This window comes from Pseudomonas soli, assembly GCF_021283165.2.
In the GTDB taxonomy this organism is placed as follows: domain Bacteria; phylum Pseudomonadota; class Gammaproteobacteria; order Pseudomonadales; family Pseudomonadaceae; genus Aquipseudomonas; species Aquipseudomonas soli.
Genome location: NZ_CP128543.1, coordinates 1805044 through 1914707, shown reverse-complemented (window position 1 = coordinate 1914707; position 109664 = coordinate 1805044). Strand labels below are relative to the sequence as shown.

114 protein-coding genes, 6 tRNA genes and 2 pseudogenes (1 of these 122 running past the window's edge) are annotated in these 109664 nt (G+C 64.8%); 44 read left to right on the top strand and 78 right to left on the bottom strand.

Annotated elements, in window-relative coordinates; translation table 11 throughout:
* Together LU688_RS09010 and LU688_RS09005 are read left to right on the top strand one after the other, a co-directional pair.
* Positions 1–1443: the 3' portion of an NCS1 family nucleobase:cation symporter-1 gene (locus tag LU688_RS09010; protein WP_094010636.1), read on the top strand. The gene continues 93 nt to the left of window position 1, outside the view; only the last 1443 of its 1536 coding nucleotides appear in the window; its start codon lies off the left edge, out of view; it ends in the stop codon at positions 1441–1443.
* Positions 1444–1460: 17 nt separating this feature from the next.
* On the top strand, positions 1461–2189 hold the full coding sequence (locus LU688_RS09005) for an aspartate/glutamate racemase family protein (RefSeq protein ID WP_023631315.1): 729 nt from the start codon (positions 1461–1463) through the stop codon (positions 2187–2189).
* A gap of 101 nt (positions 2190–2290) precedes the next feature.
* On the opposite strand, the gene LU688_RS09000 is transcribed toward LU688_RS09005, so the two are convergent.
* From LU688_RS09000 to LU688_RS08965, 8 genes are all read right to left on the bottom strand, one after another.
* The gene (locus LU688_RS09000) at positions 2291–3481 is read right to left on the bottom strand and encodes a D-amino acid dehydrogenase (RefSeq protein ID WP_094010637.1); all 1191 of its coding nucleotides are present in this window, start codon (positions 3479–3481) and stop codon (positions 2291–2293) included.
* A gap of 45 nt (positions 3482–3526) precedes the next feature.
* Positions 3527–4189, bottom strand: coding sequence for a histidine phosphatase family protein (locus LU688_RS08995; RefSeq protein ID WP_094010638.1), 663 nt, complete (start codon positions 4187–4189; stop codon positions 3527–3529).
* A gap of 190 nt (positions 4190–4379) precedes the next feature.
* Complete coding sequence (locus LU688_RS08990) at positions 4380–4718, bottom strand: FKBP-type peptidyl-prolyl cis-trans isomerase (protein ID WP_023629100.1); 339 nt, start codon at positions 4716–4718, stop codon at positions 4380–4382.
* 74 nt (positions 4719–4792) lie between these two features.
* Positions 4793–5206, bottom strand: coding sequence for a GFA family protein (locus tag LU688_RS08985; RefSeq protein ID WP_094010639.1), 414 nt, complete (start codon positions 5204–5206; stop codon positions 4793–4795).
* A 106-nt stretch (positions 5207–5312) separates the two neighbouring features.
* A complete protein-coding gene (locus LU688_RS08980; RefSeq protein ID WP_094010640.1) occupies positions 5313–5873 on the bottom strand; it encodes a DUF1285 domain-containing protein in 561 nt (186 codons plus the stop codon).
* An 11-nt stretch (positions 5874–5884) separates the two neighbouring features.
* A complete protein-coding gene (locus LU688_RS08975; RefSeq protein ID WP_104444235.1) occupies positions 5885–6490 on the bottom strand; it encodes a DUF4823 domain-containing protein in 606 nt (201 codons plus the stop codon).
* A gap of 66 nt (positions 6491–6556) precedes the next feature.
* Positions 6557–7525 (bottom strand): GTP 3',8-cyclase MoaA, encoded by a 969-nt coding sequence (locus LU688_RS08970; RefSeq protein ID WP_094010641.1) that lies wholly within the window; start codon positions 7523–7525, stop codon positions 6557–6559.
* A 129-nt stretch (positions 7526–7654) separates the two neighbouring features.
* Positions 7655–8290, bottom strand: a complete 636-nt coding sequence (locus tag LU688_RS08965; RefSeq protein ID WP_023630645.1) for a TetR/AcrR family transcriptional regulator — start codon at positions 8288–8290, stop codon at positions 7655–7657.
* A gap of 160 nt (positions 8291–8450) precedes the next feature.
* Here LU688_RS08965 and LU688_RS08960 point away from each other — a divergent pair.
* Positions 8451–8779, top strand: a pseudogene (locus tag LU688_RS08960) (aminotransferase class V-fold PLP-dependent enzyme); the annotation flags it as partial.
* Between the two features lie 339 nt (positions 8780–9118).
* Here LU688_RS08960 and LU688_RS08955 read toward each other — a convergent pair.
* From LU688_RS08955 to LU688_RS08900, 12 genes are all read right to left on the bottom strand, one after another.
* Entirely contained in the window at positions 9119–9901 is a 783-nt protein-coding gene (locus tag LU688_RS08955) for a TatD family hydrolase (protein ID WP_094010642.1), read from the bottom strand.
* Between the two features lie 33 nt (positions 9902–9934).
* Complete coding sequence (locus tag LU688_RS08950; protein ID WP_160291070.1) at positions 9935–10921, bottom strand: DNA polymerase III subunit delta'; 987 nt, start codon at positions 10919–10921, stop codon at positions 9935–9937.
* On the bottom strand, positions 10914–11546 hold the full coding sequence (gene tmk, locus LU688_RS08945; protein ID WP_094010644.1) for a dTMP kinase: 633 nt from the start codon (positions 11544–11546) through the stop codon (positions 10914–10916). Before tmk ends, LU688_RS08950 begins: the two co-directional genes overlap by 8 nt.
* A complete protein-coding gene (gene mltG, locus LU688_RS08940; RefSeq protein ID WP_104444238.1) occupies positions 11543–12718 on the bottom strand; it encodes an endolytic transglycosylase MltG in 1176 nt (391 codons plus the stop codon). Before mltG ends, tmk begins: the two co-directional genes overlap by 4 nt.
* Positions 12719–12721: 3 nt before the next feature.
* Complete coding sequence (gene pabC, locus LU688_RS08935) at positions 12722–13537, bottom strand: aminodeoxychorismate lyase (protein WP_232887987.1); 816 nt, start codon at positions 13535–13537, stop codon at positions 12722–12724.
* Positions 13537–14781 (bottom strand): beta-ketoacyl-ACP synthase II, encoded by a 1245-nt coding sequence (gene fabF / locus LU688_RS08930; RefSeq protein WP_094010647.1) that lies wholly within the window; start codon positions 14779–14781, stop codon positions 13537–13539. Before fabF ends, pabC begins: the two co-directional genes overlap by 1 nt.
* A gap of 154 nt (positions 14782–14935) precedes the next feature.
* Positions 14936–15172, bottom strand: a complete 237-nt coding sequence (acpP, locus tag LU688_RS08925; protein WP_023630495.1) for an acyl carrier protein — start codon at positions 15170–15172, stop codon at positions 14936–14938.
* 203 nt (positions 15173–15375) lie between these two features.
* On the bottom strand, positions 15376–16116 hold the full coding sequence (fabG, locus tag LU688_RS08920; RefSeq protein ID WP_160291069.1) for a 3-oxoacyl-ACP reductase FabG: 741 nt from the start codon (positions 16114–16116) through the stop codon (positions 15376–15378).
* A gap of 16 nt (positions 16117–16132) precedes the next feature.
* Positions 16133–17071: an ACP S-malonyltransferase gene (gene fabD / locus LU688_RS08915; protein WP_023630497.1), complete on the bottom strand. Its 939-nt coding sequence runs from the start codon at positions 17069–17071 to the stop codon at positions 16133–16135.
* Between the two features lie 226 nt (positions 17072–17297).
* Positions 17298–18308 (bottom strand): phosphate acyltransferase PlsX, encoded by a 1011-nt coding sequence (plsX, locus tag LU688_RS08910; protein WP_094010648.1) that lies wholly within the window; start codon positions 18306–18308, stop codon positions 17298–17300.
* A gap of 3 nt (positions 18309–18311) precedes the next feature.
* The gene (gene rpmF / locus LU688_RS08905; protein ID WP_008096416.1) at positions 18312–18494 is read right to left on the bottom strand and encodes a 50S ribosomal protein L32; all 183 of its coding nucleotides are present in this window, start codon (positions 18492–18494) and stop codon (positions 18312–18314) included.
* A gap of 13 nt (positions 18495–18507) precedes the next feature.
* Complete coding sequence (locus LU688_RS08900; protein ID WP_023630499.1) at positions 18508–19035, bottom strand: YceD family protein; 528 nt, start codon at positions 19033–19035, stop codon at positions 18508–18510.
* A 96-nt stretch (positions 19036–19131) separates the two neighbouring features.
* Between LU688_RS08900 and LU688_RS08895 the strand changes: the two genes are divergently transcribed.
* Positions 19132–19710 (top strand): Maf family protein, encoded by a 579-nt coding sequence (locus LU688_RS08895; RefSeq protein ID WP_104444239.1) that lies wholly within the window; start codon positions 19132–19134, stop codon positions 19708–19710.
* A gap of 94 nt (positions 19711–19804) precedes the next feature.
* Here LU688_RS08895 and LU688_RS08890 read toward each other — a convergent pair whose 3' ends face one another.
* Genes LU688_RS08890 through rluC form a run of 3 tightly spaced genes read right to left on the bottom strand, consistent with a single transcriptional unit; the run spans position 19805 to position 22431 of the window.
* On the bottom strand, positions 19805–20791 hold the full coding sequence (locus tag LU688_RS08890) for a S49 family peptidase (protein WP_104444240.1): 987 nt from the start codon (positions 20789–20791) through the stop codon (positions 19805–19807).
* A 2-nt stretch (positions 20792–20793) separates the two neighbouring features.
* Positions 20794–21474, bottom strand: a complete 681-nt coding sequence (locus LU688_RS08885) for an HAD family hydrolase (protein WP_094010651.1) — start codon at positions 21472–21474, stop codon at positions 20794–20796.
* 3 nt (positions 21475–21477) lie between these two features.
* Positions 21478–22431 (bottom strand): 23S rRNA pseudouridine(955/2504/2580) synthase RluC, encoded by a 954-nt coding sequence (gene rluC, locus LU688_RS08880; RefSeq protein WP_094010652.1) that lies wholly within the window; start codon positions 22429–22431, stop codon positions 21478–21480.
* Between the two features lie 793 nt (positions 22432–23224).
* Here rluC and rne point away from each other — a divergent pair.
* On the top strand, positions 23225–26440 hold the full coding sequence (gene rne / locus LU688_RS08875; protein ID WP_094010653.1) for a ribonuclease E: 3216 nt from the start codon (positions 23225–23227) through the stop codon (positions 26438–26440).
* A gap of 151 nt (positions 26441–26591) precedes the next feature.
* Complete coding sequence (locus LU688_RS08870) at positions 26592–27458, top strand: EndoS/ChiA family endoglycosidase (protein ID WP_160291068.1); 867 nt, start codon at positions 26592–26594, stop codon at positions 27456–27458.
* Between the two features lie 50 nt (positions 27459–27508).
* Here the strand turns inward: LU688_RS08870 and murB are convergent, their stop codons facing one another.
* From murB to LU688_RS08830, 8 genes are all read right to left on the bottom strand, one after another.
* Complete coding sequence (gene murB / locus LU688_RS08865; RefSeq protein ID WP_160291067.1) at positions 27509–28528, bottom strand: UDP-N-acetylmuramate dehydrogenase; 1020 nt, start codon at positions 28526–28528, stop codon at positions 27509–27511.
* Positions 28525–28989, bottom strand: coding sequence for a low molecular weight protein-tyrosine-phosphatase (locus LU688_RS08860; RefSeq protein WP_038705674.1), 465 nt, complete (start codon positions 28987–28989; stop codon positions 28525–28527). Before LU688_RS08860 ends, murB begins: the two co-directional genes overlap by 4 nt.
* The gene (kdsB, locus tag LU688_RS08855) at positions 28989–29753 is read right to left on the bottom strand and encodes a 3-deoxy-manno-octulosonate cytidylyltransferase (RefSeq protein ID WP_094010656.1); all 765 of its coding nucleotides are present in this window, start codon (positions 29751–29753) and stop codon (positions 28989–28991) included. The genes LU688_RS08860 and kdsB overlap by 1 nt, the downstream gene beginning before the upstream one ends.
* Positions 29750–29935 carry a Trm112 family protein gene (locus LU688_RS08850; protein ID WP_003247142.1) on the bottom strand — a complete coding sequence of 62 codons (186 nt, stop codon included), beginning with the start codon at positions 29933–29935 and terminating at the stop codon, positions 29750–29752. The genes kdsB and LU688_RS08850 overlap by 4 nt, the downstream gene beginning before the upstream one ends.
* Positions 29936–29968: 33 nt before the next feature.
* A complete protein-coding gene (gene lpxK / locus LU688_RS08845) occupies positions 29969–30979 on the bottom strand; it encodes a tetraacyldisaccharide 4'-kinase (protein ID WP_038705672.1) in 1011 nt (336 codons plus the stop codon).
* Complete coding sequence (locus tag LU688_RS08840) at positions 30979–31413, bottom strand: ExbD/TolR family protein (RefSeq protein WP_023632003.1); 435 nt, start codon at positions 31411–31413, stop codon at positions 30979–30981. The genes lpxK and LU688_RS08840 overlap by 1 nt, the downstream gene beginning before the upstream one ends.
* The gene (locus tag LU688_RS08835; RefSeq protein WP_031315993.1) at positions 31410–32045 is read right to left on the bottom strand and encodes a MotA/TolQ/ExbB proton channel family protein; all 636 of its coding nucleotides are present in this window, start codon (positions 32043–32045) and stop codon (positions 31410–31412) included. The genes LU688_RS08840 and LU688_RS08835 overlap by 4 nt, the downstream gene beginning before the upstream one ends.
* 123 nt (positions 32046–32168) lie before the next feature.
* On the bottom strand, positions 32169–34379 hold the full coding sequence (locus LU688_RS08830) for a DNA internalization-related competence protein ComEC/Rec2 (RefSeq protein ID WP_104444244.1): 2211 nt from the start codon (positions 34377–34379) through the stop codon (positions 32169–32171).
* 144 nt (positions 34380–34523) lie between these two features.
* Between LU688_RS08830 and LU688_RS08825 the strand changes: the two genes are divergently transcribed.
* Entirely contained in the window at positions 34524–35171 is a 648-nt protein-coding gene (locus LU688_RS08825; protein ID WP_158659543.1) for a DUF2062 domain-containing protein, read from the top strand.
* On the opposite strand, the gene LU688_RS08820 is transcribed toward LU688_RS08825, so the two are convergent.
* From LU688_RS08820 to LU688_RS08810, 3 genes are all read right to left on the bottom strand, one after another.
* The gene (locus LU688_RS08820; protein WP_023631459.1) at positions 35055–35834 is read right to left on the bottom strand and encodes an ABC transporter permease; all 780 of its coding nucleotides are present in this window, start codon (positions 35832–35834) and stop codon (positions 35055–35057) included. The two genes, LU688_RS08825 and LU688_RS08820, sit on opposite strands and share 117 nt — an antisense overlap.
* A complete protein-coding gene (locus tag LU688_RS08815) occupies positions 35831–36763 on the bottom strand; it encodes an ABC transporter ATP-binding protein (RefSeq protein ID WP_104444245.1) in 933 nt (310 codons plus the stop codon). Before LU688_RS08815 ends, LU688_RS08820 begins: the two co-directional genes overlap by 4 nt.
* 133 nt (positions 36764–36896) lie before the next feature.
* Positions 36897–37520 carry a glutathione S-transferase gene (locus LU688_RS08810; protein ID WP_104444246.1) on the bottom strand — a complete coding sequence of 208 codons (624 nt, stop codon included), beginning with the start codon at positions 37518–37520 and terminating at the stop codon, positions 36897–36899.
* 400 nt (positions 37521–37920) lie between these two features.
* On the opposite strand from LU688_RS08810, the gene LU688_RS08805 reads away from it, so the two are divergent.
* The 4 genes from LU688_RS08805 (at position 37921) to LU688_RS08790 (ending at position 41615) form a co-directional block, all read left to right on the top strand.
* On the top strand, positions 37921–38160 hold the full coding sequence (locus tag LU688_RS08805) for a hypothetical protein (RefSeq protein ID WP_023631456.1): 240 nt from the start codon (positions 37921–37923) through the stop codon (positions 38158–38160).
* Positions 38157–38396, top strand: coding sequence for a DUF3077 domain-containing protein (locus LU688_RS08800; RefSeq protein WP_023631455.1), 240 nt, complete (start codon positions 38157–38159; stop codon positions 38394–38396). Before LU688_RS08805 ends, LU688_RS08800 begins: the two co-directional genes overlap by 4 nt.
* 205 nt (positions 38397–38601) lie before the next feature.
* Positions 38602–41049 (top strand): acyl-CoA dehydrogenase, encoded by a 2448-nt coding sequence (locus LU688_RS08795; RefSeq protein ID WP_160291066.1) that lies wholly within the window; start codon positions 38602–38604, stop codon positions 41047–41049.
* 155 nt (positions 41050–41204) lie between these two features.
* On the top strand, positions 41205–41615 hold the full coding sequence (locus LU688_RS08790; protein ID WP_023630023.1) for a PA2817 family protein: 411 nt from the start codon (positions 41205–41207) through the stop codon (positions 41613–41615).
* 68 nt (positions 41616–41683) lie between these two features.
* Here LU688_RS08790 and LU688_RS08785 read toward each other — a convergent pair whose 3' ends face one another.
* The 6 genes from LU688_RS08785 to LU688_RS08760 form a co-directional block, all read right to left on the bottom strand.
* Positions 41684–41908, bottom strand: coding sequence for a hypothetical protein (locus LU688_RS08785; RefSeq protein ID WP_023630022.1), 225 nt, complete (start codon positions 41906–41908; stop codon positions 41684–41686).
* A 245-nt stretch (positions 41909–42153) separates the two neighbouring features.
* A tRNA-Gly gene (locus LU688_RS08780) sits at positions 42154–42229 on the bottom strand.
* 80 nt (positions 42230–42309) lie between these two features.
* Positions 42310–42385, bottom strand: a tRNA-Gly gene (locus tag LU688_RS08775).
* A 5-nt stretch (positions 42386–42390) separates the two neighbouring features.
* Positions 42391–42466, bottom strand: a tRNA-Glu gene (locus LU688_RS08770).
* A gap of 92 nt (positions 42467–42558) precedes the next feature.
* Positions 42559–42634 (bottom strand) — tRNA-Gly (locus LU688_RS08765).
* Between the two features lie 4 nt (positions 42635–42638).
* A tRNA-Glu gene (locus LU688_RS08760) sits at positions 42639–42714 on the bottom strand.
* Between the two features lie 433 nt (positions 42715–43147).
* Here LU688_RS08760 and LU688_RS08755 point away from each other — a divergent pair.
* Entirely contained in the window at positions 43148–43915 is a 768-nt protein-coding gene (locus LU688_RS08755; RefSeq protein ID WP_023628839.1) for a hypothetical protein, read from the top strand.
* Positions 43916–43994: 79 nt separating this feature from the next.
* On the opposite strand, the gene LU688_RS08750 is transcribed toward LU688_RS08755, so the two are convergent.
* Together LU688_RS08750 and LU688_RS08745 are read right to left on the bottom strand one after the other, a co-directional pair.
* Positions 43995–44477: a GAF domain-containing protein gene (locus LU688_RS08750; RefSeq protein WP_023628840.1), complete on the bottom strand. Its 483-nt coding sequence runs from the start codon at positions 44475–44477 to the stop codon at positions 43995–43997.
* Complete coding sequence (locus LU688_RS08745; RefSeq protein WP_094010661.1) at positions 44478–45365, bottom strand: ATP-binding protein; 888 nt, start codon at positions 45363–45365, stop codon at positions 44478–44480.
* Between the two features lie 103 nt (positions 45366–45468).
* Between LU688_RS08745 and LU688_RS08740 the strand changes: the two genes are divergently transcribed.
* Positions 45469–47823: a response regulator gene (locus LU688_RS08740; RefSeq protein ID WP_104444260.1), complete on the top strand. Its 2355-nt coding sequence runs from the start codon at positions 45469–45471 to the stop codon at positions 47821–47823.
* Here LU688_RS08740 and LU688_RS08735 read toward each other — a convergent pair.
* Together LU688_RS08735 and msrB are read right to left on the bottom strand one after the other, a co-directional pair.
* The gene (locus tag LU688_RS08735; protein WP_094010662.1) at positions 47813–48301 is read right to left on the bottom strand and encodes a glutathione peroxidase; all 489 of its coding nucleotides are present in this window, start codon (positions 48299–48301) and stop codon (positions 47813–47815) included. The two genes, LU688_RS08740 and LU688_RS08735, sit on opposite strands and share 11 nt — an antisense overlap.
* Positions 48302–48313: 12 nt before the next feature.
* Entirely contained in the window at positions 48314–48709 is a 396-nt protein-coding gene (msrB, locus tag LU688_RS08730) for a peptide-methionine (R)-S-oxide reductase MsrB (RefSeq protein WP_023631702.1), read from the bottom strand.
* A 167-nt stretch (positions 48710–48876) separates the two neighbouring features.
* Between msrB and LU688_RS08725 the strand changes: the two genes are divergently transcribed.
* Complete coding sequence (locus LU688_RS08725) at positions 48877–50088, top strand: pyridoxal phosphate-dependent aminotransferase (RefSeq protein WP_038705667.1); 1212 nt, start codon at positions 48877–48879, stop codon at positions 50086–50088.
* A gap of 228 nt (positions 50089–50316) precedes the next feature.
* A complete protein-coding gene (htpX, locus tag LU688_RS08720) occupies positions 50317–51204 on the top strand; it encodes a protease HtpX (protein ID WP_038705666.1) in 888 nt (295 codons plus the stop codon).
* A 59-nt stretch (positions 51205–51263) separates the two neighbouring features.
* Here htpX and LU688_RS08715 read toward each other — a convergent pair whose 3' ends face one another.
* A complete protein-coding gene (locus LU688_RS08715) occupies positions 51264–51914 on the bottom strand; it encodes a thiopurine S-methyltransferase (protein ID WP_038705665.1) in 651 nt (216 codons plus the stop codon).
* Positions 51915–52015: 101 nt separating this feature from the next.
* On the opposite strand from LU688_RS08715, the gene LU688_RS08710 reads away from it, so the two are divergent.
* The gene (locus tag LU688_RS08710) at positions 52016–52768 is read left to right on the top strand and encodes a DODA-type extradiol aromatic ring-opening family dioxygenase (protein WP_160291408.1); all 753 of its coding nucleotides are present in this window, start codon (positions 52016–52018) and stop codon (positions 52766–52768) included.
* Positions 52769–52854: 86 nt separating this feature from the next.
* On the opposite strand, the gene LU688_RS08705 is transcribed toward LU688_RS08710, so the two are convergent.
* On the bottom strand, positions 52855–54537 hold the full coding sequence (locus LU688_RS08705; protein WP_038705663.1) for a DEAD/DEAH box helicase: 1683 nt from the start codon (positions 54535–54537) through the stop codon (positions 52855–52857).
* A gap of 325 nt (positions 54538–54862) precedes the next feature.
* The gene (locus LU688_RS08700; RefSeq protein ID WP_023630401.1) at positions 54863–55618 is read right to left on the bottom strand and encodes a spermidine synthase; all 756 of its coding nucleotides are present in this window, start codon (positions 55616–55618) and stop codon (positions 54863–54865) included.
* 116 nt (positions 55619–55734) lie between these two features.
* On the opposite strand from LU688_RS08700, the gene LU688_RS08695 reads away from it, so the two are divergent.
* Positions 55735–57081: a class II 3-deoxy-7-phosphoheptulonate synthase gene (locus LU688_RS08695; RefSeq protein WP_038705662.1), complete on the top strand. Its 1347-nt coding sequence runs from the start codon at positions 55735–55737 to the stop codon at positions 57079–57081.
* Here the strand turns inward: LU688_RS08695 and LU688_RS08690 are convergent.
* Both LU688_RS08690 and LU688_RS08685 read right to left on the bottom strand, forming a co-directional pair.
* Complete coding sequence (locus LU688_RS08690) at positions 57062–58282, bottom strand: winged helix-turn-helix domain-containing protein (protein ID WP_094010665.1); 1221 nt, start codon at positions 58280–58282, stop codon at positions 57062–57064. The two genes, LU688_RS08695 and LU688_RS08690, sit on opposite strands and share 20 nt — an antisense overlap.
* 71 nt (positions 58283–58353) lie before the next feature.
* On the bottom strand, positions 58354–58572 hold the full coding sequence (locus LU688_RS08685; RefSeq protein WP_031316004.1) for a DUF1127 domain-containing protein: 219 nt from the start codon (positions 58570–58572) through the stop codon (positions 58354–58356).
* Positions 58573–58668: 96 nt separating this feature from the next.
* Between LU688_RS08685 and LU688_RS08680 the strand changes: the two genes are divergently transcribed.
* Positions 58669–59520 (top strand): LysR substrate-binding domain-containing protein, encoded by an 852-nt coding sequence (locus LU688_RS08680; protein ID WP_031316005.1) that lies wholly within the window; start codon positions 58669–58671, stop codon positions 59518–59520.
* 76 nt (positions 59521–59596) lie between these two features.
* On the opposite strand, the gene LU688_RS08675 is transcribed toward LU688_RS08680, so the two are convergent.
* Positions 59597–60346, bottom strand: coding sequence for a sulfite exporter TauE/SafE family protein (locus tag LU688_RS08675; RefSeq protein WP_094010666.1), 750 nt, complete (start codon positions 60344–60346; stop codon positions 59597–59599).
* Between the two features lie 115 nt (positions 60347–60461).
* Here LU688_RS08675 and LU688_RS08670 point away from each other — a divergent pair, with 115 nt between their 5' ends.
* The 3 genes from LU688_RS08670 (at position 60462) to LU688_RS08660 (ending at position 62488) form a co-directional block, all read left to right on the top strand.
* Positions 60462–61418, top strand: coding sequence for a LysR family transcriptional regulator (locus LU688_RS08670; protein ID WP_094010667.1), 957 nt, complete (start codon positions 60462–60464; stop codon positions 61416–61418).
* A gap of 55 nt (positions 61419–61473) precedes the next feature.
* Positions 61474–61929 (top strand): MarR family winged helix-turn-helix transcriptional regulator, encoded by a 456-nt coding sequence (locus tag LU688_RS08665; protein WP_023632624.1) that lies wholly within the window; start codon positions 61474–61476, stop codon positions 61927–61929.
* Positions 61930–62059: 130 nt separating this feature from the next.
* Positions 62060–62488, top strand: coding sequence for an organic hydroperoxide resistance protein (locus LU688_RS08660; protein ID WP_023632623.1), 429 nt, complete (start codon positions 62060–62062; stop codon positions 62486–62488).
* 108 nt (positions 62489–62596) lie between these two features.
* Here the strand turns inward: LU688_RS08660 and efp are convergent, their stop codons facing one another.
* Both efp and earP read right to left on the bottom strand, forming a co-directional pair.
* A complete protein-coding gene (gene efp / locus LU688_RS08655) occupies positions 62597–63166 on the bottom strand; it encodes an elongation factor P (RefSeq protein WP_011532839.1) in 570 nt (189 codons plus the stop codon).
* Between the two features lie 48 nt (positions 63167–63214).
* Positions 63215–64348, bottom strand: a complete 1134-nt coding sequence (gene earP / locus LU688_RS08650) for an elongation factor P maturation arginine rhamnosyltransferase EarP (RefSeq protein WP_104444265.1) — start codon at positions 64346–64348, stop codon at positions 63215–63217.
* 135 nt (positions 64349–64483) lie between these two features.
* Here earP and LU688_RS08645 point away from each other — a divergent pair, with 135 nt between their 5' ends.
* Together LU688_RS08645 and LU688_RS08640 are read left to right on the top strand one after the other, a co-directional pair.
* Complete coding sequence (locus LU688_RS08645; RefSeq protein WP_094010669.1) at positions 64484–64882, top strand: hypothetical protein; 399 nt, start codon at positions 64484–64486, stop codon at positions 64880–64882.
* A gap of 2 nt (positions 64883–64884) precedes the next feature.
* Entirely contained in the window at positions 64885–65367 is a 483-nt protein-coding gene (locus tag LU688_RS08640) for a GreA/GreB family elongation factor (RefSeq protein ID WP_094010670.1), read from the top strand.
* A gap of 7 nt (positions 65368–65374) precedes the next feature.
* Here LU688_RS08640 and LU688_RS08635 read toward each other — a convergent pair whose 3' ends face one another.
* Positions 65375–66310, bottom strand: a complete 936-nt coding sequence (locus LU688_RS08635) for a LysR family transcriptional regulator (protein WP_232888245.1) — start codon at positions 66308–66310, stop codon at positions 65375–65377.
* A gap of 118 nt (positions 66311–66428) precedes the next feature.
* Between LU688_RS08635 and LU688_RS08630 the strand changes: the two genes are divergently transcribed.
* Positions 66429–67178, top strand: coding sequence for a 3-oxoacyl-ACP reductase family protein (locus tag LU688_RS08630; RefSeq protein ID WP_094010672.1), 750 nt, complete (start codon positions 66429–66431; stop codon positions 67176–67178).
* Positions 67179–67282: 104 nt separating this feature from the next.
* Here LU688_RS08630 and LU688_RS08625 read toward each other — a convergent pair whose 3' ends face one another.
* A complete protein-coding gene (locus tag LU688_RS08625; RefSeq protein WP_038705656.1) occupies positions 67283–68167 on the bottom strand; it encodes a LysR family transcriptional regulator in 885 nt (294 codons plus the stop codon).
* Between the two features lie 108 nt (positions 68168–68275).
* On the opposite strand from LU688_RS08625, the gene LU688_RS08620 reads away from it, so the two are divergent.
* The gene (locus tag LU688_RS08620) at positions 68276–69463 is read left to right on the top strand and encodes an MFS transporter (protein WP_094010673.1); all 1188 of its coding nucleotides are present in this window, start codon (positions 68276–68278) and stop codon (positions 69461–69463) included.
* Between the two features lie 74 nt (positions 69464–69537).
* Here the strand turns inward: LU688_RS08620 and LU688_RS08615 are convergent, their stop codons facing one another.
* From LU688_RS08615 to LU688_RS08595, 5 genes are all read right to left on the bottom strand, one after another.
* Complete coding sequence (locus tag LU688_RS08615) at positions 69538–70890, bottom strand: TolC family outer membrane protein (RefSeq protein WP_038705654.1); 1353 nt, start codon at positions 70888–70890, stop codon at positions 69538–69540.
* A gap of 9 nt (positions 70891–70899) precedes the next feature.
* On the bottom strand, positions 70900–72192 hold the full coding sequence (locus LU688_RS08610) for an HlyD family type I secretion periplasmic adaptor subunit (protein ID WP_094010674.1): 1293 nt from the start codon (positions 72190–72192) through the stop codon (positions 70900–70902).
* Entirely contained in the window at positions 72189–73910 is a 1722-nt protein-coding gene (locus LU688_RS08605) for a type I secretion system permease/ATPase (RefSeq protein WP_038705652.1), read from the bottom strand. Before LU688_RS08605 ends, LU688_RS08610 begins: the two co-directional genes overlap by 4 nt.
* 44 nt (positions 73911–73954) lie before the next feature.
* Positions 73955–74320, bottom strand: a complete 366-nt coding sequence (locus tag LU688_RS08600) for an AprI/Inh family metalloprotease inhibitor (protein ID WP_232888244.1) — start codon at positions 74318–74320, stop codon at positions 73955–73957.
* 64 nt (positions 74321–74384) lie between these two features.
* On the bottom strand, positions 74385–75842 hold the full coding sequence (locus tag LU688_RS08595) for a serralysin family metalloprotease (RefSeq protein ID WP_023630981.1): 1458 nt from the start codon (positions 75840–75842) through the stop codon (positions 74385–74387).
* Positions 75843–76282: 440 nt separating this feature from the next.
* Between LU688_RS08595 and LU688_RS08590 the strand changes: the two genes are divergently transcribed.
* The gene (locus LU688_RS08590; RefSeq protein ID WP_038705650.1) at positions 76283–76660 is read left to right on the top strand and encodes a hypothetical protein; all 378 of its coding nucleotides are present in this window, start codon (positions 76283–76285) and stop codon (positions 76658–76660) included.
* A 229-nt stretch (positions 76661–76889) separates the two neighbouring features.
* Positions 76890–79019, top strand: a complete 2130-nt coding sequence (locus LU688_RS08585; protein ID WP_094010676.1) for a TonB-dependent siderophore receptor — start codon at positions 76890–76892, stop codon at positions 79017–79019.
* A 159-nt stretch (positions 79020–79178) separates the two neighbouring features.
* Here the strand turns inward: LU688_RS08585 and LU688_RS08580 are convergent.
* Positions 79179–79268, bottom strand: a tRNA-Ser gene (locus LU688_RS08580).
* Between the two features lie 290 nt (positions 79269–79558).
* Between LU688_RS08580 and LU688_RS08575 the strand changes: the two genes are divergently transcribed.
* The 3 genes from LU688_RS08575 (at position 79559) to LU688_RS08565 (ending at position 82205) form a co-directional block, all read left to right on the top strand.
* Complete coding sequence (locus LU688_RS08575; protein ID WP_038705649.1) at positions 79559–80248, top strand: crotonase/enoyl-CoA hydratase family protein; 690 nt, start codon at positions 79559–79561, stop codon at positions 80246–80248.
* A gap of 183 nt (positions 80249–80431) precedes the next feature.
* Positions 80432–81151, top strand: a complete 720-nt coding sequence (locus LU688_RS08570; protein ID WP_038705648.1) for a lysophospholipid acyltransferase family protein — start codon at positions 80432–80434, stop codon at positions 81149–81151.
* 82 nt (positions 81152–81233) lie between these two features.
* On the top strand, positions 81234–82205 hold the full coding sequence (locus LU688_RS08565) for a magnesium and cobalt transport protein CorA (RefSeq protein ID WP_023629727.1): 972 nt from the start codon (positions 81234–81236) through the stop codon (positions 82203–82205).
* Positions 82206–82304: 99 nt separating this feature from the next.
* Here the strand turns inward: LU688_RS08565 and LU688_RS08560 are convergent, their stop codons facing one another.
* Positions 82305–83030 (bottom strand): amidotransferase, encoded by a 726-nt coding sequence (locus LU688_RS08560; protein ID WP_094010677.1) that lies wholly within the window; start codon positions 83028–83030, stop codon positions 82305–82307.
* A gap of 527 nt (positions 83031–83557) precedes the next feature.
* On the opposite strand from LU688_RS08560, the gene LU688_RS08555 reads away from it, so the two are divergent.
* Positions 83558–84361: a c-type cytochrome gene (locus LU688_RS08555; RefSeq protein ID WP_110604945.1), complete on the top strand. Its 804-nt coding sequence runs from the start codon at positions 83558–83560 to the stop codon at positions 84359–84361.
* 20 nt (positions 84362–84381) lie between these two features.
* Here LU688_RS08555 and LU688_RS08550 read toward each other — a convergent pair whose 3' ends face one another.
* The 4 genes from LU688_RS08550 to LU688_RS08535 all read right to left on the bottom strand — a co-directional run bounded on the left by LU688_RS08550 (position 84382) and on the right by LU688_RS08535 (position 87736).
* The gene (locus LU688_RS08550; protein WP_038705647.1) at positions 84382–84714 is read right to left on the bottom strand and encodes a ribonuclease E inhibitor RraB; all 333 of its coding nucleotides are present in this window, start codon (positions 84712–84714) and stop codon (positions 84382–84384) included.
* A gap of 185 nt (positions 84715–84899) precedes the next feature.
* On the bottom strand, positions 84900–85136 hold the full coding sequence (locus LU688_RS08545; RefSeq protein WP_023629732.1) for a hypothetical protein: 237 nt from the start codon (positions 85134–85136) through the stop codon (positions 84900–84902).
* A gap of 146 nt (positions 85137–85282) precedes the next feature.
* The gene (locus tag LU688_RS08540; RefSeq protein ID WP_094010679.1) at positions 85283–87358 is read right to left on the bottom strand and encodes an LTA synthase family protein; all 2076 of its coding nucleotides are present in this window, start codon (positions 87356–87358) and stop codon (positions 85283–85285) included.
* A gap of 186 nt (positions 87359–87544) precedes the next feature.
* Positions 87545–87736, bottom strand: a complete 192-nt coding sequence (locus LU688_RS08535; protein WP_023629733.1) for a PLDc N-terminal domain-containing protein — start codon at positions 87734–87736, stop codon at positions 87545–87547.
* A 127-nt stretch (positions 87737–87863) separates the two neighbouring features.
* Between LU688_RS08535 and LU688_RS08530 the strand changes: the two genes are divergently transcribed.
* Entirely contained in the window at positions 87864–88802 is a 939-nt protein-coding gene (locus tag LU688_RS08530; RefSeq protein WP_094010680.1) for a ZIP family metal transporter, read from the top strand.
* Between the two features lie 48 nt (positions 88803–88850).
* On the opposite strand, the gene LU688_RS08525 is transcribed toward LU688_RS08530, so the two are convergent.
* Positions 88851–89381: a hypothetical protein gene (locus tag LU688_RS08525; RefSeq protein WP_094010681.1), complete on the bottom strand. Its 531-nt coding sequence runs from the start codon at positions 89379–89381 to the stop codon at positions 88851–88853.
* A gap of 59 nt (positions 89382–89440) precedes the next feature.
* Positions 89441–89962 carry an ankyrin repeat domain-containing protein gene (locus LU688_RS08520; protein ID WP_023632147.1) on the bottom strand — a complete coding sequence of 174 codons (522 nt, stop codon included), beginning with the start codon at positions 89960–89962 and terminating at the stop codon, positions 89441–89443.
* A gap of 269 nt (positions 89963–90231) precedes the next feature.
* Between LU688_RS08520 and LU688_RS08515 the strand changes: the two genes are divergently transcribed.
* Positions 90232–90504 (top strand): DUF3509 domain-containing protein, encoded by a 273-nt coding sequence (locus LU688_RS08515; protein ID WP_023632146.1) that lies wholly within the window; start codon positions 90232–90234, stop codon positions 90502–90504.
* A 74-nt stretch (positions 90505–90578) separates the two neighbouring features.
* Here LU688_RS08515 and LU688_RS08510 read toward each other — a convergent pair whose 3' ends face one another.
* The 3 genes from LU688_RS08510 to aroC all read right to left on the bottom strand — a co-directional run bounded on the left by LU688_RS08510 (position 90579) and on the right by aroC (position 93494).
* The gene (locus tag LU688_RS08510) at positions 90579–91115 is read right to left on the bottom strand and encodes an oxidase (protein ID WP_160291221.1); all 537 of its coding nucleotides are present in this window, start codon (positions 91113–91115) and stop codon (positions 90579–90581) included.
* Positions 91115–92269: an MFS transporter gene (locus tag LU688_RS08505; protein ID WP_094010683.1), complete on the bottom strand. Its 1155-nt coding sequence runs from the start codon at positions 92267–92269 to the stop codon at positions 91115–91117. Before LU688_RS08505 ends, LU688_RS08510 begins: the two co-directional genes overlap by 1 nt.
* A 133-nt stretch (positions 92270–92402) precedes the next feature.
* Complete coding sequence (gene aroC, locus LU688_RS08500; protein ID WP_094010684.1) at positions 92403–93494, bottom strand: chorismate synthase; 1092 nt, start codon at positions 93492–93494, stop codon at positions 92403–92405.
* Positions 93495–93637: 143 nt separating this feature from the next.
* Here aroC and LU688_RS08495 point away from each other — a divergent pair, with 143 nt between their 5' ends.
* Positions 93638–94597, top strand: a complete 960-nt coding sequence (locus LU688_RS08495; protein ID WP_094010685.1) for an alpha/beta hydrolase — start codon at positions 93638–93640, stop codon at positions 94595–94597.
* Between the two features lie 151 nt (positions 94598–94748).
* Positions 94749–95531, top strand: coding sequence for a hypothetical protein (locus LU688_RS08490; protein ID WP_094010686.1), 783 nt, complete (start codon positions 94749–94751; stop codon positions 95529–95531).
* Positions 95532–95598: 67 nt separating this feature from the next.
* On the opposite strand, the gene prmB is transcribed toward LU688_RS08490, so the two are convergent.
* Positions 95599–96507, bottom strand: a complete 909-nt coding sequence (prmB, locus tag LU688_RS08485; RefSeq protein ID WP_023631550.1) for a 50S ribosomal protein L3 N(5)-glutamine methyltransferase — start codon at positions 96505–96507, stop codon at positions 95599–95601.
* A gap of 179 nt (positions 96508–96686) precedes the next feature.
* Here prmB and LU688_RS08480 point away from each other — a divergent pair, with 179 nt between their 5' ends.
* From LU688_RS08480 to LU688_RS08460, 5 genes are all read left to right on the top strand, one after another.
* A complete protein-coding gene (locus tag LU688_RS08480) occupies positions 96687–97277 on the top strand; it encodes a cysteine hydrolase family protein (protein WP_031315653.1) in 591 nt (196 codons plus the stop codon).
* Between the two features lie 88 nt (positions 97278–97365).
* Positions 97366–97686 carry a hypothetical protein gene (locus tag LU688_RS08475; protein WP_023631548.1) on the top strand — a complete coding sequence of 107 codons (321 nt, stop codon included), beginning with the start codon at positions 97366–97368 and terminating at the stop codon, positions 97684–97686.
* A gap of 72 nt (positions 97687–97758) precedes the next feature.
* A complete protein-coding gene (locus LU688_RS08470; protein ID WP_094010688.1) occupies positions 97759–98319 on the top strand; it encodes a Smr/MutS family protein in 561 nt (186 codons plus the stop codon).
* A 69-nt stretch (positions 98320–98388) separates the two neighbouring features.
* Complete coding sequence (folE, locus tag LU688_RS08465; protein WP_023631546.1) at positions 98389–98934, top strand: GTP cyclohydrolase I FolE; 546 nt, start codon at positions 98389–98391, stop codon at positions 98932–98934.
* Positions 98935–98992: 58 nt separating this feature from the next.
* Positions 98993–99364, top strand: coding sequence for a glutaredoxin family protein (locus LU688_RS08460; protein WP_023631545.1), 372 nt, complete (start codon positions 98993–98995; stop codon positions 99362–99364).
* A gap of 79 nt (positions 99365–99443) precedes the next feature.
* Here the strand turns inward: LU688_RS08460 and LU688_RS08455 are convergent, their stop codons facing one another.
* Positions 99444–100046, bottom strand: a complete 603-nt coding sequence (locus LU688_RS08455; RefSeq protein ID WP_094010689.1) for a glutathione S-transferase family protein — start codon at positions 100044–100046, stop codon at positions 99444–99446.
* A gap of 144 nt (positions 100047–100190) precedes the next feature.
* Between LU688_RS08455 and LU688_RS08450 the strand changes: the two genes are divergently transcribed.
* Entirely contained in the window at positions 100191–101381 is a 1191-nt protein-coding gene (locus LU688_RS08450) for a benzoate/H(+) symporter BenE family transporter (RefSeq protein ID WP_023631543.1), read from the top strand.
* A 15-nt stretch (positions 101382–101396) separates the two neighbouring features.
* On the opposite strand, the gene LU688_RS27925 is transcribed toward LU688_RS08450, so the two are convergent.
* The 3 genes and pseudogenes from LU688_RS27925 to LU688_RS08440 all read right to left on the bottom strand — a co-directional run bounded on the left by LU688_RS27925 (position 101397) and on the right by LU688_RS08440 (position 104849).
* A complete protein-coding gene (locus LU688_RS27925; RefSeq protein ID WP_371041576.1) occupies positions 101397–102260 on the bottom strand; it encodes a methyl-accepting chemotaxis protein in 864 nt (287 codons plus the stop codon).
* A pseudogene (locus tag LU688_RS27920) lies at positions 102255–102482 on the bottom strand (HAMP domain-containing protein); the annotation flags it as partial. The gene LU688_RS27925 and the pseudogene LU688_RS27920, both read right to left, overlap by 6 nt.
* Before the next feature lie 969 nt (positions 102483–103451).
* The gene (locus tag LU688_RS08440) at positions 103452–104849 is read right to left on the bottom strand and encodes an aminotransferase-like domain-containing protein (protein ID WP_160291223.1); all 1398 of its coding nucleotides are present in this window, start codon (positions 104847–104849) and stop codon (positions 103452–103454) included.
* Positions 104850–104964: 115 nt separating this feature from the next.
* Between LU688_RS08440 and LU688_RS08435 the strand changes: the two genes are divergently transcribed.
* Positions 104965–106146 carry an MFS transporter gene (locus tag LU688_RS08435; protein ID WP_094010691.1) on the top strand — a complete coding sequence of 394 codons (1182 nt, stop codon included), beginning with the start codon at positions 104965–104967 and terminating at the stop codon, positions 106144–106146.
* On the opposite strand, the gene LU688_RS08430 is transcribed toward LU688_RS08435, so the two are convergent.
* Positions 106097–106858: an SDR family oxidoreductase gene (locus LU688_RS08430; RefSeq protein ID WP_094010692.1), complete on the bottom strand. Its 762-nt coding sequence runs from the start codon at positions 106856–106858 to the stop codon at positions 106097–106099. The genes LU688_RS08435 and LU688_RS08430 overlap by 50 nt on opposite strands.
* A gap of 175 nt (positions 106859–107033) precedes the next feature.
* On the opposite strand from LU688_RS08430, the gene LU688_RS08425 reads away from it, so the two are divergent.
* A complete protein-coding gene (locus tag LU688_RS08425) occupies positions 107034–108035 on the top strand; it encodes an NADP-dependent oxidoreductase (RefSeq protein WP_104444273.1) in 1002 nt (333 codons plus the stop codon).
* 48 nt (positions 108036–108083) lie between these two features.
* Here LU688_RS08425 and pyrF read toward each other — a convergent pair whose 3' ends face one another.
* Positions 108084–108785, bottom strand: coding sequence for an orotidine-5'-phosphate decarboxylase (gene pyrF / locus LU688_RS08420; protein ID WP_094010694.1), 702 nt, complete (start codon positions 108783–108785; stop codon positions 108084–108086).
* Positions 108786–108964: 179 nt separating this feature from the next.
* Between pyrF and LU688_RS08415 the strand changes: the two genes are divergently transcribed.
* Positions 108965–109132 carry a DUF2897 family protein gene (locus tag LU688_RS08415; RefSeq protein WP_094010695.1) on the top strand — a complete coding sequence of 56 codons (168 nt, stop codon included), beginning with the start codon at positions 108965–108967 and terminating at the stop codon, positions 109130–109132.
* A 50-nt stretch (positions 109133–109182) separates the two neighbouring features.
* On the opposite strand, the gene LU688_RS08410 is transcribed toward LU688_RS08415, so the two are convergent.
* Positions 109183–109521 (bottom strand): ComEA family DNA-binding protein, encoded by a 339-nt coding sequence (locus tag LU688_RS08410; RefSeq protein ID WP_232888243.1) that lies wholly within the window; start codon positions 109519–109521, stop codon positions 109183–109185.
* Positions 109522–109664 lie beyond the last annotated feature (143 nt).

Sequence of the window (109664 nt, the reverse complement as noted above, 5' to 3'; positions counted from 1 at the left end):
CTGAGCCCACGCCTGCACAACCGCGACCTCGCCCCGACCAAACTTGAGGGCCGCCGCTGGGGCGGCTACAGCATCTTCGCGCTGTGGACCAACGATGTGCACAACATCGCCAACTACTCTTTCGCCATGGGGCTGTTCGCCCTGGGCCTGGGCGGCTGGCAGATCCTGCTGTCGCTGGCGATCGGCGCGGCGCTGGTGTACTTCTTCATGAACCTGTCCGGCTACATGGGGCAGAAGACCGGCGTGCCGTTCCCGGTAATCAGCCGTATCGCCTTTGGTATCCACGGCGCGCAGATCCCGGCGCTGATCCGCGCGGTGATCGCCATCGCCTGGTTCGGCATCCAGACCTACCTGGCCTCGGTGGTGCTGCGTGTGCTGCTGACGGCGGTGTGGCCGCAGGTTGCGGCCTTCGATCACGACAGCATCCTCGGCCTGTCGAGCCTGGGCTGGGTGTGCTTCGTGGCGATCTGGCTGGTGCAGCTGGTGATCCTCGCCTACGGCATGGAAATGGTGCGCCGCTACGAGGCGTTCGCCGGACCGGTGATCCTGCTCACCGTGGCCAGCCTTGCCGTGTTCATGTACTTCAAGGCCGATGCGCGCATCGCCTGGTCGGTGGCCGAGCCCCTGAGCGGCTACGAGATGTGGCGCAACATCTTTGCCGGCGGCGCGCTGTGGCTGGCGATCTACGGCACCCTGGTGCTCAACTTCTGCGACTTCGCCCGCAGCTCGCCATGCCGCAAGACCATCCGCGTCGGCAACTTCTGGGGCCTGCCGGTAAACATCCTGGTGTTCGCGGCGATCACCGTGGTGCTGTGCGGCGCACAGTTCCAGATCAACGGCCAGATCATCGACAGCCCGACGCAGATCGTCGCCAGCATCCCCAACACCGCGTTCCTGGTGCTCGGTTGCCTGGCCTTCCTGATCGTCACCGTGGCGGTGAACATCATGGCCAACTTCGTTGCCCCGGCCTTCGTGCTCAGCAACCTGGCGCCGCGACACCTGAACTTCCGCCGCGCCGGGCTGATCAGCGCCACCCTGGCGGTGCTGATCCTGCCCTGGAACCTGTACAACAGCCCGCTGGTGATCGTGTACTTCCTCTCGGGCCTGGGCGCCCTGCTCGGCCCGCTGTACGGCGTGATCATGGCCGACTACTGGCTGCTGCGTAAGGGCCGTATCAACGTGCCCGAGCTGTACAGCGAGAATCCCGCCGGCGCCTACCACTACACCCGCGGCATCAACCTGCGCGCCGTGGCCGCGTTTATCCCGGCCGCGCTGCTGGCCATCGTCCTGGCCCTGGTACCCAACTTCCACGGTATCGCGCCGTTCTCCTGGCTGATCGGTGCCGGTATCGCCGCCGCCGTCTACCTGCTGATTGCGCCACGCCACCGCCAATACCTCGATGTCAGCGGCGAATGCATCGCCGTCGACCACAGCAGCCACTGAATTCAGGGAGATCCGTCATGCGTATTCTGATCGCCAACGTCAACACCACCGCCGCCATCACCGAAGCCATTGCCGAGCAAGCGCGCAGCGTGGCCGCGCCCGGTACCGAGATCGTCGGCCTGACCCCGTGGTTCGGCGCCGAGTCGGTGGAAGGCAATTTCGAAAGCTATCTGGCCGCCATCGCGGTGATGGACCGGGTGCTGGCCTACGACCAGCCCTTCGATGCCGTGATCCAGGCCGGCTATGGCGAGCATGGCCGCGAAGGCCTGCAGGAGCTGCTGGATGTGCCGGTGGTGGACATCACCGATGCCGCCGCCAGCACGGCCATGTACCTGGGCCACGCCTATTCGGTGGTGACCACGCTGGACCGCACCGTGCCGTTGATCGAGGACCGCCTGAAACTGTCCGGGCTGTACGAACGATGCGCCTCGGTGCGCGCCAGCGGCCTCGCGGTGCTGGAGCTGGAAGCCGATCCACGGCGTGCGGTGGAAGCCATCGTCGAGCAGGCCGAACGCGCCGTGCGCGAGGACAAGGCCGAGGTGATCTGCCTGGGATGCGGCGGCATGGCCGGGCTCGACGAGCAGATTCGCCAGCGCACCGGGGTGCCGGTGGTGGACGGCGTGAGCGCGGCGGTGACCATTGCCGAGTCACTGGTGAGGTTGGGGTTGAGCACCTCCAAGGTGCGTACCTATGCCACGCCGAGGGCGAAGAAGGTGGTGGGCTGGCCGATGCGCTTCGGGCGCTGAAAGACTCGGCGCCTGCTTAGGCCCTATCGCCGGCAAGCCGGCTCCCACAAGACACTGCAGCCCTTGTGGGAGCCGGCTTGCCGGCGATAGGGTCAGCTTCGTCAGCGCAACAGCCTCGCCAGCCGCTCGCCACTGCCAGACGCCAAGGTGAACCCCAGCGCGCCATGCCCCAGGTTCAGCCACAGGTTGCGATACCGCGTGGCCTCGATGATCGGCACCCCGGTCGGCGTCGCCGGCCGCATCCCCGCCCACTCCACCGCCTGCCCATAATCAGCGGCCCGCGGCAGGGTCTCGCGCGCCAGCCGGCGCATGCTCGCGAGCCTGCCGGCGTCCACCGCCTCGTCATAACCGACGATGTCCACCATCGCCGCCACCCGCAGTTGATCGTCCAATCGGGCATAGACAATCTTGCGTTCGTAGTCGGTGATGCTCACCTCGGGCGCGCGGTGCGTGGCACCGACCGGCGCGGTCAGGCTGTAGCCCTTCAGTGGGTAGACCGGCAGTTGCAAGCCGGGCAAGGCCAATCCGGCGCTACGGTGCCCGGCGCTGAGCACCAGGCGCTGCACCTCCAGCTGCTCACCGCCCAACTCCAGCGCGGCCACGCGATCATCGCGCGCTATCAGCCGGGTCACCGGCCGCCCCAACAGCAACCGGCACTGCCCTGAGGCCTGCAGGCGCTCGGCCAGGCGCAGGCAGAAGCGGTGACAGTCGGCGACCTCCTCGTCTGCCGTGAACACGCCGCCCACGAAAGGGGCTTCGCCAAGCGCCGGGTCGAGCCCGCGCAGATCGGCGGCATTGAGGACCCGTTGCGTGTCGGGGTCCAGCAGGTGTTGGCGACCGTGCTCGAATGCGCGCTGGGTTCGAAACGCGACCAGCTTGCCATTGCGTCGCCAGGCGAAGCCATCGAGGCCGTCCTCTTCACGCCAGCGGGCGAGTACGGCCTGGCTTTGCAAGGCCAGATCCAGCAACTGGGCGGCATTGCGCCGATTGACCCGGGTACGGCAGGCCATGACGAAGGCCGCCAGCCAGCGCCACTGCGCGGTATCCAAACGTAGCCGAAGACGTAGCGGCGAATCGCCGCGCAACAGCCAGCCCAGCGCTTGCCATGGCACCCCGGCATCAGCCAGCGGCGCCACGTAGCGATATGACAACTGCCCACCATTGGCGAAGCTAGTCGCGCTGGCCAGAGTATCGCGGGCTTCGACCAGGTCGACCTGCCAGCCTTCGCGCACCAGTGCATAGGCCGTGGCCAGCCCGACCACGCCGCCACCGATCACCGTTACCCGCTCCATCGGCACATCCCTGCCCAGCCCAGAAAGCCAGACAGTAACAGCAGGTCAGGTCGGGCAGCCAGGCTCGCCGTTATCCAGGCCCTGACGCACGTTACGGCTGAGCAGGGTCGCCTTGCCATCGCGCCAGGCCAGCGTCAGCACGTACAGGGAGTCGAAATCGTCGCGATGCCAGTCCTCGGTGAGCACCCGGTCTTCGCCCAGGGCCTTGCCGGCCACGGTGTTGATCAGCTCGGGCAGATACCCCCGGGACCAGGCCGTGTAGACCGTCGCATTGCGATACTTGTCACTGAGCAGTTCGTCGGCCAGCGCGGCTGTATCATTGGCGCCGTAGTCGATATTGACCGGTAAACCGAGGCGGATTGCGGCGGGGCTGATGGTCATCAGCGGACGGATGTAGCTGTAGCGCTCGTCCTGGCTGCCCTCCTCGACACCTCGTGAAGGGTTGGCGGCGAAGACGTAGTCGGCATCGCCGAAACGCTCGGGCAACAGGGTGGCCAGGTCCAGGGCGCGGTTCAGACCCTGGCAGTTCAACTGCCCGAGGCCCTCGCCGGGTTTCTCGGCGTGGCGCAGGAATACCAGGGTCTGGGTCCCGTCGACCGGCTGCGCCCGGCTCTCGACCACATCCAGGGCCAGCGGCACGGCGGCGGCAACAAGCGTCAGGCTCAACAACAGGTGGCGGCGACGGCGAAGGAAGGCTGGCAGCTTCATAACAGGGCGGACTCTATGCGGCACTGGATATCGGGTTGCCCCGCCACATGTCCCTGTCGTGATCGCCATCCTTGGCAGCGAGTGAGGCTCAGAGTGCCTACGGCCCGTTTGGTTCCTCCCTGACTGCACATACCTTCCCTGGACAATCAGTACCTTAGCGCATCGGTGTTGCTGAATTATTGCGCGCGGTTCAGTCGTCGCGGGTCAGCACTTCCAGCAATTCGATCTCGAAGGTAAGGTCCGAATTCGGCGGAATCGCACCGACCGAGCGTTCGCCATAACCCAGGTGCGCCGGTACCTGCAGCTTGCGCTTGCCACCCACGCGCATGCCCATCAGGCCCTGGTCCCAGCCCTTGATCACCCGCCCGGTACCGATGACGCACTGGAACGGCTTGCCACGCGCCCATGAGGAATCGAACTCGCTGCCGTCGGCCAGGGTGCCGCGGTACTGGGTGGTGATCAGCGCACCCTTGACCACGGCCTTGCCGTCGCCTTCCTGTAGATCGATGACTTGCAGTTCACTGCTCATGGCAGGTTCCTCGAAACGATTTTTCGTGGCCGCCGTTTTCTCAGGAATGCGCAGGTTTGGCAAGACGAGCCGTGTCAGGTGGGGGCGAACTGATCGAAGACCTGTTGACCGGTGAGGTTGCTGGTTTCGTTCTTGAAGCAATACCAGGCGGGCTGTTCGTCGACGAATATCTGCTCGGTAAAGCGCCAGTCACCCTCGCCATCAAGCAGGCCGACCGGTACGACGTACATGTCGCTCTCTTTCAGGCGGTAGAACAGATGCGTGCCGCAATGGCCGCAGAAGCCGCGCTGGGCCCAGGGAGAAGAGTCATAGGCGATGGGGGTCGGGCCTTCGATGGCTGGGGGCTCGGTGCATTGCACTGCCAGTAGCGGGCCGCCGGTCCATTTGCGGCACATGCTGCAATGGCAAGCGCTGACATGGTTATCCTCGAGTTTGACACTCAGTCGGGTTTTGCCGCAGAGGCAACTGCCTTGCTTTTCCAGTGACATGGCCCAGGCTCCTTGCTGTTGTTCTCGGGGACTTGGAGTATAGGGTCCGGCCGGTCAAGAGCAAGAACGCGTGTCGATGGGGCTGGGCGGCCCCGAAAAGCCATCGTCAGGCAGCACGCCCAATCGGATAGAACGTGCCTCGGCTCCAAACCCCAAGCCACTCCTCCCCGTCGATCTCGCGCGGCACCGCCAGTTCGACCAGCTGGTAGAACACGTTGCGATGGACCAGCGCTTCGAGATTGCCGCGCATCAGCACATAGGGCGAAGGCTCTTGGGTGACCGGATCGAGCTCGACCCGCAGCGGATGCTCCGGCCCGGCCTCGACCTGCTCCTCGACGTTGCTGGTGAAGCGCAATACCTGCTGCTCGCCACTGCCCTGCACGTCGAGCAACACAGCCACAAACGGCGCATCATCCACCGTGATACCGACCTTCTCCACCGGCGTGACCAGGAAGTAGTCGTCGCCATCGCGGCGAATGATGCTGGAGAACAGCCGCACCATCGGCTTGCGGCCGATCGGTGTGCCCAGGTAGTACCAGGTACCGTCACGCGCGATACGCATGTCGATGTCGCCGCAGAAATCCGGGTTCCACAGGTGCACCGGGGGTAGCCCCTTGTGCGCGGGGATCTGCGCCAGCAGATCGCTGGCCTTGCCGGAATCGCTCATGACTCGCTCGCTCAGTTGCTCATGCCCAGGAGGCTACGAGCGTACTCGCGCATTGGCGCGGCAAGCAAATCCTGTGGCGTATTATCGTGGAACGTCAACAAACCGCCGCGACTCTTGATCCTGGCCGTGTCTATCAGATAACGGGTGCTGGTCTCGATCAGCATCATCTGTACCACGCCACGGTCCCAGCCCAGGCGGTCGACGGCCTGCTCGTCATACCATTCGTCACCGTTGCCGATACGGTCGTCGGTGCGGGCGAAACGGGTGTACAGCACGTAATCGGCGCCGACCGAACGGGCTGCGGCGATCGCGTCTTCAAGCCCCAGGGGGCCTTGGGCACGGCGCACCAGCGGGAAGTACTCGACGAAACTCTTGAAGGCCTCCTCGGCCACTGCGTTCTGCCGTGGTACCGGCCCCTTGCCCGGTGGCACGAAGGCGCCCTGGCCGATGAAGATGAACGAATCGGGCTGCAAGCGGATCGACAGGGTACGGGTGGTGTCGCTGTGATCCAGCAGGCCCGCATCACTCATGTGGTAACGGACGCCCTCGCCCATATCGCTGACATTCATGCAGCCGCCCAACGCCATCAGCGCCAGCAGCAAGACCAGGCTACGCATCTTTCCTCCAGAAACCGGTGACGAAAAACCGGCGAATAGCCGCAGGATGCAGCTTTTGCGCCAGAGTCAGCCGCCGATCACTTTCATCACCATCACATCGCCGGAAAATGCCACCTCCTGCTTGTCTGCCAGGGCCTTCACCAGTAGCCGCTGCAATGCAGGAAGCGCTTGATGACGGGGCTTGTCGAGCAGGTCACCGACAAAATGACGGTTACTCGACGACAGGCAACCATGCAGCCAGCCGGTGGACGACAGGCGCAGGCGCGAACAACTGCGGCAGAATGGCACGCTCTCGTTGGCGATCACCCCGAAATGACCTTTGCCGGGAATGCTATAGCGCAAGGCCGTGGCATCCAGCGGGCGTGGCGCCTGTTCATAGGCATGGGACTGCCCGATCAGCGCCAGCAGTTGTTCCAGGCCTACGAACTGCTGCAGGAAGGCGTTGCCATCACGCGCCAGGTGGCCCATGCGCATCAGCTCGATGAAACGCAGCTCGTAGCCGCGCTCGAGGCAGTAGTCGAGCAGCGGCAGCACCTGGTCGAGATTCTGCCCGCGCATGGGCACCATGTTGACCTTGATCGCCATCCCCGCGTCACTGGCCTGGGCCATGCCCGCCAGCACGCTGGCCAGGTCGCCGCCGCGGGCGATGCGGCGAAAGGCCGTGGCATCGAAGGTGTCGAGCGAGACGTTGAGCCGGCGGATACCTGCGTCGCGCAGCAGCGGTAGCTTGCGGGCGAGCAACTGGCCGTTGGTGGTCAGGCTGATGTCTTCGAGCCCCAACCCGGCCACCGCGCCGAGGAAGGCCTCCAGGCGCGGGCTCACCAGCGGCTCGCCACCAGTAATGCGCAGCCGCTCCACCCCGGCCGCCTCGACCAGGTACGCCACGCCGCGGGCCAGGGCATCCGCCGTGAGCTCGTCCTGCGCCGCCACCAGGCGCTTGCCGTCAGGCACGCAGTAGGTGCAGGCATAGTTGCAGGCAGCAGTCAGGCTGACGCGCAGGTTGCGAAAGCGCCTGCCTTGACGATCGACGATCATGGATGACTCCGGCATGGATGAATCGGGCCGGCAAAACCTGACTCAAAAATCAGGTTTTTGCAAGCCTTCCTGTCGAAGCCTTGAAGCGAGGATGCCTGGCGAAGGTCGACAGGCATCGGGGGAACACCTTTAGTTCGCGCCTTCCGGGTCGCGCTTGCGCTTGTTGCCCATGCGCACGCCGATGTCCATGAGGAACTGGAAGAAGCCCTCCTGGTCCTCGAGCACGTTGCTCCAGAACGGCGAGTGATACAGCGCCACGGCGCCATGGACCAGGGCCCAGGCCGCGCAATAATGGAAGTAAGGCGGCACGTCCTCGAGCTTGCCCTCGCTGATGCGCCCCTTGATCAATTGCGTGAGGCGGTCGAAGTTGGAGGCACGGATGCTGTGCAACTGCTCGACCATTTCCGGCACCTGGTTGCCCTTGACCACCTTTTCTTCCAGGCGGTCGAACAGCCGGTAACGCTGTGGGTCACGCATGCGGAACTCGAAGTAGGCGCGCGACAGGGCTTCCTTGTCGCGGTCGACGTCAGCCGAGTGCAGCAGCGCGTTCAGGTCGCGCTCATAGTCGAGCATCAGGCGCAGGTAGATCTCCGCCTTGGACTTGAAGTGCTTGTAGATCGTGCCTTTGCCGATGCCCACGGCGTCGGCGATCATCTCGACGGTGACGCTGTCTTCACCTTGTTCGAGAAACAGCTTGAGCGCCGTGTCGAGGATCTCTTGTTCGCGACGGCGAAACTCACGGACCTTGCGAGGTTCTTTCTGCATAAGAAGGACTGGGATGACAATCGAAGCGGATTATTATGCCTAACTGGCGGCAAAATGCACGGATCTTCCAACCATGTCTGTGTTTCTTGATGAGTTCGAGCAGGCGCCGGGCCTGTGTTACCTGAACTACGCGGCAATCGGCCCCTGGCCACGGCGGGCCGCCTGCCGCCAGCGCGGCGTTCTACTGTGCATACACGCGGTCCAGCAGGCGGGCGCCCTGCCCTTCAATGTAGAGCGTTATCAGTGCGACTTCGCCATGGCCGACGGCCACAAGTGGATGCTCGGCCCAGAGGGGGCTGGGCGTGTTCCTTTGCCGTGGCGAACTGCGCAGGCAGTTGAAACTGCACGCCTACGGCTGGCATATGCTGGACCACCTCGGCAACTTCGAGCGCCGCGAGTGGCTACCGGCACGCAGCGCGCGACGCTTGGCATGCGACATGCCCGAACATGCTCGGCGCCTGCACGCTGGAGGCGAGCCTGTCGCTGCTGGTCCTAGCGTGCGGTTTTCCCCACATTTCTATACCAGCCAGCGCCTGATCGACGAAGTACTGCGCCAGGTTCGCCAATTGTCAATGCATTGATCGCGCAAGGGGCTGCGAACGTATTCCAAATCTGTTTAAAAAACGATCAACAGCCGCTGGCAGCGCGCCAATCCTGGCCAATACTTGAAGTGTTGGCGCGGCACATCCCCCCCAAGTGGCGCGCCGATAAAGGTGCCCAGGGACCGTGTACCTTTGTTTTACTCCTAATGGTCTTAACCCGGATTCCCCCCCCCAGAACCCGGGTTTTTTTTATCCGGGCCTCAAGCTTTTTTGGGGGGTGAAATCTTCAGGCCACCCGCGCCAGTGGGAACAAGCGCTTGAAGTTCTCGGTGGTCTGCTCGGCCAACTGCTCATAGCTCACCCCACGCAACGACGCCACGTACTCGGCCACTTCCCGCACGTACTGCGGCAGGTTCGGCTTGCCGCGATGCGGAATCGGCGCCAGGTACGGCGAGTCGGTCTCCACCAGCAGGCGATCCACCGGCACCTGCCGGGCCACCTCACGCAGGGCATCGGCATTGCGGAACGTGACAATGCCGGACAACGAGATGTAGTAACCCAGGTCCAGCGCGGCCTTGGCCATCGGCCAGTCCTCGGTGAAGCAATGCAGCACGCCGGCCTGGGGCAGGCCGGCCTCGCGCAGCAGCGCCAGGGTGTCCTCGCGGGCCGCACGGGTGTGCACGATGACCGGCTTGCCGGTCTGCCGGGAGGCTTCCAGGTGCAGGCGGAACGAAGCCTGCTGCAACTCGGCGGCTTCCGGCTCATAGTGGTAGTCCAGGCCCGTTTCGCCAATGGCCACCACATGCGGATGGGCCAGTTCACGCAACAGCCACTCCAGGGCCGGGGTCTCACCGGGCGCCAGGTCGAGCGGGTGCACGCCCACCGAGCAGTCGACATCGGCGTAACGCTCGCTCAACGCCTTGACCGCACCGGCATTCTCGGCACTGACGCCGATGCACAGGAAATGCCCTACCCCACGCTCGCGGGCCGCCTGCAGGGCGGTGTCGAGGGAACCCTGGTGGGCACTGAGATCGAGACGGTCGAGGTGGCAATGGGAATCTACGAGCATGGGAACACGACACACATTAGGAAACGGTGGAAATCAACGCATGCCTGGCAGCTGCACCCAGTGGGCGAGCAACGCTTCGAGCAGCAGTACACGATTGAGGTTGGCCTTGCCCAGCACCTTCTGGCGCTGCTCGAGAATCCACGCCTGGACCTCGAGCACCTTGGCCTGCCGGCTCTTCTGCGCCAGGTACTGCAACACCTTGCGCATGTCAGGCAAACCTAAACCCTCTTCGTCCTGGGTCAACTGATAACGCAGGATCAAGTGCGACCAGTCGCAGAACCAGTCGAACAGCAGCAACAGGGGCACCGTGTTCCAGGCTTCGGCCAGCTGGGTAGGCGACTGCTGCTGCTTGAGCAACTTCTTCACCCCTTCGGTAACCAGCGCCCGCTGCTCAAGCACGCCCTGGGCCTGCAAGCTGACCGCCATCAGTGGCGAACCCGCGGCCAGGGTCAGCAACTCTTCGCGCTCCTGCTCATCGCTGCCTTCGAGCGCCCCAGCCAGCCAGGCACGACTCTGCGCCAGGCTTGGCTGCGGGCAGGCGACCTGCTGGCAGCGACTCTTGATGGTCGGCAGCAGGCGGCTGGGCTGATGGCTGACCAGCAACAGCACGGTATCGCCGGAGGGCTCCTCCAGGCTTTTGAGCAAGGCGTTGGAGGCATTGATGTTCATCGCCTCCACCGGCTCGATCAGCACCACCTTGCGCCCACCCTGCTGGGCGGTCTGCACCACGAACGACACCAGTTCGCGGACCTGGTCGATCTTGATCGGCTTGTCGGCCTCCTCCGGCTCCAGCACGAAGTTGTCCGGGTGGCTGCCGGCCTTGAGCAACAGGCACGACTTGCACTGGCCGCAGGCTTCCAGGCCCTGTGGCTGCTGGCACAACAGCCGCGCCATCAGGCGCTCGGCCAGGGCCCGCTTGCCGATGCCCTGGGGGCCGTGCAGCAGGTAGGCGTGGGCGTGCTGGGCACGCCCGGCCAGTTGCTGCCAGAGAGCCTGCTGCCAAGGGTAGGCCTCAGCCACGGCAACGCTCCAGGATGCCCGGCACCAGGGCGTCGATGGCCTGTTGCACCGCGCTCAAGGGCTGCGCGGCGTCCAGCAGGCGATAGCGCTGTGGCTGCTGGCCTGCGCGCTGCAGGTAGGCCTGGCGCACCGCCTCGAAGAAGGCCTGGCCCTCCTGCTCGAAGCGATCCAGCCGGCCACGGGCTGCCGCGCGGGCCAGGCCGACCTCCACGGGCAGGTCGAAGACCAGGGTGAGATCCGGGCGCAGCTCGCCCTGCACAAAACTCTCCAGGATGGCGATACGCTCTACCGAAAGACCGCGGCCGCCGCCCTGGTAGGCGTAGGTGGCGTCGGTGAACCGATCGCACAGCACCACGGCACCACGGGTCAGCGCCGGGCGGATCACTTCGGCCAGGTGCTGGGCGCGAGCGGCGAACATCAGCAGCAGCTCGGTGTCGACCGCCATGCGCTCCTCGCTCGGCGCCAGCAGCAGTTCACGGATGCGCTCGGCCAACGGCGTGCCTCCGGGCTCGCGGGTCATGACCACATCGGCGCCCTGCTCGCGCAGGCGCGCTGCCAGATACTCACGATTGGTGCTCTTGCCCGCGCCTTCGGGGCCTTCCAGGGTGATAAACAAACCGCTCACGAGCGTTCCTTAGGGTCTTCTGGCACCGACGTATCAGCCGGCGCGGATTCATCGGTGGGGGCCGGCGCGTCGCTTTCAGGTGCGGGCGCAGGGGCCGCTTCAGGAGTCGTCTGCGGTTCGGGCGTTGTCGGTTCGGCCTGCGGCGCAGGGCTCGAACGATAATCCGCCCGCCGCTTGATCTGGAACTCACGCACCGCGCTGTTGTGATCGTCCAGGTCATCGGAGAACACATGGCTGCCGTCGCCACGGGCGACGAAGTACAAGCTCGAGCCATCACTTGGGTTCAGCGCGGCATGGATTGCCTCGCGCCCGACCATGGCGATCGGCGTCGGCGGCAGGCCGGTCATGGTGTAGGTGTTGTAGGGCGTCGGCTCACGCAGGTCGGCGCGGGTGATCTTGCCGTTGTAGCGCTCGCCCATGCCGTAGATCACGGTAGGGTCGGTCTGCAGCATCATGCCCAGGCGCATGCGCCGCACGAACACCCCGGCGATCTGCCCGCGTTCCTGGGGAATGCCGGTTTCCTTCTCCACCAGCGAGGCCATGATCAGCGCCTGGTACGGGTCGCGATACGGCAGGTCGGTGCTGCGCTCGGCCCATTCCTTGGCCAGCACTTCGTCCAGGCGCATGTAGGCCTGCTGCAACAGCTCGACATCGCTCATGCCGCGCACGAAGCGATAGGTATCAGGGAAGAAACGGCCCTCGGGGAACACGCCGGTATGACCAAGCTTGTCCATCACCTCGGTATCGGACAGGCCTTCGAGGGTGTGCTTGAGCTTTTCATGTTTCGCCACCGCGGCACGCACCTGGCGGAAGGTCCAGCCCTCGACCAAGGTGAGGTTGTACTGCACCACATCGCCACGCTTCCAGGCGTCGAACAACTGCCCCACGGTCATGCCCGGGGTCAGGCGATATTCACCTGTATGCAATGCCGTGCCGGCCATGTTGAAACGCCAGTACAGGCGCAGCCACAGAGGGTCATCAAGCAGGCCTTCGCCCTGCATCCGATAGAACATGCGGTTTGGCGTCGTGCCATTGGGCACATCGAGCATGCGCTCCTGGGCCACTTGCAGCGGCTGCTCCAGGACCGAGTTGACTTTCCAGGCGGCCCAGCCCAGTGCCAGGCCGGCGAGGATCAAGCTCATTTCCAGCAGCAGCAGGAATTTGCGTCTCACGAATCAGGTATCCAGTAACGTACGGGCAACGGCCTGCAGTTTACGGGTGAGCGGCCCTGCCGGCCAGTTCAGCGCGGCGAATTCACGCACGGGCCAGATGCCGTAGACACTGTTGCAGACGAATACCTCGTCGGCTTGCTCCAGCGCCGCCATCGGCAAGTCCCGCACCTGCGTAGGGATACCCAGCAGCGCAGCCTGTTCCAGCAATGCCGCGCGCATCACCCCGGCCACGCCGCAACGGCTCAGGTCGGCGGTGAACAATGCACCGTCACGCACCAGGAACAGGTTGCTGTACACCCCTTCGATCAACCGCCCATGGCCGTCACGCATCAAACCTTCGGCAAACGCGCTGTCCTTCCATTCGGCACGGGCCAGCACCTGCTCGAGGCGGTTGAGGTGTTTGAGCCCGGCCAGCAGCGGTTGTTCCGCAAGACGCGTCTCACAGGGGAACAGCCGCACGCCGACCTCGGCATGCTGCGCCGGGTAGGCCGGCAAGGGGCCGCCTTGCAGGATACGCCGTGCCTGCGCGCCGGCCAGCGGGGCATAGCCGCGCTGGCTGTCGCCACGGGTCAGGATCAGCTTGGCGACGCCTTCGCCCAGTTGCCGGGCGAATTGCAACAGTTCATTGCGAACCAGCGTCAGGTCGGCTTCGATCGCCAGGCGCTGGCATCCCAGCGCCAGGCGGTCGAGATGCTGCGCGAGCAGGCTGGGCCTGCCGCCGCGCACGGCGATGGTCTCGAACAGGCCATCGCCGTAGGCCAGGCCACGGTTCTGCAGATTGACCGCAGCCGCGTCCTGGCCATCGATCCAGCTGAGCATCAGCCGGCGAACCGGCGGAACACCAGCGAACCGTTGGTCCCGCCAAAGCCGAAGGAGTTGGACAGCACCACGTCGATCGGCATGCTACGCGCCTGGTGCGGCACGAAGTCCAGGTCGCAGCCTTCGTCCGGCTCATCCAGGTTGATGGTCGGCGGCGCCGTCTGGCTGTTGATCGCCAGGACACTGAAGATCGCCTCCACCGCACCGGCGGCGCCGAGCAGGTGGCCAGTCATCGACTTCGTAGAGCTCACCGCCAACTTGTAGGCATGCTCGCCGAACACCCGCTTGATCGCAGCCACTTCAGCCACGTCGCCAGCCGGCGTCGAGGTGCCGTGGGCGTTGATATAGCTGACCTCTTGCGGCTGGATACCGGCATCGCGCAGGGCGTTGGCCATGCAACGGGCGGCGCCTTCGCCGGAATCGGGTGGCGAGGTCATATGGTAGGCGTCACCGCTCATGCCGAAACCGACCAGCTCGGCGTAGATGGTCGCGCCGCGGGCCTTGGCGTGCTCAAGCTCTTCGAGCACCAGGGCGCCGGCGCCATCGGACAGCACAAAGCCGTCACGGCCCTTGTCCCAGGGACGGCTGGCGCGGGTCGGCTCATCGTTGCGGGTGGACAGTGCCCGGGAGGCACCGAAACCGCCCATGCCCAGGCCGCAGGCGGCCATCTCGGCGCCACCGGCGATCATCACGTCGGCTTCACCGTAGGCGATATTACGCGCGGCCATGCCGATGCAGTGGGTACCGGTGGTGCAGGCGGTGGCAATGGCGTAATTCGGCCCCTGCGCACCCAGGTGAATCGACAGGAAACCCGAGATCATGTTGATGATCGAGCCTGGCACGAAGAACGGTGAGATACGACGCGGCCCCTTCTCGTGCAAGATCTTGCTGGTTTCTTCGATGTTGGTCAGACCACCGATACCCGAGCCCATGGCCACGCCGATGCGTTCACGGTTGGCATCGGTGACTTCCAGCCCGGCATTGCGCACCGCCTGGAAACCGGCCGCCAGGCCGTACTGAATAAACAGGTCCAGCTTGCGGGCTTCTTTCTGATCAAGATACTGCCCGACCTCGAAGCCCTTCACCGAGCCGCCAAAACGGGTGGAGTAGGCAGACAGATCCGTATGTTCGATCGGACCAATGCCACTGCGGCCAGCCAGAATGCCCTGCCAGGTGCTCGGTACATCGGTACCCAGTGGCGACAGCATACCCATACCAGTGACCACGACGCGTCTACGCGACACAGTACTCTCCTCATTTCCAAATAACAGAGTCTCTTGCCAGTGCACTTGCCATGGCGAATGGAATGGCAGCAAACCCCGGCTCTCGCAAAGAAAAAACCGCACGCCGGCAAAGGCAGTGCGGTTTTTCCCGACAAGAAGCGTCGACTACAGCGTCTTAGGCCTGGTGGGCGTTGACGTAGTCGATGGCAGCTTGAACGGTAGTGATCTTCTCGGCTTCTTCGTCAGGGATTTCGGTCTCGAATTCCTCTTCCAGAGCCATCACCAGCTCAACAGTGTCAAGCGAATCGGCACCCAGGTCCTCAACGAAGGAAGATTCGTTCTTGACTTCATCTTCCTTGACGCCCAGTTGCTCGGCGACGATTTTCTTGACGCGTTCTTCGATGGTGCTCATACCTAGTTTTCACTCCTAATGGACATATGTCAGGCAGCTGGCCGGTGACCAAGTTTATAGGAAGACGCCTGCTTTTCAAGCGTAACGCGCCTTCCACCAAGTCACCGGGCCCTCTGCCCGGAATCTGGTTGCAGCTTTATAACGGATTTTAGGCTCGGAGTATGACTCTTTTTTGAAGCAATCCGTCACATTGAGTTGCGGTTTTACATGTACATCCCGCCGTTCACCGGCACGGTGGCACCGGTGACATAGGCTGCGCCGTCGGAAGCCAGGAAGGAAACCACTTTCGCGATTTCCTCGGCCTGGCCCAGGCGGCCCAGCGGAATCTCTTTCTGCAGGGCCTCGCGCTGCGCTTCGGGCAGTTCGCGGGTCATGTCGGTGTCGATGAAGCCCGGGGTCACCGAGTTGACGGTGATACCACGTGAGCCCACTTCGCGGGCCAGGGCACGGCTGAAGCCTTCCAGGCCTGCCTTGGCGGCGGCGTAGTTGGCCTGGCCGGCGTTGCCCATGGCACCCACCACCGAACCGATGCTGATGATACGGCCCCAACGGGCCTTGGTCATGCCGCGCAGCACGCCCTTGGACAGACGGTAGAGGCTGTTGAGGTTGGTGTCGATCACATCGAACCACTCATCGTCCTTCATGCGCAGCATCAGGTTGTCGCGGGTGATGCCGGCGTTGTTGACCAGGATGGCCGGCGCGCCGAACTGCTCGCCGATGGCGCCCAGCACCGCATCCACGGACTCGGCACTGGTGACGTTCAGCTCAAGGCCGGTACCGTTGATGCCGTGCTCTTTCAGGGTGACGGCAATGCGCTCGGCACCGGAAGCGGTGGTGGCGGTACCGATCACGGTAGCGCCCTGGCGGCCCAGCTCGAGGGCGATGGCCTGGCCGATACCACGGCTGGCGCCGGTGACCAGTGCAACTTTACCTTGCAGGCTCATGCAAGCTTCTCCGAATTCAGGCCAGCGCCGCACGGGTGGCGGCGACGGCGTCTGGGGTGTTGAGGTTGTAGGTGGTCACGCCGTCGGCGCAACGCTTGTTCAGGCCAGCCAGGACCTTGCCCGGGCCGCATTCGACGAGGTTGACCGCACCGCGCTCGGCCAGCGCCTGCACGCACTCGACCCAGCGTACCGGCTGGTACAGTTGCGCCAGCAGGTCTTGCTTGAGGGCATCGAGGTCGGCGGCGATGGCCGCGGTGACGTTCTGCACCACCGGGATCTGCGGCGCTTTCCATTCGATGGCGTTGACCGACTCGGCGAAGCGCTCGGCGGCCGGCTTCATCAGGGCGCAGTGCGATGGCACGCTGACCGCCAATGGCAGGGCACGCTTGGCGCCCTTGGCCTTGCACAGCTCGATGGCACGATCGACCGCAGCCTTGTTGCCGGCGATGACCACCTGGCCCGGCGAGTTGAAGTTCACCGCGCTGACCACTTCGTCTTCGGCGGCTTCGGCGCAAATCTCGACCACGACGGCGTCGTCCAGGCCAAGGATGGCGGCCATGGCACCATGGCCGGCAGGCACAGCCTCCTGCATCAGCTGGCCACGGCGCTCGACCAGGCGTACGGCATCTTTGAGCGACAGGCTGCCAGCGGCGACCAGGGCGCTGTATTCACCCAGACTGTGCCCGGCGACGAAGGCCGGCTGCGCGCCACCCTCTTCCAGCCACAGGCGCCATAAGGCGATGGAGGCGGTGAGAATGGCCGGCTGGGTCTTGTCGGTCTGGTTGAGTTGCTCTTCCGGGCCTTCCTGGACCAGTTTCCACAGGTCGTAGCCCAGGGCCTCGGACGCTTCCTTGAAGGTCTCGACGATTACCGGTTTTTCGGCGCCCAGCTCTGCGAGCATGCCCAGCGACTGGGAACCTTGACCAGGAAAGACGAATGCGAGGGATGCAGACATTGAACAAGCCCTTATGATCTTGTCGTCGGATAGGGTGCGCCAGGCCGCGGGCCAGACGCGCAATCTGAAAGCTTGGATGGAATGGCGGACCAAGCGGTCACATTTAAGCACTTCATCGCGGATATGCCTAAGACCTGTTTTGGCCGCATCGCGGATGAATCCGCTTCTACAAGCGAACCTACCCCCTGCAGGAGCGGATTCATCCGCGATGAAGCCCACGCCGACATCACGGCAACAAGTCTTCGAGACGCCCATGCAGGCGCTGCGGCAGGTTTTCCTGAATCTCGATCAAGGCACGCTGGATCGCGCTTTGGAAGCCCTGCACGCCCGCAGAGCCGTGACTCTTGATGACAATGCCCTGCAATCCCAGGAAACTCGCGCCATTGTGTCGCGCAGGCGCCAGGTCGGCCTGCAGGCGCTTGAGCAGCGGCATGGCCAGGGCACCTGCGGCTCGCGCCAACAGCCCGCCACGGAACAGCGCCTCGATACGGGCACCGATCATGGTCGCCAGGCCTTCGCTGGACTTGAGCAGGATATTGCCGACGAAACCGTCGCACACCACCACGTCCGCCTCGCCACGGTACAGCCCGTCACCCTCGACGAAACCGATGTAGTTCAGCCCCCGGGCGTTCTGCAACAGGCTGGCGGCCAGCTTGACCTGCTGGTTGCCCTTGATGTCCTCGGTACCGATATTGAGCAGCGCCACACGCGGCCGATGCACGCCCAGGGCCTGGGCGGCCACCGAGCCCATCACGGCGAACTGGTAGAGGTTTTCCGCGCTGCAGTCGACGTTGGCACCAAGGTCAAGCAGCTGGCAGTAGCCGGCCTGGGTCGGAATCGCCGCCACCATCGCCGGGCGATCGATACCGGGCAAGGTCTTGAGCACGAAGCGCGACAAAGCCATGAGCGCGCCGGTATTGCCGGCACTTACGCAGGCCTGGGCCTTGCCATCACGCACCAGTTCGAGGGCGATGCGCATCGACGCGTCCGGCTTGCCCCGCAACGCCTGCGATGGCCGCTCGTCCATGCCGATCACTTCGCTGGCCGCAACAATCTGCAGGCGCGCGCGATCCGCAGCCGCAAGGCCGCCGACAAGATCTTCAAGGAGGGAGGGTTGACCGACGAGGGTCAGGTGCAGCGAGGGGGTAGCCGATAGGCAGGCAATGCTAGCCTGGACAATGCTGCGGGGACCGAAGTCCCCGCCCATTGCGTCGATCGCGATGATCTGAGCGGACAAGGATTACTCGTCAGCGCCCTTGTCGATCACTTTGCGACCACGGTATACGCCTTCTGGCGAAACGTGGTGACGCAGGTGTACTTCACCGGTGCTCTTCTCTACGGACAGGGCGTTTTCCGACAGGGCGTCGTGCGAACGGCGCATGTCACGGGCAGAGCGGGATTTTTTGTTCTGCTGAACAGCCATAATTGATTAACTCCTAAACGTTTGGGTCACGCTTTAACTGCGCCAATACACTGAACGGGTTGGACCGCGATACCTCGTCCTTGCTCGGCTCGGGCTCATCGAGTCCCGCCGGCTGCTGGCATTCTTCCGGATGATGAGCAGGCACGATCGGCAGGGCGAGCAACAGCTCTTCCTCGACCAGCGCCTGCAGATCCAAAGGATCTTCGCCCAGTTCCAGCACGTCATAGCCTTTCGGCAACGACTGGGTATTCGCACCCTCCTTCACCACGGCGTACGTACATTCGCTGTGGATCGGCAGGGTGACCAGCTCAAGACAACGCTGGCAAACCATCTTGACTTCGACATCCAGCGCGCTGTGGATAACCACTACGTGCTGTTCATCTCGTTCAAAATCGAACTTCGCCTGCACCGTACCGACATTGTCGGAAAGCGGGTCGCAGAGTCTTTCCAAATCAGCGAGTTGCAGCGAACCTTCGAGGGTTACGCCACGATCAGCCAATTTGCGCGGGTCAACGTGAGGTGGAATCGGGTCATTCAACATAGGCGCAGCATTCTAGGGATGCACCCCCTCCCTGTCAAAGGAAATTAGGTGCCATCTCGCATGTTAGAATTCGGGGCAATTGCCCAGGAGTCTACCATGCTTCCCTTGTTACTGGCTTCCAGCTCGCCCTACCGCCGCGAACTGCTCACCCGCCTGCGCCTGCCCTTCACCTGGGCAAGCCCCGACCTTGACGAACGGCGCCTCGATGGCGAGCCCGCCGTCGAGCTGGTCCGCCGCCTGGCCCGACAGAAGGCCGAAGCCCTGGCCGCCAGTCACCCCGACCACCTGATCATCGGCTCTGACCAGGTGGCGGTACTGGGCGAGCAGATCCTCGGCAAGCCCCACACCTTCGAACGCGCCTGCGAGCAGTTGTTGGAGGCCAGCGGACAGCAAGTCACCTTCCTCACCGGGCTGGCACTGCTGAACAGCGCCACCGGCCACTGCCAGGTCGATTGCGTGCCGTTTACCGTGACGATGCGCGAGCAGGATCGCGAGCGCGTGGAGCGCTACGTGACGGCCGAGCAGCCACTGGACTGCGCCGGCAGCTTCAAGGCGGAGGGCTTGGGGGTCAGCCTGTTCCAGAGCACCCATGGCTGCGACGCCACGAGCCTGATCGGGCTGCCGCTGATTCGGCTGGTGGACATGCTGCACAAGGAAGGCGTGCTGGTGCCTTGAAAATGCAATCGCGGGGCAAGCCCGCTCCCACGTGGCCAATGTGCGACCTGTGGGAGCGGGCTTGCCCCGCGATGAATGCCACGCCGACTTCAGATCAACGCAGCGAAGGACCCTGGAAGCCCATGTACAGCGCCAGGCGCTCCGCCACACTGGCACCGATGCGCTTGGAGAAACGATCGAACGGCGACTCCTGCACGGTGAAGTCCACCAGCTCCTTCTCGCCCACGATTTCGCGGGCGACATAGCTGGCACTGCCCAGCCCGTCCACCAGACCCAGTTCCTTGGCCTGCTCGCCCGACCAGATCAGCCCGCTGAACAACTCAGGGTGATCCTTGTCTTTCAGGCGCTCGCCACGCCCCTGCTTGACCATGGCGATGAACTGGCGGTGCGTGGTATCCAGCACGCCCTGCCAGAACGCGGTCTCTTCCGGCTTCTGTGGCGAGAACGGATCAAGGAAGGCCTTGTGTTCGCCCGCCGTGTAGGTGCGCCGCTCCACGCCCAGCTTGTCCATGGTGCCGACAAAGCCGTAGCCCGCCGCGGTGACGCCAATGGAGCCGACCAGGCTGGCCTTGTCGGCATAGATCTCGTCGGCCGCGCTGGCAATGTAGTAGGCGCCGGAGGCACCCAGGTCGGCAATCACCGCGTACAGCTTGATGGCCGGATATTCGGCGCGCAGACGACGGATCTCGTCGTACACATAGCCCGCCTGCACCGGGCTGCCGCCCGGGCTGTTGACGCGCATGACCACAGCCTTGGTTTTGGGATCCTTGAAGGCTTCGCGCAGGCTCTTGACGATATTGTCGGCGCTGGCAGGTTCCTGATCGGCGATCACCCCGCGCACCTCGACCAGCGCAGTATGACTGCCGCTGCGCGAGGCGGCCTTGTCCACATCCATCAATGGCGTGAACAGGAACAGGATGCCGAACAGGTAAATAAAGGTCAGCAGCTTGAAGAAAATCCCCCAGCGCCGCGCCCGACGCTGCTCCTGGACACCCGCCAGCAAGGTCTTCTCCAGTAACTTCCAGCTCTTGCGCTCCTCGCCGGCCTCATCAGCCTCGGGCGCCTTCCACTCGTCAGTCATGCTCACCTACCTTGGAAATTGATCTGCGCAGGCCTGTCCAGCCATTCGCGCAACTGGGAAAAATGCTCGATGCACACTTGCGGGCCAAATTCGGCCAAGGCCTGCAGCGACATGGCGCCATAGCCCACGGCGACCGAATGCATGCCAGCGTTGCTGGCCATCTGCAGGTCGAACGCCGAATCTCCGACCATCAGCGCCCGCCCGGGTTCGACCTGGCAATGAGCGAGAATCTCCTCGAGCATCAGCGGATGCGGCTTGCCGCGGGTTTCGTCGGCCGCCCGGGTAATGTCGAAGTAGCGTTCCCAGCCATTGGCCTTGAGCACCCGATCCAGACCGCGCCGCGCCTTGCCGGTGGCCACCGCCAGACGATACCCCTCGGCACGGAACGCCGCCAGCGACTCGACCACACCGTCGAACAGTGGCGACGGCTGTTGATCCAGCGCCATGTAGACATCGGCGTAATGCTGGCGGAATGTCTCCACCTGCGGCGGCTCAAGATGCGGATACAGAGTGGCGATCGCCTCCCCCAGCGCCAGGCCAATGATGCCCTTGATCGCCTCGTCGCTGCTGGCAGCCTCCCCGGCACGCCCGGCGGCCACGTTCATGGCCTCGACAATGCGCCCGATGGAATCGGCCAGCGTGCCATCCCAGTCGAAGATCAGCAGGTCATAACTTTTATTCATGGCTCAGGACGCCAACCGCTCGATGGTCTTGGCCCACATCTCGTCCACCGGCGCCTCGAGCTTGAGCTCGCCGCCGTCGGGCAGCGGCACGGTCAACTGGTAGGCGTGCAGGAACAGGCGCTTGCCACCCAGGTCGCGAATCTCGCGGCTGAAGTCTTCATCGCCGTACTTGCTGTCGCCGGCGATCATGTGCCCGGCATGCAGGGTGTGCACGCGGATCTGGTGGGTGCGCCCGGTAATCGGCCGCGCTTCGACAATCGTGGCGAATTCGCCGAAACGGCGCAGCACGCGGAACAGCGTCAGCGCGTCCTTGCCCTCGTCATTGACCTCGACCATGCGTTCGCCGGAGCGCAGGTTGCTCTTCTGCAGCGGCGCATTGACCTGCTTCTTCGAGGTCGGCCAATGGCCGCGCACCAGCGCCATGTAGCGCTTGTCCACGCCATCGCCGCGCAGCGCGGCATGCAGGTGGCGCAGCATGCTGCGCTTCTTGGCGATCATCAACAGGCCCGAGGTGTCGCGGTCCAGGCGGTGCACCAGCTCCAGCTCCTTGGCGTCGGGGCGCAACTGGCGCAGCGCCTCGATCACCCCGAAGCTCAGGCCGCTGCCGCCATGCACGGCAATACCGGCCGGCTTGTTCATCACGATAAGCGCCTTGTCTTCATAGACAATCGCGGCCTCCAGGCGCTGCAACAGCCCCTGGGCGACCGGCGCGGGCTCATCGCGCTCGGGCAGGCGCACCGGCGGCACCCGCACGATGTCGCCAGCCTGCAGCTTGTACTCAGGCTTGATACGACCCTTGTTGACCCGCACCTCGCCCTTGCGCAGGATGCGGTAGACCAGCGTCTTGGGCACGCCCTTGAGCGCGGTGATGAGGAAATTGTCGATGCGTTGGCCGGCAAGCTCCGGCGCGACTTCGATCAGCTGAACGCCGGAAGTCGGAGGGGTATTGGTCGTCATGGCGGGATCATAACAATTTTTTATGGAATTGAAGCACTTAATCATAACTGCTATAGTCGCGAACGCCGCCAAAAGCGGCAGGCCAGCGGCATCAGGCTCTACGCCGGCCCTGACCATCGCAATTCCGAGGACGCGAGGCCGTCCTACGGAGCGTTTGCCAGTTTAACTAAATGCCTGGAATCGCCACCAGCGCTGTGTAGAGAAGACCGAAAAAAACGACAAGTGCGGTGTTTCACCTGCTTACCCGCTTCTTTTCGCCGTACCTCTGCCCGCCACCGTCGTTTCCGCGCATTCGGGCGAATGCTTCGGAAATACCTGCCTTGGATATGTCATGGCGCCAGCCCGGAACCGGGCTGGCGAAAAATGCAACCCGTTGCGGATTCAGCGCGCGGCAGCACCGAATTTTCAGGGATACGTGCAGGGTGGAGATGCACAGCCTTCGGACCGTGTGGCACCGAACCCGACCCAGCGCCCCACTCAACGGGCGATGAGCGGGCAAGGTCCTGAACAGACGCCCTCGTGGCATCCACGGACGACCGGTTGATTCCTCCTCCTGACTGAGTGCACCAGGCCCGCTCGATTGATTCGGATAACCTTCGAAAAGCTCGACAGGTCTTTTGGCACCGCAAAACAGGACGCGTCGTCGCGACAACGGCAGGCTGGGCAACCGGCTGGTGCCGAACGTCGTCAGACACGGGGGTGGTTCGCCACCCTTTGCGCACCTTGGCACCGATCATGAAAAGTCGTGTGTGCCGAACGCCGTTTCCGGCAGCCCGGAAACCGACGGTACAACATGAAAAGAATGCTGATTAACGCAACTCAACCCGAAGAGTTGCGTGTAGCCCTGGTGGACGGCCAACGCCTCTACGACCTGGACATCGAGTCCGGTGCCCGTGAGCAGAAAAAGGCCAACATCTACAAAGGCAAGATCACCCGGATCGAGCCCAGCCTTGAAGCCGCCTTCGTCGACTTCGGCTCCGAACGTCACGGCTTCCTGCCGCTGAAGGAAATCTCCCGCGAATACTTCAAGAAAGCCCCTGAAGGCCGGGTCAACATCAAGGAAGTCCTGAGCGAAGGCCAGGAAGTCATCGTCCAGGTCGAGAAGGAAGAGCGCGGCAACAAAGGCGCCGCCCTGACCACCTTCATCAGCCTGGCCGGCCGCTACCTGGTGCTGATGCCCAACAACCCGCGCGCCGGCGGCATCTCCCGCCGCATCGAAGGCGAAGAGCGCAACGAGCTGCGTGAAGCACTGAACGGCCTGACCGTTCCGGGCGACATGGGCCTGATCGTGCGTACCGCGGGCCTTGGCCGCAGCAGCGAAGAAATGCAGTGGGACCTCGACTACCTGCTGCAGCTGTGGACCGCCATCAAGGAAGCCTCGCTGGACCGTACCGCGCCCTTCCTGATCTACCAGGAAAGCAACGTCATCATCCGCGCCATCCGCGACTACCTGCGCCAGGACATCGGCGAAGTGCTGATCGACAGCATCGACGCCCAGGAAGAAGCCCTGACCTTCATCCGCCAGGTGATGCCGCAGTACGCCAGCAAGGTCAAGCTGTACGAAGACAGCGTGCCGCTGTTCAACCGCTTCCAGATCGAAAGCCAGATCGAGACCGCCTTCCAGCGCGTCGTCGACCTGCCGTCCGGCGGCTCGATCGTGATCGACCCAACCGAAGCCCTGGTTTCCATCGATATCAACTCGGCGCGCGCCACCAAGGGCAGCGACATCGAGGAAACCGCCCTGCAGACCAACCTGGAAGCGGCCGAAGAGATCGCCCGCCAGCTGCGCCTGCGTGACATCGGCGGCCTGATCGTCATCGACTTCATCGACATGACCCCGGCGAAGAACCAGCGCGCCGTCGAAGAACGCGTGCGCGAATGCCTCGAGGCCGACCGCGCCCGTGTGCAGGTCGGCCGCATCTCGCGCTTCGGCCTGCTGGAAATGTCCCGCCAGCGCCTGCGCCCATCGCTGGGCGAGAGCAGCGGCATCGTCTGCCCGCGCTGCTCGGGTACCGGCATCATCCGTGACGTCGAGTCGCTGTCGCTGGCAATCCTGCGCCTGATCGAGGAAGAAGCCCTGAAGGACCGCACCGCCGAGGTGCGCGCCCAGGTACCGATCCCGGTGGCCGCCTTCCTGCTCAACGAGAAACGCAACTCGATCACCAAGATCGAGCTGCGCACTCGCGCGCGCATCATCATCCTGCCGAACGACCACCTGGAAACCCCGCATTTCGAAGTCCAGCGCCTGCGCGACGACAACCCGGACGTGCTGAACAACCAGTCCAGCTACGAAATCGCCTCGGCCGAGACCGAAGAAGCGCCGCTGCCGACCGCCACCCGCACCCTGGTACGCCAGGAAGCCGCGGTGAAGACCGCACCGGCCCGCGCCAACGCACCGGTACCGGCCGCTGTCGAAGAGCAGCCAGCCGCACCCGTGGCACCGGCACCTAGCGTACCGGAGCCAAGCCTGTTCAAGGGCCTGGTCAAGTCGCTGGTCAGCCTGTTCGCCGGCAAGGAAGAGCCTGCCGCCGCACCGGCCGTCACCACCGAAAAACCGGCCACCGAGCGTTCGCCACGCAACGAGGAGCGCCGCAACGGTCGCCAGCAGAGCCGCAACCGCAATGGCCGCCGCGAGGAAGACCGCAAGCCGCGTGAAGAACGCAGCGAGCGCGCCCCGCGTGAAGAGCGCCAGCCACGCGAAGAGCGTGCACCGCGTGAAGAACGCGCCCCACGCGAAGAGCGTCAGCGCCAGCCGCGCGAAGACCGCCGTGGCAACCGTGAAGAGCGCGTGCGCGAACTGCGTGAGCCCCTGGATGCCGCACCGGCCCCGGCCGCCCGCGAAGAACGCGCCCCGCGTGAAGAGCGTGCGCCACGTGAGGAACGTGTAGCCCGTGAAGAGCGTGCACCACGTGAAGAACGTGCCCCTCGCGAAGAGCGCGCGCCGCGTGAAGAACGCGCACCACGTGAAGAGCGTGCACCGCGTGAAGAACGCGCACCACGTGAAGAGCGTGCACCGCGTGAAGAACGCGCCCCTCGTGAAGAGCGTGCGCCACGTGAAGAACGCGCTCCGCGCGAAGAGCGCCAGCTGCGCCCTGAGGCGCAGGCCGTCGAACAGGCCGCCGAGCTCGCCGAAGAGCAACTGCCGAACGACGAGCTGCTGCAGGACGAGCAGGAAGGCACCGATGGCGAGCGTCCGCGCCGCCGCTCCCGTGGCCAGCGTCGTCGCAGCAACCGTCGTGAACGCCAGCGCAACGCCAATGGCGAGCTGATCGAAGGCGACGAAGACGCCGGCGAAGAGCAGCAGCCACAACAGCACCAGGCCACCGAGCTGGGCGCTGAACTGGCCGCCGGCACTGCCGTCATCGCCGCCGTTGCCACCAGCAACATCAGCGCCGATGCCGAAGCCCAAGCCAACCAGCAGGCTGAGCGCGCCAGCGCCGCTGTCGCCGAAACCCAGGTGGAAATCACCGAGGTCGTGGCCGAGCAGGTCGCCATCGCCCCGGTGGTCGAGCAACCGGTCAGCGAGCCAGTGGTCGCCGTCGAGCCGAGCATCGAACCGGTGGTCGAAGTGGCGCCGCAGCCAGTGGTCGAAGAAGCCCCTGCCGAGCAGCCTGCCGTCGTCGCCGAGGCGCTGCAAGCCCCTGCCGTGGAAGCCGGTGAAATCGAGCAGCCGCAGGTAGTCGAAGCCACCGTGGTCGAAGCCCCGGTAGCCGAGCAGCCTGTAGCGGTCGTCGAGCCAGTGGTCGAGGCCCAGCCGGAAGTGGCTGAAGCACCTGCCGCCGAGCCTGCGCCGATCGTTGCCGAGCAGGTGCCCGAGGAAGCACCGGCCCCGGTCGAAGCGCCTTCGGCGATGCTGGCCAACGGCCGCGCCCCGAACGACCCACGTGAAGTGCGTCGCCGCAAGCGCGAAGCCGAAGCTGCAGCCGCCGCTGCCGCCCAGGCCGCTGCCGAAGCCGCCCCTGCGCAAGCGCTGGAAACCGCCGATGAGCACAAACCTCATCACGGCTGATAGCCTCGGCTGAATGAGAAAGCCCCGCCAGTGCGAACTGGCGGGGCTTTTTCTTTTTGCAGGATATGGCTCCGGGATTACCTAGCATTTTTGCCAGCTGAGCGTCGAAGACCGAGATGCTATCGTCGCGTCACCAGTCAGGAGAGCTGCAATGAGTGATCGACAAGACATCATGGGTTGCTACTTTCGCTCGTGGCGGGACATTGCCACGGGCGACCCGGACAACAAGGTATCCATGCGCGACCTACCCGCAGAAGTGGATATCGCCTTTGTGTTTCCCGACGGCAATGAGCCTCCCCGGTACTGGGAAGCCCTGCACTCACAAATCATTCCGGCTCTGCATGCCCGAAAGACCAAGATTGTCCGCACCATCGCCATTGATGAACTGATCAAGCCCGGTGCCAGCGCGAACGATATCTTCACACGCTTCTTCACTTCCACCCCTGGCCTGGATGGCCTGGATATCGATATCGAGCACACCTTGAACGAAGCCCAGCGCAAGCAGGCAGAAGCCGTTTCCAGAGAGTTACGCACTTTGCTGGGACAGGAAAGGCTGTTTGTCTTCGACACGACCGAGAACGGCGATGTCGCCTTGATACGCGCACTGGCCCCCCAGCTGAACTACATCCTGTTCCAGGCATACGGCCAGACTCCTGCCCGGGTGCAAGGGCATTACGATCGTATGTTCAAGGACTTCTTGCCGCCCTCCCGGTTTATGGTTGGATTTTCCTTCTATGAGGAAAGAGGAACTCGCTGGGGGGACGTACGTGACCCCCTCGAGAGCAGCACGGCCCACGCCTACGCTGCCTGGACACCAACTCAAGGACCCAAGGCCGGGATTTTCTCCTACGCAGTAGACCGTGACGGCGTAAAAGAAGGTGATGACACCTTGCAACCCACGAACTTTGCCTGGACCAAGCACCTCAAGGCAGCGATGGCCCCGCGCCGACGTCGGGCCTGGCAAACGGTTTTGCGCAACTGGCTGGCCAGAGTGCTCCGCATTGCCCCGTCGCGCTAGGCGAGGCTTTCGGAGTGCTCACGGGGCTGCTGCATGATAGGGCCAGCCCATCAGTACAGGTTCGGCTCCATCTCCAGCTCGACCCCAAAGCGCTCAAGGATATCCGCCTGGATCCGCTGCGCCAGCCCATGCAACTGCGCCCCGCTCGCCTGGCCGTAGTTCACCAGCACCAGCGACTGCAAACGGTGCACACCGGCATCGCCATCGCGATACCCCTTCCACCCCGCCTGCTCGATCAACCAGCCGGCCGCCAGCTTCACCTGGCCGTCGGCCTGCGGATACGCCACCACGCCAGGATACTCGGCACGAATGCGCTCGGCCAACGCAGTAGGCACCACAGGATTCTTGAAGAAGCTCCCGGCGTTACCCAGTTCAGCCGGATCTGGCAGCTTTTCCCGACGGATACTGCAGATCGCATCGCTGATCGCCTGCGCGGTCGGCTGCTCGACACCCTGCTCCGCCAGGCGCTGACGCACCGGGCCGTAGTCCAGGTGCGCCTGCAACGACCGGCTCAGCGCAAAGCGCACGCGCAGGATCAGCCAGCGGCCCGGATTGCGCTTGAACAGGCTGTCGCGATAGCCGAAACCGCACGCCTCCAGCGAGAAGTCACGCAGCTCGCCGGTCTCGCGGTCCAGCGCGGTCAAGCCGGCGAACACGTCCTTGATCTCCACGCCATAGGCGCCGACGTTCTGCATCGGCGCAGCGCCGACGGTGCCGGGGATCAGGCTGAGGTTCTCCAGCCCGCACAGCCCCTGGTCGAGGCTCCACTGCACGAACGGATGCCAGGGCTCGCCGGCCTCGGCCTCGACCACCACACGCTCGCCGTCGTCGCTGAGCAGGCGCCGCCCACGGCTGGCCATATGCAGCACCAGGGCGTCGACATCGCGGGACAGCAGCAGGTTGCTGCCACCGCCAATGACCAGCACCGGCACCTGCCGCGCAGCGGCCTGGGCCAGTGCCTGGCGGGCCTCGTCGTCGTCATGGGCCTGGGTGAAATAACGGGCACTGACGTCGATGCCGAAAGTGTTGTAGGGCTTGAGCGATACCCGCTCCTGCCAGTTCGCCGTCATAACCGCCCCTTGATTTCCACGACCAGCTCACGGCAGGCCGCTTCGATCAGGTCCAGGACCTGCTCGAAACCTTCGGCACCGCCGTAGTAAGGGTCAGGCACTTCGTCCAGGGCCGCGCCATAACGGCGCAGGAACAGGTCGAGCTCGCCCGTGGCGTTGTGCGGGCGCAGGGCCTGCAGGTTGCCGAGGTTGCTCTTGTCCATGGCCAGGACCAGGTCGTACTCGGCGAAATGCGCCGCCTTGACCTGCTGGGCGCGCTGGCGCGACAGGTCGTAGCCGCGGGCCAGCGCGGCCTTGCAGGTACGGCTGTCGGGCGCCTTGCCGACATGCCAGTCGCCGGTACCGGCGGAGGCGACGTGCACCACGTCACCGAGGCCGGCGGCCTCGAGCTGATGGCGCAGCACGCCTTCGGCAGTCGGCGAGCGGCAGATATTGCCGAGGCAGACGAACAGAACGCGCATCAGGCCTCCAGCAAGCGCCGTACGCGCTCCAGGTCTTCAGGGGTATCCACGCCCACGGCCGGAGCCTCGATGGCATCGGCAACGTGGATGCGCACGCCGTGCCACAGGGCACGCAGCTGCTCCAGCGACTCGGTCTGCTCCAGCCAGCATGGGCCCCAGGCGACGAAGTCCTGAAGGAAGCCCACGCGGTAGGCGTACATGCCGATATGGCGGCGGTAAGGAACGCCTTCGGGCATGCGCTCACGGTCCTTGGCAAACGCGTCGCGGGCCCATGGCAACGGGGCGCGGCTGAAGGTCAGGGCCAGGCCGTTCTTGTCGCTGACCACCTTCACCGCGTTAGGGTTGAAGATGGTTTGCGGCGCGTGGATCGGCTCGGCCAAAGTGGCGATGCCGGCCTCGGGGTGCGCGGCGAGGTTGGCCGCCACCTGGTCGATGATCACCGGCGGAATCAGCGGCTCGTCACCCTGCACGTTGACCACGATGGCATCGGCGGCCAGGCCCAGCTGGGCAGCCACTTCGGCCAGGCGGTCGGTGCCCGACTCGTGGTCGGCGCGGGTCAGCAGCACTTCGGCGCCGAACGCCTGGCAGGCCTCGACGATGCTGGCATCGTCGGTGGCAATGACCACGCGGCTGGCGCCGCTCTTGCGCGCCTGCTCCCACACATGCTGGACCATCGGCTTGCCGGCGATCGCCAGCAGCGGCTTGCCCGGCAGGCGCGTGGAGCGCAGCCTGGCGGGGATCACCACGGTGAAGTCCAGGCTCATTTGTCCAGGCGCTCGTCGTCGGTCAGGGTGCGCGCCTCGCTTTCCAGCATCACCGGGATGCCATCGCGAATCGGATAGGCCAGGCCCGCGCCCTTGCTGATCAGCTCGGTCTTGTCGGCGCTGAGCTTGAGCGGGCCCTTGGTGATCGGGCAGGCCAGGATATCGAGCAGTTTGGTGTCCATGGGAGCTTCCTTGAAACGGAAATTGAAAAAGGCTCAGGGCCGGGGGCGGCCAGGCAGCAGGCGATCGAGCTCGGCGTCGAACCAGGCGACGAACGCCTGCGAGGGTACGGCATCGACCGCCAGGTACCACCAGTCGTCGGCAGCGAACGGCCGGCATTTCACCGCATCCTTCTCGGTCATCACCAACGGCAGCGGCGGGCTGAACGACAGCACTTCGCGGCTGTACGGCGCATGGTCGGCAAAGGGGTGCGGCACCGGCTGCCAGTTTAGCCCCAGCAGGGTGTTGAAGAAACGTTGCGGGTTGCCAATGCCGGCCACGGCGTGCAGCGCCTGGCCAGCGGGAAACAGGTCGAGCTCGCGGCGCTCGCCGCTGCGCAGGTTGATCAGTGCCGACGGCTGCAGGCGGAAGGCAAAGCCGTCGTCGCGGTCAGCCTCGGCGCCATTGAACAACACCGCGTCGGCCTCGGCCAGGCGCTCGGCGGGCTCGCGCAACGGGCCGGCCGGCAGGCAGCGACGGTTGCCCAGGCCACGGACGGCGTCGATTAGGACCAGCTCCAGGTCGCGGGCCAGGCGGTAATGCTGCATGCCGTCGTCACACAGGATCAGGTCCGGCGCATCGCTGGCCAGCAGTGCCTGCACGGCACGGGAGCGGTCGGGGTCGATCAGTAGCGGCACGCCGGTGCGCTGGACGATCAGCAAAGGCTCGTCGCCGGCCTGATCGGCGAGCTGGTCGGCGGCGACACGCCAGGGATACTGCGGCGGCTTGGCGCCGTAGCCACGGCTGACCACGCCGACCTTCAGCCCCTGCCGGCGGCAGTGCTCGATCAGCCAGAGGATCATCGGTGTCTTGCCGGTACCGCCCACGGTGATATTGCCCACCACGATCACGGGCACCGGGGCGCGGTAGCTGGGGCTGATGCCGCTGAGAAAGCGCGCACGCTTGCGCGTCACCACGCGACGATACAGCGCCTCCAGCGGGCGCAGCAGGGCCAGCGCCGGGTGCCCGGCATACCAGGCGGCGAGCAGACGGTCGGCGAAGGCCATCAGGGATTGCCCTGCGCGGCCTCGACGGTGGTCATGCGCAACTTGCTGAAGCCGAGCTTGCCGGCCGCATCCATTGCGGTGATCACTGCCTGGTGCGGGGTCTTGCCATCGGCGCTGATCGCCAGCGGCAGGGTGATGTCACCGCCGGACTCCTTCTCGATGGCTTCGGTCAGGGTGGCCAGGTCGCTCTTGGGCAGCAGGTGGTTGTTCACCGAATACACGCCGTCGGCACTGATGGTGACTTCGATCAGCTTGCCATCATCGGGCTGCGCGGGCGCGGCACTGCTTGCTTCAGGGAGCTCGACACGCAGCTGGGTCTCGCGGGTGAAGGTGGTGGTGACCACGAAGAACAGCAGCAGCACGAACACCACGTCGATCAACGACGCCAGGTTGATGTCGACGTTCTCGCGCTGGCGATTGCGCCGGAACTTCACGCCTTGCCTCCGGCCACTTCCACTTCGCGGTCGCCCTGCAGCACCTCGACCAGCTTGATCGCCTCCTGCTCCATGCCCACCACCAGTTCATCGATGCGGCGCAGCAGGAAGCGGTGGAAGAACACCGCCGGGATACCGACCATCAGGCCGGCCGCGGTGGTGACCAGGGCCTTGGAAATACCGCCGGCCAGTACCGCGGCGTTGGCGGTCATCTGCGAGCCCATGAAGGCGCTGAAGATGTCGATCATGCCCAGCACGGTGCCCAGCAGGCCCAGCAGCGGGGCCATGGCGGCGATGGTGCCGAGGGTGCCGATGTAGCGCTCCAGCTCGTGGATGACCCGCGAGGCTGCCTCTTCGATGCACTCCTTCATGATCTCGCGACCATGGCGCGAGTTGGCCAGGCCCGCGGCGAGGATCTCGCCCAGCGGCGAATCGGCGCGCAGGGCCTTGAGCTTGTCACTGGTGAGCTGCTTGTCCTTGATCCACATCCACACCTGGCCCAGCAAGTGCGGTGGGCTGACACGGCTGGCGCGCAAGGTCCATAGACGCTCGACGACGATCGCCATGGCAACGATGGAGCTCAGGATGATCGGCAGCATCATCCAGCCACCGGACTTGACCAATTCCCACACAGTAAGCATCCCCTCGGAAAAAGGCCGCCACTCTACCATAGGACCGCCTGGGGCTCATCTGCCGGAGGTCAGGGAATCGCCCACCGCATGGCAACGTGGGAGCGGGCTTGCCCCGCGATAGCGTCATTCGCCTTCGCGCCAGAACCTGCGCTGCGCACGCCCCTCCACCACCGCACCCTGGCGCCCCAGGCGCAACTCCAGCGCGCCCGCCAGCGCCGTGTCATGCACCTGCACCCCATGGCGCCGATAGCGCTCGATCACCTGCGCATGCGGATGCCCGAAACCGTTGTTCCTCCCCCGCGAAATCATCACCCCGCGCGGCGCCAGCGCCTTGATGAACGGTTCGGTGGACGACGTGCGGCTGCCATGGTGCGGCGCCTGCAGCCAGTCGATACGCGGATCCTCGCTGGCCGCCAGCCAAGCCCGCTCCGCCGCGGCCTCCATGTCGCCGGCCAGCAGCAGGCGCTCGCCATTGGCCACCACCCGCAGCACGCAGGAACGGTCGTTGCTGGACGTGCCTTGCGGCCAATGCCACAGCTCGAAATCGACCCCATCCCAGCGCCAGCGCTCACCACTTTCGCACAGCGCGGCAGGCGCAAGCCCGGCAACCTCCCCGGCCAGCACCCGCGTCACCGGCAGCCCCCGGCGCACCGCCGCCGCCCCGCCGGCATGATCGGCGTGACCGTGGCTGACCAGCATCAGGTCGAGGTGCCTGACCCCCAACCTGCGCAAGGTCGGCAGCACCACGCTCTCGCCCAGGTCGCTGTCCCCGTGCGCAGGCCCGGCGTCGTACAACAGCGCGTGATGACGGGTACGCAGCAGCACCGCCAGGCCCTGGCCGACATCCAGCTGCCACACCTGCACCTGCCCAAGGGGCACCTGCTCACGCGGCGCCCACAAGGCCAGCAGCATCACCGCGCCCGGCAAGCGCAACGGCACGCCCCGAGGCAGCAGCAACAACAGCGCGCCCAGCGCGACCAACAGCCAGGCCCACAGCGGCAACGGTTCGGGCAGCCATGCAGGCAACTGCCCCGCAAGCTGCGCCAGCAGGCGAAACAGCCCCTCCAGCGAAAGCCCCGCCAGCCACAGCAGCCCCTCCCCCACCCCAGCCACTGGCAACGTCGCCGTACCAAGCAAGGCCAGGGGCAACACCGCGAAACTGATCCAGGGCACCGCCAGCAGGTTGGCCAGCGGCGCCGTCAGGCTGACCGGCAGCCCCAGCGCCAGCAGCACCGGCAACAGGCCCACGGCGATTACCCACTGGGCGCGGCTCCAGGCCTGCCAGGGCCGCCAGGCGCCGAGCCGGGCAGAGAAGCACAGCACCAGCACGCCAACCGCGGCAAATGACAGCCAGAAACCCGGCAGCAGACTGGCCAATGGATTGATCAGCAACACCCCCGACAACGCCAACAGCAGCGGCAAGGCTGCCCCCAGGTGCCTGAAGCGCAGGCGCCAGAGCAACACCACCGCCAGCATCAGGCAGGCCCGTTGCACCGGCACGCCGAAGCCGGCCAGCCAGCCGTAGCCCAATGCCGCGGCCATGCCCAGGCCACAAGCCCAGGGCAGCCACGGCCAGCGCGATGGCCAGGCGCCCAACCGCGCCAGGCCCGCGACCAGGCCGTACACCAGCCCGGCCAACAGCCCGATATGCTGGCCAGAGATCACCAGCAGGTGCACCGTGCCGGTGGCCTGCAGGGTCTGCCAATCCTCGCGCGCGAGCCCGGCGCCGTCGCCCAGCACCAGGGCCGTCAGCGCCGCCTCGCGCCCATGGGCATCCAAGTTCATCAACCGCTGGCGCACGGCATCGCGCCAATGCACCGCAGCCTGCCCGACCTGCTCGCCGGCCTTGACCGAGCCAGTGGCGCCGATACCCCGGGCCAACAACAATGCTTCGCGGTCCGGGCCATGGGGGTTGAGCAGCCCATGGGGCTGGCGCAGGTTCACCGCCAGGCGCCAACGCTCACCGGCGCGCAATTCAGGCCCGGCAAACCAGCTAAGTTGCAGGCGCCTGGGCAATTGCGCCCGGCGCGACTCAGCATGCTCCAGCTCGAAACGCACGCCGCGCTCCGTGCGAGTCGGCAGCCCCACCACCCGCCCCTCCAACCACAGTGTGCGGCCATCCAGCGCCGGGGCCAGTCGATCATCCAGCGCCTGCTGCGCCGACCAGCAGGCCCAACAGCCACCCAGCACGAACCAGCCCAGCGGCCAGATCCGCGTGCGCAGACAGGCCAAGGCCAGCAACAGCAACGGAATCAGCCACCCGACCGGCGGCAAAACGGGCAAAAAGCGCAGGCTCAACAGCCCGAGCACCAGGGCCAGCATCCCTGCGCGCATGAGATAGAGCTCCAGAAGCGATCACGACCCCTGAGGCTTAGCCGATTGGCGGGGAAAACCTGCTAATCAATTGTCACAAACTCTGAACGAGGCTGCGTTTCAATCAGGGCATACTGACGCCCTTCAACCCTGCCGGGAGCCCACATGCCGCGCCGTCTGTTCAAACGCTACATGCCGGACCCGACCAGCATCCGCGAACATAAATCCTTACGCTTCTTCGGCAAGCTGCTGCACGACCCCAACCTCTGGCACCTGAATCGCCATTCGGTGGCGCGGGCCATGGGCGTCGGCCTGTTCGCCGCGCTCATTCCCATCCCCATGCAAATGCTGCTGGCCGCCGCGCTGGCCATTCCCGTGCGCGGCAACCTGCCGATCGCGGTGAGCCTGGTGTGGCTGACCAACCCGCTGACCATGCCGCCGGTGTTCTTCGTCACCTACATGACCGGTGCCTGGCTGCTGCAGGTGCCGCCACGCACGCTGCCCGAGTCGATCACCGTCGACTGGGTCACCGAGCAGCTGGCGACGATCTGGCAACCGTTCCTGCTCGGCTCGGTGGTGTGCGGGGTGGTGCTGGGCGTGCTCGCCTACTTCACCACCATGGGCTACTGGCGCTGGTGGGTGGGCCGGCAGTGGCGCCGGCGCCAGTGTCGCTGCGCTGCCAACCCCAACCAGGGCTCAGGCGCGCATGCCGCGGCCGCTGACCAACAGGCGCACGCACAGCACGTAGAGCACCGCGGTGGCCACCAGCATGAAGCTGATCGCCGTGCCAATACTGATATCCGACACCCCTAGGATGCCGTAGCGGAACGAGTTGACCATGTGCAGCACCGGGTTTGCCAGCGATACGGTCTGCCAGAACGGCGGCAGCAGGTTGATCGAGTAGAACACCCCGCCCAGGTAGGTCAGCGGTGTCAGCACGAAGGTCGGGATGATCGAGATATCGTCGAAGTTGCGGGCGAACACCGCGTTGACGAAGCCCAGCAGCGAGAAGATGGTCGCGGTCAGCAACACCACGATGACGGTCACCCCCAGGTGATGCACCTGCAAATGGGTAAAGAACAGCGACAGGAAGGTCACGATCACCCCCACCGCCAAGCCGCGCAACACGCCACCCAACACATAGCCGACCAGGATGGTGTGCGGCGACACCGGCGACACCATCAGCTCCTCGATGGAGCGCTGGAACTTGCTGCCGAAGAAGCTCGATACCACGTTGCCGTAAGAGTTGGTGATCACCGACATCATGATCAGCCCAGGCACGATGTACTCCATGTAGGTGAAGCCACCCATGTCGCCGATCTGCCGGCCGATCAGGTTACCGAAGATCACGAAGTACAGGACCATGGTGATCGCCGGCGGCAGCAGGGTCTGCGGCCAGATACGCAGGAAGCGCCGCACTTCGCGGTAGACGATGGTGTTCAGGGCGACCCAGTTGGTGCGCAGTTCCACACTCATACGGCCACCTTCGACAGGTTCTTTTCCACCAGGGACACGAACAGCTCCTCGAGTCGGTTGGTCTTGTTGCGCAGGCTCTGCACCTCGATGTTCTGCAGCGCCAGCTGGCCGAACAGCGCGGTGATGCCAATGTCCTTGTCCACCTGAACCTCCAGCGTGTGCGGGGTGATCAGCCGGCACGGGTAGCCCTGCAGCTCGGGCGCGGCGGGCAGGTCGTGGCGCAGGTCAAGGACGAAGGTCTCGACATGCAGCTTGCCCAGCAGCTGGCGCATGCTGGTGTTCTCGACGATGGTGCCGTGGTCGATGATGCCGATGTTGCGGCACAGCTGCTCGGCCTCTTCGAGGTAGTGGGTGGTGAGGATGATGGTGATGCCTTTCTGGTTGAGCTCGGTGAGGAAGCTCCACATCGAACGGCGCAGCTCGATGTCCACCCCCGCAGTCGGTTCGTCGAGGATCAGCAGGCGTGGCTCGTGGATCAGCGCCCGGGCGATCATCAGCCGGCGCTTCATGCCGCCGGACAGCGAGCGCGAAGGCACGTCGCGCTTGTCCCACAGGCCCAGTTGCGTGAGGTACTGCTCGGCCCGCTCCTTGGCCACCTTGGGCGGGATGCCGTAGTAGCCGGCCTGGGTAACGACGATATCGAAGGTCTTCTCGAACTGGTTGAAATTGAACTCCTGGGGCACCACGCCCAGGCAGCGCTTGAGCGCCGCGGGAGAGCGGTCCAGGTCGTTGCCGAACACGTTGACCGTGCCGCTGGTCTTGTTCACCAGGGTCGAGAGAATGCCGATGGTGGTGGACTTGCCGGCGCCGTTGGGGCCGAGCAAGGCGAAGAAGTCGCCTTCGGCTACATCCAGGTCGATGCCCTTGAGGGCCTGGAAGCCGTTGCCGTAGGTCTTGGTCAGCTGTCGAATGGACAGGGCGGAACTCATGGCGGGTCAGGTACCGATGAAAAAGGTTCGGGACACGCCAGGCAAAGACACTGGCGCAGTGAGTGCGGCCATGGTGCAAGGCCCGGCCGCACAAGTACAGTCACATGTATCGATAGTGATTATCGAAGTGGCGTCACGTCAGGGCGGTCATCACCGCCGCCTGGTAGGCCGGGCGTTGCTTGAGGCGCTCGTACCAGGCTTCGAGGTGATACATGGCCGGGCGTTCAATCGGCATTTCGAACCAGGCGTAGATGAAGCTGCCCAGGGGGATGTCGCCCATGCCGATCTGCTCGCCGGAAAGGTACGGCTGCTTGGCCAGGGTCTCGTCGGCGATGGCCAGCAACTGGGCGCACTGCTTGTGCGCGGCGTTGATCGCCACCCAGTCGCGCTGGTCCTCGGGGGTGCGCAGCAGGCCCCAGAACAGCGGGCGGAACGGGCCGGCGAAGGACGAGGTGGTCCAGTCCATCCACTTGTCCGCCAGGGCGCGCCGGCGCGGGTCGTCCAGGTACCAGCCCTGCTCTGCACCGTACTCGGCGCACAGGTAGCGCACGATGGTGTTGGACTCCCACAGCACCAGATCGCCGTCTTCGAGCATGGGCACCAGGCCGTTGGGGTTCAGGGCCCGGTAGTGCGGTTCGTTGACCACGCCGAAGGCGCCGCCGGCATCGATGGACTCAAAGTCCAGGCCCAGCTCGTGGGCGATCCACAACGCCTTGCGCACATTGCTCGAATTCTTGCGGCCCCAGATCTTCAGCATGGCAACGTCCTTATGAATGCGGGAGGTGGGACAGTCTACTCCAAGCGGTGAGCGGTGCCAGCGGCCCCCGCGTTCTGTCAGATATTTCCGAATCTGAAACAAAATGCTTCAGCCAGCAAAGCTTGGGAACTATCCTACGCGCTTGCCGGAAGCCGCCGCGTTGTCGGGGAAATACCCCAGGGATAACTTCACCGGGTCGCCACATTTGGTGACCGGGCGTGAGAAACCCGACTACATATGACAACCAGCGGCTTCGTCATGGTGGCCGTGTGCGGGCAGACTTCCGTCTGACCGGGTTTGTCCTATGTCCCGGTTTTCTCACCTCGTACACGGCCGCCACCCTGACCTCGTGAGAAAGGACCTGAATGGCGGTTTCATTGACCGCATAGGACTCTCTACCATGAAAAAAATCGTCCCAGACCCACCCCGCCTCGCCCCCTTCATCAGCATCCGCCCCACCCTCACCCGCGAAGAAGCCATGTCCGCCGCCGTCGAAGTGGCCACCGCCATTTCCGACGTCCTCGATATCTACTTCAAGACCAAGCCCGGCGAAACCCAGGACCGCCTGTTCACCGCCAGCGACTACCTCGGCCAGCTCGCCTGCGCCCTGCTCGAGCACAAGCCACAGGTGCAGCCATGAGCCGCGGCCATACCGCAGGCCGCACCACCTGCCTGGACCTGTTCAAGATCGAGCCGGGCGTTACCTTCGAGGATGCCTTCAGCGAGCTGTCGGTGCTGCTCGGCTGCATTCGCCACCTGACCTGCGAAGCGGAAATGGAGGGCGACCTGCTGGCCGGCAGCTCGGCGCGCATCCTCAGCGCCATGGCCAAGGCGCTGATCGACGACATGGAACTGGGGTTGAATCGCGCCAGATAATCTGATGACCGCATCGCGGGGCAGGCCCGCGCCCACGCCCACATTGCATATCTGGCGTGAGAGCGGGCTTGCCCCGCGATGACTGCATGACATTCCCCACCGAACTCCCAGCGCCCCGCCCTGTCATTTCCTAGGCAGGCCATCCACCCCGGCGCGTCTAAGCTCTTTGGGTTGGCCTAACGCTCGCTTCCAAGGAGGAAGAATCATGTTGCTGTTGTGGTTGCTGGTCCTGGTGCTTGGCGCCGCGTATCTCTTGCACCGGCGCCTGGCGCCCCTGCAGATCCTCGCGGCCATCGCCGCCTATACCCTGCTGATGGGCATCTTCAGCACCGCGCCAGGCTGGCTGCTGGCGCTGATCTGGGTGGTGATCGCCGTCAAGGCGGCCTTCTTCGCCCTGCCGGAGCTGCGCCGTAAACTGTTCACCGCACCGATGTTCAGCTGGTTCCAGCGCGTCCTGCCGCCAATGTCCCCCACCGAGCGCGAAGCCATCGATGCCGGCACCGTGTGGTGGGACGGCCACCTGTTCAGCGGCCGCCCCGACTGGGACACCCTGCTCGACTACCCCGCGCCCAAGCTCAGCGAGGAAGAACAGGCCTTCATCGACGGCCCCACCGAGCAACTGTGCGCCATGGTCAGCGACTGGCAGATCGGCCAGGACCTCGACCTGCCGCCGCAGGCCTGGGACTTCATCAAGCAGCACGGCTTCTTCGCCCTGATCATCCCCAAGGAATACGGCGGCAAGGGCTTCTCGGCCTACGCCCACTCGCAGGTGGCGATGAAACTGGCCACCCGCAGCGGCGACCTGGCCTCCACGGTGATGGTGCCCAACTCCCTGGGCCCGGCCGAGCTGCTGCTGCACTACGGCACCGAGGCGCAACGCAATCACTACCTGCCGCGCCTGGCCCGCGGCGACGACATCCCCTGCTTCGCCCTCACAGGCCCCCTGGCCGGCTCCGACGCCGGCGCCATGCCCGATACCGGCGTCATCTGCAAAGGCCAGTGGCAAGGCGAGGAAGTCATCGGCCTGCGCCTGAACTGGGAGAAGCGCTACATCACCCTCGGCCCGGTAGCCACCCTGCTGGGCCTGGCTTTCAAGGCCTACGACCCCGAGCACCTGCTGGGTGAGCAGGCCGAGCTGGGCATCAGCCTGGCGCTGATCCCCACCGACCTGCCGGGCGTGGAGATTGGCCAGCGCCACCTGCCCCTGGGCGCGGCGTTCATGAACGGGCCCAACAGCGGCAAGGACGTGTTCGTGCCGCTGGACTGCCTGATCGGCGGCCAGGAAATGCTCGGCAAGGGCTGGATGATGCTGATGAACTGCCTGTCGGTGGGCCGCTCCATCTCCCTGCCCGCGGTCGGCACCGGCGCGGCCAAGTACACCAGCCTGGTCACCGGCCAGTACGCCCGCGTGCGCGAACAGTTCAACGTGCCGCTGGCCGCCTTCGAGGGCATCCAGGAGTCGCTGGCGCGCATCGGCGGCAACGCCTGGCTGATGGACAGCGCCCGCCTGCTCACCGCCCAGGCCGTGGACCTGGGCGAAAAACCCTCGGTGTTGTCGGCAATCCTCAAGTACCACCTCACCGAGCGCGGCCGCGAATGCATCCAGCACGCCATGGACGTGCACGGCGGCAAGGGCATCATCATGGGCCCGAACAACTACCTGGGCCGCAACTGGCAAGGCGCGCCGATCTTCATCACCGTCGAGGGCGCCAACATCCTCTCGCGCAACCTGATGATCTTTGGCCAGGGCGCCATCCGCTGCCACCCGTTCGTGCTCAGGGAAATGGCCCTGGCGGGGCGCGAGGACCATGACCAGGCGCTCAAAGAGTTCGACGACCTGCTGATGCAGCACATCCTGTTCGCCGCCGGCAACGCCGCCAGCACCCTGGTGCTGGGTCTGGGCCTGGGGCATTTCGAGAAGGTCCCGGGCGATGCCCTGAGCCAGGGCTATTTCCGCGCCCTCAACCGCCAGGCGGCGGCCTTCGCCCTGCTGGCCGACCTGTCGATGATGCTGCTGGGCGGTGCGCTCAAGCGCCGCGAGCGCCTGAGCGCCCGACTGGGCGATGTACTCAGCTACCTCTACCTGTCCAGCGCCGCGCTCAAGCGCTACCACGACCTGGGCTCGCCCGAGCACCTGCGCCCGTTGTTGCGCTGGGCAATGGAGGAAAACCTGGGCCAGGCGGAAAAGGCGCTCGCCGCGCTGCTCGACAACTTCCCCAACCGCTTCATCGGCTGCGCCCTGCGCGTGCTGGTGTTCCCATTTGGCCGCAGGCATAGCGGTCCGAGCGATGAGCTGGATGCCGAGGTGGCCGCCTTGATCGGCCGGCGCAAAGGCGACCCGGCGCTCGAAGCAGTGCTGGAGGGCTGCTTCAGGCCTCAAGCCGAAGGCGACCCGGTGGCCGCGCTACAGACGGCCTGTGACCTGCTGGACGATGTGGCCCCGCAGCACAAGGCGCTGCATCAGGCGGTCAAGGAAGGCAAGGTGCAGGCGGCAGCCGGGCAATCGGTGATCGACGCCGCCATCGAAGCAGGTGTGCTGCAGGGAGAGGAAGGCCAGCGCCTGAATCAAGCCGAGCAGGCACGCCGGGTGGTGATCGATGTGGATGCGTTCGACAAGGCGCAACTGGAGCCTGTGACAGGCAAGATTCGCTGATAGGACGACGGGGCCGCTGTGCGGCCCTTTCGCCGGCTTGCCGGCGATAAGGCCGGTACCAGCAACACAAGTGCCCTGACGATCAACGCCGGGTGCCTCCCTCGCCCAACCGGCGTATACTCCGCCCCCCGTTTCAACCACCGAGGAGCGCCGCCATGGCCAACCCCCACCTGGAATACCACCTGCAACTGCTCCACCACCTGCGCACCATCCTGGCCGCGCTGGGTGAAGCCGAACAGGTTCCGGAGGAAAGCCACGCCCTGTTCCTCGAGCGCTTCGACGAACTGCTCACCCTGCTGCCGCAGGACCCGCTGCAAAGCCAGTACCTGGGCCAGGACCTGATCTGCCAGGTGATCCAGCGCTATCCGCAGATCGCCCACCTGGTGCCGCGTGATTTGTTGTGGTTCTTTGGTGGCGATTGCCTGCACTTCATGCCGGATGAAGAGCTGGAGCTTTACCAGACGCTAGAAGAGCGCCGGTACGAAGCAGAGCAGAGCGGTGAAGCGTTTGATTGGCATCAAGAAAAGCAACTGCTAGCCAAACCTGCTCAGGGTGATATTCACTGATCTGGTATAGATGCATCCCGGCCTGATCTGGGCCGGGAACCCCAATCGCCATAGCAGGGCAAGTGAACTCACTCTGACAAATCACGATCTAGCAAGTCAGGGGAAATACTAGCCTTGCCCCCAAAAAAATGATGCGCCGAAGAAAATAAGAACTCGGCTTCCAGTCGAAGTCGCTGTACCTGCGAAGGGGGGTGCTGCCCTTTACTTTCTTCATAACGCCTCCACGCATCGACCGCCCGTTTACATATCTCCAGCTGGACTTCCAAATCCGTCTTTCCGATCGTCACGGTCATTGCTCCTTCCTTGTTCAAGGGAGAATGGAATCAGGTGCGCCCAACATTCCCCCCTGACAGAGTAAACTGATGGAGCGAGTCCGAACGAACATCGGGCTCGTAACGAGTAGCATCATGCCGTTGTACGCCTCCAGACGACATTAGCCAACTAGTAAAATTGATAGGCATGCCGAGCCAGCTCGCCCCAAAAACCAACCATACGAGCAAAAAAAAACGCCACTTCAAACGAAGTGGCGTTTTCAATTTGGAGCGGGAAACGAGACTCGAACTCGCGACCCCGACCTTGGCAAGGTCGTGCTCTACCAACTGAGCTATTCCCGCAGGGTGAAGCTTTACCGCATGTGGCGTGAAGCGCCTTGAAGACCTTCACCACCTGCACCGTCGGAACGATGCATTTAAACTGGAGCGGGAAACGAGACTCGAACTCGCGACCCCGACCTTGGCAAGGTCGTGCTCTACCAACTGAGCTATTCCCGCAAATATGGCGTCCCCTAGGGGACTCGAACCCCTGTTACCGCCGTGAAAGGGCGGTGTCCTAGGCCACTAGACGAAGGGGACTAAGCCGACGCTTTTCAGCGCACCAGAACATGAACCTCACGATTCAGCCTGGATTTTCTTTTCCTGCCCTGCCGAAGCAGTGCCGGAGAAACTGGAGCGGGAAACGAGACTCGAACTCGCGACCCCGACCTTGGCAAGGTCGTGCTCTACCAACTGAGCTATTCCCGCAATGTGGCGTCCCCTAGGGGACTCGAACCCCTGTTACCGCCGTGAAAGGGCGGTGTCCTAGGCCACTAGACGAAGGGGACACGCTGCTCGCATTACCTATTAAAGTACTGCTTGCTTTCACTCCCTGCCGCGTTTCGCTGTGTGCTTTACGCTGCAAGTGGCGCGCATTCTATGGATGCCTCGCAGGGTCGTCAACCCCTTTGTAGAAATTTATTTAAATCAATGACTTCCCGTCGTCATGGGCAGTGATGCAGGATGTGTCCGGGGATTGGCGTTGCTTTTCTGACGCCGGCTCGGCAAGCTCGTAGCGATGTGCCAGCATCTGTAGGTTTTGGATTACGGGCCGATACATATAGGCAAGGCTTGAGGGCCTGATCGCGGGGCAAGCCGGCTCCCATGAATCCGCCACAGATTCAATGGAGCGCAGGCTGTTCCGCCGGGCTGCACTGTTCGCTTTCGGGCGGACTCACTACACTCTCGATAGATGCAAAACTTCTTCATGAGGCGTTAACGGTGACACCACTTCTGATCACCCTGCTTATCGTTGCAGGTATCGCGCTGCTGATCGTGATCGGCTACCTGAACAATGTGGTCGAGAACGGCAAGCTCGAGCGTGCACGGCTCAAGGTCGAGCTGGCCGACCGCCTGCGCCGTTGCGGCGAGATCACCGAGACCTTCCCCGGGCAATTCATGACGCCCGCGCTCAAACTGCTGCTGACCCGCCTCGAACTGAACCTCAACCAGCGCCAGCTGGCCCTGGACAAGCACAGTGGCGACCTCAAGGCGCGCATCGCCGAGCTGGAAGGGCTGATCGCCCAAGGCGAGAGGATACCGGTCAGTAACCCGCCCTCGCCCATCCAGACCGAGGTAAAGGCCAAGGACGTGCGCTTTTTGCTGGAACTGCTGCACAACCAGATCGTGCGTGCCACTCAGGAAGGCTTCCTGGCGACCAACGAAGGCAAGTATTGGGTCAAGGAGATCCGCCATATCCTGGTGCTGCTGCATATCGAGTTCTTCAACAACCTCGGCCAGCAGGCCCTGCAGCAGAACCAGCCGGGCCAGGCGCGCCTGGCCTTCGAGCGCGGCGTGCAGTACCTGCGCAAGCAGCCGGAGCCCAAGCAGTATGAAGAGCAGCTGACCTACATGGAGAAATTGCTGAACCGGGCCAACGCCCAGGTGCTGGACCAGATGGAGCCGGCAGAGAACGACCAGAACGCGCTGACCCAGGGGCTCAAAACCGATGAGGACGAGACCTGGAAGAAGAAGGTGATCTACGACTGACAGTACCGGCCCTGTCGCGGGCAAGCCCGTTTCCACGCCGTAACAAGAACAAGGGGCCTTCGCAGGCCCCTTGTTCATTTCAGCAGTCGGTCAACTCGAGGAACACCTCGACCAGGCGCTCCAGCCCCGCCTGGTCAGCCGCGCTGAAGCGCGCCAGCTTCGGGCTGTCCAGGTCGAGCACGCCGATCAGCCTGCCCGCCTTGACCAGCGGAATCACCAGCTCGCTGTTCGAGGCACTGTCGCAGGCGATATGCCCGGGGAAGGCATGCACGTCCTCCACTCGCTGGGTGCTGCGGGTGGCAGCGGCGGCGCCGCATACACCCCGGCTGAACGGAATGCGCACGCAGGCTACCTGGCCCTGGAACGGGCCGAGCACCAGCTCTTCGTTGCGGTTGATATAGAAGCCCGCCCAATTCAGGTCGTCCATCTGGTTGTACAAAAAGGCCGAGAACTGCGCGGCGTTGGCGATGAAGTCGCGCTCGTCGGCGAACAGCGCCTGCACTTGCGCGGCCAGCAGGTCGTAGCCGTCGAGGCCTTGGCCACTGGCGTTGAGGTCGATCATTTATTTCTGCTCCAGCAATTGCAGCCCGACCCAGTAGCGGGCGAACTGATAGGCACAACGGCCATTACGGTTGCCGCGGCCGGTGGCCCAGCGCACGGCGAGGATGTCGAGCGCTTCGCTGCGCTGCCACTGCAGCCCGGCCGGGCGCGCCAGCTGGCCGATCCAGTGCTCGACCACGTTGAGGAAATGCTCCTGGCTGAACGGGTAGAACGACAGCCACAGGCCGAAGCGGTCGGACAGGGCGATCTTGTCCTCCACCGCTTCGTTGGGGTGCAGCTCGCCGTCGACCATCTTCCAGTTTTCGTTGTCGCTCTGCTTCTCCGGCACCAGGTGGCGGCGGTTGGAGGTGGCGTACAGCAGCACGTTGTCCGGGGCCTGCTCCAGCGAGCCGTCGAGCACGCTCTTGAGTACCCGGTAGTCGCCCTCTCCGGCCTCGAACGAGAGGTCGTCGCAGAACAGGATGAAGCGCTGCTTGAGCTTGTGCAGTTGCTCGACCACCCGCGGCAGGTCGGCCAGGTGGTCGCGCTCGATCTCAATCAGGCGCAGGCCCTGGCCTGCGTGCTCGGCCAACAGCGCGCGCACCAGCGACGACTTGCCAGTGCCGCGCGAGCCCCACAGCAGGGCGTGGTTGGCCGGCAGGCCGTTGATGAACTGGTGGGTGTTGCGGCCCAACTGCTCGCGCTGCTGGTCGACGCCAATCAGGTCGGACAGGCGGATATCGAGGCTGACCTCCAGCGGCATCAGGTAGCCGCTGCGGCCATCGCGCTGCCAGCGGGCGGCGAGGGTGCGGGTCCAGTCGATGTCCGGGCGCGGGGCCGGCAGCAGGGGTTCGAGGCGGGCGAGGACTAATTCGGCGCGGTCGAGAAAAGCGGTAAGGCGGGCGTCCATGGCGACTCCTATTGATTTCAGTTTTTGGGGCGCGCAGCGGCCCTTAATCGACGCTCAACTGAAATGAACAGACAGACCCGCCAGCAGCCAGGGCTGATCGGCTATGCTTGCGCAGCGCACGGAGCAAGTAACCGGCTTGGGACCCATGGATATCAAGTTCACCAATCGCCTGTCATACAAGCAAGCCCGGTTGACAGTCCTGGTCGGCTTCATCCTGGGAACATTGCTCAGTCTCATCCAGATCGGCATCGATTATGCCAGCGAAGACGCGTCCATCAACCGTGAAATTCAGGCGCTGCTGAAGATCAGCCACGACACGGCCTCGCGCATCGCCTACAACATCGACACCGAGCTTGCCCAGGAGCTGACCGGCGGGCTGTTGAAATCCCCGGCGCTGATCCGTGCGCGGTTGATCGACAACAACGACACGGTGCTGGCCGACGTGCAGCGACCGCGCATGGAAAGCCGCTACCGGCCGTTGTCGGACTTCCTGTTCGGCGAGCAGCGGGTGTTTCAGGACCGGCTGTTCCTCGCCCATATGCCCGAGGAATACCTCGGCACCCTGTACCTGGACGTCGACACCTACGCCTTCGGCGGGCGCTTCCTCGACCGCGCCGGGGTCACCTTGGTCAACGGCTTCGCCCGCAGCCTGGTGCTCACCGGTATTCTCCTGGCGCTGTTCTACCTGATGCTGACCAAACCGCTGGTGACGGTAATCGGCGCGCTCAGCGGCAACGATGCGCGCACGCCCAGGCAGAACCGCGTGGACTGCCCCAAGGGCCACGAGAACGACGAGATCGGCGTGCTGGTACGGGTCGCCAACCAGCAGTTCGTCAGCATGGCCACCGAGATCCAGCAGCGGCGCACCGCCGAGAACCGCCTGACCCAGTACCTCAACGAGCTGGAAGATATCGTCTCGGCTCGCACCAACGAGCTCAAGGCCAGCAACAGCCGCCTGAGCCTGTCCAACCAGGAGCTGGACGAAGCGCGCCAGCGCGCCCTGGACATGGCCCAGGCCCGCGCCGCCTTCCTGGCCAACATGAGCCACGAGATCCGCACGCCGCTCAACGGCATGCTGGGCATGATCGCGCTGGCGCTGGACAGCGGCCTGGCCGCCGAGCAGCGCCAGCAACTGTCGATTGCCCACGACTCAGGCAAGGTGCTGGTGGAGCTGCTCAACGATATCCTCGACCTGTCGAAGTTCGACGCCGGCCAGCTGGAGCTCGAGCGCATCCCGTTCGACCTCGGTGCGATGGTCGAGGACACCGCCAACCTGCTGTCGCAGAATGCCGCGCCCAGTGTCGAACTTACCTGCCTGATCGCTCCGGATTTTCCCAGCACGGTGCTGGGCGACCCGACGCGAGTACGGCAAATCGTCAGCAACCTGTTGTCCAACGCGCTCAAGTTCACCCGCTTCGGGCGTGTCGATGTGCGCCTGAGCAGCATCGTCGGCGGCGTGCGCCTGGAAGTCAGCGACACCGGCATCGGCATCCCCGAGGAGGCCCAGGCACGGATCTTCCAGCCGTTTACCCAGGCCGGCGCGGGTATCACCCGCCAATACGGCGGCACCGGGCTGGGCCTGGCCCTGACCCGCAACCTGTGCAAGGCCATGCAGGGACATCTGCATATTCATTCCGAGACCGGTTTCGGCAGCCGTTTCAGCGCCGACCTGCCACTACCGGCGCACACCGAGGCTATCCCGCCAGCGGCAATAAGCGGACGCGTGGTGGCCCTGGGCAACCCCGGCAGCGGCCTGGCCGAGCTGCTGCAAGGGCTGCTGCCGCGTTGGGGGCTGGATTACACGCGCCATGAAGACGCCAGCGCACTGGCTGGCCTGCCGGTCGACCTGCTGATCACCGACGACCTGGAACACGTGCTCGACCTGCGCCCGGCCATCGCGGCGCCGATCCTGCTGGTGACCGCCTACGGCAACTTCCTGCCTGCCGAACAGGCCGAGCAACTGCAACCCTTGCAGCAGTTGGCCCGGCCCCTGGCGCGCAATGCCCTGTACCAGACGCTGCGCCGCACCCTGCATGGGGAACCCAACGCGCCGCTGCCCCACGAAGTGCCGGCAATGCGGGAGCTCAGGGCACGCATCCTGCTGGTGGAGGACAACCCAGTGAACCAGCTGGTCGCCAAGGGCATGCTGGGTAAACTCGGCTGCCAGGTGCAGGTGGCTGCCCATGGTCAGGAGGCTCTGGACTGCCTTGAACGAGATACCTTCGACCTGGTGCTGATGGACTGCAACATGCCGGTGATGGACGGCTACGAGGCCAGCCGACGCATCCGCCAGAGCAGCCGCTGGCCAGAGCTGCCAATCGTCGCACTGACCGCCAACGCCATGCCCGAGGAGCGCGAACGCTGCCGCGCCGCGGGCATGAACGACTACCTGGCCAAGCCGTTCCGGCGCGAGGAACTGCTGGCGCTTATCGAGCACTGGGTGCCGGTCAGCGGTTGAGCAGCGGCTCTATCGCCGTTTTCAGCGCCTCGGGCTTGGTGGTCGGGGCAAAGCGGGTGACCTTGCCGCTGCGCGGGTCGACCAGGAACTTGGTGAAGTTCCACTTGATCTTCTGCGAGCCCAGCAGGCCCGGGGCGCGGCGCTTGAGCTCGGCGAACAGCGGGTGGGCGCCGGGGCCGTTGACTTCGATCTTGCGAAACAGCGGGAAGCTCACGCCGAAGTTGAGCTCGCAGAACTGCGCGATCTCCCGGGCGTCGCCCGGCTCTTGCTTGCCGAACTGGTTGCAGGGGAAGCCCAGCACCACCAGGCCCTGGTCGCGGTAGTCCTGCCACAGGCGCTCAAGGCCCTTGTACTGCGGGGTGAAACCGCACTGGCTGGCGGTGTTGACCACCAGCAGCGCCTTGCCGGCGAAGTCGCCCAGCACTTTCTGTTCGCCACCGAGGGTGACGCAGGGGATGTCCAGCAGCGCATCGGCCATGTTCGCTCTCCGTCAATCGCGTGGCTTGAGGTCCAGGCACACCGAGTTGATGCAGTAGCGTAGCCCGGTCGGCGGCGGGCCGTCGGGAAATACATGGCCCAGGTGGGCGTCGCACTGGGCGCAGGTGACTTCGGTGCGGATCATGCCGTGGGAGGTGTCGCGGATCTCGATCATCGCGGCCTCCTCGATCGGCGCGTAGAAGCTCGGCCAGCCGCAGCCGGAATCGAACTTGGTCTTGGCGTCGAACAGCGGCAGGTCACAGCAGATGCAGTGGTAGACGCCGTCGCGGCGCTCGCTGTTGTACTTGCCGCTGAACGGCCGCTCGGTGCCTTTCAGGCGGCACACCTGGTACTGGGCCGGATCGAGCATGGCGCGCCATTCGTCCAGGGTTTTGTCGATCTTTTGCATGGTGGGACCTCGGCAGGCTGAATTTCACCTCGCACCGGCTTTTCCCTGGCGCGGGTGGCACGTATATTAGTTGGCTTCGTGTGCAAGGCAGTCAGTCTGGCACCCGGTTCCCGCCCTTTCAAACCTTTCGAAAGCAGGCGGCGCGTATTCTCACTCGGGATCTCATCATGCAGTTCAGCAAATCGAACAAGCTCGCCAATGTCTGCTACGACATTCGCGGCCCAGTGCTCAAGCACGCCAAACGCCTGGAAGAGGAAGGCCATCGCATCCTCAAGCTGAACATCGGCAACCCGGCGCCGTTTGGTTTCGAGGCGCCGGACGAGATCCTCCAGGACGTCATCCGCAACCTGCCCACCGCCCAGGGCTACAGCGACTCCAAGGGCCTGTTCAGCGCGCGCAAGGCGGTGATGCAGTACTGCCAGCAAAAGGAAATCGAAGGCGTCACCATCGAGGACATCTACCTCGGCAACGGCGTGTCCGAGCTGATCGTCATGTCCATGCAGGCGCTGCTCAACAACGGCGACGAAGTGCTGATCCCGGCGCCCGACTACCCGCTGTGGACCGCCGCGGTGAGCCTGGCCGGCGGCAAGCCGGTGCACTACCTGTGCGACGAGCAGGCCGACTGGTTCCCGGACCTTGACGACATCAAGGCCAAGATCACCCCGAACACCAAGGCATTGGTGATCATCAACCCGAACAACCCGACCGGCGCGGTGTACTCCAAGGAGCTGCTGCTGGGCATGCTGGAGCTGGCGCGCCAGCACAACCTGGTGGTGTTCTCCGACGAGATCTACGACAAGATCCTCTACGACGAGGCCGTGCACATCAGCACCGCGTCGCTGGCCCCGGACCTGCTGTGCCTGACCTTCAACGGCCTGTCCAAGTCGTACCGGGTGGCGGGCTTCCGCTCCGGCTGGCTGATCATCTCCGGGCCCAAGCATCACGCCACGAGCTACATCGAAGGCATCGACATGCTGGCCAACATGCGCCTGTGCGCCAACGTGCCGGCCCAGCACGCCATCCAGACCGCCCTGGGCGGCTACCAGAGCATCAACGACCTGGTGCTGCCACCGGGCCGCCTGCTGGAGCAGCGCAACCGCACCTACGAGCTGCTCAACGACATCCCCGGGGTCAGTTGCGTCAAGCCGATGGGCGCGCTGTACGCCTTCCCACGCATCGATCCGAAGGTCTGCCCGATCCTCAACGACGAGAAATTCGCCCTCGACCTGCTGCTGTCGGAGAAGCTGCTGATCGTCCAGGGCACGGCGTTCAACTGGCCGTGGCCGGACCACTTCCGCGTGGTGACCTTGCCGCGGGTGGACGACCTGGAACAGGCGATCGGGCGTATCGGCAACTTCCTACGTACCTATTCGCAGTAAGCCATATCGCCATCGCGAGGCAAGTCGCATCGGTACGCCGATGCGACTTGCCTCGCGATGCTTTTGCCTTACATCCTGCAACGCTCTACCCCACAGCCCTCACGCCATCCTCTGCCATACTCCTCGCGTACACAGTTTGAAATAGTCGCCCGGTTGAATAGCAGCGCCCTCCCCCTTATATACCCCGCAGTACGCAACAAACTCATCCGTCAGGAGAACGTAACAACCATGATGCGCATTCTGTTGTTTGTAGCCACCAACCTCGCGGTGGTGCTGGTTGCAAGCATTACCCTGAGCCTGTTCGGCTTCAACGGGTTCATGGCCGCCAACGGGGTTGACCTCAACCTCGGCCAGCTGCTGGTCTTCTGCGCCGTGTTCGGTTTTGCTGGCTCGCTCGTCTCGCTGTTCATCTCCAAGTGGATGGCGAAGATGACCACCGGCACCCAGATCATCACCCAGCCCCGCACCCGTCACGAGCAGTGGCTGTTGCAGACCGTCGAGGAGCTGTCCCGCGAGGCCGGCATCAAGATGCCCGAGGTAGGCATCTTCCCGGCCTACGAGGCCAACGCCTTCGCCACCGGCTGGAACCGCAACGACGCGCTGGTGGCGGTGTCCCAGGGCCTGCTGGAGCGCTTCTCGCCCGATGAAGTGCGCGCGGTGCTGGCCCACGAGATCGGTCACGTGGCCAACGGCGACATGGTCACCATGGCGCTGGTGCAGGGCGTGGTGAACACCTTCGTGATGTTCTTCGCCCGCATCATCGGCAACTTCGTCGACCGGGTGATCTTCAAGAACGAAGAAGGCCACGGTATCGCCTACTTCATCGCGACCATCGTCGCCGAGCTGGTGCTGGGCATCCTCGCCAGCATCATCGTCATGTGGTACTCGCGCCGCCGCGAGTTCCGCGCCGACGAGGCCGGCGCCCACCTGGCCGGCACCGGCGCGATGATCGGCGCGCTGCAGCGCCTGCGCTCCGAGCAGGGCCTGCCGGTGCACATGCCCGACACGATGAAGGCCTTCGGCATCAACGGCGGTCTCAAGCATGGCCTGGCCGGCCTGCTGATGAGCCACCCGCCGCTGGAAGACCGCATCGACGCCCTGCGCCGTCGCGGCTGATCCAGACAGCAACAAGAAAGGGCGACTTCGGTCGCCCTTTTCATTGCCCCGCGATAGCTTCAACGCCGAACGCTGTAGACTCGCTCAACCAAACTTTCGACACCAGCTTTGAGAAACTTCGGACTCTCGTCGAGAATCTCCCCCGCCTCGACCTCATCGACCCGCCACCCGGCAAACCCCGCCCGCACCTCGGCGTCCGGCACCGAGAACGGCGGCCCGTCGATCACGGCCTGGTCGTAGTCGAGGGTCACCAGCAGGCCGCGGCAGGCCGCTGGCAACTGCTCGCCCAACAATGCCATGTAGCGCTCGCGCATCGGCTCAGGCAAGGCGATCAACGCCGCCCGGTCGTACACCCCCGCGCAATCAGCCAGATCCTCGGCACGCAGGGCGAACACATCGCCGCACCACAGCTCCACCTCGTCGCTGCGCCACACTTCGAAGCCCCCGTGCCGCGTCACCTGCGCCAACAGCCCGTGCTCGGCGAAGAAATCCTCCACCGCCCGTCGCGACAGTTCCACACCCAGCACCCGATACCCTTGCGCGGCCAGCCAGAGCATGTCCAGGCTCTTGCCACACAGCGGCACCAGAACCCGTGCGCCCGGGGCCAGCCCCAACGCCGGCCAGTGCGCCTGCAGGTACGGGTTCACCTGAGCCTGGTGAAAGCCGATCTGGTTGTCCGCCCACCGCTTGTGCCAGAACGCTGGCTCCATGATCCCTCCCGGTTTTTCGATAAAAGCCTGTGAAAACTTATATTGGATCTCGATCGAAGGCTGATCGAAGATGGCAGCATCTTACCTGCCAGGACCCCGTCATGCTGCCCAGCCTGTTCATTTCCCATGGCTCACCCATGCTCGCCCTGCAACCCGGCGCCAGCGGCCCGGCCCTGGCCGCGCTGGCCCGCGCCCTGCCCCGCCCGAAGGCGATCGTGGTGGTGTCGGCGCACTGGGAGAGCCGCGAACTGCTGGTGATGAGCAACCCACACCCGCAGACCTGGCATGACTTCCATGGTTTTCCGCCGGCCCTGTACGCGGTGCACTACCCGGCTCCCGGCGAACCGGCACTGGCGCAGCGGCTGGCCGGGTTGCTCGGCGCCCGCCTGGATGAGCAGCGGCCTTTCGACCATGGTGCCTGGGTGCCACTGGCGCTGATGTATCCGCAGGCGGAGATTCCGGTAGTCCAGGTGTCGCTGCCCAGCCAGGCCGGCCCCGCCCTGCAACTGAAGGTCGGGCAGGCGCTGGCGCAGCTGGGTGAGGAAGGCATCCTGCTGATCGGCTCGGGCAGCATCACCCATAACCTGGGTGAGCTGGACTGGCATGCCGGGCCGGATGCGGTCGAGCCCTGGGCGCTGGCGTTTCGTGATTGGGTGGTGGAGCAGCTGAAGGCGGGAGACGAGGCGGCGCTTGTGGACTATCGGCGCCAGGCACCGTTTGCAGTGCGCAATCATCCCAGTGACGAGCACCTGCTGCCGCTGTTCTTCGCCATGGGCGCTGGCGAGCGGTTTGGCATCGTTCACCAGGGATTCACGCTGGGGGCGCTGGGGATGGATATCTATCGGTTCGACTGACGCTCCCATGCACATGGTTACATGTGCTGGACACAGGCAAAAAAATCCCCGACCTAGGCCGGGGATTTTTTATTGCAGCGCCAGGATCAGTCCTCGCGGTAGCGACGCAGCTTCAGCTGCTTGCCGGCTACGCGGGTGTCCTTGAGCTTGGTCAGCAGGCGCTCGAGGCCGTCTTCCGGCAGCTCGATCAGGCTGAAGCTGTCACGCACCTGGATACGACCGATGGCATCACGCGCCAGGCCACCCTCGTTGAGGATAGCGCCCAGCAGGTTCTTGGCGGCGATGCCGTCACGGGCACCCAGGGCGGTACGGCAACGCACGCGGCCTTCAGCCAGCGGCATCGGCGCGCGACGCTCGCGGTCACCACGGTCGCTGCGCTCACCACGCTCGGTACGCTCGCCAGTGCTGCGCTCACGCGGAGTGTGGGTCGGCACCAACGGCTGCTCGCGCTCGACCGAAGCCAGGTCCAGCGCCTGGCCATTGGTGGCCTTGCGCAGCAGGGCCGAAGCCAGGGCACGGGCACTGCAACCCAGGTCGGCGGTCAGGCGGTCGAACAGCTCGCCATGGCTGGCCTCGGACTCGGCCACCAGTGGCGCCAGGCTCTTGGTCAGCTTCTTGATGCGTGCGTCCAGCACGGCCTGCGGGTTAGGCAGGCGGGCTTCGGCAACCTTCTGCCCGGTGACACGCTCGATCACCTGCAGCATGCGGCGCTCACGCGGGGTGACCAGCAGCAGCGCACGGCCATCGCGACCGGCACGGCCAGTACGGCCGATACGGTGCACGTAGGACTCCGGGTCGTACGGCATGTCGACGTTGAACACGTGGGTGATGCGCGGCACGTCCAGACCACGGGCAGCGACGTCGGTGGCGACGACGATGTCCAGGCGGCCATCCTTGAGCGAGTCGATCACGCGCTCACGCTGGTTCTGGGCGATGTCGCCGTTCAGCGCGGCAGCCTTGTAGCCTTTGGCTTCCAGGGCGGCAGCCAGGTCCAGGGTGGCTTGCTTGGTACGCACGAAGGCGATCAGCGCGTCGAACTCTTCCACTTCCAGCAGGCGCAGCACGGCCGGGATCTTCTGGTCGGCGTGGACCATCAGGTGGGCCTGCTCGATCGCGGTCACGGTCTGGGTCTTGCTCTGGATCTTGACGTGCTTCGGCTCGCGCAGGTGGCGCTCGGCGATGGCACGGATCGAGGCCGGCAGGGTGGCGGAGAACAGTACGGTCTGGCGGGTTGCAGGGATGGCGTCGAAGATCACTTCGAGGTCGTCCATGAAGCCCAGCTTGAGCATTTCGTCGGCTTCGTCGAGTACCAGGTACTGAACGGTGGACAGGACTTTCTCGTCGCGGCGCAGGTGGTCGCACAGGCGGCCAGGGGTGGCCACGACGATTTGCGCGCCGTTACGAATGGCACGCAGTTGTGGGCCCATCGGGGCACCACCGTAAACAGCCACCACGTTAACGCCCGGCATCTGCTTGGCGTAGGTTTCGAAAGCGGTGGCTACTTGCAGCGCCAACTCACGGGTTGGCGCCAGGATCAGGGCTTGCGGTTCGCGCTTGCTCACGTCGATCTTGTTGAGGATCGGCAGGGCGAAGGCAGCGGTCTTGCCGGTGCCAGTCTGCGCCTGGCCGATCATGTCGTGACCGGCGAGGATGATCGGGATCGACTGATGCTGAATAGCCGAAGGCTCTTCGTAGCCGGTGGCCAGAACAGCAGCAACGATATTCGGATTGAGATCGAGAGCGGCGAATCCGCCGGTTTCCTGGGTCATGGGTCTGCCTCTAGGTGCATCCGCAAAGACCCATGCTCCAAAACTGCACATGCCTTGAAAGACCAAGCGGTCACCCAGGCAGTTTTGGCGGCGGGGATTTGCGAAAACGATTGAAAAAGGAACATCTTGGGAAGGTCCGACTAGCGGACGCGCAGCCGAAGCTGGGTTCGGAGGATTTGCACCACCTGATTCGAGGTCCGCTAAAAGACCGGCGCGTACTATACCCGAATCCGCCGTGAACTGTGAGAAATATTTCTAGGATCAAGGCCAGGATTGGATCCAGGCTGAATCGTTTCCCCGCAGGCCCGGCGCTGCCCTCATCGATTCAGGTCGCCGGGCGGATGGCCTTGATCAGGTACTCCAGCGAGTACCCCAGCTGCGGCGCCAGGGTTGCGGCCCGCGCCCGCACGGCATCGATATCCAGCGTCTGCTCCAGGTCCGCCGGCACCAGCAGGATCACGTTACCCTCCTTCACCGGCAGTTCCCAGTAATGGCGATGGTACAGCCCACGCAACAAGGCCGCGCCCAGTGGCTTGCCATCGTCCCCGGCCCACTGGTTGATCACCAGCCACCCCCCTGGGTTGAGCTGCTTCTGGCAGTTTTCCAGGAACCCCCAGGCCAGATGCCCGACGCCGGGGCCATAGTCGGTATACAGGTCGACGAACAGCAGATCGGCCTTTTCGGCGCTGGGCAGCAGCTCGAGGGCGTCGCCTACCCGCACGTACAGCCGCGGATCGTCGTCCAGGCCCATGAATTCCATGGCCAGGCGCGGCACGTCCGGGCGCAGTTCGATGGCCTCGACGTCCTCCAGCGGCAGGAACTTCAGGCACGCCTGGGTCAGGGTGCCGGCGCCAAGGCCGAGGAACAACGCGCTTTCCGGCTGTTCGTGGCACAGCGCGCCAACCAGCATGGCGCGGGTGTAGTCGTACTCCAGCCAGCTGGGGTCGGCGGTGAAGGTGCAGCTCTGCTCGATGGCGTCGCCGAACTCGAGGAAGCGATAGTCATCCACCTCGTACACGCTGATGACGCCAAAGGCATCCTCGACCCGTGCCAGCAGCCGCTCTTCCCGCTCCGTCGCCATCCCTACCACCTGCCCGCGCAAAACCGCCATTGTCCGCCAATGCCGGTGGTGCAACAAGCACGCGCGGGCGTACCATGGCTGGCAGGCCTTAACGACACTTATGGATAGAGCTTGCAATGACCCGACAATGGACCCCTGACAGCTGGCGCACACTGCCGATCCAGCAGCAACCGATCTACCCCGACGCCGCGCACCTGCTGAAGGTCGAGCAGACCCTGGCCAGCTACCCGCCGCTGGTGTTTGCCGGCGAAGCCCGCGAGCTGCGCCGGCAGTTCGCCGAGGTGACCCAGGGCCGGGCGTTCCTGCTGCAGGGTGGCGACTGCGCCGAGAGCTTCGCCGAGTTCTCCGCGGCGAAGATCCGCGACACCTTCAAGGTGCTGCTGCAGATGGCCATTGTCATGACCTTCGCCGCCGGCTGCCCGGTGGTCAAGGTCGGGCGCATGGCCGGGCAGTTCGCCAAGCCACGCTCGGCCAACGACGAAACCATCGGCGACGTCACCCTGCCCGCCTACCGTGGCGACATCGTAAACGGCATCGGCTTCGACGCGAAAAGCCGCATTCCCGACCCCGAGCGCCTGTTACAGGCCTACCACCAGGCCACCGCCAGCCTCAACCTGCTGCGCGCCTTCGCCCAGGGTGGCTTTGCCGACCTGCACCAGGTGCACAAGTGGAACCTCGATTTCATCGCCAACTCGGCGCTGGCCGACAAGTATCACCAGTTGGCCAACCGCATCGACGAAACCCTGGCCTTCATGCGCGCCTGCGGCCTGGACACGGCGCCGCAACTGCGCGAAACCAGCTTCTTCACCGCCCACGAAGCGCTGCTGCTCAACTATGAAGAAGCCTTCGTGCGCAGCGACAGCCTGACCGGCGACTACTACGACTGCTCGGCGCACATGCTGTGGATCGGCGACCGCACCCGCCAGCTCGACGGCGCCCACGTCGAGTTCCTGCGCGGCGTGCACAACCCGATCGGGGTCAAGGTCGGCCCGAGCATGAACCCCGAGGAGCTGATCCGCCTGATCGACGTGCTCAACCCGGACAACGACCCGGGCCGCCTGAACCTGATCGTGCGCATGGGCGCCGGCAAGGTCGGCGACCACCTGCCGGGGCTGATCCGCACCGTGCAGCGCGAGGGCCGCCAGGTGCTGTGGAGCTCGGACCCGATGCATGGCAATACCATCAAGGCCAGCAGCGGCTACAAGACCCGCGACTTCGCGCAGATCCTCGATGAGGTCAAGCAGTTCTTCCAGGTGCACCAGGCCGAGGGCAGCCACGCCGGTGGCATCCATATCGAGATGACCGGGCAGAACGTCACCGAGTGCATCGGCGGCGCCCGGCCGATCACCGAGGACGCGCTCTCCGACCGCTACCACACCCACTGCGACCCGCGCATGAACGCCGACCAGTCGCTGGAACTGGCCTTCCTGATCGCCGAAACCCTCAAGCAGGTACGCCGCTGAGCAATGCCTGACGCAGCCGGCTGCCCTCGGCGCGGGGGCAGTTGAGCTGCACCTGCGCCAGGCCCAGCCAGTTGGCCAGCTTCTGCAGGCTGAGCGCCAACGCCTGGTAGCCCGCCTCGTCCAGCCCCATCGCCTCTTCGTGCACCGCATGCACCGCCAGGCGTCCGTGGGCGCGTTCGGCACGCAGGTCCAGGCGCGCGGCGATGCGCCCGTCGTGCAGGAACGGCAGCACGTAGTAGCCGTACACCCGCTTGTGCGCGGGGGTGTAGATCTCCAGGCGATAGCGGAAATCGAACAGGCGCTCGGTGCGATCCCGCGCCCAGACCAATGAATCGAACGGCGACAACAAGGCGCTGGCTTCGATGCGTCGGGGAATCCGTGGCACGCCCGCGACATACGCCGGCTGTTTCCAGCCCTGCACGGCGCAGGCCTGCAGGCGCCCGTCCTCGACCAGCACAGCCAGGGCGGCCTTGCTCTGTTGCGGCGAGAGGCGAAAGTAATCACGCAGGTCCTGTTCGGTGGCCACGCCCAGGGCGCCGGCCGCGTGCAGCAGCAAGCCCTGGTGCGCTTCAGCCTCGCTGGGCTGGGCCTGATCGAGGATTTCCACTGGTAGCACCCGCTCGGGCAGGTCGTACAGGCGCTCGAAACCGCGACGCCCGGCCACGGTGACCTCGCCAGCGGCGAACAGCCATTCCAGCGCGTGCTTTTCTTCGCTCCAGTCCCACCAAGGGCCGGCGCGCTCCTCGCGGGTCGACAGGCTGCCTGCACCCAACGCGCCGCGCTCGCGCACGGCAGCCAGTACCCGCTCGATGACCTCGCGCCGCTCACGGCCAAAGGTCGCCAGTTGTCGGTAGATGCCCTTGCCGTCGGCGGCGTGGGCCATGCGCCAGCGCATCAGCGGGTAGAGCTCCAACGGCAGCAGCGAGGCCTCATGCCCCCAATATTCGAATAGCCGCCGCTGGCGGCGCTTGCCCCAGGCGAGCTGGTCCAGCTGGTCGGCTGGATAGTCGCCAAGGCGCGAGAACAACGGCAGGTAATGGGAGCGCACCAGCGCGTTGACCGAGTCGATCTGCACCACGCCCAGGCGCTGGAGCATGCGTTTGAGATTGGCGAGGGTCGGCGGCTGCGCGGGCGACTTGCCAAAGCCCTGGGCGGACAAGGCCAGGCGGCGGGCCTGGGCGAGGGACAGGCTAAAGGACATGAGGTGGCTCCGTCTGGTGTCCAGACAGTAAAGACGCAATCGCGGGGCAAGCCCCGCGATTGTAACCACCTTCATTTACGCAACGGGTCCTCCCAGAAATGCCGGTCGGCCTCCTGCTGGATATCCGCCCGCGACAACCCCAGGTCGTGCAGCGTGGCATCGCTCAGACGCGCCAGCTCGTCACGCTGGCGGTGCAGTTCGAACCAGCGCAGCACCAGCCCGCTGGCGTCGTGCCACAGATGGCCCAGGGATGCGGCCGGTTGGTGAGCTACGTTGAAATGACCTTTCATCATGACGCCCTCCTTGTGGATGGCTCCAGTCTCGTCCCAGGCCTAAGATCAATCCAACGAATGTTTCTGATGCCATGCATCTCGGAGATTGATGCCATGTCCCAGTATCAGAGTCTCGACGCCGAGGTGCTGCGCACCTTCGTCGCCATTGCCGAGCAAGGCGGCTTCACCCGCGCCGGCGAAGTGGTCAACCGCACCCAGTCGGCGGTGAGCATGCAGATGAAGCGCCTGGAAGAAGACATCCTGCAGCGCCAGCTGTTCGAGCGCGATGGCCGCCAGGTGCGCCTGACCGCCGAGGGCCAGGTGCTGCTGGGCTATGCCCGACGCATCCTCAAGCTGCATGGCGAGGTATTCAACACGCTGCGCATGCCGCACATGGTCGGGGTGGTGCGCATCGGCACCCCGGACGACTACGCCATGCGCTACCTGCCGGGCATCCTCACCCGCTTCGCCCAGGCCTACCCGCTGATCCATGTCGAGGTGCATTGCGATTCGTCAAAGCAGCTGATGCTGCGCCAGGACCTGGACCTGACCATCGTCACCCGCGAGCCCGGCAACGAAGTCGGCCAGTTGCTGCGCCAGGAGCGCCTGGTGTGGGCCGCGGCCAAGGGCTTCTGCCCGCAGGAGCAGCGGCCCATGCCACTGGCGTTGTTCAACACCGACTGCTTTTGCCGCGCCTGGACCTGCAATGCCCTGGAGCGCCACGGCATCGAGTACCGTATTGCCTACACCAGCCCGAGCCTGGCGGCGATCTTCGCCATCGTGCAGGCGGGGCTGGCGGTGACCGCGCAGTTGCACAGCCTGGTTGGCGGCGAACTGCGCATCCTCGGCGAGGACGATGGCCTGCCGCAGTTGCACATGGCCAATGTGATGCTGCTGCGCAATGACCAGCAGCATTCGCCAATTACCGACTGCATGGCCGAGTACATCGTCGAAGGGTTCAAGTAAGCCGAGGACGCTTCGCGCCCTTTTCGCCGGCAAGCCGGCTCCTACAGAGGGCGATGGGCTCTGCAGCCCCTTGCGCTCAGAGCTCGAGCCCGAGCATCACCGCGCACACCACCAGAAACACACAGAACATCGAGCGCAGGACCTTTTCCGGCAACGCGTGGGCCAGCTTCACCCCCCAGCTGATGCTCAGCAACCCGCCCACCGCCAACGGCACCCCGATGCTCCAGTCCACGCTCTGGTGCAGACCATAGGTCAGCAGGGTCACCGCAGTGCTCGGCGCCGCCAATGCCAGCGACAACCCCTGGGCCACCACCTGGGTGGTGCCGAACACAGAAGTCAATATCGGCGTGGCCACCACCGCGCCGCCCACGCCGAACAGCCCGCCCATGGTCCCGGCAAAGCTGCCCAGCACGCCCAGCCATGGCCAGGGAAAGCGCAGCTGGTTGCTCGGCGGCTTCACCGGCAGGAACATGCGCGCCACGTTCCACAACGCCAGGGCCACCAGGAAACCAACGAAATACAGGCGCATCGACTGGGCATCGATGCCCACTGCCCAGATCGACCCCAGCCAGGCGAACAACAAGCTGCACAACGACAGCGGCACGGCATGGCGTAACTCGATGCGGTTGCGCTGGTGATAGCGCCACAGCGCAAGCAGCACGTTGGGCACCACCATCACCAGGGCGGTGCCCTGGGCCAGTTGCTGGTCAAGGCCGAACAGCACCCCCAGCGCCGGGATCGCGATCAGCCCGCCACCAATCCCGAACAAGCCACCCAAGGTGCCCAGGGCTGCGCCCAAAACGATGTACATCAACCACTCGATCATTCGCGCCTCATCCGCCTGCTCTCAGAGAATGCCGGCATGCTACCCAGTCCCGGCTGGCGGGGAAACGCACAGCAACGCACAATGGCTTTGCGCAATCCGCACAAGCAGAGCCGTCATGAGCCCCGATATCCTCACCGAACAACTGAGTCTTTTTCTCGATGTGCTGGAGACCGGCAGTTTTTCCGCCGCCGCCCGTCGCCATCCGCTTACGCCTTCGGCGGTGGCCAGGCGCATCGACAGCCTGGAAAACGCGGTAGGCAGCCGCCTGTTCTCGCGCAGCACCCACGCGGTGCGCGCCACACCCGCTGGCAATGCGTTTGCCGAACGGGCCCGGCGCATCATCGAGGAACTGCGCCTGGCCCGGGCCGAGGCGGTATCCCTGAGCAACGCCCCCGATGGGCTGATCCGCATCGACGCCCCGGCCGCGTTCGGCCGTCGCCACCTTGCTCCGGCCATCGCCGACTTCCTGGTGGCCTACCCCGGGCTCGACGTGCAGCTGCGCCTGATCGACAGTTTCGTCGACCTGCACGGCAGCCACCTGGGCGAAGTCGACCTGGTGCTGCGCGCAGGCCCCCTGGCCGACACCCGCCTGGTGGCCACGCCACTGGCGTACATGGTGCGGATCGCCTGCGCCAGCCCGGCGTACCTGGCCAATCGCGGCGTACCAGCCTGCCCGAGCGAGTTGCCTGGGCATGACGGCCTCGACTGGGACGGCCTGGCACCACCGTTCGCCTGGCGCTTCGAGGTCGGTGGCCAGACCCGCCTGTACCGCCCGACGCGCATGCGCATGGCCGCCAACAATGCCGAGACGCTGCTGTTCGGTGCCTTGGCCGGGCTGGGCATCGCCCACCTGCCGACCTGGCTGGTCAGCGACTACCTGCTGCGCGGCGAACTGCTCCCCCTGTTCTGCGACAACGGCCTGCCGCCCCCCGAAACCAGCGGGATTTATGCACTGCGCCTTGAACATGAAACGAACTCTCGCAGCCGCTTGCTGCTCGAATTCCTCAAGAGCCGTTTCAGCCCGGTGCCGCCCTGGGACCTGGCGCTGAGAAGCGAGCTGCGCTGGCAATGAGCGCACCAAGCTTTGGCGTGCTAGATTTTATTACTCACCGATTCCAAGGACCTGCATGAACGCCGACACCCAAGCCCCCTGCGACGCGCTGCTGCTGGACAACCAGGTCTGCTTCGCCCTGCACTCGACCTCGTTGTTGATGACCAAGGTCTACAAGCCCCTGCTGCAGGCCCTGGGCCTGACCTACCCGCAGTACCTGGCCATGCTCGTGCTGTGGGAGCAGGACGGCCTGACCGTGGGCGAGATCAGCCAGCGCCTGCTCACCGACCCCGGCTCCCTGACCCCGCTGCTCAAGCGCCTGGAAAGCGAAGGCCTGCTCAAGCGCAGCCGCAGCCGTGAGGACGAACGGGTGGTACTGGTGCAGCTGACCGACAAGGGCCGCGCCCTGCAGGCCGAAGCCCAGCGCGTGCCGCAATGCATCCTGCAGGCCAGCGGCCACAGCGCCGAGCAGCTGCGCAAACTGCAGGCCGACCTGCTCGTCCTGCGCGCGCAGCTGCAAGAAAACCTCTGACGTCTAAGCTGTGAGATGGCTGTTCGGATGAATGGTCGAATATTTAACTTGCGCACTAAATAATTGCGCGCTAAGTTAATCCCATACCCACTCAGCGCCGACGGCGCACAGCACCCAAGCGAGGCTCAAGATGCAAAAGGTCACTCCGCTGTACATCGCAGAAGCCACTTCCACCGGTGGTCGTGATGGCAAATCCCGCTCCAGCGACGGCAAGCTGGAAGTCAAGCTGAGCACCCCGAAAGAGCTGGGCGGTGCCGGGGGTGATGGCACCAACCCCGAGCAGATGTTCGCCGCAGGTTACTCGGCCTGTTTCATCGGCGCGCTGAAGTTCGTCGCCGGCCAGGAGAAAAAAGCCCTGCCAGCTGACGCCTCGATCACCGCCAAGGTCGGCATCGGCCAGATCCCCGGTGGTTTCGGCCTGGACATCGACCTGCACATCAACCTGCCTGGCCTGGCCCAGGCCGACGCAGAAGGGCTGGTGGAGAAGGCGCACAAGGTCTGCCCGTACTCCAACGCCACCCGCGGCAATGTGGATGTGCGCCTGCATGTGACGGTGTGAATGCCTTCGCGGGGCGACCCGACTTGCCCCGCGATAAAGGCGACACGGTTTCACGAGCACAAAAAAACCCGGCCAAGGCCGGGTTTTTCGTGCTCATCGCAAGAAGGATTACTTCTTGGAACGGCCCTTGAAGCTGTTGTCGCGAGTGTCGATGTCGATCCACTCGTCGATCTGGATGAAGTCGGCAACCTGGATCTCGGTACCGTTCTTCAGCTTGGCAGGCTTCATGACCTTGCCCGAGGTGTCGCCACGTGCGGCGTTCTCGGTGTAGGTAACCTGGCGGCTGATGGTGGTCGGCAGTTCTACCGATACCAGGCGGCCTTCGAAGAAGACGGCTTCGCAGATGTCTTCCATGCCTTCTTCGATGTACGGCAGAACGGCGTCGATGTCTTCGGCGTTCAGCTCGTACATGGTGTAGTCGGTGGTGTCCATGAAGGTGTACGAGTCACCGCTGATGAACGACAGGGTCGCTTCTTTGCGATCCAGGATCACGTCGTCCAGCTTGTCGTCCGCACCGTATACGGTTTCGGTCTTGTAGCCGGTCAGCAGGTTCTTCAGCTTGGTCTTCATGATCGCGCTGTTACGGCCCGACTTGGTGAACTCAGCTTTCTGAACCAGCCACGGGTCGTTGTCGATCCGCAGTACGGTACCGGGTTTCAGTTCTTTACCAGTTTTCATTACGAAGTATCCGAATCTGGATGGATTTATAAAAATCGAGGCCGCGTATCATAGCGAATTTCGGTAAAACTGTACCAGCCTCGTGGCAAGGTCCGGCCGAGCGGCCTGCGTGGCCTGCCACTGGCGGGCATGTTCGCGCACTTCCTGCCAGTGCGGCTGCAGCGCCTGCCAGGCCTGCCCCATCGGGCGGTCCATGTTCCAGGCCCGCCACAATTCGCCCAACGCCTGCCCGGCGGCGGCCGACAGCCCATGGCAATAAAGGGCTAGGAATGCTTCGAGCTTTTCCCAGTGGGCGTTCTCTTCCTGGATGTAGATGTGCCACAGCATCGGCACGCCGGCCCATTGCGCCCGCACGAACGAATCCTCGCCGCGCACGGCGTTGAAATCGCAGCTCCACAGCAACCGGTCGTAGTCGTCCTGGCTGACGAAAGGCAGCACCTGGACCGTCAAGGCGCCGCGCCGATGCAGCGCCCCCACGGCCAGGTCCGCCTCGCCCAGCCAGTGGCCGAGGTCGCCCAGGATGCGCCCTTGCGGTACCAGCAGGTGGCTGGGGTGCGCGCCTTCGGCCAGTACGTCGAGCCAGTTGCCCAACTGTGGATTCTCGTAGGCGAACAGCGAGATCAGCCGCGCCCCGGCCTCGGGGTGGACGCCCAGCCCTGCCAGGAACCTCGCCCGCTCATTCGGCGCCTGGCGGAACGCCTGGCAACGGGGCAGCAAGGCAGCTTCGCGCAACAGGCCACCGGTCTTCTCGGTGAAACCCGGGAAGAAAAAGAACTTGCGCAACCCATTGGCCTGGGGCGACGGCAAGCCATGGCAGCCATCCACCCAGTCTTCGGCACTGAGGTAGTCCAAGTTCAGCCACAAGGGCGGCTTGGCCTGCTCGCCCATGGCCTCGACATAGGCCTGCGGCAGCTGGCAGGCGAAGGCGCCCACCACCACCTGCGCCGGCTCCGCGCCTTGCCACGTGGCCGGCCAGTGGCGTACCTCGACCCCCTGCCGCCACTGCTGCTCGGCTTGGCTGTCGGCCTCTGGGCACAGGGGCACGAAGGCTTGCAGGTCATCCACCCACAGGCGCACGGCCAGGTCATGCTCGCTCGCCAGCTGGCGCGCCAGGCGCCAGGTGACGCCGATGTCGCCATAGTTGTCGACGACCGTGCAGAAGATGTCCCAGGTGATTTTCATCGCCACGTTCCGTTACCTGCGGAAAAAAGACCGCGGATTTTGCTGAAAAATGCCGGCCAACAAAAGCGCGGCGCTGAAAATACCTGCCGCGGCATGCGAGAATGGCGCCCTCGCCCCGCCTGCCAGGAGGCCACCATGCCCCGCCCCCGCGAATTGAAGATCACCCTGAAACCGGTGCAACTGGTGCTGTGCGTCGCCCTCGGCCTGTGGCTCGGCGCATTGGCGATCGCCGTGAGCCTGTGGCTGGCCCTGCACTTGTGGCCACAGCAGGTGCAACCGCTGGTCGAGGCCACCGCCCCCGCGCAGGTCCTGCCTGCGCCAACCGCTCCTCCAGCGCCACCGGCCGATGCCCAGGCGCAGATGTTCGAACATTACAAGGACATCCTGCACAAGCAGGAATTGCAGCATGCCGCCGAGGCCGCCCAGGGCAACCCGCGCAACCTCAACAGCCCCAAGTGCCAGTTCTGGCTGCAGCAGAACCGTACCGCGCCGACCGACAAGAGCCAGGCCAACGTATTGGAGTTCTGCTACTGACCATGGACAAGGCCACCCTGCTGCAGCGCATCGTCACCACCCTCGAGCACGACATGGAGGTGCTGCGCCGCGCCGCCCAGACCGCCTACGAGGCCGCCACCGCCGAAGAGAATATCGCCGAGAACAAGTACGACACCTTGGGGCTCGAGGCTTCGTACCTGGCCACCGGACAGGCTCGGCGCACCGCTGAGATCCGCCAGGCGCTGCAGACCTACCAGCAACTGGTACCGCGCGACTATGACCCGGCGCGGGGGATCCAGGTCGGCTGCCTGGTGACCCTGGAGGATGAACAGGGCCTACGCCGCAGGCTGTTCCTCGGCCCCGAGGGCGCCGGCTTGAAGATTGGCGAGGGAGAGGCGCTGGTGACGGTAATCACACCTCGCGCACCGCTAGGCCAGCAACTGCTTGGCAAGCGCGTGGATGACGAAGTACGCCTGGTGCTGGCAGGGGTGGTGCAGGTGCAGTTCATCATCGATATTGTCTGATCGGGCGTTATCGCTGCAAGGCGTCGAAACGCTGTGCCAGCCCCTGCTCGGCAAACTCCTGCACCACGAAATCAATGAAGGCGCGGGTCTTGCCCGGCAACAGCTTGCGCTCGGCGTAGTACAGGCTGATATGCCCATCGTCGACGTACCAATCCGGCAACACCCTGCACAGGCGGCCTGAGGTCAGGTAAGGCAAGGCGAACGGCAGGCTGACCAGGGCGATGCCCAGGCCCTGCTCGGCCACCGCGCAGGCAGCATCCGAATCGCTCATGGTCATGTGTTGCTGCAGCCGCAAGGGTTGTTGCTCCTGCCAGCGGCTGGTCAGCGGCCAGCTGCGCACCCTGCCGGTCTGCGGCGAGCGGATGAGGATGCCGGTGCAAGCCTGTAACTGTTCCGGCCGATCGATCGGCCCGTGCTGCCGCACATAGCCCGGCGAGGCCACCAGCACTCGATGCGCGGGCGTCAGCTTGCGTGCCACCACCCCGGGCGGAAGGTCGAACCCACCGCCGAGAGCAGCATCGAAACCCTGGCCGATCAGGTCGACCTGGCGGTTGTCGAAATGCCAGTCCGGCGAGATCGCCGGGTAACGGCGCAGGAACTCGCCCAACAGCGGCACAACGTACAAGCGCCCGAACACCGTGCCCATGCTCACCCGCAGCAGCCCCGCCGGTTGCCCCTCGGCGCTGGCCAGGTTGGCCATGGCATATTGGATGGTACGCAGGCTGTCGCCGACCTCGCCCAGGAAGCGCTGCCCGGCCTCGGTCAATGTGAGCTTGCGCGTGCTGCGCTGGAACAACCGCACCCCCAGGCGCGCCTCCAGTTGGGCGACGTTCTTGCCCACCGCCGCCGGGGTCAATGACAAACGCCGGGCCGCCTCGGCGAAACTGCCGACCTCGGCACTGCGCACGAAGCATTCCAGGCTACTGAACGATTCCATACTCATGATTAACAACCAAAGGTTTACTCTGTATATCGCGATTACCATCTTATCAGCATGCAATCCACGTTCGATACTGTGTCTATCCAAGGCATCCGGCCTTGCTTGAACGCAGGAGATCAGCATGTCCCAAGCACTTCCTCTCACCGGCAAGGTGGCCCTGGTCCAGGGCGGTTCCCGTGGTATCGGCGCGGCCATCGTCCGCCGCCTGGCCCGCGAAGGCGCCAAGGTCGCCTTCACCTATGTCAGCTCGAGCGCCAGCGCCGAGGCCCTGGCAGGCGAGATCAACAGCGGCGGCGGCCAGGCCCTGGCCCTGCGTGCCGACAGCGCCGACACCCAGGCCGTGCAGCAAGCCGTGGCCGATACCGCGAAGGCCTTCGGCGGCCTGGACATCCTGGTCAACAACGCCGGTGTGCTGGCGGTGGCGCCGGTCGCCGAGTTCGACCTGGCCGACTTCGACCGACTGCTGGCGGTCAATGTGCGCAGCGTGTTCGTGGCCACCCAGGCGGCAGTGAAGTACATGGGCCAGGGCGGACGGGTCATCAACATCGGCAGCACCAACGCCGAGCGCATGCCGTTCGCCGGCGGCGCGCCCTATGCCATGAGCAAGTCGGCGCTGGTCGGCCTGACCAAGGGCCTGGCCCGTGACCTCGGGCCGCAGGGGATCACCATCAACAATGTGCAGCCAGGGCCGGTGGACACCGACATGAATCCGGCCAGTGGCGAGTTCGCCGAGAGCCTGATCCCGCTGATGGCCATCGGGCGCTATGGCCAGGCAGACGAGATCGCCAGCTTCGTCGCCTACCTGGCGGGGCCTGAGGCCGGCTACATCACCGGCGCGAGCCTGCTGGCCGATGGTGGTTTCGCGGCCTGATTTGTAATTGCCTGCGCGGGCCTCATCGCCGGCAAGCCGGCTCCCACAGGTACAGCGCCGCGTTCAAGATCCGCGCCGCACCTGTAGGAGTCGGCGGTCAAGGGTTATCCATCGGCCGCCAGCAGTTTTTCTTCAAGTACGTCCAGAAACGCCCGCGCCGCCGGCGTGGGGCTGGGCGACCACACCGCGTACAGATGCCGCACCGGCGCATCTACCAGGGGCACCATCGCGACCTGCGTGAAACCCCGAGCGATCCGCTCGGGGACCAGGCCCACGGCCATGCTCCGCTGCACGAACTTTTCCACCAGGCGGATATGACCGATCTCGAACTGCACCCGATGCCGCAACCCTGCCGCCTGGAACGCCTCGTCGGTCTGTCGACGCGCCCCGGTGCCCTCGGGAAAGTCCACCAGCACCTCGTCGGCCAGCTCGGCCAGGGCCAGCTGAACCCTTCCCGCCAACCGATGGCCAGGCGGCAGTACCGCCACCAGTTCCTCCCGCGCCAGCAGGCGATGCTGCACGCCGTGCAGCGCCTCGCCCTGCCACAGGCCGATGAAGCCCACGTCAAGACGCCGCTCGCAGACGTCCGTCACCAGCAACTCGCTCTTGGCGGTCAACCAGCGCACGTCCACATCAGGGTAGCGCTCATGAAACACTGCCAGCAGATCGACCAGGTCCAGCGCGGTGAGCGAGCTGATCTCGCCGATCGACAAACGTCCACGCACCTGCCCGCAGGCGGCGGCAACATCCTCGGCCACCCGCCGCGCCGCCGCCACTGCCGGCCGGGCACTGAGCACGAAGGCCTCGCCGGCCGGGGTCAGGCGCACCCGCCGCGAACTGCGCTCGAACAGGCTTACCCCCAACTGTGCCTCCAGCCGTGCCACCTGATGGCTGAGGGCCGATTGCACCACGTGGCAGCGTTCGGCGGCGCGGGTGAAACTGCCGGTGTCAGCCACGGCCAAGGCGTATTCGAGCTGCTTCAGGTTCATGGATCTATCTGTTTTAGAGATGGATAAGTTGATAACTATACATTGGCGTCATGAAGGACACTTCCTGATACTTGTCGCCACACAACCTTGCCTGCAACGAGACTGCCCATGAATTCCCCGACCCTGAGTCGCGCCCTGATCCTGCTGATGGCCACCGCCACCGGCCTGGCCGTGGCCAGCAACTACTACGCCCAGCCCCTGCTGCACAGCATCGCCGAGCAGTTCGGCCTGAGCACCGCCAGCGCCGGCACCATCGTCATCGCCGCCCAGCTCAGCTACGGCGCCGGGCTGCTGTTGCTCGCGCCACTGGGCGATCTGTTCGAGCAGCGGCGGCTGATCGTCACCATGGTGCTGATCGCCACCGCCGGGCTGGTGATCAGCGCCTGCGCGCCAAGCCTGCCGTGGCTGTTGTTCGGCACGGCGCTGACCGGACTGTTCTCGGTGGTGGCCCAGGTGCTGGTACCCATGGCCGCCGCGCTCAGTGCTCCGGATCAACGCGGCCGCGCCGTGGGCACGCTGATGAGCGGCCTGTTGCTGGGCATCCTGCTGGCGCGCACCGCCGCAGGCTTCATGGCCGAGCTGGGCGGCTGGCGCAGCATCTACGTGCTGGCCGCGGTGCTGATGGCCGTCAGTGCCCTCGCCCTGTACCGCAGCCTGCCGCAACACCACAGCCACGCCGGCTTGAAATACCCGGCGCTGATCGGCTCGGTATTCCGCCTGTTCGTCGAGGAACCGGTGCTGCGCCTGCGCTCGCTGCTGGGTTTGCTGGCGTTCAGCCTGTTCGCGCTGTTCTGGACTCCGCTGGCGTTCCTGTTGAGCGAGGCGCCCTACCATTACTCAGACGCGGTGATCGGCCTGTTCGGCATGGCCGGAGCGGTTGGCGCACTGGCGGCGAACTGGGCCGGGCGCTTGGCCGACCGCGGCAAAGGCTCGCTGGGCACCACCGTGGGGCTGGTGGCGCTATTGTTGTCGTGGGTGCCGCTGGGGTTCGCGCAGAGCTCGCTGGTGGCGTTGCTGGTGGGCGTGCTGTTGCTCGACCTGGCGGTGCAACTGGTCCACGTGAGCAACCAGAACGCGGTGATCGTGCTGCGCCCCGAGGCGCGTACGCGGCTCAATGCCGGGTATATCACCTGCTACTTCATCGGCGGAGCGCTGGGGTCGCTGCTGGGCACGCAACTGTTCGAGGTGCATGGCTGGGATGGGATCGTGGTGGCCGGGCTGGTGATCGGTGCCCTGGCGCTGCTGGTGTGGGGGCTGGCTGAGGGCAAGCGGAGAAAGGCAGCGGTGTCAGCCTGAATGCTTTTCAGTCACTCGCCTACCAGCGTGGGAGCGGCGAACCGCCTCTCCCACGCTGGTAGGCGATCAGAGCATCAACCGGATTTGCCCTCAATGAACGCTTCGTCCACCCGCGCCAGCTGGGTCTCGCTCAACACCCCGGCCTGGTAATGCAACTTGATCCACGCCAGCAGGTAGTCGTAGCGCGCCTGGGCCAGGTCGCGGCGGGTGGTGGCCAACTGCTGTTCGGCGTTGAGCACGTCCAGGTTGACCCGCTCGCCGCCTTGCACGCTCTTGCGCGTGGACACCACCAGCGCCTCGGCCGCCACCAGCGCCCGCTGGTAGGCACGCAGCTGGCTGGCGCCGGACTGGCAGGCGTTGTACTGCTTGCGCAGTTCGATCAAGGCGCTGCGCGTGTTGCCGTCGAGCTCATACTCGGCCTGCTCCAGGTGCCGGCTGGCCTGGCGGGTCGAAGCCAGCACCCCGCCCCCGGCGAAGATCGGCACGCTGACTTCGATGCCCACGGTATTGGTGTCGTAGCGCTGGTTGTAGGTGTTGCCGCTGTCCGACTCCTGGCGCCGCGAAGTAGCGAACGCGGTGACCTTGGGCAGGTGCCCGGCACGATTGCGCTCGACCTCGTAGCGCGCCACTTCCAGGGCCTGGCGCGATGAAGCCAGTTGCGGGTTGTTGGCCAGGGCCCGCTCCTGCCAGGCCTCGTAGCCGCTGGGGTCGACCACCGGCAGGGCGAAGCCCAGGCGCAGCGGCGCCAGGTCCTCGACCCGCACCGCCGGCTCGCCGATCAGCGCGCCCAGTTCGCGCAGCGCGGCATCCTGTTCGTTGCGCGCCTTGATCTCCTCGGCATCGGCCAGCTCGTAGCGGGCCTGAGCCTCGAGAATATCGGTGCGCGTGCCCTCGCCGGCGTCGAACAGACGCTGGTTCTGCTGGAACTGCTGGCGGTAGGCCTGCTTGCTGGCGACGCTGATGGCGATCTGGTCCTGGGCGAACAGCGCCTGGGTGTAGCTGGTCATCACCCGCACCAGCAGTTGCTGGCTCTGGTCACGGAAGCTCTCATCGGCGAACAGCGCCTGGGCCACGCCCTTGCGATAGCTCGAATAGGCTTCATAGTCGAACAGCGGCTGCTGGAGGATGAAGGTCGAGCCCATGCTGTTGTAGGTGCGGTCCTCCTTTTGCCGGCGCGAATCGCCGAGGTAGCGCACCTCGGAATCGTTGCGGCCCTTGTTGTAGCTGTACGACAGGCTGGGCAGCAGGCCGGCGCGGCCGATGGCGCGGTATTCCTGGCCGGCTTCGCGGGCCTTGAATGCCGCGAGGTAGGTCGGGTCGCGGCGCAGGGCCTGCTCGTATACCTGGAACGGCCCCATGGCGGCCTGGGCGGCGGTCGGCAGCCAGGCGCAGGCCAGCAGCAGCCCGATCAGTGGGAACTTCTTCACTGGCAGTCCTTATTGTTCGGTCAAGGCGGTGCCTGCACGGTCGAGCAGGGGTTTGAACAGGTAGTTGAGCAGCGAGCGCTCGCCGGTGCGCACGAACAGCTCGGCGGGCATGCCCGGGCGTATGGCCAGCCCCTGCAGACGCGCCAGCGCTTCTTCGCTGACCGTGCTGCGCAGCACGTAGTACGGCTGGCCGCTGCGCTCGTCGATCAGTTGGTCGGCCGACACCAGCGCCACTTCCCCGGTAACCCGTGGCGTGCGGTTCTGGTTGAAGGCGGTAAACAGGATGTCCACCGGCAACTGCGGTGCCACCTTGTCCACCAGGTTCACCGGCAGGCGCCCTTCCACTTCCAGCGCGGTGCCCTGGGGCACGATCTCCAGCAGGGTATCGCCGGCCCGCACCACGGCGCCTTCGGTGTGCACGCCAAGGTTCACCGCGATGCCGTCGGCCGGTGCGATGATCTCGCTGTGCTGTAGCTCGAAGTGCGCGGAGTTGAGCTGCTGCTCCAGAGTCGCGGCCTTGACCTGGGCTTCGGCCAGCTGGCTGCGCACCTCTTTCTGATATTCCTCGCGGCGCTGCTGCAAGTTGAGCCGGGCTTCGACGATCACCTGCTCCAGGCGCGCGCTTTCGCCGGCGTTCTGCGCCAGGTCGCGCTGCACCTGTGACAGTTGGCGCTGGTATTCCAGCACGCGGTTACGCGGGATATAGCCCTCGCCGGCCAGCGGGCGCAGGCTGTCGAGCTGCTCGCGCAACGAGTCGGCCTGGGCCTGCAGGTCGCCGCGCGCCCGGCGCATGCCGGTCAGCTGGGCCTGGGAGCCGTCGATGCTGGCGGCCAGGGCGCCCTGCTCGCGGGCCTGGGCCTGGCGGCGGCTGTCGAACAGCTGGCGCTGGCCTTCGAGGATCAGCGCCAGGCGGGCGTCGGCGTCTTCGAGCAGCTCCGCGGGAAACTGCACCTGGCCTAGGTTGTCACGCTCGCTCTGCCAGCGTGCCAGGGCGGCGCGGGTCATGCGGTACTGGGCCTGCAGCGCATCGACGTCGGCCTGCACCTGGGTGCGGTCGAGGCGGAACAGCGGCTCGCCCTGGCGCACCAGCTGGCCTTCGCTGACCAGGATGCGGCTGACCACGCCCGCGCCCATGGACTGCACCGCCTTGCGCTTGCCCGACACCACCACGGTGCCTTGCACCGGCACGCCCTGGTCGAGCGGGGCGAAGCTGGCCCAGGCCATGAAGCCGCCGAAACCGACCAGGGTCAGCCACCACCCCAGACGAACATGGAAACGTGCATCACGGGTTTGCTGGCTCATGCGCCACCTCCGGCTTGCAGGGGTCGTTGCGCCGGGGCCTGGCCCATGGCGTGGAGGATGTCGCGGGCCGGGCCGAAGCCCTGCATGCGCCCTTCGTTCATCACCAGCAGCTTGTCGGCCTGGGCCAGCGCCGCGCTGCGGTGGGTCACCAGCACCACGGTGCGACCCTGAGCCTTGAGCTGGACGATGGCGTTGGCCAGGGCGGCTTCGCCGTGGCTGTCGAGGTTGGAGTTGGGTTCGTCGAGCACGATCAGCCGGGCATCGCCGTACAGGGCGCGGGCCAGGGCGATGCGCTGCTTCTGACCGCCGGAGAGATCCACCCCCTCCTCGCCCAGGCGCGTGTCATAGCCCTGGGGCAGGCGCAGGATCAGGTCATGCACGCCCGCCAGGCGCGCCGCCTCGACCACCTTGATGCCGTCCAGTTCGCCAAAGCGGGCGATGTTCTCGGCGATGCTGCCGCGCAGCAATTCGATGTTCTGCGGCAGATAGCCAATGTGCGGGCCCAACGCGTCGCGGTCCCATTGGCTGAGCTCGGCGCCATCAAGGCGCACATGGCCGCCGAGGGTCGGCCAGACGCCGACCAGCACCTTGGCCAGGGTCGACTTGCCCGAACCCGAAGCCCCCAGCACGCCGAGCAGTTCACCCGGCGCCAGGGCGAAGTGCACCTGCTGCAGGGTGGCCAGGTTGCGCCCGGGCGGGCCAGCGCTGACCTGCTCCACCGCCAGTTGCCCGGTAGGCACCGGCAGGGGCATCGGCGTCGGCGTCTCGGGGTGTTCGCGCAGCAGCCCGTCCAGGCGCTGGTAGGCCAGCTGCGCGCCGCTCCACTGTTTCCACACCGCAATCAACTGGTCGATCGGCGCCAGCACCCGGCCCATGAGGATGGAGCCGGCGATCATCATGCCCGGGGTCATCTGCCCTTCGATCACCAGCAGCGCGCCCAACCCCAGCACCAGCGATTGCAGGCACAGGCGCAGGCCCTTGCTGGTGGCGGTGATCACCGCCGAGGTGTCGCTGGCCTTGTTCTGCAGGTCGAGGAAACGTCCATGCAGGCTGAACCAGCGCTGGCGCAGCGCGCCAAGCATACCCATGGCCTGGATGCTCTCGGCGCTCTGCAACTGGCTGCCGGCCAGTTGCGTCGACTGCTGCTGGAAGCCACTGGCCTCGGCCAGGGTGGCATGGGTAAGGCGCTCGTTGAGGATCGCCAGGGCGATCAGCAGCAGCGCGCCGACCGTGGCCATGACGCCCAGCCAGACGTTGAAGGCGAAGATCACCGCCAGGTAGATGGGGAACCAGGGGGCATCGAAGAAGGCGAACAGCGCGGGGCCAGTGATGAACTGGCGCAGCTGGGTCAGGTCGCCCAGGGCCTGGCCGGCGGCGCCGTCGCGCTGGCGCAGATTGCGTTCGAAGGCGGCGCGATAGACCTTCAGGTTGAACGTCTTTTCCAACTGGTTGCCGACCCGAATGACAATGAAACTGCGTACGGCCTCGAGCCCGCCGATATAAACGAAGAAGCCGACAACCATCAATGTCAGCACCCACAAAGTTGTCGTGCTCTGTGAACTCAGTACACGGTCGTACACTTGAAGCATATATATCGACGGCACCAGCATGAGCAAGTTGATCAATGCCGTGAAACAGCCAACGCTGATCAACGTCGACTTATGTTCGCCGAGTGCCGCCCACAAAGGCGCCCCGGGCTTTTTGCTCGGTAGTTTCATGTTTCGCCCTTGCTTGCCTGAAACTTTTAAGTTTCAGGCCGGGTTTATTTGTCCAGGTGCTGGAGCACCAGTTGGGTACCGTCCGGCCGGGTCCAGGCGTAACGCTTGGCCCCCTCGCGGCTGAAGTGCACCACGCTGCTGCCGTCGCCGCCCACCAGGGCCAAGGTGTCAGGAGTCACCAGCCAGCTGCCGGGGCGCAGGCCCAGCAGGTCCCTGGCGCAATCCAGGTCGCCTTCGATTTCGCCTTCGTTGGCGCCCAGGTGCAGGTTGCAGGCTTGCACCTGCTGCTGTTCGGGGTAAAGCGTCCAATCACCGGCCATTTGCGCGGCGTTGGGGAGTAACAGGCTGCTCGCCATACCTACCTCGGTCATCGACATCAGGGTAATCGCGGCCAGCGCGATCGTTCGCAAGCTTGCTTTCATTCGTCTGCCTCGCCGACAAAAGGGCGACGCGCGAGCGCCGCCCCCTGTTACATCAGACCACGATGTCGGTGACAGCGGCCTGGCCAACGGTGGTCACCAGGAAATCAGCCGACGCGTTTCCGGTGAAGTCGATGGACAGGCTGCCCAGGTTGGTGGCCTGGTCGTAGGTCAGCAGCGCCTCGCCGGCATGGCCGGTGAAGGCATTGACGAACTGCAGCGGCAGCTTGTTCACGGCGAACGCGGAGATGGCCGACAGGTCGATCTTGTCCACGCCCGAGGTGAAGTCCATGATGCGGTCCGGCGCCGCCTTGGTGGAGTCGCTGACAGCCGCGAACACGAAGGTGTCCGAGCCGCTGCCGCCCCACAGCTGGTCGGCGCCGCCGCCGCCGTAGATGATGTCGTTGCCGGCACCACCCTTGAGCACGTTGGCCAGCGCATTGCCGATCAGCAGGTCGTTGCCCGAGCCGCCGATGGCGTTCTCGATGGTCACGCCCTTGGCGATGGACACGTTGCCAACCATGCCGCCGACATCGGAGAACGACGCTTCGTTGAGGTTGATCTTCTGGTTCTGGGTGAAGCCCGAGAAGTCGAAGGTGTCGTTGCCGCCACCGTCCCACACCGAGAACACCAGTTTCGACGAGGCCGAGGTGGCCGAGTAGAAGTCGCGATCAGCGGTGGAGTTGAAGCCGTAGGTGGTGTCGCCGGCACGGGTGGCGTAGTTGGCGCCGTAGAGCTTCTGGATCGCCAGGATGTCGTCCATCAGCGGGGCCGAGGCGTAGTACTGCCCGCCGCCCTTGATGAAGTTCTGCCCGTTGTTGCTTTCGCTCCAGTAGCTCATGACGCTGTAGCCACGAGTGTCCTGGGCGTAGTCGGCGTCACGGTAGGTCGGGTTGCCTTCGCCGGCGTTGTAGTCGCCGGGGTGGGACAGGCCGAGCACGTGGCCGATCTCGTGGGTCAGGGTCTGGCGACCATAGTTGCCGGTGCCCGGGGTGATGTTGACCTGATAGCCGCTGTTGATCAGGTACCAGGACTCGCCCTTGTGCGAACCCGGGCCGTCGAACGGCAGGTAGGCGAACGCCGCGCCGCCGTTGCTGGCGCTGAAGTTGCCGAAGGTCATGTGGCCGTCACCGCCCGAGCCTGCCTCGGTGAAGGTGACCTTGGCCACGTCCGCCCAGGACTGCATGGAGAGCTTGGCCTGTTGTTTCTGCAGGTCGCTGAACTGGCTGAACGAGCCCAGTCCGCGGCTGTAGAAGTCAGACGGTGCCTTGGTCAGGAAGGTATAAGTAAGGCTGATCGTGCCGTCCTTGTTCAGGTCCTTCCAGGCTGCGCCATCACGCAGGAGGTGGTCGGCGGCCTGGTCGACCGTGAAGGACTTTTTGCCATTGATGTTCGCGCCGCCGCGATCGTACTGGTGGGCAAAGCTATCGATCAGGCCAAAGGACGAACTAGGTCCCTTCGGCTGCAGTGCGGAAACGGCCGAAACAATAGCGTTTTCTTTGACTTTCGACATGCAGGTTACTTCCTTGTTTACAAAAAAGCAGTTGATGTCAGACAGGATTTCCCACCTGGCGAGAACTTCCTGTCACTCGCCTTTATGAGGCGCAAAAAAACTGACACACAATGAAACTTGATGTCCAGCGTTTTTTGACGCCATTTTTTCGTTTTCGAAAACTCAACTGTGTCGTCCTAATTTGCGCAAACTGCGATGGATCAATGTCGGCAGCGACAAGCATTAGTTCCAATCATGTCTCCAGGACTTTATAGACAACGATTCGAAGTTTACTTTCGAAAATGCGACGAGTGCCTGTTGTTTGCCCTCAACGCTTCGTTTAGGCGCTTTACTACGCGACAACCTGCCGCACGACCCTCCGTCGCCTCGGCGTTGACTTGCCAGCGTGTGGAGCGCTCAGTAGGCGTTGGTCGAAGACCCCTTCCTGACAGGACGACACAATGACAAGGCTCACGGTGCAATCCGGCGATTTCTTGCAAGGTGAAGGCGAGTATCGCAATGGAGCGCTCACACTCAAGACCCCGCGCAGCCCTTCGCCCGGCGAGCGCATTTCGCTGGCGCGGATTACGGATCTGAAACTGGCCAACCTCGAATCGACCCGCAGCTTGGGCACCGCCCTGGGCTGGGGAGTGGCCGGCGCCCTGGTGGCCGGCCCGGTCGGCCTGCTCGCCGGCCTGCTGCTGGGCGGCAAGGAAGAGGAAGTCACCTTCCTTGCCACCTTCAAGGATGGCCGCAAGCTGCTGGCCATCACCGACGGCAAGACCTGGTCGAAGATCGACGACAACTGGCGCCGTTACCAGCGCCCGGCGGCGGCCTGAATCGCGCCCCGCTTCGTTCGTATTGACTGTACTGGCGTCATCGCCGGCAAGCCGGCTCCCGCAGGAAACGCGCATGCCTAAGCCTTGTGCGGTATCGGTGGGAGCACAGGCGCGCCGGATCCCACGTCTGCATCCCTGAAAGCCTCGGCAGCCTGCTACCATGGCGCCCTTTTGCCTGCCCGACAGCTGCCGAGCGATAACGGCGCGTCTGCTTTTCAAGGAGCCTTGCATGACCCCGCTTCGCCCCCGCCTGCCCTTGGGCCTGCTCGGCCTGGGCCTTGCCCTGCACAGTGGCCATGGCCTTGCCGACGACAGTGTGGCCCTGGCCCCCGTGCGCATTTCGGATGTTCAGGACAGCGGCTACCAGGCACGCGAAGCCCAGGTCGGCGGCCTGCACAGCGCGTCGCTGCTCGACACCCCGGCAGCGGTCAGCGTGTTCAGCCGCCAGCTGCTGGACGACCGCCAGGTGCGCAAGCTAAGCGAGGTGCTGCAGAGCGATGCCTCGGTGGGCGAAAGCTATGCGCCGATCGGCTATTACGAGAACTTCAACGTGCGCGGCTTCGAGCTCAACGCCGCCAGCAGCTACCGGGTCAACGGCCAGACCATCGCCGGCGAGCAGAACGTGGCGCTGGAGAACAAGCAGCAGGTGGAGCTGCTCAAGGGACTGTCCGGGTTGCAGAGCGGCGTGTCAGAGCCCGGCGGGCTGGTCAACTACGTGACCAAGCGCCCGGAGGATGTGCGCAGCATGAGCGTGTCGAGCAACGAACAGGGCGAGCGCTACCTGGCCACCGACCTGGGCGGCTGGTTCGGCGCCGAGCGCCAGCTGGGCCTGCGGGCCAACCTCGCCCACGAGGACATTCGCTCCTATGTCGATCATGCCGACGGCAAGCGCGACTTCGCCTCCGTGGCGCTTGACTGGCAGATCAACCCGAATGCCGTCCTGGAGCTGGATGCCGAGTACCAGCACCGCGAGCAGTATTCGGTACCCGGCTATCAACTGCTTGGCGGCAACCAGCTGCCCCATGGCGTCGACCCCAAGGATCACCTGGCCTGGCAGTCCTGGGCCAAGCCCGTGCAGAACGACTCGCTGAACCTGGGCGGGCGCTTCAAATACCAGTTCAACGACAACTGGAACGGTACCCTCAGCGCCTCGCGCAGCAAGGTAGTAATTGATGACTACAGCGCATTCGCCTGGGGTTCGAGCGAAGGGTCCTACTTCGGCAGCAATGGCGACTACGACATCTACGATTTCCGCAGCCCTGACGATACCCGCCGCATCGACGAAGCCCAGGCCATGCTCGACGGGCGCTTCGATGCCTTGGGCGTGAGCCATGAGCTGACCGTCGGCACCAGTGCGCAACGCCGCACGCTCGACCAGCGACCGGGCTACAACGAGTGGCGAGGCACGGGCAACATCCATACCGGTGCGCCAGCGGTGGAGCCGTCGGACAAGCCCATTGGCAGTAGTGAACGCCGCCTGGACAGCCGCCAGTACGGCCTGTTCTTCAGCGACCGCATCACCTTCAACGACAATTGGCAGACCGTGATCGGTGCCCGGGAAGTGCGCCTGGATGAAAAGACCTGGGACCAGAATGGCGTCGCCGGGCGCCACACCCGACAGTACCAACTGCTGCCCAACGCAGCTTTGATCTACAAGCCGCAGCCGGACACCACCTTGTACGCCAGCTATGCGAAAGGCTTGTCCTCGGGTGGCACCGCCCCCTGGTATGCCAGCAACGCGTTCGAAATCCTCGCCCCGACCCTGTCGCGCCAGCTCGAAGTCGGCATCAAGCGTGACTGGCAGGGCATGAGTTTCAGCGCGGCCCTGTTCCAGATCCGCCAGGCGTACCAGTATGCCCGCCCCGACGGAACTCCGGCGCCGACCTACGTGCAGTCGGGCCAGCAGAAAAACACCGGCCTGGAACTCGGCGCCAGCGGCTGGGCAACCTCCAACCTGCAGATCCAGGCCAGCGCCGCAGTGATCCGCGCCCGGGTGCAAAACAGCGACACCGCCGCCTACGAAGGCCACCAGGCAATCAACGTGCCGCGCCTGCGCGCCGCGCTGCAGGCCGACTACGCCCTGCCCGTCCCCGGCCTGGCCCTGCTCGGCGGTGCACGCTACAGCGCCAGCAAGTACGCAAGCTCAGCAGGCAATGTCGAAGTCGGCGGCTACACCGTATTCGACATCGGCAGCCGCTATCGCACGAACATCGGCGGCTACGACACCGTGCTGCGCCTGACCGTGGACAACGTCTTGGACAAGCGCTACTGGCGCGACGTGGGCGACTACCTGGGCGACAACTACCTGTTCCAGGGCGCGCCGCGCACGGCACGACTGTCGGCCTCAGTAAGTTTCTAAAGGGGCTGCTTCGCAGCCCATCGCCGGCAAGCCGGCTCCCACAGGAGATCGCATTACCTTGTGGGAGCCGGCTTGCCGGCGATGCGATCGCACAGGTAAAAACAAACCGACAAACAAAAAGCCCCCGAACCTTTCGATTCGGGGGCTTCTCGTAGAATGTGGCGGTGAAGAAGGGATTTGAACCCTTGATACGATTTCTCGTATACACACTTTCCAGGCGTGCTCCTTCGACCACTCGGACACTTCACCGTTTTCTCTTCAAGCTATTCAGCCTGTCGAGGCGCGCTAATTTAGTAGAAGAGCTTTTACTTGGCAAGCATTTTTTTCAGAATTTTCATGTGCTTAAGGCAATTGGCCGAAAACTCCGGCCGATCAGGGCAATGCTGCCAATGTGCCCAGCGCTTTTTCCTGCCCGCCAAGCGCTGCCCAGAGGGCGCAAGGCACAGCGGCGCGACACTGACTGATCAGTCAGTCTTGGCACTTTACCTGGCCGGCGCCGCTGGGTAACGTCGTCGCCACGCCATCCAAAGGACTCTGCCATGAGCGAGCTGATTACCTACCACGCCGAAGACGGCATCGCCACCCTGACCCTGAACAACGGTAAGGTTAACGCCATCTCCCCGGATGTCATCAAGGCCTTCAACGCCGCGCTCGATCGCGCCGTCGAGGAACGCGCGGTGGTGATCATCACCGGCCAGCCGGGCATCCTCTCCGGCGGCTACGACCTCAAAGTGATGACCGCCGGCCCCAAGGAGGCCGTTGGCCTGGTAACCGCCGGCTCCACCCTGGCCCGGCGCCTGCTGTCGCACCCCTTCCCGGTGATCGTCGCCTGCCCCGGCAATGCCGTGGCCAAGGGCGCCTTCCTGCTGCTGTCGGGCGACTACCGCATCGGTGTCGAAGGCCCTTACAAGATCTGCCTGAACGAAGTGCAGATCGGCATGACCATGCACCACGCCGGTATCGAGCTGGCCCGTGATCGCCTGGGCCGTGCGGCATTCCAGCGCTCGGTGAACAATGCCGAGGTGTTCGACCCGCAGGGTGCCCGGGAAGCCGGCTTCCTCGACAAGGTGGTGCCCGCCGAGCAGCTGCACGAGACCGCCCTGGCCGCCGCGCGCGAAATGAAGAAGCTGAACATGCTGGCGCACAAGAACACCAAGCTGAAGGTGCGCAAGGCCCTGCTGGAGGCGCTGGACGAGGCGATCCTGGCGGACCAGAACCACCTGGGCTGAGTCCGTCCAGGGATTTTCCTCACAGGACTTCGTGGGAGCGGGATTGCCCGGCGATGCGATCACCCAGGGTGAGGCCATCGCCGGGAAAGCCCGCTCCCGCATGATCTCCAGCGCTCAGCAACGTTTGCCCCCACCAGTGCACACCCGTACACTGCGCCGCGACTGTCCGGTGTGAGTCGTACCATGCTTTATATGCTCCGCATGCTCCTGTTGGCGCTGCACTTTCTGCTCGTGGGTGTCGTCGGCCTGGTGATTGGCCTGCTGCGCCCGTTCAACCCCGACAACAGCCGCCTGTTCGCCCGCCTGTACAGCGTGCCGGCCGCCTGGTTGCTGCGGATCAAGGTCAAGGCCGAGGTCGGCCCGCTGTGGGACCAGCCCCCCGGTTGCGTGATCATCGCCAACCACCAGTCCAACTATGACCTGTTCATCCTCGGCCAGGTGGTGCCCCGGCGTACCGTGGCCATCGGCAAGAAGAGCCTGGGCTGGATCCCGCTGTTCGGGCAGTTGTTCTGGCTGGGCGGCAATGTGCTGATCGACCGCAAGAACGCCTATCAGGCACGCAAGGCCATGCAGACCACCACCCGAACCCTGCGCGACGATACTTCGATCTGGATCTTCCCCGAGGGCACGCGCAACCCCGGCGAACAGTTGCTAGCGTTCAAGAAAGGCGCTTTCCACATGGCGATCGAGGCCGGCGTGCCGATCGTGCCGGTATGCGTCAGCCGCTACACCAGGCGCCTGAGCCTGAACAGCTGGCGCCAGCGCACGGTGATAATTCGCTCGCTGGCCCCGATCGCCACTGCTGGCCTGACCCAACAGGACCTGCCAACGCTGATCGAGCAATGCCGAATCCAGATGCAGCATTGCATCGACCATATGGAAAGCGAGCTTATCGCGCCCTGACCCGCCACCTCTCGCCGGACTTGCTCCGTGCCGCGACACGGCCCAAGCTGTATCGCGTGTTCAATCGAATAAGCGGACAACCATGGGTCGAGTCGTCGCGGCAGCGGTGTACAGCGCCGGCAGGAAGGTCACCAATATCAGCCTCGACGAAGGCGCCGTATGGGCCAGCAAGCCCGGACACTTCGTGTGGATAGGCCTGGAAGAGCCCAATGCCGAGGAATTGGCCAACCTGCAGCGCCAGTTTGGCCTGCACGAACTGGCCATTGAGGATGCCCTGGAGAAACACAGCCGGCCAAAGCTGGAAACCTTCGGCGACGCGCTGTTCATCGTCACTTACTCCCCAGTGCGCCACGAAGGGAAGCTTGAGTTCATCGAGACCCACATTTTCGCCGGCAATGGCTACATCATCACCTGCCGCAACGGCCACTCGAAGTCCTACGCCCTGGTGCGCCAACGCTGCGAGGCGCGGCCGTTGCTGCTCGAGCACGGCGAAGACTTCGTGCTCTACGCTCTGCTGGACTTCGTCACCGAGAACTACCAGCCGGTCAGCGAGGCCATTCACGGTGAAATCGAAGAGCTGGAGCACAGCGTGCTCAGCAATTCACTCAAGGAAGAAGACATTCAGCGCCTGCACAGCCTGCGCCGCGACATCCTGCGCCTGCGCCGCTACGTGGCTCCGATGGTGGAAGTCAGCGAAGAGCTGCAGCGCTTGAGCTTCCCGTTCATCGACAAGAACATGCGCCCGTATTTTCGCGACGTGCAGATCCACGTGACTCGGCAGATGGAAGATTTGGCCGGCATCCGCGACATCGCCAGCCAGACCATCGAGATCGGCATGCTGCTGGAGTCATCACGGCAAAGCATCACCCAGCGCAAGTTCGCGGCCTGGGCGGCGATCCTGGCGTTTCCCACGGCAATTGCCGGGATCTACGGGATGAATTTCCAGAACATGCCTGAGCTGGGCTGGCACTACGGCTACTTTACCGTGCTGGGGGTGATCGGCCTTGGGTGTTCGGGGCTGTACTTCAGTTTCAAGCGGTCGGGCTGGTTGTAACGCCAAGAGCGTGGGAGCGGCGGTTCGCCGCTGCGACTTGGCCCGCGATTACCGGCGAAGCCGGTGCCATCTCCCACGCGACCCCAGTCAACATGGATCTCAGATCACGCGACTACCGGGCTGCTGGACGAAGCGCAGCATCCACTCGCCCACCAGATCCCCCTGGTGCTCGGTGGCAAGGCTGGCCACCGCCTTGGCATAGACTTCGTCGCCCAACGAGGCCTGGCGCGCGTCGAGCAGCGCCCGGGAATAGTCGTGGACGAACTCCGGGTGACCCTGGAAGCACAGCACCTGGTCACGGATATGGTAGGCGGCGTTGGGGCAGAAATCGCTCGAGGCGATCACCGTGGCCCCTTCGGGCAGCTTGGTGACCTGGTCCTGGTGACTGATCAGCAAGGTCAGCTCGGATACCTGCGGGTCCATCCACGGCGCATGGGCCGCCAAGCTGTAGCGGTGGATGCCCACGCCCCAGCCCTTGTCGGCGCGCTCGGCCTTGCCGCCGAGAGTCAACGCCAACAATTGGTGACCGAAACACACCCCCAGCAGCTTCTCGCCCCGCTCATACAACTTGAGCAGGTAGGCCTTGAGCGTCTGGATCCACGGATCGTCGCCGAACGAGTCGGCCTTGCTGCCGGTCACCAGGTAGGCATCGAAGGTTCGCTCGGCCGGCGGATAATCGCCATTCATCACGTTGTACACATCAAACTCGGCGGCGATCGGCTGGCGTGAAAACAGCTGCTCGAACATCCTTCCGTAGCCCTGGTACTGCGCGATCAACTCCGGCCGCAGGACATCGGTTTCAAGGATGCAGATGCGTAACGACATAGCGGTAGTCCTGAACGACATGTGGGTGGGATTTGCTGTAAAGACTGACGCGAAAGGGGCGTACAAGCAAGTAGGATGTCCAGACGAACGGTAGGCCCTGTAACCCTTGGTAACCCTTGCCGCGCACTCGTCTAGCGTCAGCGTGCCAGCGGGGTGGCCAGTGGCCTTAAAGCCATGAGGAAGCGAAATGATTTTTTTTAGAGCAAAGGGTTCTGAAACAGGGATGACGCGGGCCCTAGTGTTGGTTGTATATCCAGAAACACGCGGCAAGCAGTGAGGACGTTCGATCACGCCACTGCGATCGACCCGAAGCCAGACAAGGAAGCCAAGGGTTATTCAGGAATAACAACAAGAAGGCGGTCCGCCATGTTCAGACAATCCAAAGTACGCCAAGCCGGGCTCATACTCTTCGCCACGACCCTGCTGCTGATCCTGCCCAACCTTACCCGGTTGTTCGGTTGACCCAGCACTGGCCTTTTCCAAGCGTGCGTGGGTAACCTGCCGACCTTGAAGGTTGGAGATTGCCCATGCGCCTGTGCCTTACCCTGCTCTGCTTGCTGATTCCCCTGCCAGCGCTGGCCGCGCAACTGACCCTCGATCTGGGTGACGGCAGCCGGCACTGGCAGAGCGAGCAACTGCTCACCCATCCCCTGGCGCGGGACGTCACTATTGAACAGGACGTTGCCTACAAGCGCACCATGCATTACCGCGCCGTACCGCTGGCAGCACTGCTCGAGGGTGTGAAACCGAGCGACCACCTGCAGGCGGTGGCCCTCGACGGTTTCGCTGCAGAAATGCCCGCCGGCCCGCTGTTGCAGCCAGGCCCGGCACAAGCCTGGCTGGCCATCGAGGACAACGCCCGGCCTTGGCCGCCACTCGGCCAGGGCAAGGCGGGAGCCGGGCCGTTCTATCTGGTATGGACCCAGCCCCAGGCGAGCGGCATCCGCCCGGAACAATGGCCGTTCCAGATCGCCAGCATTCGCAGCCTGGCAGCGGTCGAGGTGCGCTTCCCCGCCCTGTTGCCAGACCCAGCGCTGCCTGACGCGGATCCAGTGCGCCAGGGCTTTGCCCTGTTCCAGCAGAATTGCCTGGCCTGCCACCGCCTCAATGGCGCTGGCGATGCGCACCTGGGCCCTGACCTGAACCTGCCGCACAACCCTACCGAATACTTTCAGCCGGCATTCCTGCGCCAATACATTCGCGATCCGCAGAGCCTGAGGCACTGGCCGCAGGCCAAGATGCCTGGGTTCTCCACCCAGGTGCTGAGCGACCAGGAACTCGATGCATTGCTGGCATACCTGAAGCATATGGCCGGGCGCAAACCACGGTAGAACGCACGGGGCCGCGTTACCTAGGCAATCGGCCGTTCCTGCTTGACGCCCCAACCCTCGACCTCGCCGCCATGGGGCGACACGAGCCGTTCGAAGGCCTGCTCGAAAGCGCCGATGCCGCCATGGGTGGCGTACATCACCTTGCTCAGTTCCAGATGCCAGGCACCGTCGTCGCGCTCGCTCACCTGGGCGCTGAGCGACTCGCCACGGAACTGCACGGCCGCCCGGCGTGCGGCGGCCTCGTCGGGAAACACGGCATAAAACTCGATGGGATGAATACGGGTGAAATCGAAACCGCCAGCTTTCATCTGGCGCAGGACACTGCTGCTGATGTCGTCGTATTGGCTGCTCATGAAACGTCCTCCTGCAAAGCAATGGATAGACTTTCAGTGCACAAAGCACCTGCCTGGCAAGCGTGCCATGCCTGGCAATTCGAGCTGATGCAAGACGCGAGTGGAATCGACGCGGACCCGCAGATTTGGCCGGCGCCTGTCTCCAGCGTAGTGCCTGTGCAGGCACTGCGCCAGAGCGTAGCGGCTCAGGGTAGCTGTCGAATGGTGGTGATGGTCACGCCGCTCTGCTCCTTGAGCCAGCGTGCAGTGGGGGAAAAGCTGCGATCCTGGAAGTCATTGAGGTCAAGTTCATCCATTAGCGGGAACAAACGCGAACGGATGGCGCGTGCGGCGTCCTCCTCGCTGGGGCATTGCTCGGCATTGAGCAGCAGTGTCTGCGGCTCGCCCTTCTGGTCGGCAAAGCTGACTTCCCATGCTTTCATCGATCAGCCCTCGCTGGCGCAACGGTGAATGGAACTGCGTATTAGCTTGACCATGACACAGCGGCAAATGTTCAGCCGCGTGCATGACAACCACATGAAAAAAGCCCGCCGGTCAACGGCGGGCTTCCTGAGGCCACTAGGCGCTACTACTTCGGCGTGCCGTGGACGACGCCGGCGGTGTTGTCCAGCAGGCTCTTGGTAGCCGTCTGGATGTAGGCCTCGAGCTTCTGGAGCATCTCCGGCTGATCGGGGCTTTCGATCAGCTCGGCCTTGAACTCCCGGCCCAACTGGTAGCGATACATCCGCGGGGTCATGTCCTTGGACTCGATGAGGATGCGGTCGCCCTGCACCAGGCCAACGATCTGCTCGCTGCCAGACGGCTTGATCATGCCCACGCCCTGGTCGCCCTCAGGCAGGTTGAGCAGGTCGCGGCCCCAGCACTGGTGGCGGGCCTGGCCACCGAGACGGCCCATGATGGTCGGCACGATGTCGACCTGGGTACCCACGGTATGGTTGACAGCGCCAAACTTCTCCTGGATACCTGGGGCGATCAGCAGCAGCGGCACGTTGAAGCGGCCAAGGTCCAACTCGGTGACCTGCTGGTGGTTGCCAAAGCCGTGGTCGCCGACGATGACGAACAGCGTGTCCTTGAAATACGGCTCCTTGCGTGCCTTCTCGAAGAACTGGCCCAGCGCCCAGTCGGAGTAGCGCATGGCGGTCAGGTGCTCGTCCAGGCGGCCCTGCCCGGTGACCTTCTCCACCGGCAGGTCCTTGGGCAAGGCATACGGGGTGTGGTTGGAGAGGGTCTGCAGCAGCGCGTAGATCGGCTTCTTGCCGTCATGCTTGGCCAGCTCTTCGTTGCCACGGTCGAACATGTCCTGGTCGGACACGCCCCAGGTCGGGTCGGAGAACACCGGATTGACGAAGTCGTTGCGGCCAATGAAGGTGGTCATGCCCTGGTTGCCGAAGAAACCGGACTGGTTGTCCCAGGCGAAGTCACCGTTGTAGACGTAGACGTCGTCATAGTCGCGGGCGCTGAGCAGCGCTGGCAGGCCGGACAGCTTGTGGCCGCCTTCCGGGGTCTGCATCAGGTATTCGAAGCCCGGCAGGTTGGGGAAGCAGGCCATGGTGGCGAACATGCCCTGGTGGGTATGGGTGCCGTTGGAGAAGAAGCGGTCGAACAGCAAACCCTCCTTGGCCAGCTTGTCGAAGTACGGGGTGATGTTGTTCGGGCTGCCCAGCGCGCCGACCGAGTGACCGGCGAAGCTTTCCATGAGGATCACCACGACGTTCTTGACCCCCAGCGTGTTCGCCGCAGGCGGCACGAAGTCACGGCGGATCGCGGCCTCGTCGGCATCGACCAGGGTGTCGTTGGCGGTCAGCAGCTGCTCGCGCACGGTCTGTGTGGCCAGCGGCTGGTCCAGCACGGGCTTCCAGATATTGCCGCGGTCTTCGCCAAAGCGGCTCTTTGCGGCATCGATCAGGGTCAGGGTGCCGTTCAGGCCCAACTGGTTGACGAAGTTGGAGTCGGTGGTGAAGGCATCACCCCAGCGCATCGGCGGTCCCTGGCGCAGGGTGCCACGGGCGGCGACCACGGCCACCAGCAGGACCACCATGAACACCGCCAGGCGCCCGTACCAGGGCGCCAGCTTGGCGCTGCCCAAAGCCTGGGCACTGCCGTTGCGGCGGGTCAAGCGATCGATGCCCTTGAACAGCAGGCTCAGCAGCCAGGTGCCGACCAGCCAGGCCAACAGGTAGCGGACCACCGGGAAGCCGTACCAGAGCATGCTCATGACGGTCTTGGGGTCTTCCTTGATGTACTGGAACACCAGGCCGTTCAGGCGCTGGTGGAACTCGCGGTAGAAGTCCATCTCCATCAGGCCGAGGAACATCACCACGCTAGATGCAATGGTCAGCCAGAAGCGGAACAGGCCACGGCGGGCCATCAGCCAGGGGCTGAGCAGCGCCAGCAGCAACGGGATGCTGATGTACACCACCACGCGCAGGTCGAAGCGCAGGCCGTTGAAGAAGCCCTCGGCAACGGTCGAGTATGGCGTGTCGCCGATCATGTCGCTGTTGTAGACCAGCAGCGCCAGGCGCACCAGGCTGAGCATCAGCATGATCACCAGGCCACTGAGCAACGTGTAGGCCAGGTGGGATTTCAGGGTCGGCGAGAACGAGCCTCGCACACCCTGTTGCTTCAAGGCGTCCGTGTTAGCCATGAATGGAGAGGTCCTAGGATTGCGGTTTGCGGGAAGGCGAAAGCGCCAATAGCCTGGTGGTCTGGCCCTTGTGGGCAAGGTGAGACCAAGGCCGCATTGTGCGGCGCGGATTTTCAAAAATCGAGTGTGAAAATTTTGTCGAGAGCAGCCTGTCCTTACAAAGTTACACAGTTGCGAGGTGAGGCCTCAGATCCGCACATTGCCCCGTGGCCCGGCGATCGCCCAGATGATCAGCCCCAGCACCGGCAGCAGCAGGATCAGCAGGATCCAGAGCACCTTGATCCCCACCTCGGCGCCGCTCTTGAGCACATTGAGAATGGCCCAGATGTCCAGGGCCAGGATGATCAAGCCAACCAGGCTGTTGAAGGTGGAACCCATGATGCTGCTCCCGCACGGTGTGTGTGCTGCAGAGCATAGCTGGCTATGGCCCCGATAGAAGGGAATCCTTGGTCGGGAATGCCGGTCAGTGGATAGACTGCTGATATCCACTGCTCTCGAGGTTCGCATGCCCCCTGCCCACACTCAAAGCGCCAGCTCTGACTCCATCCTCAGCGCCTGGCGGCACCAGGCCGTGCAGGCTCCCTGGCTCAGCGCCGGCCTGGTGCTGAGCCTGCTGGCCATCGGCGCATTGCTGCTGGCGAGCATCTGGAACGCGGTCAACGGCGATCATGCCGACCACCTGCACCTGGCACTGCTCGGCGGCCTGTCCGGCTTCGGCGCCACCGCCCTGGGCGCGGTGCTGGCGGTGATCCTGCGCGACGTCAGCGCGCGCACGCAGGACGTCATGCTCGGTTTTGCCGCTGGCATGATGCTCGCCGCCAGTTCGTTCTCGCTGATCCTGCCGGGGCTGGATGCTGCCCGCGAGATCACCGGCAACGGCCCGGCGGCGGCCTTCACCGTGGTGCTGGGCATGGGCCTTGGGGTGCTGCTGATGCTGGGCCTGGACCGCTTCACCCCACATGAGCATGAAAGCACCGGCCCCTGCGGCCCGCAGGCCGAGCGGGTGAGCCGGGTTTGGCTGTTCGTGTTGGCAATCACCCTGCACAACCTGCCCGAGGGCATGGCCATCGGTGTGAGTTTCGCCAACGGCGACATGGCCATCGGCCTGCCGCTGACCAGCGCCATCGCCATCCAGGACATCCCCGAAGGCCTGGCCGTGGCCCTGGCACTGCGCGCCACGGGGCTGTCGAACTTCAAGGCTGCGCTGGTGGCGATTGGCTCCGGGCTGATGGAACCGCTGGGCGCGGTGATCGGCCTGGGCATCTCCACCGGCTTCGCCCTGGCCTACCCGATCAGCATGGGCCTGGCAGCCGGGGCAATGATCTTCGTGGTGTCCCACGAGGTGATCCCGGAAACCCACCGCAATGGGCACCAGACCGCGGCAACACTGGGGTTGATGGGCGGTTTCGCGGTGATGATGTTCCTCGATACCGCGCTGGGTTGACAGGCCGGTCGCGGAGCCCGCTCCCAGGGGCTGCGCGGCGGCTACGGCTCAGATATGCACTGCCACCTTCAGCGCTTCCAGCGCCGGCTCCACCTTGATACCAACGGCCTCGCCCAGCTCCAGCACACGGGCCAGGTCGTGCTGCCCGACCATGATCATCTGCAGCTCATCGTCGAGTAATTGGCTGAAGTTCAGCAGCACGTAGCCACCGGCTTCCTTGTTCAGCGCACCCATCTGCACCTGGATGCGGTTGAGCGCGGTGAGCGCCTCGGTGCGCGCCAGCTGCTTGGGCTTGAGGGTGAAGGGCACGCTCTTGTCGAACGAGTCGCTGATCTGCTGGAACAGGTCCTGGTAGTTGTCGGCCTGGAACAGCACGGTATCGGGCAGGCTGCCGACCACCACCCATTCACCCAGCGGGAAGGGAAAGGTGTCGTCGTAGTTGATGTCCGGATTGGCGGCGAGGAAGGCGGCGGGGTCGGCGTAGGCCTCGGCGGCCTCGGCGGCGATGCGCTCGATATCTTCATCGCGCATGCAGCCGGCGCCGATGAGACTGATGAATTCGAGCAACTGGTCTTTCATGGGGGGCCTGCGGGTTGGCGTGAAAGGCGCCAAGGATAGCCGCAAAAGCCCCCAGGGAGTTAGCCGGCCAATGCTTCGAGACGTGCCGCGCTATCCATCGCCCCCATGGTGCGGGCCGCCATCAGCGCAGTGGCGCCGGCGGCATCGCGGTGCGCGGGGTCGGCACCCTGGGCCAACAGATAGTCGATGATCTCCAGGCGGTTGAACATTGCCGCCAGCATCAATGCGCTACGACCGTCAGCGGCGGCGGCATCCACCGGCACGCCGTGTTCCAGCAGCAGGCGGATCATCGCGAGATCACCCTTGAAGGCGGCGCCGGCTATGGGCAACTGGCCGTTGTCATTGGCGATCAGCGGGTCGGCACCATGGGCCAGCAGCACCTGCACGGCGTCATGGTGACCGTGGTAGCTGGCCAGCATCAGCAAGGTGTCGCCCTTGTGGTTGCGCAGGTTGGCGGGCAGGCCGTTATCGAGCAGGCGGCCGAGCATTGTCGCGTCGCCGCGGCGGGCGCGCTCGAAAACCTCCTCGGCGAAGGCTGCGGCTTCTTCTGTGGTCATGGTGGCGGGCTGGTGATCGAACATCGAGAACCTCCTGGCATCTGGCAATGGGCCCAAGTGTCCATCAGGCAGCAACGACAGGTCCAAGGTTCAGATTCTATCGGCGACAGAGAGCCAGGCTATGACCGTGCAAAATGCACTGTGCAAAATGCACGGGCGTGCAGAATGCAATGCAGGCATCTGCAAAATCAAACATAACATATTGATTTTAAAAGACTTTATTTTAACAAAAGGCTGGCACGGTCACTGCAATCATCAACTCAAGTCTGCCAGTACAACAGTCAGGAGTTGATATGGACCTCATCCAGCAAAAATTCGCCTCGCTCTTCACCGCCTATCAGGTTGCTACTCAGCCGCGACCCGACGGCGGCGTGTTGCTGACCCTGCGCGCCAGCGACGGCGTGGTGACTCGCCGGGTGCTGTCCTATGCGCAACTGCACAGCGCCGAGCAACTGTCGTGGGCGATCAGCGCCATCCGCCGCGACCTTGCCGAACAAGCGAGCGAGCTGCCGGTGATTTCCATGCTGCAGAGCCAGCAACGCTTCGCCCTGCCCACCTACCGCTAAGCGCGCAACCCGTTCGCGGGGCAGCTTCTGCTCACCCTTGGAGGGTGTGAGCAGAAGCTGCCCCGCGAGTTCATTCAGAGTTCGTCGAAACCTACAAATTGCCGCGCCAGTGCATCCCCGGTGAAGCGTGGCTGCACACCCTGCTCGCTGCCGAACAGGCGCAGCGCCAGGCAGAATGGGCTGGCCCCCAGGTCCAGCCAGCGATGCGTGCCGGCCGGCACCAGCAGCACGTCATCTTTCTCGCACAGCACGGCATACACCGCGCCGCCCAGGCGCAGGCTGACCTGTGCACGCCCGCTGATCATCGCGAACACTTCATCGCTGTCATGCACATGTTCATCACGCAGGTCGGCCTGGCTCAGGTCGGCGCCATCGCGGCTGACCACGCCAACTACCACGCTGCCGTGCTCGGTCATCAGTTGGTCGAGCGGCCCACGGCACGCCGCGACCACTTCATCCTGGCTGCTGCCCGGGCGCAGGCGCGCGCCGGACTGCCAGCGGCCGAAGCGCACGCCCTGCTCGGCCAGGGTCGCGGCGATGTCGTCGTGGTGGGTCAGCACCTTGTGCGGCAGGTCCGGACTGGACAGGTCGAATACGCTGAGGATGCTCATCAGGGGTGGTTCCTGCTTTCTTTGAGTCGGAAGGCAATGATAACGGCTGCCGCGAGCGCCGCGACGCTAGCCATACCAAAGGTGAAGTGTGGGCCCAGCAGTTTCCAGCTGTAGCCCGAGTACAGTGCGCCCAGGGCACCGCCGGTGCCTGACAGCGCCGCATACAGCGCCTGGCCCTGGCCCTGTTGGCGAGCGCCGAAGCTGGCCTGGACAAAGGCGATGGCCGCGGCATGGAAACAACCGAACGTGGCCGCGTGCAGTACCTGGGCGAACACCAGCACCGCCGGGATATCCGCCAGGTTGCCAAGCAACAACCAGCGCAGCGCCGCCAGCAGGAAGCTGGCCAACAGCACCTTGCGCACCGAGCAGCGGGCGAAGATCCGGCTCATGACCATGAACACCAACACTTCGGCCACCACGCCAAGCGCCCACAGCAAGCCGATGGCACCGCGGCTGTAGCCCAGGTGCTCCAGGTGCAGGGTAAGGAAGGTGTAGTACGGCCCATGGCTGAGCTGCATGAGGGCCACGCACACATAGAAGGCCAGTACCCCAGGCGCCCGCACCTGCCTGAGAAAGCCCCCTGCCCCGCGCTGCTCGGCCTGCTCGACGGGTTGCGCATTGGGCACCCAGAGGCTGGCGACGACGATACCGGCCATGATCGCCACCAGCGCCAGCGGGTAGATGTCCAGGCTCAGCCATTCAAACAGGCGCCCGAGGCCCACAACGGCGAGGATGAAGCCGATCGAGCCCCATAGCCGTACCTGGCTGTAACGCGAGGTCTGGCCATGCAGGTGGGCCAGGGTGATCACTTCGAACTGCGGCAGCACCGCGTGCCAGAAGAAGGCGTGCAACGCCATGACCAGCGCCAGCCAGGCGTAGCTCTTGCCGAAGAAGATCAGCGAGAAGGTCGCCAGGGTCGACAGCGCGCCCAGGCGCACGATCAACAGGCGTTGGCCGCTGCGGTCACCGAGCCAGCCCCACAGGTTGGGAGCAACGCAGCGCATGAGCATGGGGATGGCCACCAGTTCGCCGATGCGCGCCGGGGAGAAGCCCAGGTGGTCGAAGTACAGGGCCAGGAACGGCGCGGTGGAGCCGAGCAGGGCGAAGTAGAAGAGGTAGAAGCTGGAGAGACGCCAGTAGGGGATGGAGGACATCGTTCGGCCCTTGGTGATGACCTGTTCCTGCCCTATCGCCGGCAAGCCGGCTCCCACAGGTCCGCTGCAGGACTCAAGCCTGCGGTATTCATGTGGGAGCCGGCTTGCCGGCGATAGGGCCAGCGCAGGCGGATCAGAGCTGGCCCAGTACCGGGGTGCCCACCCTCACTTCGGCATTCTGCGCCCGGTGGCGCAGCAGGTGATCCATCAAGGCGATGGCCATCATCGCCTCGGCGATCGGCGTGGCGCGGATGCCGACGCAAGGGTCGTGGCGGCCTTTGGTGATCACCTCCACCGGGTTGCCATCGACGTCGATGGAACGGCCCGGGGTGGTGATGCTCGAGGTCGGCTTGAGCGCCAGGTGGGCGACGATCGGCTGGCCCGAGGAAATGCCGCCGAGGATGCCGCCGGCGTTGTTGCTGAGGAAGCCCTCGGGCGTCATCTCGTCACGGTGTTCGGTGCCGCGCTGGGCGACACTGGCGAAACCGGCGCCGATCTCCACGCCCTTGACCGCGTTGATGCTCATCAAGGCATGGGCCAACTCGGCGTCGAGGCGGTCGAAGATCGGCTCGCCCAGGCCCGGCATCACGCCTTCGGCGACCACGGTGATCTTCGCCCCCACCGAATCCTGGTCGCGGCGCAGCTGGTCCATGTAGGCCTCGAGCTCCGGCACCTTGTCCGGGTCGGGGCTGAAGAAGGCGTTTTGCTCCACCGACTCCCAGGTCTTGAACGGGATCTCGATCGGCCCGAGCTGGCTCATGTAGCCGCGCACGCGGATGCCCTGGGTGGCCAGGTACTTCTTGGCAATGGCGCCGGCCGCCACGCGCATGGCGGTTTCGCGCGCCGAGCTGCGGCCACCGCCACGGTAGTCGCGGGTGCCGTACTTGTGGTGGTAGGTGTAATCGGCGTGGGCCGGGCGGAACAGGTTCTTGATCGCCGAATAGTCCTTGGACTTCTGGTCGGTGTTGCGAATCAGCAGGCCGATCGAGCAGCCGGTGGTACGGCCTTCGAACACGCCGGAGAGGATCTCCACTTCGTCCGGCTCCTGGCGCTGGGTGGTGTGCCGGCTGGTGCCGGGCTTGCGCCGGTCGAGGTCGTGCTGCAGGTCGGCAAGGGAGATTTCCAGGCCAGGCGGGCAGCCGTCGACAATGGCGACCAACGCCGGGCCATGGCTTTCGCCAGCGGTGGTGACAGTGAACAGCTTGCCGTAGGTATTGCCGGACATGGACGCTCCGCGAATCAGCCTGAAGTGAACGAAAGCGGCAGTATACGGAAAACCGCGTGGCTGTGGTTGCCCAGCGATGGGGCCCGCGAACCTTCACGATGACCCAAGGTCGAATCAGCAACGTCCCACGTAGTACCCCGCCCATGAAGTCGCGCCTCGCCGCCCTGCTCCTGCTGTTCTGCACCTGCCTCGCCCAGGCCGCCCCCACCGTGCTGCAACGCCCCATCGATCTGGACACCGGCCAGGGCGTGCTGCATGGCAGCCTGCTGTTGCCGCAGCAGGCCACGCCGCCCCCGGTGGTGCTGATCATCGCCGGCTCCGGCCCTACCGACCGCGATGGCAACAACCCTGCCGCCGGGCGCATCGACAACCTCAAGCGCCTGGCCCTGCTGCTGGCCAGCGAACACATTGCCAGCGTGCGCTTCGACAAGCGCGGCGTGGCCGCCAGCCAGCCGGCCACCCCCGACGAACGTCACCTCAGCGTCGAGCGCTATGTCGCCGACGTGGTCGCGTGGGGCCGCGCACTCAGGCAGGATCCACGCTTCGGCCCGCTGATCCTGGTCGGCCACAGTGAAGGCGCACTGATCGCCAGCCTCGCCGCGGAACAGGCCGGCGCCAGCGCGGTGATCACCCTGGCCGGCAGCGGTCGGCCGGTGGCAGACGTGCTGCGCGAGCAGCTGGCCCAGCGCCTGCCGCCGGCGCAATTGCCCGCTGGCGTGGCGCTGATCGACCGCTTGCAGGCCGGGCAGACCAGCCTCGACGTGCCCGCGCCGCTGCGCCAGGTGTTCCGCCCCAGCGTGCAGCCGTACTTGATCACCTTGCTGCATCAGGACCCGGCGGCGGCCTTCGCCCGCCTCAAGGTGCCCGCGCTGATCGTCCAGGGGCGTAACGACATCCAGGTAGAGGTAGCCGATGCCGAGCGCCTCAAGGCAGCCAAACCCGACGCGCAACTGGCGCTGATCGACGGCATGAACCATGTGCTGCGCATCAGCCCCCGGGGCATGAGCCAGCAGCGTGACAGCTACCGCAACCCCGAGCTGCCGCTGGCGCGTGAGCTGGGGGAGCGCATCGTTCTGTTCATCCGTGGGTTGCCACAGGCCTGATACCTGTCCTCAGGTATTGACCAGGCCTGCCGATAACGCGGCTGAGAAGGCAGTGATTCGGGGCCCACGCGCCCTGATCGCGGGCAAGCCCATACCTACAAGGGCCTTGTAGGTACCGGCACCCGGCCGCCGTGCACCTGAGGAATCCCTGATGACCGATGCCCCCGCCGCCGAGGCGACCGAAGAACAAGCGCCGGAAAGCGCCCCGCTGCCCTGGGCGGACCTTGCTGCCGAGCACTTCCAACTGCTACGCCTGGCCCCGCTGCCAACTGACCGCAACATCGGCGCGCGTCCGCTGCGCTTCGTCCAGTTCGGCTACGCGGAGCGCCACGACAAGGCCCATAGCCTGTTGCGCATGGAAATCCGCCTGCCTGGGCAGAAGGTGCGCAAGGAACAGAACCATCTGGACATCCGCGTCGACCACGAAACGCGCACGGTGCGCATCGGCGACCCGGCCGGCCTGCAGCTCGAACCGCTCAACCGCGGCCTGGGCCGCTACTTGCTGGCGCAGGCGGTGCAATGGCTGCAGCAGCGCTGCTCGCACTATCGGGTCGAGGGCATGAGCTTGCCCAACAAGGACGCGCTGAACGAAGACACTCGCCTGCGCCGCGACCACGTGCTGCGCGGCGTCGGCCTGGAGGTGGAATACACCGACGGACAACTGCTCAAGGGGCGCCTGGTGGAAACGCCGGTGGGCCAGCTCAAGGGTGGCTGGAACACCGAGAAGGTGCAGCGCGTGGACAACCTCGAGGCCGCCGGGATGTTGCAGCAGGCCGAGCAGAACCTGATGGAGAAGGAAGCGCAGCTGCGCGAGCGTGACGAACGGGTGGCCAAGTACCGCCGCGAAGACAGCGGCCTGCGCTTTACCATCACCTGCCTGGTGGCCTTCGCGGTGTTCCAGGCCGGGTTGCTGATCTGGATCGCCACCCGCTGATATCGCCATCGCGGGGCAAGCCCGCTCCCACGGAGATTGCATTCATCCTGTGGGAACGGGCGCGCAGTCAGACCCGCGCCTTGAACAACTCCTGATGCTGCCGGCACTGTTCGGCCGTCAGCATGAACACGCCGTGCCCACCGCGCTCGAACTCCAGCCAGACGAAGTCCACCTCGGGGTAGAGCGACTCGACGTGCACCTGGCTGTTGCCCACTTCCACGATCATCAGGCCTTTGTCGGTCAGATGGTCGGCCGCCTCGGCCAGCATGCGCCGCACCAGGTCCAGGCCATCGTTGCCACAGGCCAGGCCCAATTCGGGCTCATGGTGGTATTCGGCCGGCATGTCGCCGAAGTCTTCGGCATCAACGTACGGTGGGTTGGACAGGATCAGGTCGAAGCGCTGCCCCGGCAGCCCGGCGAAGCCATCGCCCTGCACGGTGTACACACGCTCCTCAAGGCCATGGCGCTCAATGTTCTGGTTAGCCACCGCCAATGCGTCGAAGGACAGGTCGGCCAGCACCACTTCGGCGTCCTGGAACACATCGGCGGCAACGATGCCGATGCAGCCGGAACCGGTGCACAGGTCGAGAATGCGCGCAGGCTCGGCGGCCAGCCAGGGCTCGAAGCGCTTTTCGATCAACTCGCCGATGGGCGAGCGCGGCACCAGCACGCGCTCGTCGACAATGAACGACATGCCGCAGAACCAGGCCTCGCCCAGCAGGTAGGCGGTCGGTACCCGCTCGTCGATACGGCGTTTGAGCAAGTGCTGTAGACGTACCCGCTCGTCATCCTCGAGTGCGCAGTCCAGATAGCTGTCGGCCACCTCCCAGGGCAGGTGCACCGCACCGAGCACCAGCAGGCGGGCTTCGTCCCAGGCATTGTCGGCGCCATGGCCGAAGAACAGGTCATGCTCATGGAAGCGGCTGACCGCCCAGCGGATGTGGTCGCGCAGGGTGCGCAGGCGGGATGTGATCACGGGGTACTCCTTTTCTGACAGGACGAAAGTCTAACAGCCCACACCACACAAATGTTCGCTCCTATGGCCGAATGGATAGCCACAAGCCAGTAACCACGCCGCCTGCGCTGTCAACCATTCACATTGGCGCCAAGGCAAGGGAGAATAGGTACACAAAAGCCCTACCCAAGGAGCCCTTGATGTCCGTTCCAACCACGATGTTCCGCCTCACTGGCCGCGACTACCCGCCGGCCAAGCTGAGCCAAGCCAGCCTGATCGTCATCGATGCGCAGAAGGAGTACCTGAGCGGTCCGCTGGCGCTGTCGGGCATGGACGAGGCCGTGGCGAACATTGCCAGGTTGCTCGACGCCGCCCGCAAGGCCGGTCGCCCGATCATCCATGTCCGCCACCTCGGTACCGTTGGCGGCCGTTTCGATCCGCAGGGCCCGGCGGGCGAGTTCATTCCCGGGCTGGAGCCGCGCGAAGGTGAGGTGGTGATCGAGAAACGCATGCCCAACGCCTTCAAGAACACCAAGCTGCACGAGACCCTGCAGGCCTTCGGCCCGCTGGACCTGATCGTCTGCGGTTTCATGAGCCACTCCAGCGTCAGCACCACGGTGCGTCGCGCCAAGGACTATGGTTATCGCTGCACCCTGGTCGAAGATGCCTCTGCGACCCGTGACCTGGCCCTGAAGGACACCGTGATCCCCGCCGCGCAGATCCACCAGTGCGAGATGGCCGTGATGGCCGACAATTTCGCCTGCGTCGCGCCCACTACCAGCCTGGTCTGAACCACGACCGCCCGGCGGACGGGCGGAACCTCAAGATGACCCGCAGGTCGAAATCCGGATCAGCACCACCCGATCCTGAGGAATTCGAATGAAGCTCAAAGGCAGTTTCGATGCCAAGCGCCTGCGCCAGCGTGAGCCGAGCAACTGGGGCGCGCGCATCGCCGCAGCACTCTCGGTACTGCTGGCCACCTTGGGCATCCTGCTGGCCATGGCCGGCTTCGCCGGTTTGCTGGGCAACTACGCCGCCCTGGCCGAACTCAATGCCAACCGTCCATTGTCGGCAACACTGACCGTCGTCGGGCTGGCGCTGCTGTACTTCGGCGTGCGCCTGTGGCGGCGCAGCCGTATCCGCCTGCGCCGCGGGCGCGAGCTGAACCTGTCGCCGCACCTGATGAAGAAACACGACTGACGCGCCGAGAGCGGGGCCAGGCTTGCCCCGCGATGACAGTCGCGTAAACTACGCCGCCCACGTGGAGGCACCATGCAAGACGACGACTTTTCCCTCTTCCGCAGCCAAGTGCAGGGCGTCAAGCCGATCAAGCACGATCGCGCCGAAGTCGGCAAACCCAAGGCCGACCGCAAGCAACTGGCAGGCCTGCGCCAGGCGGCGACCATCCGCAGCGACCAGACGCTGGTGATCGACGGCCTCTCCGACCAGTTCGTCATCGACGTCGGCGCCGAGGATGAGCTGATGTGGCGGCGTGACGGCGTGCAGGAAAGCCAGCTACGCAAGCTCAAGCTCGGCCAGATCGCCTTCGAGGGCAGCCTCGACCTGCACGGCATGAGCGTCGAGAAGGCCCGCGAGACGCTGTGGGCCTTCATCGCCGAAGCGACCAAGCTGGAAGTGCGCTGCGTGCGGGTCACCCACGGCAAGGCCGCGCGCCTGGACGGCAAGCGTCCGATGATCAAGAGCCACGTCAACACCTGGCTGCGCCAGCACCCGCAGGTGCTCGGTTTCACCTCTTGTCAGGCTCGCCACGGCGGCACCGGCGCGGTCTACGTGATGCTCAAGCGAACCATGCTCGAAGGGCGCGACGAGTGACATCGCGCTTGCAGCGCCGCCGTCGCCGCCGTACCCTTCGCCTTTGCGAAATTTTCCACAGGTAGATCCATGTCCCTGGAACAGAACTACACCGCGATCCTCAGCCAGATCGGCGAGGATGTCTCCCGCGAAGGCCTGCTCGACACGCCCAAGCGGGCTGCGAAGGCCATGAAATACCTTTGCCGCGGTTATGAGCAAACCCTGGAAGAAGTGACCAACGGCGCGTTGTTCACCTCCGACAACAGCGAAATGGTGCTGGTCCGGGATATCGAGCTGTATTCGATGTGCGAACACCACATGCTGCCGTTCATCGGCAAGGCCCATGTGGCCTACCTGCCCAAGGGCAAGGTGCTGGGCCTTTCGAAGGTGGCGCGGATCGTCGACATGTACGCCCGCCGCCTGCAGATCCAGGAAAACCTTAGCCGCCAGATCGCCGAGGCCGTGCAGCAGGTGACCGGCGCCGCAGGCGTGGCGGTGGTGATCGAGGCCAAGCACATGTGCATGATGATGCGCGGTGTCGAAAAGCAGAACTCGACCATGCTCACCTCGGTGATGCTCGGCGAGTTCCGCGAGAACGCCGCCACCCGCAGCGAGTTCCTCAGCCTGATCAAGTGATCGGCCTGTGTTCCGAGCCGACCCCCTGGGGTCGGCTTTTTCATTTCAGGAGTTGCCCATGATCGTCAAAGCCCTGCGGGTCGGCCTCGGCCAGCTTATCGTGTTCGGCGACTGGATCAGCCGCCCGGCAAAAAAGAAGCGCGATGCCGCGGCCCAGGCCCAGGTCGAACAGCAGGCCAAGGGCCTGGTGCTGTACCAGTTCCACGCCTGCCCCTTCTGCGTGAAGACTCGTCGCACCCTGCACCGCCTCAATGTCCCGGTGGCACTGCGCGATGCGAAGAACGACGCGCAGCATCGTCAGGCGCTGCTGGAAGGCGGTGGCCGGGTGAAAGTGCCGTGCCTGCGGATCGAGGAACAAGGCGAGGTGACCTGGATGTACGAGTCCAAGGACATCATTGCTTACCTGGACAAGCGTTTCGCCGCGGTCTGACAAATCACCATCGCGGGGCCAGCCTGCTCCCAGGGGTGCTGGCTGGCGTGGGAGCGGGCTTGCCCCGCGATGACGCCGGTCAATCCACCATCGGCACATGCCGAGGATGACTGGCCACCCGCGCCAACCAGGCCTGCACCGCCGGGTAAGGCGCCAGGTCGAAACCGCCCTGATGCGCCACATGGGTATAGGCGTACAACGCCACGTCGGCGATCGAGTACTGCTCGCCGACAAGGTAAGGCGTCATTTCCAGCTGCCTGTTCATTACCTTGAGCGCCTTGTAGCCGCCCTTGTGCAGCCCCCTGTACTCCTCCAGTCGCTCTTGCGGCAGCCCCAGGTAGAACTGGATGAACCGCGCCACGGCGATGTAGGGCTCATGGCTGTACTGTTCGAAGAACTGCCATTGCAGCACCTGGGTGCGCAGCCGCGGCGCGCTGGGCAGGAACTCGCTGCCATCGGCCAGGTAGTTGAGAATCGCGTTGGACTCCCACAGGCAGGTGCCGTCCTCGAGCTTGAGCACCGGCACCTTGCCGTTGGGGTTCATGGCCAGGAACTCGGGCGTTTCCGTCTCACCCTTGAGAATATCCACCGGGTGCCACTCATACGGGCGGTCGAGCAGGCTGAGCATCAGCTTGACCTTGTAGCAGTTGCCCGACTGGTAATCCCCATACACCTTGTACATCGCCCCTCCCCTCTCACGCAGTTGCGTAGTAATGGCCCATAGTTGGCGACTGTACGGCTAAATGCAATGCCTGCTGTATGGCAAGGATCACGCCATGGCACGGTAGCCTGAAAAAACTGCTTACACCTGCACAAGGAATGCCCTATGACCGATGCCACCTCAGCGCGCCTGCGGCCGCTGGCGGACAGCTCGCCGTCGGCGATCGTCGCCGGCTTCATCGCCATGCTCACCGGCTACACCAGTTCGCTGGTGCTGATGTTCCAGGCTGGCCAGGCGGCCGGTCTTACCAGCGCGCAGATTTCCTCATGGATCTGGGCCCTGTCGATCGGCATGGCAGTGTGCAGCATCGGCCTGTCGCTGCGCTACCGCACGCCGATCACCGTGGCCTGGTCGACACCCGGCGCGGCACTACTGATCACCAGCCTTGGCGGGGTGAGCTACGGCGAAGCGATCGGCGCCTACATCACCTGCGCCGTGCTGGTATTGATCTGCGGCCTGACCGGCAGTTTCGAGCGCCTGGTGCGGCGCATTCCCGCCTCCCTGGCCTCGGCCCTGCTGGCCGGCATCCTGTTCAAGATCGGCAGCGAGATCTTCGTTGCCGCTCAACATCGCACGCTGCTGGTGCTGGGCATGTTCTTCAGCTACCTGCTGGTCAAGCGCCTGTCGCCGCGTTACTGCGTGCTGGCCGCGCTGCTGGTTGGCACCGCGCTGTCCGGCGCCCTGGGTCTGCTGGACTTCAGCGGCTTCCAGCTGGAAGTCGCAACCCCGGTGTGGACCACGCCGAGCTTCTCGCTGGCGGCGACCATCAGCATCGGCATCCCGCTGTTCGTGGTGGCCATGACCTCGCAGAACATGCCCGGCGTCGCCGTGCTACGCGCTGACGGCTACCAGGTGCCGGCTTCGCCGCTGATCTCGGCCACCGGCTTCGCCTCGCTGCTGCTGGCGCCGTTTGGCTCCCACGGGGTCAACCTGGCGGCGATCAGCGCGGCGATCTGCACTGGGCCGCATGCCCATGAAGACCCGGCCAAGCGCTACACGGCGGCGGTCTGGTGCGGGATTTTCTACGGCATCGCCGGCATCTTTGGCGCCACCCTGGCGGCGCTGTTCGGTGCCCTGCCCAAGGAGCTGGTGCTGTCGATCGCGGCGCTGGCGCTGTTCGGTTCGATCATGAACGGCTTGAGCGTGGCCATGGGCGAGGTGCGCGAGCGCGAGGCGGCCCTGATCACCTTCATGGTCACAGCGTCGGGCTTCACCCTGTTCTCGATCGGCTCGGCGTTCTGGGGGATCGTGGCGGGGGTGCTGACCTTGCTCATACTCAGCCCGCGCAAGAGCTGAGACAGGCACAGGCAATCACAAGCGGAAATGCCCCACCATCCCCTTCAAGTCATTGCCCAACTGCGCCAGCTCGACGCTTGAACGGGCATTGTCCTCCATCGCCAGTGCCGCTTGGTCGGCACTACCGCGAATCTGCGTAACGCTGCGGCTGATCTCCTCGGCCACCGAGCTCTGCTGCTCGGCCGCCGCGGCGATCTGCTGGTTCATCTGCTGGATCAACGACACCGCCGCCGCAATGCTGCCCAGGGCGCTCTCGGTCTGCAGCGTGTCGGCCACCGCCAGGCGCACCAGTTCGGTACTGCCGCGGATCTGCATCACCGACTGCTGGGCATTGCCGCGCAGGCTGGCGACCAGGCGCTCGATCTCCTCGGTGGACTGCCGGGTGCGCCGCGCCAAGGCGCGCACTTCGTCGGCCACCACCGCGAATCCGCGCCCCTGCTCCCCGGCCCGCGCCGCCTCGATCGCGGCATTGAGCGCCAGCAGGTTGGTCTGCTCGGCCACGCTCTTGATCACCTCGAGCACGTCACCGATCGTATGGATCTCGGCACTGAGGCTGTCGATGCCGCTGCTGGCGGTTTCGGCGGCCTGCGCCAGTTGCTCGATGCGCTGCATGCTTTGACGCACCACCTGCTGCCCCGAGCCGACCTTGTCGTCGGCTGCCTGGGCCGCCTGGGCTGCCTGCTCGGCGTTGCGCGCCACATCGTGCACGGTCGCGGTCATCTGCTGCATGGCGGTGGCCACCTGCTCGGTCTCGTCCTTCTGGCTACCGACTTCGCGGTTGGTCTGCTCGGTGACCGCCGACAAGGCCTGGGCACTGCCGGCCAACTGGTCGATACCTTGCTGCAAGCCACTGACGATACCGGACAAGCCCTCGGCCATCTGCTGCATGGCCTGCAACAGCTGGCCGACCTCGTCGGCGCGCGGCGGCGCGGCCTCGATACCCAGCTCGCCTGCGGCAATGCGCCGGGCCCGGCTGATCACCCGCTTGAGCGGCGCGACCACGGCGCGGGTGATCAGCCAGGCCGCCAGCACGCCTACCAGCAGCGCCAGCGCCGTGGCCGCAACAATGGCGACGGCGTTGCGTGCCAGTTCGGCCTGCATGGCCTGCTCCTGATCGGCATACACCTGGTCGACACGCGCGGTAACCTGCTCGGCACGCGCCTGCAACTGGTCCTTGATGCCCCGCTCCTGGCCCAGCAGGTCGGTGTACTCATTGAGCTTTTCGGAGAAACTGCCGATGTGCCCGGCCACTTCGCCCAGCACGCTCTGGTAGCCGGCATCGGCGACCGAAGCCTTGAGCTGGTCCACCAGGGTCGCCGCTTCGACGGTCTGGGCGATGCGCCCCCCGGTGCTAGCTTCGCCACCCTTGCGGCTCTGCTCCAGGCGCACCCGGGCCTCGTCCATGGCCTGTAGCATCAGCCGCGACACCTGCGCCACCTGCCCGGCCTGTTCCAGGAACCCACCGCCCTGCTGACCCTGGGACTGCTTGAGGGTATAGGTGCCATCGTCGGCCAGGCCGGCCTGCAGCACATCGAGGTTGTTGGCCACGCTCGACACCGACCAGCTGGCCATGTCCAGCGCCAGCTCCTTGGCCTGCACCGCCTGGACGAATTGGTCGAAAGCTTGCCCATAGGCATTGAGATCGGCCTCGGTCGAGGCCAGTGCTGGCACGGCCCGGGCCCGCTCCACAAGCCCCAGCAGCCCCGTGCGCAGGGCCTCGGCCTCCTTGATGTCCGAGCGCAGGGCGAAGGCCTGTTCGTGCTGGCGCAGCTTCAACAGGTCGGTATTGAACTGAGCCATCTGCCGCAGCCCATCGAAGCGCTGGCCGACATTGGCCAGGGCGTACACGCCGATGGCGGCCACCACCAGGGTGAGCAGCAACACCAGGGCGAAGCCCAGGCCGAGCTTGCGCGCCATGCCCAGGTTGGCCAGTACACCGTGCTTGGTCGCCGCCATCACCATTCCCCTCGCCTTGTCGGACTTTACCGACAGCAAGAGTGACAATGGCGCCGACCCCGTCACAAGAGCCAGACGCACCAATGGTGTCATTTAGCTATGAGCGTGTCGCTTTCAGACTGCCAGAGGTCGCCCCGCATGCCGGAAGAACGCCTCGGCCCGCGAATCCTGCCCATAGGCGACATTGATGCGCAGCCATTCACTGGCCCGCCCCTGCGGATCGAAGGCACTGCCCGGGGTAAGCAGCACCGCGTGCTCCAGCGCCAGCCGCTCCAGTTCGGCGAAGTCGCGCCCCGGCACCCGGCCCCAGACGAACATGCCGCCGACGGGTTCGCAAAATACCTCCCAGCCGCAGGCCTCCAGTAGCCCCAGCGTCCTCGCCCGGTGCTGGCCCAGGCGCAGCCGCAGGCGCTGCACGCTCTTGCGGTAACTACCGTTGGCGAGCATCTGCCCGACTACCTGCTCGGCAAAGCGCGAGGTGCCAATGCCCGCGACCATCTTCAATTCGGCCAGACGCGCCACCAGGGGCGGATCGGCCACCACATAGCCGACCCGCAGCGAACTGCTGAGGGTCTTCGAGAAGCTGCCCAGGTAGATCACCCGTTGCTCGCTGTCGAGGGTAGCCAGCCGTGCCGCCGGCCCGTCCTGGAAGTCGGCATAGAGGTCATCCTCGACAATCCGCAGGTCATGCCCGCGGGCCAGCTCCAGCAGGCGATGGGCGACCTTGGGCGTCAGGCTGGTGCCGGTCGGGTTCTGGTACAGGCTGTTGATGAACAGGCAGCGCGGCCGGTGTTCGGCGAGCAACTGCTCGAGTACTTCCAAATCTGGGCCACTGGCAGTGCGCGGTACCTCGAGCATGCGCACGCCGTGCAGGCGCAGCAGGTTGTAAAGGTTGTAGTAACCGGGCCGTTCCACCAACACCGTGTCGCCCGGCGCCAGCAAGGTCCGCACCAGCAGGTCGAGGGCATGGCTGGCCCCCTGGGTGGTGACGATACGCTCAGGTTCCGCGACGATATCCAGCCGCGCCAGCCCTTTGTGCAGTTGCAGGCGCAGGCTCGCCAGGCCTTGGGGCGGGCAGTAGTCGAACAGTGCTTCGGGCGCGCCACGGCTGACCTGGCGGATGGCCTGGGCCAGTTCAGCCTCGGCTCGCCAGGCCACGGGCAGCCAGCCGCAGCCGAGCTTGAGCAGTTGCTCGTGCCCTTCGCGAAACTGCCGCCAGCTGCCGTCGATCGCCTCGCCCCACGGCTCGCCGGGATCGGGTCGCAGGCCCGGCTTGCGCTCGGCGACGAAGAACCCGGCACCGTGCCGTGCCTCCAGCCAGCCGCTGGCCACCAGCCGGTCGTAGGCTTCGATCACGCACGAAGCACTGACCGCCTGGGCCTTGGCCAATGTGCGGATCGATGGCAGGCGTGCACCCGGGCGCAAGCGCTGCCGAGTGATCCAGGCCTGCAACTGCTCGGTCAGCTGCTGGACCAAGGGCGTGGGGAGAGCGCGATCAAGATTGAAGTGCATGGCAAGTGTTCGCTTATTTCAGGCAAACAGTTAAACACAAATCCGTCCTGGGTGTACCTTGGCGAACAGCCACCCAGGGCCGATGCTGACGCAATCGATCCTGCGGAAACCATCCATGCCCACTCGCCACGCCCCGGCCCTGCTGGCCTTCGCCCTGTGCCTGATCACCCTCGCCGTCAATCTCCAGGCCCCGCTGTACATCACCTACGCCGACCTCTCCGGGCAAGGCGCCGCGGCGACCGCCGTGGCTTTCTCCGGCTACGTGCTCGGTGTATTGCCAGTGCTGCTGGCCCTCGGCGCCCTGGCCGACCGGGTCGGGCGACGCCCGTTGATCCTGGTCGCACTCGCCCTGTCGATGATCGCCACCTTGATCATGCTGCTGTCCCCCAGCCTGGCCTCCCTGGGCGTGGCGCGCTTGTTCCTGGGCCTGGGCACCGGCCTGGCCTCGGCCACGGCCACCGCCTACATGAGCGAGCTGATGGCACCCGGTGAAAGTGACCGCGCCGCGACCTGGGTCACCGCCAGCACCTCCCTGGGTTTTGGCCTGGGCGCGGCGCTGACCAGCCTGTGCCTGCTGCGCGGGCCGACACTCACTCCGGGCAGTTTCCATTTGCAGCTGATACTGGCCGCCGCGGCCCTGGTGCTGGTCTGGCGCTTGCCAGACCCACACCCGACGCAAAGCAGCGCCATGCTGCGCCTGCCCTACTATCCCAGCGGCAGCCTGGCCTATGGCCTGGCGATCCTGCTGGCCTGGGCCTGTGTCGGGCTGGTCATCGCCTTGCTGCCGGGAATCCTGCGCCAGCACGGTCTGAGCGCCTGGTCGGGGTTCTCGATCTTCTGCGTGATCAGCTGCGGCTTGCTGTTCCAGCCGCTGGCCCGGCGCATGGCCAGTGCCCGGGCGACCTTGCTCGGGCTGCTGATCCTGCCGTGCAGCTACGCGCTGCTGGCCTGGGGCGCCGACAGCGGCAACCTGGCGGGCGTTTTGCTGGGCGCCGTGGCCGCCAGCAGCGCCTGTTATGGCTTTATCTACCTGGGCGGGCTGGCGGCGGTGAACAAGTTGGCCGGCCAAGAAAAAACCCGGGCCAGTGCCGGGTTCTTCCTGCTGGCCTACCTGGGGTTCAGCCTGCCGGTGATCTTTACCGGGCTGCTCAGTGATCGGCTGGGGCCGCGGCTGGCCTTGATCGTATTTGGTGGTGTGTTGCTGCTGGGCTGCGCGGCGGTGGCGCTGGCCCTGTGGCTGGCCTCGGTCAGATCGCCAGCGCGCCCCCGTCGACCGTCAGGCTGTGCCCCGTCGTGAAGGCCGCGCCATCGCTGCACAGGTACAGCACCGCGCTGGCGATCTCCTCGACCTTGCCGATGCGCCCGACCGGGTGCATCGCCGCAGCGAACTCGGCCTTGCGCGGGTCGGCCTCGTAGGCGCGGCGAAACATGTCGGTATCGATCACCGCCGGGCACACCGCGTTAACCCGGACGCCCTTCTTCGCGTACTCGATGGCCGCCGACTTGGTCAGGCCAATCACCGCATGCTTGGACGCCGCATAGATGCTCATCTTTGGCGCCGCCGACAGGCCGGCCACCGAGGCCGTGTTGACGATAGCGCCACCGCCTTGGGCCAGCAGCAGGGGCAGTTGATACTTCATGCACAGCCAGACGCCCTTGACGTTGACGCCCATGATCGCGTCGAACTCCGCCTCGCTGCCCTCCGCCAACCGCCCCTTCTCGATTTCGATGCCGGCATTGTTGAAGGCGTAGTCGAGCCGGCCATAGGCCTTGATGACCTGCTCGTGCAATTGCCGCACATCTTTATCACGGGTAACGTCGCAGGCGATGAACAACGCTTCACCACCACTCTGGCGGATCAGCGCAACGGTGGCTTCGCCACCATTCGCATCAAGGTCGGCCACCACCACCTTGAGCCCCTCGGCGGCAAACGCCTGGGCCGTCGCCCGGCCGATACCCGCTGCGCCACCGGTGACCAGGGCAACCTGGCCGGAGAAAGTCATGCTCATCACTGGCTCCTGCAAAAGGATGGGAAGTCGTGGCCGAGTCTAGTCACGGCAATGCAGGGCTGGGCAGCATCATCAAGGGCACGGTTGGACTACTATCGTTCGCGGTGATCTTGCGTGACGCGGCCCATTCAACCCGCCGATCATCCCCCCTCACACTCGTTCAGGAGAACTCGCCATGCCCCACACCAACCGCCGTTTCCTGCTGACCAAGCGCCCGGTCGGCGCCGTGCGCCGTGACGACTTCACCTATGAGCAGGCCCCTGCCGACGAGCCAGGCGAAGGCCAGGTGCTGGTGAAAAACCTCTACCTGTCCCTGGACCCCGCCATGCGCGGCTGGATGAACGAAGGCAAGTCGTATATCCCCCCGGTGGGCCTGGGCCAGGTGATGCGCGCACTCGGCGTGGGCGAAGTGGTCAGCTCCAAGCACCCGGACTACAAGCCCGGCGACCATGTCAGCGGCGCCCTCGGCGTGCAGGACTACTTCACCGGAGAACCCCAGGGCCTGCACAAGATCGACCCGCGCCTGGCCCCCTTGCCGCGCTACCTGTCGGCACTGGGCATGACCGGCATGACCGCCTACTTCGCCCTGCTCGATGTCGGCCAGCCCAAAGCCGGCGAAACCGTGGTGATCTCCGGCGCCGCCGGCGCGGTCGGCAGCATTGCCGGGCAGATCGCCAAGCTCAAGGGTTGCCGCGTGGTCGGCATTGCCGGTGGCGCGCAGAAGTGTCAGTACCTGCTGGATGAACTGGGCTTCGACGGGGTCATCGACTACAAGGCCGAAGACGTGCTCGCCGGGCTCAAGCGCGAATGTCCCAAGGGCGTGGATGTGTACTTCGACAACGTCGGCGGCGACATCCTCGACGCGGTGCTGTCGCGCCTGAACTTCAAGGCCCGGGTGGTGATCTGCGGCGCCATCAGCCAATACAACAACAAGGAAGCGGTCAAGGGCCCGGCCAACTACCTGGCGCTGCTGGTCAACCGCGCGCGCATGGAAGGCTTCGTGGTGATGGACTACGTCAAGGAGTACGGCAAGGCCGCGCAGGAAATGGCCGGCTGGTTGGCCAGTGGCAAGGTGAAGAGCAAGGAAGATGTGGTGGAAGGGCTGGAAACCTTCCCCGAGACGCTGCTCAAGCTGTTCAGCGGGGAGAACTTCGGCAAGCTGGTGCTGAAAGTCTGATCATTGCGGGCTGCGCTCACGCGCAGCCCACACTCGCGGCCTCTCGAATCAACCGCGAATCTCAGCCACCACCGCAGCCAACGCCTGGGCTGGGTCCGCCGCCTGGCTGATCGGACGCCCGATCACCAGGTAGTCGGAACCGGCGTCCAGTGCCTGGCGGGGGGTCAGGATCCGGCGCTGGTCGTCCTGGGCACTGCCTGCCGGGCGGATACCCGGGGTCACCAGTTGCAGCGACGGATGCGCCGCCTTCAGTGCCGGAGCCTCCAGCGCCGAGCACACCAGGCCGTCCATGCCGGCCTTCTGCGCCAGCGCCGCCAGGCGCAGCACCTGCTCCTGCGGGTCGACATCCAGGCCGATACCGGCCAGATCCTCACGCTCCATGCTGGTCAGCACGGTCACGCCGATCAGCAGCGGCTGTGGACCGCTGCGCTTGGCTAGCTCTTCGCGGCAGGCCGACATCATGCGCAGGCCACCGGAGCAGTGCACATTGACCATCCACACGCCCATCTCGGCCGCGGCCTTGACCGCCATGGCGGTGGTGTTGGGGATATCGTGGAACTTGAGGTCGAGGAACACTTCGAAGCCCTTGCTGCACAGGGTTTCGACGATGCCCGCGGCGCTGCTGGTGAACAGTTCCTTGCCCACCTTGACCCGGCACAGGGCGGGGTCGAGCTGGTCGGCCAGCTTCAGGGCGGCGTCACGGGTGGGGAAATCCAGGGCGACGATCAGGGGCGTCTGGCAGGCGGACATGGGCAGGGTCTCTTGGCAAGTCGTAAACGGCGCGCATTGTAAACGATGCGGGAGCGCAGCGGGGGAAGGTGTGATCGCGAATTAACCGGCGATCATTACAGCCCTATAATTGAACCAAAGTCGCCAAGTTTTACTCGATAATACAGGTACGGCCTACACGCCGTATGAAGGAGAGCGCCATGCCCTGGTATGCCTGGTTGATTCTGTTGGTAGCGATTGGCTCCATCGTTGGAGGACTGATGCTGCTGCGGGATACCGCGAAGAAATTGCCACTGACGGAAGAACAGTTGAGAAGGGTTCACGAACGCAATGCAGAGATGGATGCCAAGGAAGCGCAAGACCGCTGAAGATGGACAGAAAAAGGCCGGTCACTGGAACCGGCCTTGTACTTGTGCTGTCAGTTCACTGTCAGCTTGTCGCGATTGCGCTCCAGAAGGAGAGAGCCGATACCCTTCACTTCCAGCAGTTCGTCAACGGATGCGAAGTTACCATCCTCTTCCCGGTAGGCCACGATAGCTTCGGCCTTGGTCTTGCCGATGCCCTGCAAGGCTTGATGCAACAGGCTCGCACTGGCCGTGTTGATGTCCACCTTGGCGGAATCGCCAGTAACCTGATTCGCGACGACCAGTGGCGTCGGGGTGCTGGCTGCAGACGGCGTGACCGGTGCGGCGTGGAGAGACAGGGACAGCGAGGCGAAAATCGGCAGCAGCAGACAGGACAGCAGTTTTTTTCTCATCAGGGACACTCCTTTAGTTTCAGACTCGGCAAGCAACGTTTCCCTCGTTGCGGGAATAAAGCTAGCCAATTGCCGAGCCTGGCGAAAGTGCAGGCGTGCCCTTCAAGCATTTCCAGATTTGACCGGATCCATGCAAGGCCAAG

Excerpts from the sequence above, each read along its gene's own strand:
- LU688_RS08480 (WP_031315653.1), top strand. The coding sequence starts at position 96,687 with ATGTCCGTTCCAACCACGATGTTCCGCCTCACTGGCCGCGACTACCCG.
- LU688_RS08430 (WP_094010692.1), bottom strand. The coding sequence starts at position 106,858 with ATGAGCATGACTTTCTCCGGCCAGGTTGCCCTGGTCACCGGTGGCGCA.
- LU688_RS08725 (WP_038705667.1), top strand. The coding sequence starts at position 48,877 with ATGCAGTTCAGCAAATCGAACAAGCTCGCCAATGTCTGCTACGACATT.
- LU688_RS08850 (WP_003247142.1), bottom strand. The coding sequence starts at position 29,935 with ATGGACACCAAACTGCTCGATATCCTGGCCTGCCCGATCACCAAGGGC.
- LU688_RS08620 (WP_094010673.1), top strand. The coding sequence starts at position 68,276 with ATGAATTCCCCGACCCTGAGTCGCGCCCTGATCCTGCTGATGGCCACC.
- LU688_RS08715 (WP_038705665.1), bottom strand. The coding sequence starts at position 51,914 with ATGGAGCCAGCGTTCTGGCACAAGCGGTGGGCGGACAACCAGATCGGC.
- LU688_RS08630 (WP_094010672.1), top strand. The coding sequence starts at position 66,429 with ATGTCCCAAGCACTTCCTCTCACCGGCAAGGTGGCCCTGGTCCAGGGC.
- LU688_RS08795 (WP_160291066.1), top strand. The coding sequence starts at position 38,602 with ATGTTGCTGTTGTGGTTGCTGGTCCTGGTGCTTGGCGCCGCGTATCTC.
- LU688_RS08805 (WP_023631456.1), top strand. The coding sequence starts at position 37,921 with ATGAAAAAAATCGTCCCAGACCCACCCCGCCTCGCCCCCTTCATCAGC.
- LU688_RS08965 (WP_023630645.1), bottom strand. The coding sequence starts at position 8,290 with ATGCAGAAAGAACCTCGCAAGGTCCGTGAGTTTCGCCGTCGCGAACAA.
- LU688_RS08425 (WP_104444273.1), top strand. The coding sequence starts at position 107,034 with ATGCCCCACACCAACCGCCGTTTCCTGCTGACCAAGCGCCCGGTCGGC.
- msrB (WP_023631702.1), bottom strand. The coding sequence starts at position 48,709 with ATGCAAAAGATCGACAAAACCCTGGACGAATGGCGCGCCATGCTCGAT.
- LU688_RS08790 (WP_023630023.1), top strand. The coding sequence starts at position 41,205 with ATGGCCAACCCCCACCTGGAATACCACCTGCAACTGCTCCACCACCTG.
- LU688_RS08495 (WP_094010685.1), top strand. The coding sequence starts at position 93,638 with ATGAAGTCGCGCCTCGCCGCCCTGCTCCTGCTGTTCTGCACCTGCCTC.
- LU688_RS09005 (WP_023631315.1), top strand. The coding sequence starts at position 1,461 with ATGCGTATTCTGATCGCCAACGTCAACACCACCGCCGCCATCACCGAA.
- LU688_RS09000 (WP_094010637.1), bottom strand. The coding sequence starts at position 3,481 with ATGGAGCGGGTAACGGTGATCGGTGGCGGCGTGGTCGGGCTGGCCACG.
- LU688_RS08640 (WP_094010670.1), top strand. The coding sequence starts at position 64,885 with ATGGACAAGGCCACCCTGCTGCAGCGCATCGTCACCACCCTCGAGCAC.
- LU688_RS08735 (WP_094010662.1), bottom strand. The coding sequence starts at position 48,301 with ATGGCCGATGCGCTGCTGGACATCCCCTGCGTCACCCTCGGTGGCGAA.
- LU688_RS08645 (WP_094010669.1), top strand. The coding sequence starts at position 64,484 with ATGCCCCGCCCCCGCGAATTGAAGATCACCCTGAAACCGGTGCAACTG.
- LU688_RS08565 (WP_023629727.1), top strand. The coding sequence starts at position 81,234 with ATGGGTCGAGTCGTCGCGGCAGCGGTGTACAGCGCCGGCAGGAAGGTC.
- LU688_RS08610 (WP_094010674.1), bottom strand. The coding sequence starts at position 72,192 with ATGAGCCAGCAAACCCGTGATGCACGTTTCCATGTTCGTCTGGGGTGG.
- LU688_RS08415 (WP_094010695.1), top strand. The coding sequence starts at position 108,965 with ATGCCCTGGTATGCCTGGTTGATTCTGTTGGTAGCGATTGGCTCCATC.
- LU688_RS08450 (WP_023631543.1), top strand. The coding sequence starts at position 100,191 with ATGACCGATGCCACCTCAGCGCGCCTGCGGCCGCTGGCGGACAGCTCG.
- LU688_RS08870 (WP_160291068.1), top strand. The coding sequence starts at position 26,592 with ATGAGTGATCGACAAGACATCATGGGTTGCTACTTTCGCTCGTGGCGG.
- murB (WP_160291067.1), bottom strand. The coding sequence starts at position 28,528 with ATGACGGCGAACTGGCAGGAGCGGGTATCGCTCAAGCCCTACAACACT.
- LU688_RS08520 (WP_023632147.1), bottom strand. The coding sequence starts at position 89,962 with ATGTTCGATCACCAGCCCGCCACCATGACCACAGAAGAAGCCGCAGCC.
- earP (WP_104444265.1), bottom strand. The coding sequence starts at position 64,348 with ATGAAAATCACCTGGGACATCTTCTGCACGGTCGTCGACAACTATGGC.
- LU688_RS08690 (WP_094010665.1), bottom strand. The coding sequence starts at position 58,282 with ATGTCCTTTAGCCTGTCCCTCGCCCAGGCCCGCCGCCTGGCCTTGTCC.
- LU688_RS08740 (WP_104444260.1), top strand. The coding sequence starts at position 45,469 with ATGCTTGCGCAGCGCACGGAGCAAGTAACCGGCTTGGGACCCATGGAT.
- LU688_RS08975 (WP_104444235.1), bottom strand. The coding sequence starts at position 6,490 with ATGCGTAGCCTGGTCTTGCTGCTGGCGCTGATGGCGTTGGGCGGCTGC.
- LU688_RS08585 (WP_094010676.1), top strand. The coding sequence starts at position 76,890 with ATGACCCCGCTTCGCCCCCGCCTGCCCTTGGGCCTGCTCGGCCTGGGC.
- LU688_RS08750 (WP_023628840.1), bottom strand. The coding sequence starts at position 44,477 with ATGATCGACCTCAACGCCAGTGGCCAAGGCCTCGACGGCTACGACCTG.
- LU688_RS08570 (WP_038705648.1), top strand. The coding sequence starts at position 80,432 with ATGCTTTATATGCTCCGCATGCTCCTGTTGGCGCTGCACTTTCTGCTC.
- LU688_RS08490 (WP_094010686.1), top strand. The coding sequence starts at position 94,749 with ATGACCGATGCCCCCGCCGCCGAGGCGACCGAAGAACAAGCGCCGGAA.
- LU688_RS08540 (WP_094010679.1), bottom strand. The coding sequence starts at position 87,358 with ATGGCTAACACGGACGCCTTGAAGCAACAGGGTGTGCGAGGCTCGTTC.
- LU688_RS08860 (WP_038705674.1), bottom strand. The coding sequence starts at position 28,989 with ATGCGCGTTCTGTTCGTCTGCCTCGGCAATATCTGCCGCTCGCCGACT.
- LU688_RS08515 (WP_023632146.1), top strand. The coding sequence starts at position 90,232 with ATGGACCTCATCCAGCAAAAATTCGCCTCGCTCTTCACCGCCTATCAG.
- LU688_RS08955 (WP_094010642.1), bottom strand. The coding sequence starts at position 9,901 with ATGCTCGTAGATTCCCATTGCCACCTCGACCGTCTCGATCTCAGTGCC.
- LU688_RS08820 (WP_023631459.1), bottom strand. The coding sequence starts at position 35,834 with ATGAGTGTGGAACTGCGCACCAACTGGGTCGCCCTGAACACCATCGTC.
- LU688_RS08800 (WP_023631455.1), top strand. The coding sequence starts at position 38,157 with ATGAGCCGCGGCCATACCGCAGGCCGCACCACCTGCCTGGACCTGTTC.
- LU688_RS08700 (WP_023630401.1), bottom strand. The coding sequence starts at position 55,618 with ATGGCGACGGAGCGGGAAGAGCGGCTGCTGGCACGGGTCGAGGATGCC.
- LU688_RS08830 (WP_104444244.1), bottom strand. The coding sequence starts at position 34,379 with ATGCGCGCAGGGATGCTGGCCCTGGTGCTCGGGCTGTTGAGCCTGCGC.
- fabG (WP_160291069.1), bottom strand. The coding sequence starts at position 16,116 with ATGAGCCTGCAAGGTAAAGTTGCACTGGTCACCGGCGCCAGCCGTGGT.
- LU688_RS08460 (WP_023631545.1), top strand. The coding sequence starts at position 98,993 with ATGATCGTCAAAGCCCTGCGGGTCGGCCTCGGCCAGCTTATCGTGTTC.
- LU688_RS08895 (WP_104444239.1), top strand. The coding sequence starts at position 19,132 with ATGCTTCCCTTGTTACTGGCTTCCAGCTCGCCCTACCGCCGCGAACTG.
- LU688_RS08475 (WP_023631548.1), top strand. The coding sequence starts at position 97,366 with ATGAAGCTCAAAGGCAGTTTCGATGCCAAGCGCCTGCGCCAGCGTGAG.
- acpP (WP_023630495.1), bottom strand. The coding sequence starts at position 15,172 with ATGAGCACCATCGAAGAACGCGTCAAGAAAATCGTCGCCGAGCAACTG.
- kdsB (WP_094010656.1), bottom strand. The coding sequence starts at position 29,753 with ATGAGCCTGGACTTCACCGTGGTGATCCCCGCCAGGCTGCGCTCCACG.
- LU688_RS08470 (WP_094010688.1), top strand. The coding sequence starts at position 97,759 with ATGCAAGACGACGACTTTTCCCTCTTCCGCAGCCAAGTGCAGGGCGTC.
- LU688_RS27925 (WP_371041576.1), bottom strand. The coding sequence starts at position 102,260 with ATGGCCGAGGGCTTGTCCGGTATCGTCAGTGGCTTGCAGCAAGGTATC.
- pabC (WP_232887987.1), bottom strand. The coding sequence starts at position 13,537 with ATGCTCAGCTGGATCGATGGCCAGGACGCGGCTGCGGTCAATCTGCAG.
- LU688_RS08635 (WP_232888245.1), bottom strand. The coding sequence starts at position 66,310 with ATGAGTATGGAATCGTTCAGTAGCCTGGAATGCTTCGTGCGCAGTGCC.
- LU688_RS08825 (WP_158659543.1), top strand. The coding sequence starts at position 34,524 with ATGCCGCGCCGTCTGTTCAAACGCTACATGCCGGACCCGACCAGCATC.
- folE (WP_023631546.1), top strand. The coding sequence starts at position 98,389 with ATGTCCCTGGAACAGAACTACACCGCGATCCTCAGCCAGATCGGCGAG.
- efp (WP_011532839.1), bottom strand. The coding sequence starts at position 63,166 with ATGAAAACTGGTAAAGAACTGAAACCCGGTACCGTACTGCGGATCGAC.
- LU688_RS08560 (WP_094010677.1), bottom strand. The coding sequence starts at position 83,030 with ATGTCGTTACGCATCTGCATCCTTGAAACCGATGTCCTGCGGCCGGAG.
- rpmF (WP_008096416.1), bottom strand. The coding sequence starts at position 18,494 with ATGGCTGTTCAGCAGAACAAAAAATCCCGCTCTGCCCGTGACATGCGC.
- LU688_RS08680 (WP_031316005.1), top strand. The coding sequence starts at position 58,669 with ATGTCCCAGTATCAGAGTCTCGACGCCGAGGTGCTGCGCACCTTCGTC.
- LU688_RS08435 (WP_094010691.1), top strand. The coding sequence starts at position 104,965 with ATGCCCACTCGCCACGCCCCGGCCCTGCTGGCCTTCGCCCTGTGCCTG.
- LU688_RS08575 (WP_038705649.1), top strand. The coding sequence starts at position 79,559 with ATGAGCGAGCTGATTACCTACCACGCCGAAGACGGCATCGCCACCCTG.
- LU688_RS08675 (WP_094010666.1), bottom strand. The coding sequence starts at position 60,346 with ATGATCGAGTGGTTGATGTACATCGTTTTGGGCGCAGCCCTGGGCACC.
- LU688_RS08550 (WP_038705647.1), bottom strand. The coding sequence starts at position 84,714 with ATGAGCAGCCAATACGACGACATCAGCAGCAGTGTCCTGCGCCAGATG.
- LU688_RS08810 (WP_104444246.1), bottom strand. The coding sequence starts at position 37,520 with ATGCTGAAGATCTGGGGCCGCAAGAATTCGAGCAATGTGCGCAAGGCG.
- LU688_RS08995 (WP_094010638.1), bottom strand. The coding sequence starts at position 4,189 with ATGAAGCTGCCAGCCTTCCTTCGCCGTCGCCGCCACCTGTTGTTGAGC.
- LU688_RS08890 (WP_104444240.1), bottom strand. The coding sequence starts at position 20,791 with ATGACTGACGAGTGGAAGGCGCCCGAGGCTGATGAGGCCGGCGAGGAG.
- LU688_RS08745 (WP_094010661.1), bottom strand. The coding sequence starts at position 45,365 with ATGGACGCCCGCCTTACCGCTTTTCTCGACCGCGCCGAATTAGTCCTC.
- LU688_RS08670 (WP_094010667.1), top strand. The coding sequence starts at position 60,462 with ATGAGCCCCGATATCCTCACCGAACAACTGAGTCTTTTTCTCGATGTG.
- pyrF (WP_094010694.1), bottom strand. The coding sequence starts at position 108,785 with ATGTCCGCCTGCCAGACGCCCCTGATCGTCGCCCTGGATTTCCCCACC.
- rne (WP_094010653.1), top strand. The coding sequence starts at position 23,225 with ATGAAAAGAATGCTGATTAACGCAACTCAACCCGAAGAGTTGCGTGTA.
- htpX (WP_038705666.1), top strand. The coding sequence starts at position 50,317 with ATGATGCGCATTCTGTTGTTTGTAGCCACCAACCTCGCGGTGGTGCTG.
- LU688_RS08685 (WP_031316004.1), bottom strand. The coding sequence starts at position 58,572 with ATGAAAGGTCATTTCAACGTAGCTCACCAACCGGCCGCATCCCTGGGC.
- LU688_RS08510 (WP_160291221.1), bottom strand. The coding sequence starts at position 91,115 with ATGAGCATCCTCAGCGTATTCGACCTGTCCAGTCCGGACCTGCCGCAC.
- LU688_RS08590 (WP_038705650.1), top strand. The coding sequence starts at position 76,283 with ATGACAAGGCTCACGGTGCAATCCGGCGATTTCTTGCAAGGTGAAGGC.
- LU688_RS08705 (WP_038705663.1), bottom strand. The coding sequence starts at position 54,537 with ATGACCCAGGAAACCGGCGGATTCGCCGCTCTCGATCTCAATCCGAAT.
- aroC (WP_094010684.1), bottom strand. The coding sequence starts at position 93,494 with ATGTCCGGCAATACCTACGGCAAGCTGTTCACTGTCACCACCGCTGGC.
- LU688_RS08440 (WP_160291223.1), bottom strand. The coding sequence starts at position 104,849 with ATGCACTTCAATCTTGATCGCGCTCTCCCCACGCCCTTGGTCCAGCAG.
- LU688_RS08555 (WP_110604945.1), top strand. The coding sequence starts at position 83,558 with ATGCGCCTGTGCCTTACCCTGCTCTGCTTGCTGATTCCCCTGCCAGCG.
- LU688_RS08530 (WP_094010680.1), top strand. The coding sequence starts at position 87,864 with ATGCCCCCTGCCCACACTCAAAGCGCCAGCTCTGACTCCATCCTCAGC.
- lpxK (WP_038705672.1), bottom strand. The coding sequence starts at position 30,979 with ATGGCCTTCGCCGACCGTCTGCTCGCCGCCTGGTATGCCGGGCACCCG.
- LU688_RS08980 (WP_094010640.1), bottom strand. The coding sequence starts at position 5,873 with ATGAGCGATTCCGGCAAGGCCAGCGATCTGCTGGCGCAGATCCCCGCG.
- LU688_RS08695 (WP_038705662.1), top strand. The coding sequence starts at position 55,735 with ATGACCCGACAATGGACCCCTGACAGCTGGCGCACACTGCCGATCCAG.
- LU688_RS08625 (WP_038705656.1), bottom strand. The coding sequence starts at position 68,167 with ATGAACCTGAAGCAGCTCGAATACGCCTTGGCCGTGGCTGACACCGGC.
- LU688_RS08815 (WP_104444245.1), bottom strand. The coding sequence starts at position 36,763 with ATGAGTTCCGCCCTGTCCATTCGACAGCTGACCAAGACCTACGGCAAC.
- LU688_RS08885 (WP_094010651.1), bottom strand. The coding sequence starts at position 21,474 with ATGAATAAAAGTTATGACCTGCTGATCTTCGACTGGGATGGCACGCTG.
- LU688_RS08505 (WP_094010683.1), bottom strand. The coding sequence starts at position 92,269 with ATGTCCTCCATCCCCTACTGGCGTCTCTCCAGCTTCTACCTCTTCTAC.
- LU688_RS08410 (WP_232888243.1), bottom strand. The coding sequence starts at position 109,521 with ATGAGAAAAAAACTGCTGTCCTGTCTGCTGCTGCCGATTTTCGCCTCG.
- LU688_RS08545 (WP_023629732.1), bottom strand. The coding sequence starts at position 85,136 with ATGAAAGCATGGGAAGTCAGCTTTGCCGACCAGAAGGGCGAGCCGCAG.
- LU688_RS08990 (WP_023629100.1), bottom strand. The coding sequence starts at position 4,718 with ATGAGCAGTGAACTGCAAGTCATCGATCTACAGGAAGGCGACGGCAAG.
- LU688_RS08660 (WP_023632623.1), top strand. The coding sequence starts at position 62,060 with ATGCAAAAGGTCACTCCGCTGTACATCGCAGAAGCCACTTCCACCGGT.
- LU688_RS08970 (WP_094010641.1), bottom strand. The coding sequence starts at position 7,525 with ATGATCGTCGATCGTCAAGGCAGGCGCTTTCGCAACCTGCGCGTCAGC.
- fabD (WP_023630497.1), bottom strand. The coding sequence starts at position 17,071 with ATGTCTGCATCCCTCGCATTCGTCTTTCCTGGTCAAGGTTCCCAGTCG.
- LU688_RS08665 (WP_023632624.1), top strand. The coding sequence starts at position 61,474 with ATGAACGCCGACACCCAAGCCCCCTGCGACGCGCTGCTGCTGGACAAC.
- LU688_RS08525 (WP_094010681.1), bottom strand. The coding sequence starts at position 89,381 with ATGAAAGACCAGTTGCTCGAATTCATCAGTCTCATCGGCGCCGGCTGC.
- LU688_RS08985 (WP_094010639.1), bottom strand. The coding sequence starts at position 5,206 with ATGTCACTGGAAAAGCAAGGCAGTTGCCTCTGCGGCAAAACCCGACTG.
- LU688_RS08785 (WP_023630022.1), bottom strand. The coding sequence starts at position 41,908 with ATGACCGTGACGATCGGAAAGACGGATTTGGAAGTCCAGCTGGAGATA.
- LU688_RS08605 (WP_038705652.1), bottom strand. The coding sequence starts at position 73,910 with ATGAAACTACCGAGCAAAAAGCCCGGGGCGCCTTTGTGGGCGGCACTC.
- LU688_RS08710 (WP_160291408.1), top strand. The coding sequence starts at position 52,016 with ATGCTGCCCAGCCTGTTCATTTCCCATGGCTCACCCATGCTCGCCCTG.
- LU688_RS08900 (WP_023630499.1), bottom strand. The coding sequence starts at position 19,035 with ATGTTGAATGACCCGATTCCACCTCACGTTGACCCGCGCAAATTGGCT.
- LU688_RS08535 (WP_023629733.1), bottom strand. The coding sequence starts at position 87,736 with ATGGGTTCCACCTTCAACAGCCTGGTTGGCTTGATCATCCTGGCCCTG.
- LU688_RS08595 (WP_023630981.1), bottom strand. The coding sequence starts at position 75,842 with ATGTCGAAAGTCAAAGAAAACGCTATTGTTTCGGCCGTTTCCGCACTG.
- rluC (WP_094010652.1), bottom strand. The coding sequence starts at position 22,431 with ATGACGACCAATACCCCTCCGACTTCCGGCGTTCAGCTGATCGAAGTC.
- LU688_RS08455 (WP_094010689.1), bottom strand. The coding sequence starts at position 100,046 with ATGTACAAGGTGTATGGGGATTACCAGTCGGGCAACTGCTACAAGGTC.